We start from the raw sequence: 111,605 nt of genomic DNA, 5'->3' as shown, positions 1-111,605 counted from the left end.
AGTGAGTCCCGCCTACACCTCCCAGCGGTGTTCGAAGTGTGGCTTCACTCACGAAAACAACCGCCCGAAGTCGGACGGGCAGGACGTGTTTGAGTGTTTGAAGTGCGGATACTCACCGCACGCGGACTACAACGCGGCGAAGAATATTGGTCTGAAACATCTCCGCTCGGCGCAAACGTCGTCGAGCGGAGGCGCACCCGTAAACGTGCGCTTGAATCGCGGGACGTTGAACGTGAACGGCGAGTACGAGCCTGCCAGCAATGGCCAGAACGGGAGTCCACGCGAAAGCCCCACCCTCAACGAAGCGAACGGCGAAGCCGTGAGCGAGTAGGGTGGGGTAGTTTACATCCACCCGAACGAATTAATACATCTAATACAAATAGTACAATAGGATGCCAATCAGTGCCGATCGGTTTGAATCGATCCCCGAGACGGAGGACGGCCCGACCCCGGGAACGAACGCCCACGAGGTACTTTCGTTCCTCGAAGCGCACTCGGCGGAAGCGTTTACCCAGAGCGAGATCGTGGAGGCCACCGGGATCAGCGAGGGTTCCGTCGGGCCGACACTCACTCGACTGCGGGACGAGGGACGCGTCGATCACAAGGGGATCTACTGGCGGGTCAGCGACCACGCCCGAAGTCTGGATGCAGCGGCGGCTCACGCGGACGACGTCGCCGCGAGTCACGAGGAGGAGCCGTTCGCGTACGACGAGTGGCAGGAGCACGCGGTTGATCCCCGGGACGATCGTGAGTGAACCGTACCGGAGGGGGGACGTCTTTTGGGCCCCCGACCCGTTCCGACGTGGATCGAACCCTCGGCTCTGGTTGGTCCTTGCCGCCCGGAATTTGCCGTATCCTGGTGAGGAGTACATCTGTGTGGCGCTCACGACCAGCGATCTGCCCGCAAACTACGAGGTGGGTGACGACTGGGAGACTGGCCGCGATCCGGACAACGTGTCGTACTGTTCGCCGTGGGTGGTTGGAACCATCAAACACCGAGTAGTGGCGAATCCTCAGGGACGGATCACAGAGGAACAAGGAGGAAGCCCACGGCTTCAGCCGTGGGAGGAATCCGACACTACACGTAACAAACCACGAGAGATAGTCACCCGACTCCCCAACACCATCCATAAGTTCATAAATAACTAGATAAATATGTGAAATACGGATGGTGGAGACGATTCGCACCGTCAAAGTCAAACTCGACGTACCCAACGGGCGGTGCAACGACCTCCATCAGACGAAAGATCAGTTTCTTCACTGTGCGAACACGACCGCAGCGTGGGCGTGGAGACACCCGAACGAGTACTGCGTCACCTCGAAACAAGAAGCCGAGAAGGCTCTGTACGAACGACTTCGGGATGAAACAGCGCTGACTGCGAACCTCGTCCAGAAGGGAATCCGGCGTGCTATCGAGGCTACCAAAAGTGGTGTTGCCCGACTCAAGAAAGGCGAGAACACCCGTCAACCACACTTCGACGCGTGGAGCGTCGTCTACGACAAGCGCAGCGCGACGTTCCACCGCGACCACGTGTCCCTGTCAACAATAAACGGGCGTGTCGAGTGCCCGTACGTAATTCCTGACGATCCCAAGGACACACCGATCGGTGAGTACCTGCTGAACGAGGACTATGAGTTCCGGATGTCCACGCTCCAATACGACCGCTCGACCGAAGCATTCTACCTCCACGCGCGAATGCGCCGCACCGAACGCGACGAACACGAGCAGTCCACGGCTGTGTCTTCTGATGCCAAGCACAGAACAGTCCTTGGCGTCGATCTTAACGTGGACGGCTCGCTCGCCGTGACTTCCACGGGCGCGTTCATCGGCAATGCCGACGAGATGAATCATCGACGCCGCGAGTTCGAGAAGACCCGCGGGTCGATGCAACAGGCAGGAACACGGTCGGCACACCTGTCGATTCAGTCGATGAACGACCGAGAACACCGCTGGATGAAAGACGAACTCCACTATGCCTCGAACCAGATTCTCGAGGAAGCCCGCGACCACGGGTGTACGCACGTCGCCTTCGAGAATTTGACAGATATTCGCGAGCGAATGGCTGGCGTAAAGCGATTCCATGCGTGGGCGTTCCGACGCTTGTACGAGTACGTGGAGTACAAAGCCGAGATGTTGGGGATTGAGGTCGAGCAGGTGAGTCCGGCGTACACGAGCCAGCGGTGTTCGAAGTGCGGATTTACGCACGAGACGAATCGGCGATCGAAACACCAGTTCGTGTGTCAAAAGTGCGAGTACGAACTGAACGCGGACTACAACGCGAGCAAGAACATTGCTCGGAAACTGTTGAACCGACTCCATTCGAGGCAGACGTCTTCGGATGGAGGCGCACCCTGTCAGTGTGCGCTGACGTCAGGGACGCTGAACCTGAACGGCGAGTTTATCGCCTCCGTCAGATCGACGGCAGAAGGGGAGTCCACCGACAAGCCCACGACTTCAGTCGTGGGTCACTGACACGGGAGTTCACGATCGTATGCTCGTACTATCTCTACGGGCAACTCGAACACGGCTCAGATATTGAGGAACAGTCTTAGGTACTACGGCACGTAGTACTAGATGTGAGCACCGACACTGACAACGAGGGGAAGACGACTCGCATCACGAGGAAGGGACAGGTTACGATCCCGAAGGAACTCCGCGAGGAATTCGGGCTCGAAGAGGGTGACGAACTCCGATGGGAAAAGACGGAGGAGGGCATCAGAGTTCGGAAGACGACCCGATCGGCGGGTCGCGGGATGCTCGTCGACGACGACGTTCCCGAGGAGAAACGAGAGGAGATGGCCGAAGAAATGGGATCCGAGATCCGTGAAAAACGCCGGTCGGAGTGGCAGCCGTGACACGTTACACCGTCGACGGGGTGGCGATGGCTCGGTACCTCGTCGACCGACTCCCATCGGCTGCGGACGAGATCTTCACGCGAGCTGAACAGGGTGTCGACGTCGTCGAAGCGCCGACGATCGCCATCAGCGAAGCGATCTGGACCGCCGTCAACAACGGCGAGATCGCCGGCGTCGAGGTGGACACGACTCCGAACGCGGTGCTGCGAGGGCTCGTGAACGACGGGCCAGTACGGGTCGCCCCGACCGATGAACAAGACCTCGCGGTCTTTGGGAGCCTTCTCGACCACTATACGCTCCACGACGCCTTACTCATCGCCAATCACCGCGTCCGCGGAACCGAGGCGATCGTTACGAAAGACAGGGAATTCTCCGGCGAGGACACCGTCTGGCGCTGACGCACCATCTCGAGAGTCGAGAAGAACAAGAAGAATGCCCGTCTGGGAGCCCGCATTCCTCGCTCAAAGTCCCCAGAAGTACACGATGCCGGCCGTCGTGACGACAGTCAAGGTCAGTAACCCACGACTAAAGTCGAGGGATTCCTCCTTGAATCTGTGTGAAGATCCGATTCGACAGGAAGGCATTTGCGTTCCTAGCGATTCTCATCGCCCATGATGAATTGGGAGAGCGAACGAGATATGGCGCGAGACGTCGAGGAGAACGAGGAGCTATTGGCATTTTTGGTGCTAAATCAAAATAGCGGGGTGACTGATTGCACCGTCACAACTACTCCGAATCTTTGAGGGCAGGTCACGCTCCTCCGCGGTGTCGAAGGCGATCACTCACCACTGCCGCCTTCCAACTCTTCGAGCTCCGTTTCGAGTTCCTCGCCAGTACGTCCCTCGCCGATTCGTTTCTCGGGTTCCTCGGGCGTGACATCCGCATTGCGGTGGCGATCGAACATTCGATCGACCTGGTTGAGACTCGAAACGTACCGTCGGACGTCCGTCCGTTCGTCGAGGGCGTGGTAGTACCCGTCGTCGGTCTTTCCGACGTAGCCGTCGTCGTAGAGGCGTTTGAGTGTCGTCGTGGCGGTCCCTCGAGGGATCTCGAGCGATTCCGTGACCTCTTGCGGGGAGTATCCCCATTCGGGATTTCGATACAGATACGCCACGATGTCCGACTTCGTTGTTCCCGGTCTGAGCGAGAGGTCGGGATCGTGGTCCTCGAGTAGTACCGGCATGTACCCGGATGTAGCCGATTGTATGATAAAGCTATTTCGGCCAATTCTCAGGCATGTTTAGGGCACTTCAGGGGTGTATCGAGGACAAACCACGAGACGCGGGCATTTCGAGATCTCCTCGACGACTCACACACCGCGTGCCGCGTGCCGATCGGACTGGGTCAGGCGGCATCGCGATCGACGGCGACCGGCGACGATCGACGGCAGCACGATCGGAATCGTCGACCGGACGACGGCCGAGCGCATCACCGGTCGTCTTGACGTTCGAGAACCGCAACGACGTCGGACAGATCGAAGAGACGGAGGTCACCACGATCGTTTGCAGCCTCCTCGACGGACCGTTTGAACCCGGAGCGGCTGAACAAGGCGAATTCGTACGTCGCCTCACCACCGCCGGGAGGCGTCCAGTCGATATGCTCCACGTCGTCTTCGAGACCCGCGAGCACGTCATATCCAAGGGGGGTGGTGGTGAATTTCGCTTCCCCGGCGATCACCGTTGACTCGTCGGTGGGTGCGACGATGTCGATCTCCCGCCCCTTGTACCACCACTGGCGTGGGAGCTGTGTGAGCTGGGCGTCAGGATAGAGCGCCGGGAGCGCCTGGTGACACAGCGATTCGAACGTTTCGCTGACGAAGTCGGACACTGTCGGTTCGATGAGATCCGCGTAGGCGTTCTCGCCGTAGAGTTCGTACTGCCCCTCGCGGCCGTAGAGATACCGGAAATAAAACCGGAACACGGGATCTCGAATCCGGTACCGAGTCCGCTTGCTGCGCGCCGGATCGGCGAATGCCGGATGGTGTTTCTCGATGATCCGGAGCGTTTCCAGCCGGTCGAAGTAGTACGACGTGTTGGTACTCGCGATGCCGGCTCCCTGGGCGATCTCGTTTCGACTCCGGTTCCCGCTGGCCATCGACTCCAGCACGGAGAAATACGTGTTCACCTCGGTAAGTTCCATCTGGAGGACAGTTTCGGGCTCGTCGTGGAGTGGGCCATCCGGATCGCAAAGCAGTCGCGTGATGTTCTCTCCGAGACTCCGTGCTGGATCGAGCGGGCTGAGATATCGAGGGGTGCCCCCGAAGACGCCATAGATGAACACCCGTTCTTCGGGATCGTACGTCGGGACGAATTCTTGGATGGAGCGAAACGGCAGCTGGGTGAGTTCGATGCGACCGTTCGGCGTTTGGGACACGCGCCCGTAGAGCGGCGCGCCACCATCGAGGACGTGGGTATGAATCATCCCGATCGCAGAGCCCGTGAGGACGAGCGTTGCCCGGCTCTCGTCGACGGCTGTATCCCACAGGTGTTGAATGACCGAGGGAAGCCCCTCGTTCGATTCGATGAGGTACGGGAATTCGTCGATGACGATGACCGCGTCCCTGTCGGTGAGATACGTGAGGAGTGGTTCCCACTCCTCTTTGACGGCGGTGACGTCCGGATAGGTCGTCGCTGCTGCCTCGACGAACCGACTGAGCTGTGTCGTCGCCGTCCCGTGGACTGCCTGGTAGTACACGGCATCGTCGCGGTCGGCGATCGATCGACGAACGAGTGCGCTCTTGCCGATCTGGCGGCGCCCATAGATGACTGCGAGTTCCGCAGCGTCGCTCCCATAGAGCGTCTGTAACCGATCGAGTTCATCGGCCCGATCGACGAACTGGTTCATACCTCCTGTCGGTGCGGGTGATACATATACCTCCCGGAGTTGGAAGTGAAACTATTATAGTCTAGACTATACTTATGCACACGATAATATTATCCTAGTCATACCAGTGGTTCGGATCGGCCTCAATGTCGAGTTCCTCGATCGCGATGTAGCCGACCTGACCGGAGAAGTGGTCGTACCGGGTATCGGATCAGGCTGGTTCAACTGAAGCGGTAGCGCGGAGTCTCCTTCCGCAAGGAGCGACCGAAGCGCTAGCGAAGGAAGCGAGTAGGGTGGGGTAGTTGACGAACGTCGGCCAGCTCCGGTCGGTCCTCGAGAAGGGTTCACGTGGCCGCGTGCGGATCTGCTATTGGCATTTTTGGTGCTAAATCAAAATAGCGGGGTGACTGATTGCACTGTCACAACTACTCCGGATCTCCGAGGACAGATGACGCTCCTCCGTGGCGTCGAAGGCGATCGCGAGGCCGCCACGAAGATGATCGAACGAACCGGCACGACGATTGAGGCCGAATTGGCGCCGCGACGCTTCGAGTCACCGCCCCGGAAACGGCCGTCGACGGTCTCGCGACCCTCGATCCCGTGTCGTCGATCGAACTCGAACCGGCGGACGTCCGACCGCTTGAGTTGGGAAACGGACCCTCCCGCAGTCGTGTGGTTGAGAAGCGAGGGATCATCCCGAGTCGTCGAGGACGGTCACTCAGGTAGGTTGCGTAAGTCTAGATGATCGCTTATGTGTTGATTTAAATCCTCAATACATCTCGATAAATCTATCAAAAGGCAATGCAATAGACTTAGGAGGGGGTAGGACTATCTCTAAGTCAAAATGGATGCCGAACGATTTGAACAGGGGCCGGGGACGATCGACCCGTACGATGGGCTTCCGTGTTATCGTCCCGAGAGTCTCCCGCCGTCGATCGAGTACACCGACGACGTGTTGCGGGTGTACGGCGATGCCCAGTATGCGCTCGGTCGACTTGCAACGTTGCACCGGAACGTGGACAACGAGAACCTGCTGATCGCGCCGTTCGTGGTTCGAGAAGCCGCGATGAGCTCACAGATCGAGGGGACGAACGTGACGGTGTCGGACATCATCCTCCACGACATCGATACCTCCCCGCAACGATCTGCTGCCGATTCAACCGACGTTCGTGAGGCATACAACTACGTCGACGCAATACGGGAGGGATTCGATCGATTGGCAGCCGGTGATCAGCTCTCCGTCACGATGATCTGTGACCTTCACGAAACGTTGCTCAGTGATGTCCGCGGGGTCGAGGAACACCCCGGGCAGCTCCGGGATGTGCCGGTCTACATCGGCTCACCGGATGGGTCGGCTGCGACAGCCCGCTTCATTCCGGCCAATCCTGACACCGTCGATCTCCTCTTAGAGCAACTCGTCTCGTATATGAATCGGGGCTCGTATCCACCGCTGATCGACGTTGCGATCACGCATTATCAGTTCGAGACGATCCATCCGTTCCGAGACGGAAACGGTCGGCTTGGGCGCCTGTTGATGATGCTCCAACTGTACGACGCAGGGCTGTTACCGGAGCCCTATCTGTATTTGAGTGCGTACTTCAATCGTCATCGACAGCAGTACCTCGACTATTTACTCGCTGTGAGTAGCGACGGAGCCTGGGAGCAGTGGATCACGTTCGTGCTTAATGCGATCGCCGAGCAGGCGATCGATGCGTATGACTGTGGTGTGGAGCTGCAGTCGCTCCGTGCTGACTATCACTCACTATTCCCGAATCGGCCTGTTGCGAGAGATGTGATCGATTACGTTTTCGAGGAACCGTATCTGACGGCGCCACGAGCGATCGAGGCGACGGGCCGCTCACGGCAGGCCGTTTACGACGCGATCGAGGCGCTCGAAACGGAGGGGATCGTCGATGAGATCTCGGATTCCGAACGCTATCGAGTCTATGAAGCGCCGGACATCCTTCGCGTCGTCGAATCGCCGTAGTCGGAGCGATCGAGACCCTTGCTGTTCGACTTGCGTGTTGCACACCCCGAAGACAACGTCCCAGCCCAGAGAGTGGATGGTGCTGAGGGAGAGGTCGGGATCGTGGTCCTCGAGTAGCACCGACATGGAATACCCAGATGTAGTCGATTGTCTGATAAAGCGATGTATCACCGTTGACCGCCGTTGGGAAATCGGTGCTTGACGCCGACGTATTTGTATACGTTGCATACATTGTGAAAAGTATGGGAACGATCTCGGCACGCGTGCCCGACGAGTTGGAGGCCGAGCTCGACGCGTATCTCGAAGAGGAGAACCTCGACCGGAGTACGGCCGTTCGAAAGCTCCTCTCCGAGGGTCTCGAGGAGTGGCGTCGCGAACGAGCGCTCGACCAACTTGCGGCCGGATCGATCACGTTCAGTAAAGCGGCAGAGCTGGCGGGGATGTCCGTCTGGGACTTCGCGCACCTCGCCAAGGACCGTGACATCACCTGGGTGGCGGACGACCATCTCGACGCGGATCTCGAGGCACTGTGAATGCGGGTCTTCGACGCGACGCCGCTCATCTACCTCGCGAAGGTCGATCGACTCACGCTCGTCCAGCACCTCCAGGTGTCGTGCGTGATACGAGCGCATACCCCCGTCTTTAGGCGGGGGGGTTAACTGGCGACTGTTGAGTCACGACGTCGATCGAATCGGGTACCGCTACGGGCTCACGACGGCGCCGAAGGCGATCGTGAATTTCCCACGACCCACACCGCGTCCCGCGTGCTGATCGGACTCAGTAGGTCTCGACCGCCACGCCCAATGCTTCGAAGTCCTCCATGTTCGCCGTGAGTACCGCGTCATCGAGGACGTCGGCCATCGCGGCGATGTACGCGTCGTTCGCCCCGATGCCGGCGTTCTTTCCGGCATGATCGTCCGCCTCCGCGAGGAGGGCGCCGGCCCGCCGTGCGATCTCCTCGTCGACGTCGATTCGGGGGTACCCCAGGAGACGGTTGCGTACCTCCTGTTCGGTCGTGTCGCTCCGCGCCGTGGCGACGCCGTAGTAGGTCTCCGCGACGACCGGCGTCGGGAGCCACTGCATCTCGCCGTCCGCGACGAGTTCCGCACCTTTCGAGAACGCGTCCGGATCCCCCGCCATCAGATCGAAGAGGTACGAGGAGTCGAGGATCACTTGTCGTGGTCTCCGTCGTCGAAGGCGCGGCGGGCGGTACTGAGCCGATCGCGGTCACGGCCGCGAAGATCCTGTATCGCCTCTTTGGCTGCGTCGGCTTCCGCCTCCGTCAGCAGGCCGGCGACGTCCTCGGGATGCGGACCGCGCGTCATTCGGCGAAGCGTCTCCTCCATCGTCTCGCCGGGTTCGTTGTGTGCGGTCAGCCACTCGTGGTAGTCCTCCGAGACGCGAATGGTTTTGACCATGCGATATATTGGGATATATGAGTCTAAGAGTCTTACGGCGGGTATCCTAGTGATTTGGAGGGCGTGCGTCGGCGACCGGCTAACGTGTGGCGTTGTCCGCCATCCGCCTCCTCACCGGTCGCCGAAGAGCCGGGCGAGGAGCCCGGCCTGACGTGCCCGCTCGGCGAGGAGGACGGAGCAGTCGACGTCGTCGACGACGTCCGCCACGACGCTCCCGTGGATGAGCCGGGGGAACAGCCCCCGCTCGCTGGCGCCGATCGCGACGAGCGTCGCGTCCGTGGCGGCCAGCCGGATCGCGTCCTCGACGTCGCCGGTCTCGACCCGGTGGGTGACCCCCTCGTCGCCGAAGCCGTGTTCGGCGGCCCACTCCCGGAGGAACGCCTCGCCCGCCTCGCGCTCGCCCTCGTCGGCGACGTGGAGGAGCGTGAGGTCGGCGTCGTAGCGGTCCCGGAGGATCCGGACGGCCTCCGCGCCGAGGTCGGTGTCCGGGCCGCCCGCCGTGGGCAACAGGATTCGCGAGGGGTCGAACTCGCGGTCCCGGAGCACGAGGAAGTCACACGGCAGCTCGCCGACCATCTCGTCGACGGCACCCTCGATGCGCCCCGGCTGCCCGTGGGAGCCGCGGCCCCACCCCATGACGACCTGGTCGGCGTCGTGGTCGCGCGCCGCGTCGAAGATCTCCGCGAACCCGCGGTGGGAGACGATGGTGTGCGTCTCGACGTCGACGCCGAAGGTCTCGGCGTCGCGGCGGGCCTGGTCGAGCACCTCGTGGTAGTTCTCCTCGTGCTCCTCCAGGTGGTCGGCGGCGTACTCGAGCGACGTCTGGTCGGGGACCGTCACGATGTGGACGGCGTCGACCACGCCGTCGTGGCGGTCGGCGACCGCGCTGGCGAGCGTGATGAGCGCCTCCTCGTGTTGGGGGTTGGCGAGCGGGACCATCACGCGAAACCGGCCGCCGTCGGGCTGGAGGCCCGCGGCCGCCGAGACCACGCTGTCGGGCATGCTGTCGGAGCGCTCGAGGACGTACTTCCCGAGGATCCCCTTCTTGTCGGCCCGCGAGCGGGCGTACACGAGGTACCAGACGACCCCGAAGGCGACGAACCCGCCGGCTAAGGCGATCTCGATCGGCCGCATGAACGCGATCAGCCCGAAGGAGGTGACGGCGCCGAGTATCGGCACGACCGGGTAGAACGGCACCGTGAAGTCGGGGTCGTACCCGGGCGCGTCCGCCTCGCGCATGACGATGAGCGCGAGGTTCAACAGGCCGTAGACGACGAGGTGGAGGACGCTGCCGGCCTTCGCCAGCGTCTCGACGTTGCCGACCGCGGTGAAGCCCAGGATCAACGCGCCGGTGATCGCGATCGACCGGTAGGGCGTGGCGAACCGCGGGTGGATCCGGTTGAGCCACGCGGTGATGAGCCGGTCGCGCCCCATCGCGAAGTTGATGCGCGAGGACGCGAGGATCGACGCGTTGGCCGAGGAGGCGGTCGCGAGCAGGCCGGCGAAGAGGACGAGCCCGCCGCCGACGGCCGCCAGCCCGAGGACGTCGCCGAAGGCCACCTCCGCGACGTCGATCACGGGGGTCCGCGAGTCCGCGAGGAGTTCCCAGTTTATCACCCCCATCAACACGACCATGATGATCGCGTACATGACGGTCACGATGACGACCGACCCGACGATGGCGAGCGGGAGGTTCCGCCCGGGGTTCTTTATCTCCTCGGCCACGGTCGTGATCTTCGCGAACCCGAGGTACGAGACGAACACGAGCGCGGTCCCGGGCAACAGCGCGTCGTACCCCTGGGGCGCGAACGGCCGCAGCGTCGAGAGGTCGGCGGTGAGCGCGCCCAGGATCGAGAAGGCCGTCAGGATGACCACGAGCAGGATGACGATGACGTTCTGCAGGCGTCCGGTCTCCTTGGCGCCCACGTAGTTCACGCCGACGAAGGCCGCGCCGGCGACGAGCGCGGCGACCTGCGTGCGCGAGAGCGCGAGGGGGCCGAGGCTCACCGCGGGGAGGGCGACGAGTTCGATGAGGAAGCTGCCGAACCCGAGCATGTAGAACGCGGAGGCGAACGCCAGGCCGATCCAGTTACCCATGCCCGCGATCGACCCGAACAGCGGCCCGAGGGCGTGGTTGACGTAGTAGTAGCTCCCGCCGGCCTTCGGCATCGCCGTCCCGAGCTCGCTCGCGGACAGCGCCGTGAAAAGCGAGATGACCCCGCCGACCACGAACGACGCCGCGACGAGCGGCCCGGCGACCGCCGCGGCCTCCCCCGGCAACACGAAGATCCCCGCCCCGATCATCGTCCCGACGCCAATGGTCAACGCCGCGAGGGGTCCCAGGTCCTTCGCGAGCTCCTCGTCGTCGGTGCGGCCGCTCATCGCGGATCACCGCCGAACGCCGCCGCCAGAGAGCCGATCGTCGAGAACACGCCGGACCACGTCTTCGAGAACACGCCGGACCACGTCTTCGAGAACACGCCGGACGACTGGAGCACATCAAACGCAGAGATCGCATCAAACGACTGGACCGCACCAAGCGACTGGACCGCACCGACCGCCGAGATCACACCGACCGATTCGTTCGCGCCGGGACGACCGTCCCAACGAGGGGGGCCCCGGTGAGGCCCCCCGGGATCGGGACGGGACCCGATGAGGTGTCGATCGAGGCGGGTCACCGGCCGATGCCAGCGCCCTGCCGTGGAGCCGTCTCGAGGACCCGGACGGAGTCGACCGGGACCGTTTCGTCTCGAGACCGGCGAGCGTCGCTCCCGAGGTCGAACTCGGAGGCGAAGCGACGATCGCGGCCCGTCTCGGGGGCGTCGTCGACGTGACGTAACGTCGCGTGCATGGTGATTGCAAGCGTGGCCACCCAGTTAACACTTGGTAGGCACCTGCTCCGGACTCGGGCGTTGACGATCTGGCGGTCCTCGATCCCGCGTCGTCGATCGAACTCGAACGGGCGACGCTCGAGTGGTCGACGATTCCGCATCCGTCGACCAATACAATGCGGAATCGACATCGCAGCGCGGTGAGACGTCGCGTCGTTCGTTTGTGCCACGCCCACCTGGGCGTCGATTCGGGCCCGCTGATGTTGTACTCCGAAACGTTTGTATTACTCTAAACTAAACGTATTACTGAATATGTCGAGTAGTTCGAGGGATCCGACTGTAGTACGCGTCTCACGCAAGGGACAGGCCACGATCCCGAAGCGACTGCGGGAGAAGTTCGGGATCGAGACGCCCGGTGAGGTGTTCGTCTACGAGGAACGGGGCCGCATCGTCATCGAGCCGGTGCCGTCGCCCGAGGAGCTACACGGGATCCACGCCGGGGACCACGAACCCGGCGCCGTACTGAAGCGAGTTCGTGAGCTGCAAGCGGACGAGCGCCGCCGTGAAGCGGAGCGAGTCGAACGACTTCGTCCGTCGGAGCACGAATGACCGGAGGGTACGTCTTCGATACCGAGGCGATCCTCGCCTACCTCTACAACGAGCCTGGCCACGAGACCGTCGCAGCACTTCTCGACGAGGTGTTTTCGGAGGAGTCGCCCGGCGCCATTTCGGAGACGAACGCCAGCGAGGTGTTCTATCTCGTCGCCCGGTTCGAAGGTGTCGAGGACGCTCCGACCGCCGTCTCGCTCCGCGAGGCGGATCGAGACGTCCGTGCGCTCGACCGGCAGGGAGTGACTATCGAGCCGGCCGACTGGCGCCTGGCGGCGGAGGTGAAGTCCCACGGTCGGATCTCGCTTGCCGACGCATACGCCGTTGCGCTCGCCCACGAACGGGATGCGACGCTCGTCGTCGGCGGTGACGACGACTTCGAGGATCTTCCGGTCGCGGTCGACGTGTGCCGGTTTCGCGAACACGGCGTGTAATCGGCAGGTGATGTTCCTCCGCGGCGTCGAAGCGATCGCGAAGTCGCCGTCGATCCGACTGAACCGACCACCGACTTGGTCATCGCACAGCAGTCAATCTGCATCGATGTCGTTCACGGATTGTCGATCGTTCACGAACTCCCCATGTCCACGTCCAAGCGCCGTCCGACGCGTGAGTTCACTCCTCGATCCGTTCGGCATCGGTGGACTCACACTCCGGACAGCCGAACCAGTACGAATCGAGGTCGGCCTCGGAGTCGAACTCCGTTCCACAGTCCTCACAGCGGTAGCTCGGCGTGTCGTCCTCGACGCCGATCGCCTCCTTGACGGTGTCGATTACGGACATCACCGAATACTGGCGGCGGGAGACGCTTATGACCGGCGCGAGACTGTGTCAGTCGAACAGCGAGTGACCCGTGAAGCCGAAATATCCCCGTCTCGACGCCGAACACGCGGGGATCGTCGCTTCACTGCGTGAAGTCCTCGTCCTCGAGGGGGTCGTGGCGGAGTTCGATGTTCACCTCGAACCCGGCGTCGATCAGCTCGAAGGTGACGCGTTCCAGCGAGGCCCGGTACACCTTTCGGTGGTTCCCCTCCGCGTCGATCTCGGTCTCCTCGCGCACCAGGTCGTGCTCCTGGCAGACGTTGAGGCGCCTATAAACGGTGGGTTGTGACACCGACAGCTGATCGGCAAGCTCCCCCGCCGACTTCGCCTCGGTGTTCGTCAACGCGAGGATCTTGCGCACCTCCTCGCTGCCGAGCACCTCGAAGACCGTCTCGGGGTCCCACTCGGAGGTCACACCGGGACATCGGCCCGCGGGTATAAATGTCGTTTCGTCACCACGATTCGCTCCAGTTGTACTCGTCTCCACCGGAATTCTAATACAGTTCGAATACAATAATTGTACTATGCCGGTGGACTTCGAGACGCATACGCCTGGTGGGTCGCGGATAGACCTCTCGGAAGGGTCGAACGCCGGAATGATACTCAAATACCTGCTTGAACACCGCGGTGTCGGGTTCACGCCCGCGGAGTTAGCCGAAGCGACGAACATCCCGAGGGGCAGCGTCGGACCAACGCTACAACGCCTGGAAGATGCCGGACTCGTTCGACACAAAGAGCCGTATTGGGCGGCGGCCGAGGACGATCGCCTCGCTGCGGCGGCGGCGTCAATCGTTGGTGTGGAGGCCGTTGCGGACCGGTTCAGCGACGACTGGTACGCGACCAACGAGGGCTGGGAGGACGATCTACCCGACCTGAGCAACGAGGCGTGATCGATGGCGTACCCACGGGGCGCGATCGTCCTTGCGACGGACCCGTTCGGAAACGCGCCGAAACGCCCGTATGTGGTTTTGTCGAACAGTACTCATCCATTTCACGGCCAGGAGTACGTAGCCGCCGTGATCACGACGACGGAACGGCACAACGCGATAGAGCTGACTCCGGAACGGATCGAGCGTGGAAGCCTTCCGCGACGATCCTTCGTATCACCTTGGTCCGTCACGACTCTCAAAGATGCGGTGATCGATACGCAACCAGCACAGGTGACGGGTGAGACCGTCGATGACACGCGACGTGAATTGAACAAGTATCTGGAAGGTTGATCGGGAGTATTCTCCGACTACGGAAACGAACCGCCCGAAACGTTGGGACCCTAACGGAACGCGATCGTTGACGTCAACCCGACGCCGCCCGGTGCGTGGAGGCGTCGTCGTCAGTTACCGCCCGGACCGCCCGCGTGGTCCGGCGGTCCGCGTTCGCCATCATCGTCGTCTTCCTCGGACTCGTCGTCGGTGTCGTCCTCGTCCTCCTCGTCCGCTTCATCGTCAGCATCGTCCGCATCCGCTTCATCGTCAGCGTCGTCAGCATCCGCTTCCTCTGATTCGTTCTCCTCGTCAGCGTCGTCGTCCTCGGACTCATCCTCCTCGGACTCGTCTTCGTCGTCAGCATCGTCCTCATCGACGTCGCCGTCATCAGCATCGTCGCTCTCCTCGTCGGCGTCGTCGGTGTCGGTCTCGTCCTCTTCCTCCTCGGCGTCGTCGTCGTCGTCGACATCATCGGATTCGTCGTCAGCGTCGTCGCCCGGACCGGCGTGAGCCGGCGGTCCGCGCTCGCCGTCGTTCGCCCGATCGGAGTTCCCCGGCGCATCACCGGCGTTGCCCGGTGCATCATCGGCGTTGCCCGGGTTGTTCGACGTCACGAACTCCGAGACGGCGGAGCCGATCCCACCGTCGCGGTCGTCGGTCTGCTGGATGAACTCGCGGACCAGCTGGCCGAACGGCGTGTCCTCCGCGGACTCGTCGTCATCGCCGGCGGTCAGATCGACCGTCGTCGAGACGCTCTCGTTCCCGGCGGTCGCGGTCACCTCGACCGTCACGTTCTCCTCGGCGGCAGGGAGGCCGACCGTCCCGTTCTCGTCGGTCGTGTACTCGCCCTCGCCGGCGTACGTGACGTTCTGTCCCTCGGCGGTGGTGACGTTCACCGTCGCGTTTTCCACCGCGCTGTCGTTCTCGGTCACTGTGACCGTCGGTTCGTTGCCGGCATCGTCGACGGTCACGCCGAAGTCGCCCTCGGCGGCCGCGACGCCGGCCATCGCGCCGATCGCGACGACCGCGATCAGCAGCAGTCCGATCGTCTTCGTGCCTGTGGTTTCGCTCATGTCCACTCGGGCCCTGTCCCTGGTCGGTTATAAAGAGATGAATCGGTTAAGTCGGTTTAATTCCGTTTGTATCCCGGTTAAAGCCGTTCTACCGTCGGAATCCGACAAACGGAGTCCGTACGCGGACTCGTCGCCGATCACACCCCGTTTCGATCCGGTTCGCGGGTCGATCGGCGCTCGCGCGCGACACCAGGGCACCCGCCAGACCGAGGGGGAACCAGCAAGATCGAGACGATCGACCGCCACGGGTCGCCACCACGATCTGAGCCACTACCTGGTTTTTTGTCTCCCGAATCGGTGTCTCCACAGGATGCGCTACAGTCGAAGCTATCTGTTCGTCCCGGCCACCGACACGGAGGCGCTCGAGAGAGCGCGGGAAGGGCCTGCTGACGCTATCGTCCTGGACATGGAGGACGCGCTCAAGCCGCCCGCCAAGCCGGACGGGCGCCGGACTGCTCGCGCGGCCCTCGAAGAGCGCTCCCGAGACTCGAAACCACACGTCGTCCGCGTGAACGGTCTCGACACCGAGTGGGGGGTGAGCGACTTGGAGGTACTCCTGTCTACCGAACGGCCGCCGGACGCTCTACTGCTTCCGGACGTCAGGTCCGAGAGCGACGTCGACGTCGTCGACGATCTCGTACGCGAGGCCGGCCACGAGGACGAGACCGGCATCGTTCCCCTCGTCGAACGGCCGGCGGCCGTCTTCCGTGCACACGAAATCGCGCGTGCGAGTCCGCTGATCTCCGCCCTCGCGTTCGGCATGGGCGACCTCCGGCGTCACCTGGGAACCCTGGCCCAGTCCGACGCCGACGTCTCGTTACCGCGTTATCTGGTGTCACTGGCCGCCAGCGCCGTCGACGTCCCAGCCGTCGACACTCCATACCTTCAGCGCGACGACCCGACGGGACTTCGTACGGACACGCGGGAGGGACGTCGCATGGGTTACGACGCGAAGCTCACCTTCTTACCGGATCAGATACCAGAGATAAACGAGCTCTTCACGCCCTCGATCGAGGAGGTCGAACGGTCACGGCACTTCATCGACGCCTTCGAGTCGGCGCCTGACGAGAAGGGAGCGATATACGTCGACGGGACCTTCCTCGACAAACCGGTCGTGGAGGCACACCGAGAGCGGGTGGTTCGCGCCGCGAAACACGGTGTCGACCCGAGCGGGTGACGATCCCCTCCCGCTCCGCCAGAGAAGGGCGATTCGTGCTGGCGGGCGGAGCTTCCGTCGCCTCGTCGCGTCACTCTCGGAGTTCGGAGACGTCGAACACCGGCTTGCAGGTCCGTCCGTCCAGAAACGCCTCGAACGCTTCGTCGGCGTCGAGGAGCGAAAATCGGGAATCGATGAGCCCCTCGGCGTCGACGGTTCCCGACCGGATCATCCGGACCGACCGCTCGAAGTCCTCCCACATCGAGGCGAACGAACACTGGATGTCCAGCTCCGAGCGGACCAGCGGCGAGTAGGCCATCGTGGTCTCGCCGGTCTGTCCGACCAGCACGATTTGACCGCCCTTCCGGACCGCGTCGACGGACATCGGGAGTCCTGACGGGTGACCGGTCGTATCGAACACGACGTCGAAGCCGATTCCGTCGGTGACCTCCTCGCGGAGCGAATCGAGATCCTCGTTCTCGACGTCGACCGTTCGGAAGCCGAAGTCCCGCGCCAGCGGAAGCCGGTGTTCCGCGTCCCGACCCACGCCCGCGACGATCACGTCGCCTCCCTGCGCGGCGGCTATCTGTGCGGTGACCTGCCCGATCGGGCCGGGACCGGCGACCAGCACCGTGTCGCCCGCCCCGACTCGCGAGTTCTCGACGACGGCGCGAGCCCCGATGCTCGTCGGTTCGGTGACGGCGGCGCGTCGCAGGTCGAGTTCGGGTGGAAGCGCGTGGAGCGCCGTCTCCGGAACGGGAACGTACTCGGCGTAGGCGCCGTCGTGGTCGACGCCGGTGACGACGGCGTTCTGACAGACGTGTTCGTCGCCGGACTTACACTGATAACACGAGCCACAGCCGCGTATCGGTCGCTCGACGACCGGGTCACCGACGGAGAACTCCGTGACGTCGGACCCGACGTCGACCACCCGTCCCGAGTATTCGTGACCGATGACGGTCGGCGGTTCCATCCGGTGGTACGCCTCCTTGAACTTGTAGATACCCGCGTCGCTGCCGCACACGCCGGCGTAAGCGACTTCGACGAGCGCCTCGTTCGGTTTCGGCTCCGGTTTCGGGACGTCGACGAGTTCCATCCCACCCTTGTCTCGAGTTGTCTTGGCAAGTGCACGCATACGACTGACGTCTGATTCGATCCTGATAAACGAATGGGCTCTCCCCTCGACTCCGGATGTCGAGTCGCGTCCCCAGCCCGGCGGAGGTCCCTCGTCGGTCCGCCGGCGCTACGCGTTCGTACCGAGCGCCCGGTTGAGCACCAGCAGGACGACGAGCGTCCCGAGCAGGCCGGCAACGAACCCGTAGGCCGTTTTCCACCCGGCGACGTCGACCAGTAGTCCGGTGACGCCGCTCCCGAGCGAACTGACGAGCAACACGACCGTCCGAACGAGACCGAACCCCGTTCCCCGTTCGTCGGGCGCGAGGTTGTCCATGAATCGCGAGTTCATGACGCCGGGCCAGCTGAGGCCCAGCCCCACGAGGATAACGCCGCCGCCGTGGACGAACGGTCCCGTGCCCAACAGGAACGTCGCGTATCCAGCGGCGCCAGCGAGGAACGCACCGCCCAAAACGACGTCGCGGCCGATCGTATCCGAGACCCGACCGAGCGCTGGCGATCCGACGAGCGTGAACGCGAACACCGCGCCGAAGATGACGCTCGCCCGGGACGTGGAGAGGCCCCCGTATTCGACGAGAAACGTGGGGAAAAAGGAGGCGAACGCTTGCCAGGTGAAAAATCCGAGCATCGCGATCGCGGTGGTGAACAGGATGGTCCGGCGAGAGAGGAGGTCCAGGAGTCGGCGCACGTTGAGCTGGTCGCGTATCGAGGCGTCGAGGTTCTCGGGTGACGTGGCGGGCGCCCGCCAGACGAACAGCGCGAGCGCGGCGACCGCGATCGCCGTCGCGGCGAGCGGTCCCGCCCGCCAGTCGAGGCGCGCCGCCAGGTACGCGGCGGCGACGGGAGCCACGAGTCCGCCGGCCGAGGCACCGATCTCGTGAATGCCGAGCGCTCGGCCCGTATTCTGGAACTGATTGGAGAGAAACGCCACCCCGGCGGTGAAGTACAGTCCCGAGGCCGCACCGACGCCAACGGCGAGGATCGCGAACACCGGAAACGTCGGCGACAGTCCGAGCGCGAGGGTCGTGATCCCGGTCGCCCCGATGGCGATCGAGACGACTCGCGTCTCGCCGATCCGGTCGGCTAGCACGCCACCCGGGAACTGGAAGAGGGCGTAGGCGGCCCACATTCCCGAAAACGCCAGTCCCACCTGACCGTTCGAGACCGAGAAGGCGTCGGTGATCTGGGGGACCAGCGGACTCGTGACGAGACGGGCAAACATCGTCACGAAAAACGCCGCCGTCGTCACCCCGAGAATCTCCCGTTCTCGCCATCGACTCATCGCCTCTGACTCCGCCCCGCCACATTATAAAGAGCAAGGAGTCGTGTTGTGGGCGGATGCGTGACGCGAATCGTGTGGTGCGTGGGTTGTACGTCTGTGAGTCGTGCGGAGCGACGATGAACGCGGACGTGAACGGCGCGGTGAACATCCGACGAAAGATAACTCAGAGTCCTCCGACAGAGGGTCTGACTAAATCAAAATAGCGGGGTGACAGATTGCACCGTCACGACTACTCCGGATCGCTGAGGGCAGGTCACGCTCCTTCGCGGCGTCGAAGGCGATCGCGAACCCGCCACGAGAACGATCGAACGCACCGCCGTGACGATACGATCGAGCGAACCGGCACCACGATCTAGACCGAGGTGGGACGTGCACCGCTTCGAATCACCGCCCTGGAAACGGATGTCGACGTCGACGACCCTCGATGCCGTGTCCTCGATCGCACTCGAACGGGCGGACGTTCGAGTGGTCGACGATCCCGGATCCATCGAGGAATCCGATGCGAATCGAAATAGTCGCTTGCTAAGACGTTGTCTCGATCGACGGAAGACGTATATCCGACTCGCTCGTTCCCCTGTTCCAATCAGGAAATGAGCAAGATAAGTGACTCTTTCACCAGCCTTCGCCCCGCTGCTGTGAGATAAGCTAGTTGTATGTGAAGACGAATGTTTGACGCCTGCTTTAACGACATCTGCATTCGAGGATAGAAATAGTTTGATAATTGGTTAGTTTAGTATTTTTAATTTCTAAATACATATTTTATGCTGGTTTGATTCCCGTGTTTCACGCAGTGACATCGTTGGAAGGGCGTCTATAACCACCGTATCTTGTTGTTCAGAACGCGTACGTCGCTGACGAGATGTATTCCGTGGAATTCCTCGAAAATTCATTTACTTCAGGGATTCTCGTCATATTAAACTAAACATGCAGTAAGTGGATTGTAGCGAATAACCGTCGGAATACAGTCATATCCATCATCATTGAGTTCACAATCCCATCGATCACAAGGCAATCTGAACTCGTCCCATCAAACGGCCATCGAGCGGACTTCTGAACCTAGATGTGCTGATGAGTTAACAGCGATAAATATAAAATACATAGATATATAAGATAAAATATAGTAAAGGTAGAATAGCCAGCTCAAGTGGATATTGAGTTTAGTTATTGACTCGGGGATCGCCCTTTCTCCAGAGAAGCCAACTCGAAGCTGTCTTCACATCGATTTTGAAGAGCGACTCGGAACATGAAGCGTTCCAAGACCGTCTTTCCTTACTCTTCGTCTTACATAAATACGATCCCGACTTGATACAAAATCTTTATCATGTATTAGTCTGGAATCTCTTGGTATGCCATTACAGGCGTTATCAAGAATAGCCACTGATATTATTGGTAAGAAAGATGATAGTATTATCCAAATAGCAGGTATTCTTCTGCTACATCTGATGCTAATAACGGGATTAATTCAAATTTTTAATCGCTTTATCGATATTTCTGTCGGTCTGTATTGGGTTGGTGAGATAACACGAACAACGTTGGTGTTTCTCACATTAGTCGCCCTTCCATATCTATTCAAACATAACTTGGATATCTCATTCTTACCAATTCTTGAACGATTCTCCAACGAGACGTATAATGTTCTCATCTTAGTCCGTAACATATTGTTAATTGGATTTCTCGTAATTATGGTTCAGTCCTCGTACCTATCATACTACCAAGTTAACTCGATCACGCTTCCTACAATTAGATGGTTCTACATCCGATGGATATACGCAGTAATGGCCGTATCCTTCGGTGCAACAATCGTCTATGTCATTTCGGATACCTTGGGGAAATTGATCGCGTTAGCATCAACGGATGGAGTCGAAACTGACGCAGGTGATGATCATGTCTAACCTCTTGTTGCTCGCCTTTTTCATTACACTATTGGGATTGTACGCGCTTGGCGTACCGCTCGGTTATGCACTTGGTTCAACGGTTGTTGTTGTGATGTTTCTCCCTATCGGCCCAGAACTCAATTTTGCCATCTTGGCACAGCGAGTCTATGCGGGAATGGACGTGTGGGTACTACTAGCGATTCCGTTTTTCATCTTTGCAGGCCGACTTATGAATGAGGCGGGGATAACTGAAGATCTCTTTGACTTTGCCACTGAACTAGTTGGGACGCTACAAGGGGGACTCGCTCAGGTGAATGTGATTGTAAGCGTAATCTTCTCCGGAATGAGCGGGTCTGCGGTTGCTGATGCAGCTGGCCTTGGCGTGATAGAATATGACGCGATGACGTCACATGGATTTGATGGGAAAGATGCAGTGGGAGTGACCGGATCCTCTGCAATAATTGGACCAATTATCCCCCCCAGTATTCCGGTCGTGATTTACGCTGTACTTGTCGAAGAGTCGATCGGTGCCCTGTTCATGGCAGGTGTGATTCCGGGACTGATGATGGCTATAGCGCTGATGCTGACGATCTATTTCTTGGCCCGGAAACACGACTGGCCACGGGGTGAGCCGATTAATGTTCGAAGACTTTCTGTTTCGTTATTACGAACTATCCCAGGCCTCATAACGCCTGCAATCATCCTCGGCGGAATCATGCTCGGGATCTTCACAGCAACTGAGGCCGCTATTGTTGCCAGTCTATGGGCAATCCTGATCGGTACGTTCTATTATCGTGGCCTAAACGTTCGGACGTATTACAGGGTTTGTCGCGACACATTCGAAGATACAGCGAGTATTATCATTATTCTCGGATTCGCGAATGTCTATGCCTACTGGCTTACGCTTTCAGGAATTCCGGATATCCTCGGAGGAGTCATACTTGGAATCTCTGAGAGTACGGTAATCACACTTCTCTTCTTGACGATACTACTGCTCGTGTTAGGTACGTTCATGGAGACTAACGCGATTCTTCTGATACTCACACCAGTCTTACTGCCGATGTTCCCAACTCTTGGTATCGATCCGATTCACTTTGGAATCGTAATGATAGTCACGTTGATGTATGGTCTTATCACACCGCCTTTCGGTATTATTCTCTTTGTACTTGAACGAGTTACCGATGAAACTCTCACAGATGTAATGAAATCTATGCTGCCATACTACATTCCGCTGGGGATCGTTCTATTATTCATTGTTATATTCCCAGAACTCTCGTTATACGTTCCTCGAGCAACCGGTCTGCTGTGAGGAACGCGCCATTTTGAAAAGAAATTGTGTCAATTATTATATTTAGGCGAGGAGGATATTCCATAAATACTTTTATGACTAGATATAATCGCTATTCGCATGGATATCAATGGGGTCATCCCACCCATGGTTACGCCTGTCGAAGATCGCTCAGGAACAATCGCCATAGATGAATTACGACAATTAACCAATCGGCTTGTGAAAAATGGGGTACACGGTTTGTTCCCATGTGGGACGACCGGAGAGTTTTCGAGTCTATCACGATCGGACCGATCCACAATAATCCAAACCGTATCAAATTCAGCAGATTCTGTGCCAGTATTAGCGGGATGTGGTGGGACAAGTCGTTCAGAGGTACTTTCCCTAATTGATGATGCTGAGAAGGCTGGTGCAGATGCTGCAGTCATCGTCCTCCCGTATTACTTACCTGGCTCTCCAGAGGGTTTTGAGGAGTTTTATTCCAACATAGCAGACGACTCATCACTCCCCATCATCCTCTATCATATCCCGTCTCGAACAGGGCAAGAACTCCCCGTGGCAACTGTTCAAGCGCTCGCAGAACATCCAGCTATACACGGAATTAAGGACTCTAGTGGTGATGTCGGATATCTCTATGAGCTTGTTCGTTCGACTCCGGAGTCATTTTCTGTTCTCCAAGGGGGGGTTATCGATTCACCTACTGTCTTTCGTTTGGGAATTGACGGAATCGTTCCAGGTGAGGCAAATTACATGCCGTCGACCCTCGTCAACGTATACAGTTCATTCGTAGACAACAATGACGAAGCAATGATGGACGCACTACGATCCACTATTGAGATCGGACGTTCCTTTAGGGAAATTCCGCTTATTCCCGGTATAAAGTATCTGACAACCTATTCTGGAATTGATGTTGGACCTTCTCTTCCTCCCCTCCCAACGCTCAATGAGGAGATGAAGCGAGAACTTCGCGTGCGTTTTGACGAGTCAATGGGGTAGCCACAAGATCAGCATCAGAGAATTCTCTTTTAGACTAGTCGTGATCTAGACCACAGTTCCTCTCACATCATATCCGCCCGTGAAAATAGATATTGAAAAACCGATCCAGTCCCTCGATATTCAGGTTCGGAGCCTACAGATCCTGGATCTCCTGGAAGTCAACAGCCCATTCCTCGGAAGATAATTCCTCAAGGTAGGGTTGTCCTGCTTCTACAAACGCCTCCCGGTCAACCTCATCTGCACGAATTATGGTAGTACCTTCATCACGAGCCGCATCATACTCGTCCTCTTCCTGTTCACGGATGCTATCTGTTACATCATCGGCCGCCTCTTCTATCACGGATTCCATGTAGTCTCTGTCGTCTGTAGAGAGACCCTGATAGAATTCCTCATTCATGATGAAGTGGTGCATACTCAACAGATGGTTCGTCTCTGAGAAATGACTTTGAACCTCATAGAGGCTCGTCGACATGAACTGCGTTATTGGCCCCTCCGAGGAGTCTGCAACACCGGTCTCCAATGCCGAATAGAGCTCGTCGAATGGAACCGGGGTAACATCAACGCCAATCTCTTCCCAAACGCCGACCCACGAGTCGAACTGGGGAAGCCTCATCTTCAATCCCTGAACGTCTTCTGGTGAGGTAACCGACTTATTAGCCGTGACTCCCCGATTTCCCCATCGGTAGCCTTTGAACATTCGGAGACCATTGTTCAAGAGCTCTCCATTGAGCCCGTCCTCGGTCAACAAGAATTCCTCTTCGACACTACGATAATGTTCGATATCCCTGATGACAAAGGGGTCGCCCGCAAACGTATACGATGGGGCAAATCGTGTTGCAGTCGCCTCAGGACTCTCGATAACCATATCGGTCGTTCCCGAAACTGTAGCGTCAAGAACTTCCTCGGCGCCGCCTATTGTGCCTGCTTCCAGGTTAAACGAGATACGACCGTCAGTCTCATTTTCAATACGATCGATAAATTCCGATTGAATGGTCTGAACAATCGTGCTCTCTGGCCCGTTAGCCGAAGCAAGGGTGATCTCGACATCTTCTTCGCTATCTCCGTTACCACCATTACCGCCGTTACCACCATTCCCTCCGTTACCACCATTTCCATTCCCATTTCCACCCATGCATCCAGCAGTACCTACCGTACCAACTGTAAGTGCAACGCCACTCTTTTTCAGTAGTTCTCTGCGCTCAACCGGCCCATTATTCCAGGACATACGTGCTATTGAGGATACTAATTATTAATAAATGTTTTGGATATTTTGTTGTGGGCATATCTCTAAAATTGAGCATCTTTGTGGTACACAAATCTGTGGAAATCCAGTAGCGAGCAGCTTCGAGTTAGTCAATATCATTGAAGATAGTTTATTAGGGGAAAAGTACTCTTAGAAGCCGTGTAATCTGGATATCTAGATTAAATTGCGAATATTCCTGGTCAATTATATTGACTACACTCAAAGATCAGATCCATGGGCATTACATACGTACGTTTGTGATTTTGAGTAATGAAGGTACAATCACACTAGATGGTTTGATCGTGTCTTGGGGTCGCGGTAAGTTAGGGATTGAGGCGTCCGAATTAGAGTTCTATCGCGGAGATCGAACGCCCTTGGAAGGTATCGCGTGGATTGACTTGTCGTTTAGAGGGCGAGTTCGAACTCCACACCGGACGATTAAGAAAAGAATTCGCTGTCATTTGACTAGTATGTCACTTCGAGAGATAAATAAATTTCTTGAGTGATATCGGTCGATCTGAGTCCCATTGCTATTCGAAACTAGGTTCATAAAGTCGATCTATAGCTGCTCTTGATCGTCTCGGAGGATCAACTCGCGGTTGACGAAAAGATGCTCCGACTCCATGGTCCGCAGTTCTAGCTGGACGGCAAAGTTTATCCGGATAGGAACGAAATCCTTCACGTTAACCTCTCTGCCACCACAAATGAAAAACTGACGCGATGGTTTCTGACTGAGCTACACTAGCACTACTAGCTCAATACCGTGACGTTCCTCATCGATAATGGAAGCTATCATGAATTAATTCTTGCTGAAGACAATTATCCATTTCAAGTTATTCAGCATGGAAATTGGATTGCCATCGAACATATCTTATAAAAAATAGAACGGCGAACATCATCGTTCACAAATAGTTTTAGCAATGTCGTGCTAGAGACAGCTTAAAACAGGCTTGAATCTGTCGCCATCTATCATAATCCACGCCAAAGTTAACGTGAACTGTCTTAGATGAGACATGACCTAATTACTCAGGTATGCTCAATTTTGAGTTCGATCACATTGGCTGTATTTTGTAATTTTTGCGCCATCTCTTTTTGCACGTCAGTATTTGAGATTTTGGTGGAAGGCATCGAAATGCTAACAGCTCCGATAACACCATTCTCACTGTCAGTGATTGCAACTCCAATACAACCCAGACCTTCCTCTCCCTCGTCTAATTCAAGTGCGTACCCACGCTCTCGGGTTTTTCTCAATTCGTCATGGAGCTGATCCCTATCTGAAATCGTGTTCTGCGTTAGCTTTCTCATGCCATGTCGATCAATGATATTGTTCACGTCTTCTGGGGTTCGTTGAGCTAAAATAGCTTTCCCGTAAGCGGGTTGATGAAGGTATCCGTACTTCCCCATTGGTTCAAGATTTATCGCAGCATCTTGACCTTTTGAAATGTAGATTACAACACCACGGCCACGTTCTTCAATTGCAAGATTAACCAGCTCTCCGGTTTGTTGGGCCAACTCATCTACTTTCGGCCGTCCATGACGATAAAGTGGCAAACGATGTCTCATTTGTCCACCGAGCTGTAGAAATCTAAAGGAAGGTCGATAATCATCGCCATATTTCGTGACATATCCACGCTGAACAAGGGTCTGTAGATGAATATACACGGTACTTTTTGGAATATCTAGACATTCCGAAAGCTCAGTTAAACCCGCACTCTCCAGCTCAACTAGCTGTTCAATAATATCGAAACTCCTTTCGATAGATTGGAGACTATTTTTTGAATTCTTGGTCATAGTACTACAATTTCAGTTGTATATAATATATAGATGGTGGTTGATGACTATCGGACGGAAGTGTAGTATTCAATTTTTCGAATAATGCCAATTTTCAACGGTGCTGTTGACATATGTTGTTACAAGTTTAATCATCAATAGCGCACGGTGACTATTTGGTAGTGGTAATACACACATCACACAAAACGAAATGGCTGTACTAGACGACCTCTCGGGATTCGAATTAGAGGATCTGATGGAGGACGTATTCCGGAATCTCGGCTACGAAAACGTCCGACAGGCCGAGAAAACGGCAGACGAAGGGCGAGATGTGATGATGGAGGAGGTCGTCGACGGCACCCGCCGGGGGATAGTCGTAGAGTGCAAGCACACGGAAACGGTCGGACGACCAGTCGTCCAGAAGCTCCACTCGGCGATCGCGACGTTCGACTTCGACGGGCCAAAGCGCGGAATGGTCGTTACTACGGGACGGTTCACCAATCCTGCCGAGGAGTACGCTGAACGACTCCAACAGAACGGTGATCCCTATCCTATCGACCTAATCGACGGCGAGGACTTTCGAGAGCTCGCCGACGAGATCGGTCTCGATCTCTACAACGGGGGGATCGAGATCCTCTGTAACGAGACGCTGCGACCGTATGATCCGGCCACGGACATCGACGCACCCGTCAGAGAGGCGTTCTAGGACGTCGAGAACATTGAGGCAACGGACCTCCCAGCACCACACTCACAAGTCACGTTTCGTCCGATAGTCCCGCGATCACCGCGGACACGAACACCGTCTTCGAGACGTCGGTGGGCGTCATCCACCAGGTCACCACACGCTTCACGCCGAGTTCCAGCAGGCGATTGACGGTCCGTTTCGAGGCCGGGCGGACCTCGTCGGAGATAGTGATCGCGTGCAGGAAGCCGTCGAGACGGTTCGATCGAGGGCCGTCGATGCGGACGTCCCCGTTGCGGGTCTCGGGTTCGGGATGGACGACGTCAACGAAAAAGCGACGAACGGCTACCAGATGCTGAACCTCGGGAGCACGACCGGGGCGCTCGAGCAGACCGTCACGAGCTGGTTCGATGCCTCCGAACGGAACGGCGCGTGAATTTCGTGCTGTTCCGCCTGTCGGTGTACCGTTGACGCCGCCCGAAGCGTGGAGACGTCGGCGTCACATCGACGGCGCGTGACGGACGTCGCGGACGCGATCCTCGAGGGCCGGGACGGATCCGGTGGCGAGTGGAGCCGGAACGGATCCGGCGGCTCTGGGGAGACGCGATCGACGGGCAACGTCACCGCCCCCGCTACGCGTCACTCCTCGATCCGGTCGGCGTTGGAGGATTCACACTCCGGACAGCTGAACCAGTAGGAATCGAGGTCGGCCTCGGACTCGAACTCCGTTCCACAGTCCCCACAGCGGTAGGTCGGTGTGTCGTCCTCGACGCCTATCGCGTCCTTGACGGTGTCGATCACGGACATCAACGGACACTGGCGGCGGGAGACGCTTATGACCGGCGCGAGACTACGTCAGTCGAACAGCTAGTGACCCGTGATGCCGAAATATCGCCGTATCGACGTCGAAGACGCGGAGATCGTCACTTCACTGCGTGAAGGCCTCGTCCTCGAGGGGGTCGTGTCGGAGTTCGATGTTCACCTCGAACCCGGTCTCGATCAGCTCGAAGGTGACGCGTTCCAGCGAGGCCTGGTACACCTTCCGGTGGTTCCCCTCCGCGTCGATCTCGGTCTCTTCGCGCACCAGGTTGTGCTCCTGGCAGACGTTGAGGCGCCGATAGACGGTGGGCTGTGAGACCGACAGGTGATCGGCAAGCTCCCCCGCGGACTTCGGCTCGGTGTTCGTCAGCGCGAGGATCTTGCGTACCTCCTCGCTGCCGAGCATCTCGAAGACCGTCTCCGGGTCCCACTCGGAGGTCACACCGACACATCGGTCCCCCAGTATAAATGTCGTTCCGTCATCGAACCACCGGACAGGCATCCGGGGATCCTCACCTCTCGTCTTTCGTCCCCACGCCCTCGCGCACCTTCACGGCCATGCCCGTCTCGAACGCGCGCATCTCGACGGCGGCCAGCTCCGCGCGCCCGACCGCCAACAGCTCGTCGTCGGGCGTCACCACGAGCACCTCGTCTCCGGGACGCACCGCGTCGTCGACGGCCTGGACGAACTTCGCGAACGCGTTGCGCCCGTCGCGTACGAAGGGCTCGCTCTCCTCGCCGACGGTCACGCGATACGCCGGCGGATCGAGCGCCTCCCGGAGCCGACGGCCGCCCGCTATCCCGAGGGTGAACCGGCCGTCCGTCCCGTAGGAGACGAGCCGCTCGCCCTCATCGCCGCCCGTGGGGTCGACGTCGCCGGCGAGCACCTGCCTGGGACGTCCGCCGCTCGATCGCCGGATCGAGAGCGGCTCGTCGTCCGGAAATAGCGCCGCGCCCGCGCCCGCGCCGAACTGGTAGTCGGCGCTCACGCGAAGGTCCGGAATTCCCGTCGTGTCGCTCATGAAAGGCGCTTGGACGACGAGGCGGATAAGTGCGGCCGATCGACGACGCGTTCCACCCCGAAGGTCTCCGGATCCGACGGGTTCTTTGTGGACCGTAGGACAGATCCGTCACCGAGTTCAAATGGCCCTGCTCCCGCCGTCGATCCGACCGTCCAGCCGTCCAACGGGGGAGTCGGCGTGAACGCGAACGACCGGTCCATCACGGGGTTCGTGATGGTTGCACACGGGCTGGTACACACCTACGAGCTCTCCGTGCCGATCTTGATGACGGTCTGGCTGCTCGAGTTCTCGGTCACGGCCGCCGTGCTCGGCGTCGTGGTCACGGTCGGGTACGGCCTCTTCGGAATTGGCGCGCTCCCCGGCGGGCTGCTCGTCGACCGCTACGGCTCCCGCCGGCTGATCGTGGCCTGTCTGTTCGGGATGGGGATCGCCTTCCTCTCGTTGAGCCTCGTTCCCCACGTCGCGACGATCGCGATCGCGCTCGGCCTCTGGGGCGCCGCCGCCAGCGTCTACCACCCGGCCGGCCTCGCGCTCATCAGCAACGGGATCGACCCGGACGCCCGCGGCACGGTCTTTGCCTACCACGGCATGGCGGGCAACGCCGGGATCGCCTTCGGCCCGCTCGCGACCGCGCTGCTGCTGCTCGTCGCCGACTGGCGGGCCGCCGTCGTCGTGCTCGGCGCCCTCTCCATCGTCGCCGCGCTCGTCGGGCTCTCGATCGACTTCGACGAGACGGCGGGACTGACCGACGCCGAGGACGAAGAGGTCGAGGGCCCGGACGCGGACGGGGAGATCCGCTCGCTCGCCGACCTCATCGAGGGAACGCGCGCGGTCTTCACGGCCGGCTTCGCGCTCGTCTTCCTCGTCGTGATGTTCAACGGGCTGTTCTACCGCGGGATGTTGACGTTCCTGCCCGAGCTGTTGAACGACTTTCTCGTTGCGATCGTCGGCGACGTCCGCCCGGGCGTCTTCGATCCCGACAGCGCGCTCGCCGAGGAGTTCGACCTCGCCCGGTACGTCTACGTCGGGCTGTTGACCGTGGGGATCGCCGGCCAGTACGTCGGCGGACGCCTCACCGACCGGATCGAGCCCGAGCGGGGGCTCGTTGCGATGCTGCTCGTCCTCACGACCATCGCGCTCGCGTTCGTGCCCGCCTCGCGTGCGGGGCTCGGCCCGCTTCTCGCGATCGGCGGCGCGCTCGGGTTCGCGCTGTTCGCGATGCAGCCGCTCACCCAGGCGACGATCGCGGCCTACTCGCCGCCGGAGTCGCGGGGACTTTCCTTCGGATTCACCTACCTCGGCATCTTCGGCATCGGCGCGCTCGGGGCGACCGTCGTCGGCGTCGTGTTGACCTACGCGGACTCCGAATTCGCCGTCTTCCTCGCGCTCGCCGGGTTCACGATCACCGCCTGCGCGCTCGCGAGCGTCCTCGTCTCTCGCGATCTGCGGCCGTGAGGAGGACGCGCGCGGAACGGGCGATCGGGGAGCGCAGCCACTCCTCCCTCACTGCGGGAGTTCCGCGAGCTTCAGCCGCAGCCATCCGAACGCCACGAACAGCACGAGCCCGAGCGGGACGCCGACGACGAGCCCCCCGAGGAACCGTCCGATCGACAGTCCGAGCGCCATGCCGAGCACGAACGGAAGCGCGAGCCGCTCCACGAGTTCGTTCGGCGGAAGCGTGATCGGCCCCCGATCTGTCCCCTTCGCGCCAGCCGTCTCGTCGTCATCCATACGCCCCCTCCACGTTCCGGCGTAACAGGTGTTTGGACTGGCGTCGACGAGTGTCTCCGCGGCGAATTCGCTTATCCGCAGTACGTCCCACCACAATTCATATAATGTATGATCTGCGTATATTCACTGAAGGCATGTCCCGAACCACCGCCACCATACCGGACGACCTCACCGATCTCATGGAGGGGGCCGTTAAAGCGGGAATCTTCGAAAACAAAAGCGATGCCGTTCGTCATGTCCTGCGGGAATATTTCGAGGAAAATCGGAACGCCCGTATTGCGGCTGCGGTATCGCTTTACGGGGATGAGGAGATCACGTTAGGTACTGCTGCCCGGCTTGCCGGAGTCAACCGATTCGAGATGCGAGATATCCTGCGAGAGGAAGGCATCGAACTGCGGTTCGGTCCCGAGGACATGGACGCTGTGAGAGACGAAATCGAGGCCGCTCGCGATCTCGAATGACGACGTCGCCACGAAAGCCAACGGTACTCAATACCACCGTCCTTTCCAACTTTTCCCACGTCGATTCCGTCGAGCTGTTGGTCGATCTCCCTCGGATCGTGACGGTAGATGCTGTTCGCGACGAACTCGAAGACGGAACAAACACCCATCCGTACCTCGAACGTGCGTTAGCAAGGCTCGGGGAGGAGATCACCGTGATCGTTCCATCTAGCTCCGTGACGGCGTTGGAGGAGACGCTCTTGGAAACCCTCGATCCTGGTGAGGCACAGGCACTAGCCGTCGCAGAGGTTTCTGATGGCCTAATCGTTACTGACGACGGAGACGCGCGTGCTACCGCGAACCAACGCCAGGTGGATTTGACCGGGTCGATCGGGCTCCTGGTTCGTTTCGTCGAAGACGGTCACCTTTCGCCGGACACGGCGGACGAATACCTCACACGTTGGATCGATGAGGCCGGGTTCCGTTCTCCTGCCCGCGACTTCGACGTTTTTCTCGACGAGTGACCGTCTCGACCCGGGTCGTGTATTCCGGCCGGGGAGAACGTGTATTCCGTTCGGAGGGATAGTGGACCCCATCGGAAGACGTTCACCGAAGGCGGCTGAGCAGCTCGTTGTCGTGATCCAGCGTGTACCGCCGAAACGGCCTTGCCGCTTCGAGACACACGCCGCCTCGGATCATCGCCATCTGTGGAGAAGGCGATACTCCTCGTCCGGCGTGTACCGGCGGAACAGCAGACTGTTCGACAGCACCGAGACGCTGGAGAACGCCATCGCGCCGGCGGCGAGCACGGGCTGGAGCAGGCCGAGCGAGGCAAGCGGGATCATCGCCGTGTTGTACCCCAACGCCCACACGAGGTTCTGTTTGATCTTCGCGAGCGTCGCTTCGGAGATGCGGATCGCCTTCACGACGTCCACCGGATCGTCGCGCATCAGGGTGACGTCGGCGGCCTCGATGGCGACGTCCGTGCCCGACCCGATGGCCGTCCCCACGTACGCCACCGCGAGCGCGGGCGCGTCGTTGACGCCGTCGCCGACCATCATCGCCTTCCGCCCCTCGTCCTGGATGGACTCCACGGCGTCCGACTTGTCCTCGGGAAGCACTTCCGCACGGACGTTCCCGGGGTCGATGCCGACCTGCTCGGCCACGGCGTGGGCCGTCCGCTCGTTGTCGCCGGTGATCATCATCACGTCGACGTCGCGCGCCTGGAGCTGGCTCACGGCGTCCTTGGCGCTCTCCTTGACCGTGTCGGCGTTCGCCACCACGCCCACGAGTTCGCCCTCGTAGGCGACGAGCATCGCCGTCTTCCCCTCGCGCTCGAGGCGATCCATCGTCTCCTGGGCGGGCTCGTGGTCGATCCCGTTGTCGCGGAGGAGTTTCCGGTTTCCGACGAGCACCTCGCCGTCTCGCGAATCCGTGCCGTCCTCCCCCGATCGTTCGGCGGTCGGTCGGACCGCCCTGCCGTCGACGGTCGCTTTGACGCCGTGGCCGGGGACGTTCTCGAAGTCGTCCGGATCGGTCACGTCGATGCCGCGGGCTTTCGCTCCATCGACGATCGCTCGCGCGAGGGGGTGTTCGCTCCCGCTCTCGGCGACGGCCGCGAGCCGGAGCACGTCGTCCTCGCCGAGCCGCTTCCGTGCGGTCAGCTGGCCGCCTCCATCGGCGGCGGGAGTCCCGTCGCCGCTCGAGCGTTCGGCAGTCGGCTGATCGTCGTCATCGAGGACGACGACGTCGGTCAACTCCATCTCGCCTCTCGTGAGCGTCCCGGTCTTGTCGAAGACGACCGTGTCGACGTCCTTCGCGCGCTCGAGGACGTCGCCGCCCTTGAACAGGACGCCGTTCCGGGCGCCGAGGGTCGTCCCGACCATCGTCGCGGCGGGCGTCGCCAGCCCCAGCGCACAGGGGCAGGCGATCAGCACCGACGAGGCGAACACGATGACCGCGAACTCGAAGACCGAGACGCCGCCGGCCGCGACGGGACCCCCCGCGACGAGGCCCCAAAGTGGGAGCGCCTCGACGACGCCAGCGAGCGTCGCGGGGAACAGGTACCAAACGACGCCCCAGAACACGGCGTTCGCGATGACCGCGGGGACGAAGTACGCGGAGATGCGGTCGGCGAGGTTCTGGATGTCGGGCTGGCGCGACTGCGCCTCCTTCACCGTCTGGACGATCTGCTGGAGCGCGGTGTCACTCCCGACCTTCGTCGCCTCGACGACGAGGACGCCGTTCTCGTTGATGGTCGAGCCAACGACCTCGTCGCCCTCGTTCTTCTCCACGGGGACCGACTCGCCGGTCACCATCGACTCGTCGACCGCCGACTGGCCGTCGACGACGACGCCGTCGGTCGGGATCTGCTCGCCGGGGCGGACCTTCATCCGGTCGCCGACCTCGACGTCCTCGAGCGGGATCTCCTCCTCGTTGCCGTCCTCGTCGACGACCGTGGCCGTGTCCGCCTCCATCTCCAGGAGCGTCCGGAGCGCCTCGCCGGCCTGGCCCTTCGAGCGGGCCTCGAGGTAGTTGCCGAGCGTGATGAACACGAGGATGAACGCCGCCGTGTCGAAGTAGAGCCCGCCGGCGATCGCCCCGAGGAGGACCGCCACGGAGTAGACGTACGCGGTCGACGAGCCCAGCGCGATGAGCACGTCCATGTTGGCGCGGCCGTTCTTCACGAGCGCCTTGTAGGAGTTCTCGTAGAAGGGTCGACCGAGCACCAGCTGGACGGGCGTCGCCAGCGCGAACGCGATCCATCCGGACGGCAGGCCGAGGAGTTCGTCGCCGACGAGCCCGAGTCCCAACAGGTGGTCGGCCATGAACGCCAGCAGGGGCACCGACAGCACGGCGCCGAACAGCGTCAGCCGGAGCTGTCGACGGATCTCCTCCTCCCGTGCGGCCTCTCGGACGTCGCCGCCCGAGTCGTCGTCCTCGGCGTCCTCCCGGACGGGCGAGTAGCCGGCGTCCTCGATGGCCCCGTAGAAGTCCTCGAGGCTCGCCTCGGCCGGGTTGTACGTGACCTGTGCCTCGTCGGTCGCGAAGTTGACGTCGGCGTCGACGACGCCGGGCGTCCGTTCGAGGGCGTCCCGGACCGTCTCCGAGCAGTTCGCACACGACATGTCGGTGATCGCGACCGTGACCGAGTCGGTCACCGGCGTGTATCCGGCCTCCTCGATCGCGTCGTATATCTCCCCGAGCGAGACCGTCTCGGGGTCGTAGACGACCGACCCCTCGTCGGTCGCGAAGTTGATGTCCGCCTCCGAGACGCCGTCGAGGGAGCCGACGGCCTCGGAGATGGTCCGTGAGCAGTTCGCACAACTCATCCCCCGAACGTCGATGTGGCTCTCCCGTTGACTCATTGTCCGTACATACGGGCTCCGTATTCAGTGCCCTTTCCCTTTTGAGGCTTCAGAAATTGTGCGAGAATAGTTTGGAATACAAAGTGGATCGGGCAGCAAACCTGTTGGTTCGAGGCGACCCGAAACCGGATCTCCAGAGGCGAGTCACGGCAGCCCCTCCGAGACGATTCACGACCGGCCTCGAGGCGATTCAAAGCAGGAAGGTGTCCTCTCTCGCGCCCAGATCGATGAACGAGTCGACGGACTCGAGGAGGTCCTCCGACGTCGAGGACTCGAAGCTCATCGCCTCGACGCGGACGCCCTCGTGGCGCAGGTGCGAGCAGAGCCGCGAGAAGTCGCCGTCGCCGGTACACAGGACGACGACGTCGACGTGGCTCGCGAGCGTCACCGCGTCGAGGCTCATCCCGACGTCCCAGTCGGCCTTCTTCGTCCCGTCCGGGAACGTCTTGATGTCCTTGATCTTCGTCTCGAAGCCGATGTCGTAGAGCGCCTCGAAGAAGCGCTCCTCCTCGGGCGACTCCGCGCGGATCACGTAGGCGATCGCCCGCACCAGCCGGCGGTCCTGAACGGCCTTGTCCAACAGCGCCGAGTAGTCGATGTTCCGCGAGTAGACGCTCTGTGCGGAGTGATAGAGGTTCTGTGAGTCCGCGAGGACGGCGACGCGCTGGTCCGGGTGAATGTCGGTCATACCGGCCCTTCTGCCGCCTCCGTTATCAGTTGTTGGTAATACGATTTCTTTATTCAGCTGCACCGCTGTACTTTTCTCGCCCGATTCATCCTGATCCTGGTGTTCCATTAGTCGCCTGTTAGTCGTTACTTCTCTGATTCTTGATACTGTTCGCCGAGGGGCTTTAGACGCAGTTCTCCGAAGCCATATCGGGAGTGTGAGCCGACCCGAGTGAGGCCGTTCTTCGCGGTCTCCACCGGGCGGTCCCCGATGTACTTCACGACCTGCCCATGGTCCACCGTCTCCAGCCTGAATACCTCGCGCTGTTCGAGGATCTTCTCCTCGCGGAGCCGCAGATCGTCGCGGTCCTCGGCCCACCACCACGGGACAGGCCGGTCGCTCGCGTCGGGATACTCCGACTCCACCACGAACGGCGTCACGAGTTCGATGAGGTACGTCTCCGCGCCTTCGAGCCGCGAGTAGTCCAGTTCATCGAGGTCCACCATCTGAGTATCTTTCAGCTGGACCTCGCCGTAGCCGTAGTTCCGCTTGCCGCCGAACTGGAGGCCCTCCAGCACATCCTCGCCGAGCGGGAGTACCGCCGGGTCATCGGCGTGCAGGTAGGCGTGAACATACCATTTCGTCGTCTGCTGTTGCTTCCGCTGGTCCTCCCGGCGACCCATGATCGTCTCGTGGGCGAGTGCCGGGTGGCCGCCGTGGACGCGGAGATCGTGCGTGTTCAGCGCGTCCCGAGCGCGGGTGTCCAGCAACCATGGGTGCATCGCTTCCCGCTGTAGGAAGAGGTCGTCGTAGGCCTCGACGTCGGGCAGGCCGCTCCCGAGGTACGGGCGAATGCCCGACTGCGTGTGTTCCTCGGGGAACGTCCCGAACTGACCGGGGACGAAGACGCCATGACTGGCCGACACCGACCCGTGCGTTTCGGGACCGAGGGCGTGCAGGATGGCGTTCCCCGAGACGTAGTACGGGTGGCCGATGTAGTCCATCCGCAGCTCCCACAGCACTTGCTGAATCGCCGTCATCGGTCGGGCCTCCACTCGTGGTAGTCCTCGATGTACTGGAGCGCCGCGCTCCAGGACTGCATCCGCCGAAGGTTGGCATCGAGGGTCATGTCGTACTTATCTTGGCCGGTATCCAGCGGGTGCGCCGTCAGGCGGTTCCACACTGACGCCCACGACCGCCACGGACGACTCCCAAGCCGGGCCGACGGATTCCCGTCGGTGTTCTCGTCGATACGGAGCGCGAAACGGTCGCCGTCGAAGACCGTGCGGAACGGGACGACCTCGCCCGCCGGGTCCACGATGAGCTGGAGGTCGCCGAAGTCGTGGTCGGCCCGGTAGTTGTCCAGTAGCGCCGCCACGAGCAGCGTGTGGAACTTCAACGAGGTGTACGGTTGATACACCGACTCGTTGAACGCGGCGGCCACGTCGGACGCCAGCCACCGCTCGTGCGCGGTCTGTGCGTCCTCGATGCCGATGAGGTCCGACACTTCGCTCTCGATCGTCGCCTGCGAGAACTCACCAGGGGCGTAGGCCGTCTCGCCGGTGAGCAGAGAGAGTCGGTAGTGGTCGTCGTGGGTCGGGACGGTCTGCTCCTGCTTCTGCTGAGGCCGCGAGAGCGCCGCCGCATCGCCGTCCGCGCCCTTGGGCACCGACTGGTTCACGGGCACGCCAGCGAACACGTCGCGGGCGTCCTCGTGGCTCTCGCCGGTGAACTTGTGAGCGTCGTGCCGGAAGGCGGTGAGCATCGTGTCGGTCACGATTCAGCCTCCACACGTGCCGACAGTGCGCTCTTGAACTCTGGCAGATATTCATCGGCCCACTCGTCGTCCTTCTCCTCCATCTTCTGCGTCTTGCCCTTCCCGCGGTCGAAGACGCGGCGGAGCTCGGTCTCATTGTAGAACGGGTTCACGAGCTCGCAATCGACGATTCCACCGCCGAAGTTCCGCGCACCACCAAGTTGGTGCATGAAGTCGGTCTTGTGAGCGTCCAAGTAGTCGATGGTTTCGGCGAGAAGCGCGACGAACTCGGGCTTTATCTCCCGGAAGGAGAGGTGCCACGCACCGTCGAAGTTCCCGACGGCGTCCAGTTCGGCGTTCCGTAGCGGCTCACGGTTGTCTTCCGGGTTCCGGGAGACGACGTTGCGGTTGAGCCGCCGGTAGTGGCCTTCGGCCTGCCCGCGCGTGTAGTCCACGCTGGAGCGGACCGGTGAGAACTGGATCGGGCGGCGCATCACCTTGCCGGGGCGGTTCCCGAAGCCGCCGAAGAGGTCCAGAATCACGCACCCGTTGCCGTCTTCGAGGCAGTCGCCTTTCGGGTGATACCCGGCGTCGAGGTCGCGGTTGTAGACGCCGTCCTTGCGGAAGTTCGCGTTCGCCTCTCCGGGGTGGCAGGCAGTGCCACCGCGTTCCTGGACGACCTTCTCCATCCCGTGGCGAAGCCAACCAGAGAGGCTGAACGCCGGGATGATGCCGCCGATCTGGTTCTGCGGGTCGTCGTCCTCGTAGTTGCCGTTGCTGGCGTGGTGTCTGTCGGTCATGATGCTGTCGCCGACCACCAGCAGGTCGGTCTGGATTCGCACGAACACGTCGTGGTCGATGTCTTCAAGCATAGTTTCGAGTTAGCGAGTGTTGAGTGCAGATTCGAGGGCATCGAGACTATCGTAGCCGATACCACTGACCTCGTATTCGTGGAAGGTTTCGCCATCCTCGGTGCGGAAGATGCGAGCCGTAACGCGGGCCTCGTCTGCCGTCATTCACATACCTCCGCGATGCCGCTCTCGGGATCGGTGTTGGTCTCCCACTCCAAGCGCGCCTGCTTCGCGCGGACAACTTCGTCCCGGAGCTGGATTATGAACTCCTCGGCCTGATCGACGTGGAAGTCCACCGACGCGGACAGCTCCCACAAGTCAAACGTGATCCGGACGAGTTGCGTCTCACCGCCGTCGAGTTCGACGTGCTCGACATCATAGCCGACCGCTCCAGCGACCTCACCGGTGCCGGAAATCGTCACCGACGCCTCGCCGTCACTCATCGAACTCACCCTCCTGAATGGTTTCTTGGGCCTCGATCAGTCGGGCAGTCCACGCACTTGCTTCAGTTGCGCTGATGCCCGGCACCTTGCTCCAGTCGGTATCCTCGTGCCGGTCGATCAACTCCGAGAGAGCAGGGTCGGCTTCGATGTTCTCGCCGTCCGATTCGTCTGCCGTGCCGGAATCCTGAAGTCCGGCGGATGTCTTCATTGACATGGGTTCTTCAATCGCCTTGGGGAACCCGGCCCGCGTGTTCCAAGCACGCGGGCATTTCCTACGACAGTCACGCCCCGAGGGGCCGGGCTTCCTTCGTACCTTCTGCTACATAGCATACTGTAATAAGTGTTATGCCTTCTGCCACCGAGCAGAAGGTTGAAGGGAAATACCTGCTACTTAGAGAGTAATGGACGAAGACCGCGAAAGAAACAAAGGCGGCCGATTCGAGCCCGAACACACCGATGAGGAGGTGCTTGAGGCTGTGCGTACTCACGAGCCCGCGGGTACGAAAGAAGTGGCTGACGAGCTTGGAATCGCCCGTCAGAGTGCGGATTATCGCCTTCGGGGCCTTCTGGACGAGGGACGTGTTTCGAAAAAGAAGGTCGGTAATTCTCTGGTTTGGTCGGCCGAGCAGGAGTGAGACGGAGGACTCCGGTGGATGGCAAAGGATAAAGACGAGGACGCCGACCGTGAGCCTGAGTCGAAGGGTGAAATCCACGAGCGGTGGCAAGAGAAGACAGAAATCTTAAGCCGGTACACCGAGGCCAAGAGGCAGCTGCCAGATGATCGCCGAATAGATCCGTGGGGCTACACGGAACTCCCAGTCCGAAATCCGGCTAACAACATCACGCCCCCGCTGTGGGAAGTCATCAAATCAGAAGCCTACCGCGTCTACAATTGGGCGGAGAAAGGATATCGGTACGACGAACTGGAAACACCCGAGCATCGGCTTGCAAAGGCCCTCGGGAAAGTCCAGCTTCGACACTACTACTGGTCCAAAGGGAAAAACGAGGCTCTCACGGAGAATCTGGACGGAGAGGACGCAACGCGGCTGTATTTGTTCTTCGACCTCTCGGCACTCAACCAGTCGGAGGTTGCTCGTGCCATCAACGATCCTGAAATCCGGGAGGCGTTAGGCATCGAGGACTCGGTGAGTCAGCCGACGTTGAACCGGATGCCGGGGCGGATGGACGAGGATGCACGGCACTACTACGCGAGTCAGACTGAGACGCTGGTCCGGCAGATGCAGGACACGAAGATCGAATACTGGTTCCGTGACCCAACGCCGGACACGATAGTCACTGACGGTGAGGGGTTTCCGCCGGTCCAGGTGATCGCTCGGGAGCTGCGCTCGAAGACGTTCAAGTACATCCGGCTGAAGCGCGACGACAGCACGGAAGTGACGAAGGACGCCGCGCTCCGGGTGCTCATCGCCGCCACGAACGGGAATGGGTTCGTCAACGACGCCGCGAAGAACCTCAAGTACAAGCCGTTCTACGACGATGGCGACATTCCGACAGGCCAGAACCTTACGCACCACCTGCGGAAGTCCTCGCGGGAGTCAGTCATACGGATGTTCCGGGAGGCGAACAAGGTGCTATTCGATATCGCCGCCCGGCACGACTACTTCTCCGAAGAGGCAGAGGTTGCTATCGACATCACGGACTGGCCATTCTACGGCGACTCAGAGAGTAACGAATTCATCCGTGGGACGAAGCCGGGCCGGAACTACTCGTGGGCGTGGAAATATATCACACTCGCTCTCGTCGGGACCGACACACCGCTGATTCTGGTCGTGCTCCCCGTCAAGGATAAAGTCGAAGACACCGAAGTACATCCGCCGGATGCTCCGTTTGAGCCGGCAACACGTCGATATTGGCCGTGTCTACCTCGACGCTGGAACGGAGTTCTACAACTCAGATGCGATTTCGACCATCACCGAGCGGGGCCTGGAACTCGTGATGCAGGGCCGCAAGTCGGGGAAGACGGTCAAACACTTCCTGAACGGGATGGCGCGTGCCGATCCCCGGTCGTCGTACTACCCCTACGGGGTCGGCGACCTCGACGGGAACAGCTACTACGCGGTCGGATTGAAGTCGGACAAGACGGTGAAACTGCGCAAGTCAGAGGCTGATGTACCGATGGACGACTACACATACTTCTACACGAACCTGCATCCCGAAGAGGTTCCACCGGAGGAGCTTGGTGAAGCGTACCGGCGTCGGTGGGGCATCGAGACGGACTTCCGCGTGATTAAGGAGGAGTTCCTCGCCAAGTCAGCATCGCGGAATCCGGCGATACGGGCGTTTTACTTTAACTTCGCGGCCCACCTCTTCAACATCTGGACGGTGGCGAACATCCTCCGCGCCGAAGAGACGGGCGAGGAACTGAGCGAGGGGAAGCAACTGACTGCTGGAGAGCTGATGCAGGCCATCGAGGACGACCCGCGCGATCTTCGGATTCCGACCGAACCACCAGAGACGCGGCAGGTATTTGGAGATATACTCGACGCTGGCTGGGCCTCGTCAGACGCAGATTGATAGTAATTTTAGAGGGGATCTATATCCTCTTCCACCATATCATAAAGATCATCCTCAAGATTACGGGCAAACTGACGGACTCTTGGACTAAGACTCTCGTCATCTTTCCATCTTCGAACGAGTTCGAACTGGCGTGAGTATGATTCCTCAGTAGTCGGGCCAACTTGGACACCCGTCGAATTAATAATCACGGCGTGGATTGCTGACTGAGCACGATCGTTCCGACGAATATTGTCTATTCCTCTATCCATACATACTCTCAAAAGCCGGTCAATGTGGTCATTTAGCGGAGCAGAATCGCAATAATGCAGAATTCTGATCACCTCCTTCTCCGAGAAATCATCTATATCTTCGATGAGTCGTTCTACGACCTCAGCAGTCGGGAAGACAGCGAATAGGCCACCGTAGGCACTCCACTCGTCTGGGTCAACAATCAGCTCAACTACAGTGTCTACAGCCTCTGAGTATTGCGTGCTGTCACGCATCCGTTCTGCATCGATTGAAAAATCACGGGGGAACAACCCTATCCTCCTGTCTTGACGATCAACTCTTTCGCAGCAGAAATCAACGAAGGCCTTTGGATTACGCTCCGATACCTCCGATAGAACCATTCTTAGTTCATATGGTTCATTCAAACTCCGGAACGTCTCTGCTGCTGACAAGATTTCAGTCAACAAGGATTCCGATACGGTCTGCATTTCCTCTTCATCATGCGATGGAAGTACACGAAGGACAAATTCAAGCAGTCCTGGAGTGACCTCAGTTGAGTCAATAAGAATCTCCGCTAATTTATTCTCTGTCCACTCAGAGTTGTCTTCCCACTCACCATGGATACACCTTACAAGCTGAATAGCTTCCTCCTCCGTATGGGGTGCTGTATCATCCAATAATTCTTCATAGATATTAACAGCGAATGTCCGGTCAGAAACCAACAACTGCCGAATTGCAGCGCACGCCTCAACTACATTGTTTTTGTCAGCCGCTTCTTCGGCAATCCTCTTCGCTTTATCAGGAGATGAGATACTCATACCGGTAATGATAGATACTCTACATGGCTCTAGTGCGTCAGAATCTTGTTCAAGAATTTGATCGCTCATCTCGGGCTTCAGCTTGCCAAGCAATCGGAAGAACTGATTATATGTCGAACTCGAACGGGCTAATACCTCCTCAATCCGCTTAATTTCGTCATCCCACGGCGCGTCAATTGTTTCAATATACCCCGTTATCCGAGCTTCTTGTTCCTGCAATCCACGAACTTGTGGATTCATCAACCGCATTTGCTGGTAAAGTTCATTTTTCAGATACGCATCTTGGAGTGCAACCGCACTTGATTCGACCTCCAAATCTTCTATATTTCGAGTGATCAGGGAATCGAGCTGCTGGAGACTTTCTAAGTCTCTACTGAACGAAGCATAGGCCGTGGCGTAGCGATAAATAAGAACCAGCTCATCGCGGTTAATCAGCTCTCCAGTTCTCCCCTTATATCGAACTTGAGACGTGCAGAAACGAGACACCTTTCCAGCTGCATTCTTCCTGAGATGCTGCGAATCTGAATCCCAGACAAGTTCGGACAGAATCTTGACTGCTTCAACTCGAATCTGCTTCCGTTGTTCGGAAAGAGGTACTGGGCCTCGTTGGAAGAAGAATCTGTCACGCTCTGCTGGATCTTGGAAATGGTCTTCCGTTTGCTCGCGCGAAAGGTTACCGATAACATCAATTAGCTCATTCTTGAGTTCAATGTCCAAATCTGATTGTAGGTGATCTTCCAGCACAGAAAGCAGTTCAAGCTGGGCTTCGGGATGTTTCTCTCTACTTGGTTCAATTTCCTGTCGGATGTACTGGAAGACTTTGTTTCTAACCGCTGAACCAGGATAATCTCGGGCAATCACCATTAGGAGAGAGACGCTATCTTCTGGCCTTCTTAATAAGGTATGCCAGAGTATTTTCGTGCATCGAAGTAGAAAATTCCCCGTTGGAGTTGGATCCTCTAGCAGACCTGGCATCCAAATCTCATCTGTCTGGTCTGCGTCGTCAGAAACTTCTTCCTCTAAAAACGCAGTGACAAGCTCCAGAGCGAGATCGGGCTGATTATGGCCTAAATTCTCAAAGTAGGATAAGATCTGAGCTCGCTTCGTGATTGGTATCTCATCTGTAGATTCAATGTACTCTTCCACAACTCCATCTAGAATTTGTTCGGCTTCTCGGCAGTCATATCTTCCTGCTATTCGAATCAGTGTATCGACTAACGGCTTTTCAAAGTAATTGGAGAACGGTTTGTAGATGTCATCTTTGAAATCAAACGCCGGACCGGTAAAGAATGTTTTATAGGCTATATGTGTTCTAAGGGCAAGCGGCTGAATCTGTAGGCGGCCATTCTTGTCTTCAACGATACCAGCAGAACCCACAATTCGGCGGTATCGTTTCTCTTCTGATTCATTTAGTGGCAGTACATCAACGAACTCCTCCATGAGGTCGTCATTCTTCGTATTGAGTTGTCCAACAGCAGCAAGGTAGCCGATATACTGCTCCAGAGTAGATCGGTCGAGACTCGTGTGCGATGCGTATCGCTCTAGGTCGGCAAAGTTTTGGTCAAATGCTAGTGAAAATCTGTCCTCTTGCGACGAGGGACCTGAACCATCCGGTTCCTCAGAGAGCAGCCATTTGGCCAATTGATGTATGAGTAGAACGTTTCCCTCACTGTTGCTAGTGACCCAGCGCCAAGTATTGGGATCTCGAATTCCGTATTCGTTTTGTAGGAGATCTTGGATCGCATTCGCACTCAGCGGCCCCAAGCTCATCTGTTCTGTTGCTAAGCCGGAGCGTGTAGTCTCCTTCTGTCTGGTTGCTACGAACCAAGGCTGTTCTGTAAAGAGGAGCTTGATATCGTTCTCTTTTTCCTCCACAATACGGCATAGAAGCTCGATTTTCTCTGAATCTCGGGCATCATCCAGTAAGAACAGAAGATTCTCTTCCTCGTTAAAATCAATCTCGGATAGGCCGCGTTCAATATCAGCTAATGGATTCACTGCGTAAATATTCCAACTCGGTTTTGAGGACTGTATCCGCAACGCCGCCTCAAAGGCCAACCGTGTTTTTCCAATTCCTGATGAGCCACCAACAATCAGTGCTTGATATTCTGAGTTTACGAAGTTGGTTATTTTCTCAAATTCATCCTCTCTATTGGGCTCTGGTGAATCGCCAGAAGGCGCTTGGTTTCACTGTTTCACGGCTCGCTTGGTGTTGTAGACCGCACACATCAGGACGATCTCACGAAATTCGCGGTACCACGCTCGGGCACGCACCGCGTGGCCGAGCGTCCGCTTGATCGTTGAGAAAACGGTCTCAGACAGCGCTCTCTGGCCGTATAGAGACTCGTCGATGCGCGCGTTATGCGCGCAATCGACGGGTCGGAACTCACGGTGCTTGATCAGCGGTCTCACGCCTTCTTCGCGTAATTTCTCGCGTAAGTGCTGCCAATCGTAGCCTTTGTCGGCGGCGAGGCTGGCAATCTCGCCCGCGTTGCGGAGGGCGAGTTGCCAGCCGATCTGCGTGTCGTGGCGTTTCTCGGTCGTACAGTGAACGTCGAGTACAGCTTGTGTTTTTGTATCGACGAGCGCGGTCGTTTTCAGCGTTTGAACGCGGTAGTTCGTCCGGCGACAGTAGTGCTTGCTAGCGGTTTCACGGTCGAAGAATGTCGCGTCCATCGCGGCGTGATCGGCGGTGTCGTGCAGCTGCGCCGAGAGGCGCAGCAGCACTCGCCAGACTTTCATCTCGAACCTATCAAACGCCTTTACCAACGTCGAGTGATCAGGGAGATCGCCCTCTTCGAGGCCGATCTCGGCCAATATTTGTGGCATCTCACTCAGGAGATCAAGCGCCTCGCGGTAGGATTTCTCTAAGTAAATCCGGAGACAATGGAGCGAAACGACGGCATAGTCGGCGAAGCCACCACCCCCTTCGGGGGCGGCGGCTTCGCCTCGGCCACCAACAGCATTTTTAGCTAACGTGACCGCCTTGCTCGTGAAGCGGGAGATCTTCGACATAGGCATCGGCGATTTCCCGCTTCACTTCCTTTGATTTGACGACCTATCCCGTCGTCTTACAGCGATTCACCAGAGCCTGTGAAAGCAGTATACGACCGCTCATTTTGGTTTCGACCTGCTACTTTCTCAAGGGAAAACAGGATTTCTTCTTGGGTTTCCCCAAGCCGAAGGGCGTAATCGAATATTCTCTGATTGTATGCGATGAGAAGTTTGAATGCCAAATCATCATCTTCGGCTATTTTCTGCTGGAGTATACTCAGAAACTGGTTGGCCAGCTCCTCCTCAGAGATGTCGAGGTCCGGATCCAGCAAATCACCATCAATCGATGCAAGTACGTCATCCGATTCAAGGAAATCCCCACCATCCTGAAAATCATTAACTCGTTCTGCGATCTCTTCAGAGTCAAAAAGAGCAGGTAGGGTCTCAGTGTCTAGCTCTGGGTAGCGTTCAGCAGTCTCCTGTGCTGCTTCTTCGATTTTCTCATCTAAGAATGTAAGTTCCGAGTACTTGGTGCGAGCAGCGGTAGTCACCTTCGACGTAGCGTAGGATGCGACCTCAGATGCGAGAGTTGAAGCGGCAAACGCGGTGAGTGGGTCAGGCATATCTGGAGGATTCTGTAGCATGGAACAAGAACTTTGGCTGATTGAGACTCCTATAGAAGTTCCTGGCGGTCGAAACGTGACTCAGAACATGCTTGTAGCCGTCCTCTTCGTGTTGAATACATCTGCTACCAGCTGAAGTCATAGAAGTTCTTGACCAGACACTTTTCCGACGAATCTGCTATTTCATTCAAACATCGGGTTATCACGCATCTCTTCCAAGGAATATCCGGGCAGCTCAAAGTCATCTGGGACAGCGATATACGGGTCTAAATTTTCTTCTGACCCGCAGAAAATAGCGTAATCCAACTGGTTATTCTCATTCCATTCGGTGAATTCAGTTGTAACGACTACCGCGGACACTCGGCTATTGACCTTGAGTTTACCGCGCAGTCGCTGATGAAGCCTAACAAAATCGTCTCGAGATAGCTTCTCCAGATAGGGAACATCAATATGAAGGAGATTCGGATGCTCCTTATCAAATTTGCCTCTTGTAGCGTCAAACTGCCGAACGATTGGCGTAATCAGGTCGTCCTCACTGTCGAATCTTAGCCCAACGAACATTGGGTCAAAGTAGTCTGCTTCTCTGCTTGAGATGGCAACTTTGTTTTCATGTGTCTCAATAGTCGCTCTTTCAAAGTCCTCGTATAACTCTAGCTCTTCTCCGGTTTTAGCATATATTACGGGTTTGATATAATAGTCGTAGAAGAATTCGAGTTGTTCTCCCGCGTCCAATCCCGCTATTGGAATCCGCTTCGTTCTGGTATACTCTCGGTAAGGGAGTACTCGAATTGAACCAAACGGAACACTCACCTCTGCCTCGGTCGAACGACACAATTCATCCGGCAGATATTCATCAATTTTCTGAGCCTCTTCTGGTGTCGGAACTCTACTGAAATCAAAAAGAAAGATAGCAGGAGTTTGCGAAACCGATGTGAGCCTATTAATCAGAGACTGGTAGATTCCGTCTCGCTTATTAAGATCACCGGGTATTCCACACCGCTTGCATTCGATTCTGACTTCTGTGTTTTCGCAAGGAATCAGAATATCTGGGGCTTTTTGATTCCCTTCTTCGATGAATAACACTTCGTCCCCCAATTGAGAGTAGATACTTCCCACCTTGATTTCATAGGAAGATTGCTTGTACTCGTCGGGGTTTCGAAGTCGATGGGAAAAAAAGTCGCGAAGAGATTTGTCCACTGACTGGCCTTCGGGCGTAACGATACCAGCGGAATCCAATTCGGAAATGAATTTACCCAAGTTCGTGAACCGAAGAGCGGGTTCATTCGGTTGCCCTTCAGGAACGAACTCAGGAAACTTCTCCTCACGCTTTCCGAGGTATACAGAAGCAAGATGATACTGAATAAGTAGATCTGGCTTTTCGTCAGTTCGAAAATCGACTGTCTCATCCGGGTCGTTGTCAAAATGCTCTTCAAATTGGCTTTCTAGCCAATCTCGCCCGATGAACTCAACAGCAGTCTCAAAGGAATTGGTTAATTCCTCTCTGGTCGATTGCTCGACCGTATCTGTCATTGTTCGCAAATTGATTACATGAGTCAAAAGGGTTGCCTTGGTGGGAGAGATTTCATAGAGCCTTTCTTGAAAAGATGGTTCTGTTACCTGTAGATAGTCTATTACTCTCAGTATGACTTTTCGTCGAAATTCGATTTCTAAATAGAGATTAGGACCCGTAGCAGGTATTCATGGCCTGGCGTTCGTTCCCGTTTCCAACGGCATATAGATAAGCCGCATAGTCCTCCTGCTGCGTTAATTTGGTTGAATTGGAAGGGAGGGTTACGTTGTTAAACTCTTCATCCGCGTTTTGGATCTCACCGACTAACCGTCGTTCGACTTTCTGACCGTTTTCTTGCCACTCATACTCAACGAAGAATTCACGATTGGGGTTATAGGCTGTCAGCATATCACATTTCGAGTGAGTGTGGTCAACTACAAATTCAGCGGTATAGCCTTCGTGGGTATGGATATTCTCGGTAACAATCTGGGCTGTGCAGCCTACGACTTCCGAATCTGGCCGATTGGATGCTTCTATCTGTGGTTTAAGAGGATTATTGATAGTGATGGCACCGTACCCTCTGTTCGAACCTGGAACTTGAACGTTCTTGATACACCCGGGGAATCTAACCTCAAAAACCGCTCGCGAAAGAGTTGGTCCGCCATTATGACTAAATCTGACTCGATAGACCTCGTATCCAGACTCCCACGTGATGTTATCGAAGCGTTCTACGGTCGCGCCTTCCGGGTATCCAGCCTCGGTTTGTTGAACCTCCGCTTGCAAATCAGGAGTGGGAAATATTCCCGCTCCGAGAAAAACTGGCGTTACAAGAGAGGTTACGAAAGGAGCAATTAGGGGAGACAACAGAGCAGAGACTAAAAACCCGGCAAAGGCATTTGTCCAATCTATCTTCTCTCGTACCTTCCCAATCCTGTCCCGTATATCCATAGCTCATTAGCTCAGCTAAGCGGTAATAAAAGCACTTCCGATACTTCAAAAATTGGTTTATATCTGTGACACCGTAGACAAAGCCCTGGCGAGGCTTCCTTTATCGGTCGAGATCCTCTACACCTTCTGGTCGTCCTGTTGTGTAAACGATATGTCCTCTCAAGAAATCATCAAGCATAGTCATTGACTCATTGCCTTCTCCAACTAAGGATTGAATCGAGTCAACTACCCTGTTTTCTCCACCTCTCCCGAACAGATTGTGAAGGAGTCGGAGAGTAATATCAGCCAGTTCCTTACACTGCGTTGCGTCTGTCCGGTAGACAACCAACCTCATTCCGATTTCAACATCCTCCGTCGTATCAAACTCTTCTGGATCTGGTAGTTCGTCGACCTCAAGCCTCCAAAAGTATAGATACTCGTCTTTAGTTCTCTGATATTCATCCAGCTTCGCCTCTATGTCCACACTGTCATCGCTGGAGTGGAGAAGTCCCATATCAATCATGTGGCTCTGTTGAAATCCTCAGAGAGTTACATGTTCGTCCTGTAATTCGACGAGATGAAGCCCCTCCCGAAGTCGCAGATTCTCCGGTTTACTGAGAAGGCGATCCATCTGGCCCGCCGAGCTGTTTCTCGATACTCCTCGAAGTTCTCCAAACACCGCTATACACTCCCGCAGCACGTTGTTCTGCTGTGTCTCAAAGTGCGGAAGAACACGACCTACCGTGGCCTACTTGACGAACTGATCGAGATGCCACGCATCCGTCGTGTTCTCGGGCTAACCGAGCTTCCTACTGCTTCAACGCTCTGTAAGGCGTTCAACCGGCTTGATATGGCTGTGTGGCGTATCATTTTGACTCTCTCAGCGACGTTACTTCCGACGAGCGGCGTTGTTGGTGTTGATGCGTCAGGGTTCGACCGTAGTCACGCTTCGAAACACTACACAAAACGTGCCGAACTCACGATTCAGCAGCTCAAGGTGACGTTGCTGGTCGATGCGAAGGTGAACGCAATTCTCGATCTACACGTGACGACGACTCGAAAACATGATAGCCAGATCGCTCCATCGTTGATCAAGCGCAATCCCGACGATATTGATGTGTTGCTCGGTGACAAAGGCTACGACGATCAGAAGATCAGGCGGCTCGCCCGGCAACACGAAGTTCGACCACTGATCAAGCATCGTGAGTTCACGTCACTCCATAAGGCATGGAACGTACGCTTAGACACTGATCTCTACGGTCAGCGGAGTCAATCCGAGACTGTCAACTCAACACTCAAGCGGAAGTACGGCGCGTTTGTCCGGTCACGGCGCTGGTGGAAGCAGTTCCGTGAACTCACCATCGCCTGTCTCATTCATAACGTAGATCGATCACTCTGATCGGTCAATACAGGGGAGTAGTCTATCGGCGCTTCAGTAGCACAGAAATGAGCATAAGCGCCGCAAAGACGATTGAGAAGCTCATCACTCCGACTCCGAAAACGTAGTACGGGTTCGTGAAATCGGGACTGTTGAGGAACAGAAAGAGGCAAAAACTCGAACCCATCAAGACAATCATCGCCGACTGAATACTCGGATTATACCAGTCTTCAAGCGATTCCCGAACAGTCCCAGACATATTAGAACGATAACTCCAATACAGTATACCGTTTGCGGTGGTGAAAATCCGAGAAGTTCGCAGTCTTCAGCGAACGGCTGTTTCAGTCGAGAATATGTCTGAAGAATGGGATTTCAACAGAGCCAATCATGTCCTCAAAGGTGTCCCTGTCGAATGGAAGAAGGCGGAATCCGTGTTTCAAGTCATTGAGTGGTTGAGTATGATCTTTCCAGAAGTTGACCACAGCATTACAAGCCGCCACATACTTCTCAGGGCGGTCGATAAACTCGATGTCCTTGCCCATTTGTAATTTCACAATGGACCACACGTATCTTGAAACCATGAAGGTACGGACTTTCGGGTGATCAAGGAGCTCCTCACCAAATGCGGATCACGAGACCCGGCGCTTCGATCGTTCTACACCAACTTCGCGGCACTCCTCTTCAACACCTGGGCGGTGACGAATGTCCGCCTGCGGAAGAGACTGGCCAAGACCTGAGCAAGGGGAAGCAGTTGACCGCTGGTGAGCGGATGCAGGCCATCGAGGACGACCCACGAGATCTCTAGATTCCGACCGAACTATCAGAAGATCTATAGGTATTTGGCGACCTTCTTGGAGAGGGTTGGAGCACCTCAAACGCCGACTGATTCTCGGCAGGGGTTGCTGAATAGAATCGCTGTGTTTTCAACTACTGTTAAGGTGCTTGGCACTGGTCGGCGTCGGGTGCCGCGTGAACGTGACCAGCTCGTTCCGGGAACCCGAGGCGAATCCCGCCGATCGACCACCGGTTTTTCTATGAGCGGGGCGTAGACCCGGGCATGTCCAGACTCCTCCTCGGCGTTCTCGGGCTCGTCCTGGCGGCGATTCCCGACCGCGTGATCGAGTGGTACGAGTCGATCGCCGTCGCGTCGCCCGACGAACCGACCGCGAAGCCGTGGCTCCCCTCGGCCGTGCGGGCGGAGGGGATCGCCTATGTGGCGATCGCTCTCGTCGGCGGCCGGGCGTACGCGTGGACCATGGGGCTCGTCGGCGCCATCGGCGCGCTCGCGGCGGCGATCCCGGAGCGATACCTCGCGTTCGGCGCTCGGATCGGCTACGAGCGTCCGAGGTCGATCGTCTGGCGCGACCGCTTCGTCTCGGTCGTTCGCGCGATCGGCGTCGGCTGCGTGCTACTCGCGATACGGGCGACAAGCGAGCGGCGATCGTAATGTATCGTCGTGAGGTGCTCCGGACCGGTGCGGCGGTCGGACTTGCGGGCGTCGCCGGCTGTGTCGGCGGGAGCGATGGCGCCGCGTTCTCCGAGGGCTTCGAGGACGGGCTCGGCGACTGGGAACGCGAGGCGGCGATCGGGCCGGAGGTCGACCTCGAGGACTTCGAGTGGGAGATCGACGTCTCGGAGACGGAGGCCGTCGAGGGCGACCGCTCCCTGCGCGTGTGGAACGAGGGGGACTACGACGACGGCGTGAGCTGGGCGACACATCCGATCGCCGTCGAGCCGGGGCGGGCGTACGAGATCGAGGCCACGGCGCAGTTCTGGAGCGAGTCCGAGTCGTTCAACACCATCCGCCACGCCGTGATGCGGCTCGGGCCGGAGACGGCGGCGACGGAGGAGGACTTCCCGCAGCTGGGCGTCAACTCGAGCGACTTCGGCGAGACGCCCTACGGCGGGCTTCGGGAGCCGCTGTGGCTCTCCGATGGGTGGCACGAGTACTCCTTCGAGTGGACGACTCCGGAGCTGTCGACCGACACGCTCCACTTCGCCGTCGGAACGGCGGTCATTTGGGAGGCCGACGCGACCCACTACGTCGACGACCTGTCGGTCACGATCGAGCGACGATAACGCCGCGAAGCTTGCTCACTCGAGCGATTCGACGGTCGCCTCACCGCAGTGGGGACAATGCGAGTGCTCCTCGGTGAGGTCCTCCTCGCAGCTCGTACAGACGAACGCCGCCTCCTCGTTCCCGATGACCGCTCGCTTCGCCCGCTCGAATTCCGTCCCGGCCTTTCTGAACAGGCTCATTGTGCCACCTCGGGCCATGAGTCGGATAAGCGTTGGGTCGAGGCTGACTCACGAGCCGAAATCTATAAGCAACCGAAGGACGCACTCACGCGTGTGACGAACTCCGCGTCCATCCAGGGCACGCCGGCATCGCCAGCGACGCGGCTCTTCTCGAAAAAACGCGCCTGAAACGCCCGTCGGCGGGAGTGGCGACCCCGTCCCGGGCGGCCCCCGATGTCCCCGACAGCGACGTCTTCGACGTCGTTCGGGAGACGACCGATGGCTCCGAACCGGCCGACGATCGAATCGATCCACGACCGCGAACCCACTGCGGCTCGACCGACGATCGAATCGACGACCGCGAGCCGACGACCAACGACCAACGACCGAACCGACGACCACGAACACACCACGAACCACACGAGATCCACCAATGACGACGACCCAACCCTTCGAGGGCGTGATGCCCGCGATGACGACCCCCTTCACCGAACGGGACGAGATCGACCACGAACAGCTCGCCGACAACGCGCGGTATCTGGAGGCCGCCGGCGTCGACGGCCTGGTACCGGTCGGATCGACCGGCGAGTCGGCGACGCTGTCCCACGACGAGCACGTCGACGTGATAGAGACCGTCTCCGAGGCGGTCGATGACGTCCCGGTCATCGCCGGGACCGGATCGAACAACACCGCCGAGGCGCTCTCGCTGTCGCGGCGCGCCGCGGACGCCGACGCCGACGGCCTGCTCCTCATCTCGCCGTACTACAACAAGCCCGAGCCCGAGGGCTTCTACGAGCACTACACGGCCATCGCCGACGCCGTCGACCTGCCGCAGATCGTCTACAACGTCCCCTCGCGGACCGGCCGGTCGATCCCCGTCGACGTGACGGCGCGGCTTGCGGAACACGAGAACATCGTGGGCTACAAGGCCGCCTCCGGCGATCTGGGCCTGATCAGCGAGGTCGTCGAACGCACCGCCGACGAGGAGTTCGCGGTGCTGTCGGGCGACGACGGCCTCACCCTGCCGATCCTCTCGGTCGGCGGGACCGGCACGATAAGCGTCGTCGCGAACGTCGAGCCCGAGCGGACCTGCGCGATGGTCGGGTCGGCGCTCGCGGGCGACTACGAGCGCGCACGCGAGATCCACCACGAGCTCTCGCCGCTTTGTCGCGAACTCTTCGTCGAGACGAACCCGATCCCCGTCAAGGAGGCGATGGCGATCCGCGACCGGGGCCGCCCGGACCTGCGCCCGCCGCTGACCCGCCTCTCGGAGGAACACCGCGACGACCTCGAGGCGCTGCTCCGCGAGTACGAGACCGCGGCGCCCGGCGAGATCGGCGCGTTCGCCACGCCGGAGGCCTCTCGATGAGTTCGGGCGATCCGGGCACCCTCCGGCTCGCCGTCACCGGGGCCGGCGGCCGGATGGGCCGTGAGGTGATCGAGGCGGCCGCGGATCGTGAGGGGATGTCCGTGGTCCTGGCCGTGAACCGCTCGGAGACGGAGCCCGTCGCGGGCGTCGCGGTCGACCCCGCCTCGGAGTTCGCGGACCGGCTCGCCGCCGTCGATCCCGACGTCGCCGTCGATTTCACCGGTCCGGCCTCCGCGCTCGCGTACGCCGACGCCTGTGCGGACGCCGACGTGCCGCTCGTCACCGGAACGACCGGATTCTCCGGGGACGAACTCGCGAAGCTCCAGGAAGCCGCCTCGTCGGTGCCGGTGCTCAAGGCGGCCAACTTCTCGCGGGGGGTCGCCGCCCTCAGACGCGCGGTTCGCGAGGCGGTCGCGGCGCTTCCCGGATACGACGTCGAGGTGACGGAGACTCACCACAACGGCAAGCGGGACGCGCCCTCCGGCACCGCGAACACCATCCTCGCGGACGTCGAGGACGTTCGCGAGGACCTCTCGCCGGACGGACGCGTCCACGGCCGTGAGGGCCACGCCCCCCGCGAACCGGGCGAGATCGGGGTCCACGCGCGCCGCGCCGGCGACGTCACCGGCGAACACGAGGTGCTGCTCGCGGACAACCACGAGGTTCTCGAGCTGGTCCATCGGGCCGGCGACCGCGGGGTGTTCGCGGCCGGGGCGCTCGACGCTGCCGGCTGGCTCGCCGACCGCGAGGCGGGGTGGTACACCTTCGACGACGTCATCGACGGCTCGTGACCGTCATCGACGACTCGTGATCGACGAGACGACTCGTGATCGACGAGACGACTCGAGAGATCACGCCCTACGAACGATTCACGATATCCCGCCTCACGAACCGACGCATAAATACCGCCACTCGACCACCGATCGCACATGACGCTTCGAGCCGACGTGAACGACCTCTGGCAGCGCTACGACGACGGACTCTCGGCCGACGAGACCACGGGCGACGACGAGGCGACCCTCGACGCCTTCCTCGACGCGCTCGAGGCCGGCGAGGTCCGGGCGGCCGAAAAGACCGGCGACGACGTGACCTCCTGGGAGGCGAACGCCTGGGTGAAACGCGGCATCCTGCTCAACTTCGGGCTCCGCGAGACCGAGGCGCGCGCCTACGGCGACGTCACCTACCACGACGTCCTCCCGCTTCGCGAGACCGACGATCTCGGCGAGCGCGGCACGCGCAACACGCCGGACGGGACCGTGATCCGACGCGGCGCACATCTGGGAAGCGACTGCATCATGATGAGCCCCTCGTTCGTGAACGTCGGCGCCCGCGTCGGCGACGGGACGCTCGTCGACTCCTGTGACACGGTCGGGTCGTGTGCGCAGATCGGCGAGAACGTCAAGCTGGGCGCGAACACGCTCATCGGCGGCGTGCTCGAGCCGGTCGAGGACGCGCCGGTCGTGATCGAGGACGGCGTCGCCCTCGGCGCGGGCTGTCGGGTCACCTCCGGGTTCCGGGTCGGCGAGAACTCGATCGTCGGCGAGAACACCCTCTTGACGCCGCGGATCCCCGTCTACGACCTCGTGGACGAGGAGGTCGTCTACGGCCACCTCCCGGCGAACCGCCGCGCGTTCACGCGGATGGTCGAGTCGTCGATCAGCGACCACGACCTCCTCGAGGGCGGCGCCTACAAGCCCGCCGTGGTCGCGACCGACGTCGAGACCGAGACGCTGGAGGCCACTCAGCGGGAGGAGGCCCTGCGCGAATGAGCGATCCGGGGGAGGCGGCCGAATCGTCGACGGACGGGGCGGCCGATGGCTGCGCCAGTCGCAGCCATGGCGCTGTCGACGGCCGCGGCGGACCGCCGGTCCGGCGACTCGCGGACTGGGACGCGGGACACCTCCGCGCTCTCGCGGGCGAGTACGACACGCCCCTCTACGTGATCGATCTCGATCGGGTCCGCGAGAACTGCGAACGGCTCCGTTCGGCGTTTTCGGACGCCGACGTCCGGTACGCGGTCAAGGCCCACACCGGGCAGGCCGTCCTGCGAACGGTCGAGGCGGCCGGCCTCGAGGCCGAGTGCGCCTCTGCCGGCGAGGTCGAGCGCGCCCTCGCGGCCGGCTTCCCCGGCGATCGGGTCCACTACACCGCGGTCAACCCGCCCGCCCGCGATCTCGATCGGGTCGTCTCGCGCTGGCGCGACCGGCCGGACCTCACCGTCACCGTCGGCGCGGTGGACACCCTCGACCGCCTCGCGGAGCGCGGCTACGACGGCCGGGTCTGTATCCGGGTGACCCCGGGCGTCGGCGCGGGCCACCACGAGAAGGTCCGCACGGGTGCCCACGCCAAGTTCGGCGTCCCCTACGACCGCGCCGCCGCGGTCGCCCGCGAGGCGACGGAGCGCTTCGAGGTCGTCGGGATCCACGCCCACGCGGGGTCGGGGATCGACGCCGACGGCCTCGATCGCCACCGCGAGCTCGTCTCGCGGATGGGCGCGCTCGCGCGCTCGCTCGTCGACCCGGACGACGGGGAGGTGCCCGTCGAACTCGAGTACGTTGACGTGGGCGGGGGGTTCGGCGTCCCCTATCGTGAGGACGAGCCGCCCCTCGACCTCCCCGCGGTCGCCGAGGCGACGCGGGACGCCCTCGGATCGATCACGGACGGCGCCAGCGACAGCGACGACCCCGTCCACGACGTCCGGCTCGCGATCGAGCCCGGACGCTACGTGGTCGCCGACGCGGGCGTCCTCCTGACGCGCGTGAACACGGTCAAGCCGGCCCCCGAGACGACCGTCGCCGGCGTCGACGCCGGGATGACGGACCTGCTCCGTCCGGCGATGTACGACGCCTATCACCCGATCCGCAACTGCTCGACGCGGTTCGACGAACGAGGCGAAGGCAGCGACGTCGTCGACCGAGACTCTGACGCCGACGACGGTGAGACGATCCCGGTCACCGTCGCAGGACCTATCTGTGAGAGCGCCGACGTGTTCTGTGAGGACCGACCGCTCGCGGCGCCGGAACGCGGGGACCTCCTCGCCGTGGGCATCGCGGGCGCGTACGGCTACGAGATGGCGAACCAGTACAACTCCAGACCACGGCCGGCCGAGGTCGCGATCGGCGAAAGCGGCGCCGAAAGCGGCGCTGGCGACGCACCGAGCGGTTCGGACGACGTCGCGCGACTCGTTCGCGACCGCGAGACGATCGCTGACGTGACCGCGGTCGAGCGACGGGCGGGCCATGCGGCCACCCCTGAGGACGACGGGAGATCCAAGGAATGACCGACACGATCGCGTTCAGGAAGTACCACGGGACCGGAAACGACTTTCTCGTCGTCGACGCCGAGGCGGCCGACCGGGCCGGCCTCGACGAGGAGGGTCGAAGGGCCTTCGCGATCGCCCACTGCGATCGCGACACGGGCATCGAGAGTCCCGAGGGGCGCCGCGGGGCGGACGGGGTGTTGTTCCTCGAGGTCGACATGGCGCCCGACCCGACGCGGGTGACGATGTCGCTCGTCCAGCCGGACGGCTCGACCGCGGCGATGTGCGGCAACGGCGCGCGCGTCGTCGCCGCGTGGGCGTTCGACCGGACCGGCGAGGCCGAGTTCGTGATCGGGACGCTCGCCGGCGACCGGCGGGCCGCAGTGGACGCGAACGGGCGCGACGTGACCATCGAGATGGGGATCCCGCGGTTCGACCCGGCTGGCGTCCCCGTCGATCGATCGCGCTCCTCGGATCCCGCGGTTCGCGGGAGCGCCACGGATCCTAACGAGCCGCTGCTTCGCACCGAGATCGAGGGGCTCCCCGTCTCGGCGGTGAACACCGGCGTCCCGCACGCGGTGGCGTTCGTGGAGGATCTACCCGATTCGGGGGACGTCGACGAGAACGACGCGATCACCGATATCGACGACGTCGATCTCGACGCCGTCGCGGAGCCGGTGCGCCACGCCGACGTCTTCCCGGAGGGGGCGAACGTCAACCTCGCACAGCGCGTCGAGTACGCGCCGGACGACGACGACCGGGAGTTCGACGGCCTCGTCCCGACGTTCCGCCAGCGCACCTTCGAACGCGGCGTCGAGGGCGAGACCCGTTCGTGTGGCACCGGCGCGGTCGCGATCGCGGCCGTCGCGCGCCGGCTGGGGCTCGTCGACTCGACGCGGATCCGCGCGCGACCCCCGGGCGGCGAACTGGAGATCACGGTTCCCGACGGCGGTCCGGCCACCCTCGCCGGTCCGGTCACGGAGGAGTTCTCGGGCGAGGCGGCGGTCGACCCCGACGTCGACCCCGAAACGGAGGCGGACGCCAGGCCGGCCGTCGATCCCGGCCCCGATCCCGGATGCGGGTCCACGACGACCGATCCACGATGAACGGGCCCGAGGAGACTACACACGGCGACTTCGATCCGATCGCGTTCCTCGAGGAGGCGGTCAAAACGCCCTCCCACCGCGACGTCTCCGAGATGCGGGAGTTTCTGGTGGCGACGCTCGAGGACCGGGGAGCCGACGCGACCGTGGACGACGCCGGAAACGTCCTCGCCGAGAAGTCGTCCTCGAACCGCGACGCGGGGCCGCACGTCGTCTGTAACACCCACATCGACACGGTGACGCCGCACGTCCCCTTCGAGCGCGATCGGAACGCGACCGTGGCGGGCGAGTCGGGCGTCGACGTGATCCGCGGACGCGGCTCCTGTGACGCGAAGGGGCCGCTCGCGGCACTTCTCGTCGGATTCCTCGCCGCCGACCCCGACCGCGGGCGGCTCACGCTCGCGATCACGCCGGACGAGGAGGTCCACTCGCTCGGGGCCGCGGCGCTCACCGGGGGGCTGCAGGGGACCGAGGACTCGCTCGACGGCGATCTGTACGTCGTCGGCGAGCCGACCGGACTCGACGTCTGTACGGCCGCGAAGGGTCGCTTCGAGGGGACGATCGAGTTGAGCGGCGAGACGGCTCACGCCGCCGAATCCGCGGGCACGAACGCGGTCGCGGCCGCGGAGGGTGCCCTGCGTGCGATCCGCGAGTTCGACCTCGCCCGATCGCCACACGAGCAGCTCGGCGAGGCGCGGCTCACGCCGACGACGATCCAGGGCGGCGAGGCGACGAACCAGGTGCCCGACCGGTGTGCGATCGTCGTCGACCGCCGGTCCATCCCGCCGGAGACGGCGGCGGAGTTCCGCGAGTCGCTCGAACTCGACGTCCGCGCGGCCGTTCCCGACGACGTCGGCGTCGAGTTCCGGCTCACCGACCGGGAGTCGCCGTTCCTCGCCGCGTTCTCGACCGATCCCGACCACGAACTCGTCGGAACGCTTCGGGCGGCGGTCGACGCCACGCGTCCGGGAGGAACGGAGAGCGAGTCTCCGGACCGCGGCGGCACCGTCCGTCCCTTCTCGGCCGCGACGGAGGCGTCCTACTTCTCGCCGGCGCCGACGGTCGTCTTCGGGCCGGGCGATCTGGCCGACGAGACGGGCGCGGTCGCTCACTCCGAGCGCGAGTACGTCCGCGTGCGCGAGGTCGAGTGGGCCGGTCGCGCCGTCGCCCGGACGCTCTCGGAGCTTCTCGAGGACGATCGGGACGCGGCGTAAATCGGCAGTCCGAAATCCTCGCCTAGACCGCGAACTTCCGCTCGAGGAACGCCACGAGCAGGTTCGCCGCCAGCCGCGAGGTGTTGCCCGCCGGGTCGTGGGTCGGGGCGACCTCCATCAGGTCGACCGCGCCGACGGCCTCGTGTGCGCCGAGGGTCTCCATCGCCGCGAGCGCCTGCGACGCCGAGAGGCCGGCGGGTTCGGGCGTTCCAGTTCCGGGCGCCACGCTCGGGTCGACCGAGTCGATGTCGAAGGTGACGTAGACGGCGTCGGTCCCGTCGCCCGCGGCCGCGACCGCCTCCTCGATCACCGACGTCATGCCACGATCGTCGACCTCGGGCATCGCGAAGAGGTTGAGGCCCGTCTCCTCGGCGAACTCGAGGAACTCCGGGGACTCGTAGCCGCGAATTCCCACCTGGCTCACCGTCTCGAAGTCGGCGTACGGCGAGTCGGCGATCAACGCGGTGCTGGATCCGTGGAACTCGCGGCCGAAGAGGGGGCTCTCGGAGACGGTGTCCGTGTGGGCGTCGATCTGGACGAGGCCGACGTCGTCGTGGCCGGCGCCCTCCGCGAACCCGCGGAAGGCCGGATACGTACAGTAGTGGTCGCCGCCGATCGAGACCGGCAGCGCCCGCTCGGCCACCGTCGCGACGTGGGCGGCGATGCTCTCGGCGGTCGTCTCGTGATCCATCGGAAAGACCGGAACGTCCCCGCAGTCGGCCACCGCGAGATCGCCGAAGTCGACGGACTCGCCGGTCCGCATGTTCGTCAACCCGCCCTTGTACCCCGAGAGGTACGCCCACCAGCCGCTCGCCTCCCGCACCGCTCGGGGGCCGTATCGTGCCCCCGGACGGTTGCTCACGGCGCCGTCGTACGGGAACCCCAGAACGCCGGCGTCGTATCCCTCCAGCTCGCCGACGTCGCGGTGGTCGGCGTCGAGGAAGGTCGGGATGCCGGCGTACGGCAGGTCGATCGCCGAGGCGGGATGGGAGGCGCGAAACGCCTCGGCGGGCGTCTCCCGCGTCTCTCGCGTCACGCGCTCCCCTCCGTCGTTCCGGCGTTTGCGTCCCGTCTCGCTCGTTCGCTCCCGTCCTGGCGGGCTCGTCTCGTGTCGATCATGGGTGGTAATACGTTGCCACCAACTGCGCGCGGCGCTCCGTTAATCCTTTCTGCGCCATCCACGGGTCGGAACTCCGGCCTCTCTCGAGCGCCCAGCGGCTTGGAGACGTCTCCGTGGAGACACCTACTTGGAGTCGGCTCCCGAAGCCCGGCCATGGCCGACGAGTACCGCGACCTCTCTCACCCGATCGAGACGGGCATGCGCACGTTCCCCGGCGACCCGGCGGTCTCCGTGACGCCGGCGGCGACGATACCGGAGGACGGCTTCTCTGTCCGGGAGATCCGGTGTGGGTCCCACACCGGCACCCACATCGATGCGCCCGGTCACACCGAGCCCGAGGGCGGAACCCTGGACGACCGAGCGGTCGGCGAGTACGTGTTCACCGCGTGTTTTCGCGACCTGACGCCGTGTTCGCCGCGCGAGGCGCTCGGGCCCGACCGCCTTCCGGACTCGATCGACGACCCCGATGTCGACCTCGCGGTCCTGCGGACCGGCTGGGACGAGTACTGGACCGGCGGAAGGCCGGAGGAGGCGGACGCGCCCGCCGGGCCGGAAGGAAGCACGGACGATCGGTATCTCGATCACCCCTACCTCTCGCCGGCGGCCGCACGCCGCCTTCGGGAGGCGGACTGCGGCGTCGCCGTCGACGCCCTCAACCCGGATCCGACCCCGACCGCGAACGCCGACCCGGACGAGCCCGACGGGGTTCCCGTCCATCACGCCCTCCTCGGGGCCGACCTCCCGATCATCGAGAATCTGACGGGACTGACGGGGCTTCCCGAGCGGTTCACCCTCCTTGCGTTCCCGCTCCCGATCGCGGACGGCGACGGGGCGCCCGTGCGGGCGGTCGCGCACGTGCCGTGAAGAGTCTATTCGGCGTTTTCTCGCGTCGCTCCGCCTACTCCTCGGCGGCGTCGACGACCTCGTAGCTCACGTTCCCGTCGCGGAGCTCGTCGGTGTGTGCCGAAAGCCGGGTGGCCGTCGCGAGGAGGAGTACGTCGAGTCCCCTCGTCGCGGCCTCCCGGACCGCGCTCGCGGTGGCGAAGCGGACGTCCGGTTCGACGTCGGCCGTCCGCGCGGCGACGAGCGCCTCGACGCCCGCGACCGCGACGAGGTCGTGGTCGTCGGCGAGGCCCGCGATCCGGTCCGGATCGACCGCGTGGCTGCCGCCGTCGCGGACGTGCGGCACGGAGACGGCCGTCACGGACCCCAGATCGTAGTCGACGACGCCCTCGAAGTCCGTGATGCCGACGTCCTCGCCCGCCTCGGCGTCCGTCACCGCCACCGCGGTCGCGTCCCCGGTGTCCCCGGCCATCGCGTGGAGGATCCCCTCGCGCATGGTCACCGTCACGGTCTCGCCCTCCGAGAGGTCGGTCGCCGCGATCGCCGTCTCGATCTCCACCTGACCGATCACGTCCTCGGAGACGTGGGTGATGAACCCGCGCAGCTCCTCGGTCTTGGAGATCAGCCAGTCGACGCCCTCCTTCGTCACCTCGTAGCGACCCCGGCCGTGCTTTTCGACGTAGCCCTGCTCGATCAGATCGCGCAGGTAGTCGCTCACTGCCTGGGCCGTGATGCCGATGGCGTCGGCGATCTCCCGCTGGTTGACCGCCGGCTGGCGCTCGGCGATCTCCACGAGGATCTGGTACCTGGTGGCGTTCCGCTTGCTCTGGAGCACGCCGAACTCCTCGGTCGTCTCCGCGTTCCCCGGCATTACCCGAGTTCCGTCCGTCCAACTCAAATACCTTTGGTCGAATACCGACGAGATTGTTCCGATCGTCGGTTCGGGCCGGTTTTGAACAAACTCATTAGCACTAATACAACCAAAATTGTTTTAGGGTTCACCCGAGTTGCATACGCCGATGGCGAACGTCTCGCTTCCCCACGACGCGAAGGCCGGGCCGACGAAGCCGGCGGTGCGGGCCGTCCTGATCGACACGCTCGATCTCGACGCCGGCGACCACTTCGTGGAGATCGGCTCCTGTACCGGCGCCGTCACCGTCGAGGCCGCCCGTCGGGCCGGCCGAGTGACGGCGATCGAACGAAAACCCGAGCGGGCGGCGGTCACCCGCAAGAATCTCGACGCGAACGGCATCGCGGTCGAGGACGTTCCGGCCGCCGACGGCGGATCCGCGGGCGTGGGTGAGGGGTCGGGGCCCACTGCCGCCACCGCCTCCGATCACGCTGCCCCTGATCCTGCCACCCCCGATCACGCCGCCGTCGAGGTCCGCGAGGCGGAGGCGCCGGCGGGGATCCCCGGGGACGCCGACGCGCTCTTTCTCGGCGGCAGTCGAAACTACGAGGCGGTGCTCGACCGCGCCGTCGAGATCGGCGTCGACCGCGTGATCATGAACGTCTCCCGGCTGGAGGTCGCGGGCGCCGCCACCGAGGCGTTTCGCGAGCGCGGCCTCCTCGAGGACGTGCTGCAGTTCCAGGTGAGCCACGGCTACGAGCTGGCCGGCGCGACGAGCTTCGAGTCGGACAACCCCGTCTACATGCTGATCGGCGGCGTCGATGACCGCGAGGTCGCCGCCGACGGCGGCGTTCGTGGCGACGGGGGCGATCGATGACCCTCTACGGCGTCGGCCTCGGCCCGGGCGAGGCCGACCTCCTCACCGTCCGGGGTCGGGAGGTCCTCGAGCGCGCCGACGTGGTCTACTCGCCGGGGCGCCTCTCGCGGTCCGTCGCGACCGAACACGTCCCGGACTCGCGGATCGGCGACCTCGATTTCCCCATGACGCGCGACGAGGACGAGCTCCGGGCCGCCTGGCGGGAGGCCGCGGCGGAGATCGCCCCGCGCGCTCGCGAGGGGACCGCGGCGTTCGTCACCCTCGGCGACCCGAACGTCTACTCGACGTTCGGCCACCTCCGGCGAACGCTCTCGGCGTTTCACCCCGACGTCGACGTCGAGGTCGTCCCCGGCGTGAGCGCCGTCACCGCCTTCACCACCGCGCTCGGCGTCGAGGTCGCGGCCGGGTCGAGCCTTGCGCTCCGGGAGGCGGCCCGCGGCGCGGCCCCGACCGGCCCCGACCGCATGGTGCTGTTCAAGGTCACGGACGTCCCCGCGACCCACGAGAAGCTCGAGGCGGCGGGCTACGACGTCGTCTACGGTCGCCGGCTCTACATGGAGCAGGGCGAGACGGTCGTCACGGACGAGCCGGACGAGCTCGCCGACCGGGACTACTACACGCTCGCGTACGCGGAACGGCGCGACCTCGATTCGGAACTGCCGGCGACCGCGGCCTTCGAGTCGGAGGGGCGCGTGACGGACGGACCGAAGGTCACATCGAGCGAGCACTCGGACGCCGCGGGAACCGACGTCGAACGTCAGGAGATCGCCGAAAGCGAGGCATGCGGGGACGTCGCGCTCGGAAGCGGAGTCGCCGTCGATGGCCTCGGGTCCGCCCTCCGGAGGAGGCGATCACGATGACGGGGTCGGGAGGCTCGCCCGACGCCGGGGACACCGGGGACACCGGGGACACCGAGGACGCCACCGACCCGCAGGAGGCGATCGACGCCCGGACGGCCGCCGAGGCGGACGGACGCGATCCCCGGATCCAGGAACGAACCGCGGGCGAGGTCGGGGAGGGGATCCCGTTCATCGGGGCCGGTCCCGGCGATCCGGGACTGCTCACCGTGACGGGACGCGAGCTCGTCGAGGAGGCGGACCTCGTCGTCCACGCCGGCTCGCTCGTCAACAGCGAGCTGCTCGAGGCGTACTGCGCAGACGCCGAGCTGGTCTCGAGCGTCGGCAAGGACCTCGAGGAGCTGATCCCGTTGATGCGCGACGCCCACGAGGCGGGACGGAACGTGGTCCGCCTCCACAGCGGCGATCCGGCGATCTACGGTGCGGCCCTCGAGCAGATGGACGCGCTCGAACACGAGGGCGTCTCCACCTACCTCGTCCCGGGGGTCACCTCGGCGTTCGCCGCCAGCGCGACCCTTCGAACCCAGCTCACGCTGAACGGCGTCGCCAACCACGTCGCGTTCACCCGCCCGCAGGGCCGGACGCTCGACCCCGAGGACGACCACATCGGCGAGTTCGTCGAGATGGGCGACGTGACGACCTGCATCTACCTCGGGACCCACGCGATCCCCGAGACGATGGACCGACTTCTCGAGGACGGCCACGACCCCGAGACGCCGGTGGCCGTGGTCTATCACGCCTCCTGGCCCGACGAGGACGTGATCGAGGGGACGATCGAGACGATCGGCGAGGCGGTCGAGGAGGCGGGCTACCGCGCCTCCGCGCTCGTCGTGATCGGCGACGCGGCGCGCAAGACCGGCTACGAACGGTCGTACCTGTACGGCGACTGGGCGAACCGCGGATCGGATGCGGCCGAGGGGAACGATCCCAACGAGGCGGCCGACGCCGGCGATGTGGACGGCGCGACCGGGGACGATGACGCGCCGGGAACGGCCGACGCGGCCGGTACGACCGGGACGAGCGAAGCGAACGAGGCGGACGACTGATCACCATGACCCGACCGATTCACCGATGAGTACGGACACAGACGCCGACACCGATACCGGCACGACGACGGACGACGCATCGAACGGCTCGAACACCGGCAGATCGAACGCCGCCAACCCGAACGCCGATGGCTCGAACGCCGACGATTCCGGCGGCCACTGTTCCACCCCCGACTCGGACGGCGAGGTGGCGGAGGAGATCGCGATCGTGAGCTTCGAGCGCAAGCTCGAGACGGCCGAGGAGATCGTCGACGGTCTCGCGGACGAGTACGACAGCATCGACGTCATCGAGTACCACGGCGACGTCTTCGCGGAACACTGGGGCGAGTACGACTGCTTCGTCGGGCTCATGGCCTCGGGGATCGCGATGCGAAAGACCGCACCCCTCCTCGACGACAAGTGGGACGACCCCGCCATCGTGGTCGTCGACGAGGCGCTCACCTGGGCGATCCCGATCACGGGCGGCCACCACGGCGCGAACCAGGTCGCCCACGATCTCTCGAAGCTCGGCGCGGTCCCGGCGATGACCACCGCGAGCGAGGCGGCGGGCAAACAGGGCGTCGAGAGCAGGGCGAAGGCGCTCGACAGCCACGTCGTCAACGGCGACTCCACGGTGGCGACGAACCTCGCCGTCCTCAACGACGAACTCGGACCGGTCGCGCGCCTCGACGGGCCGCGGGCGGTCCTCGTCGACGACGACGTGACCGTCCTCAAGCGGAACGGCGGAAGCGGCGCCGACGATGCGGACGGCGCCGACGATGCGACTGACGCCGACGACCGCGTCGTCCTCGGCACCGGCACCGTCTCGGGCGTCGACGAGGAGCAGGTCCTCGACGCCTGGGAGAGGGCCCTCGACGACCTCGATCTGACGGTCGAGAACGTCGACTTCGTGGCCACCGGGACCAGAAAGGAGGGCGAGGAGGGGCTCTACGCGGCGGCGGAGGCGATCGGCGCCGGCGTCGTGCTCTTCGAGAAGGAGACGCTCCTCGAGTTCGAGGGTCCCTCGCCGTCCCGCTCGAAGGAGCTGATCGGCTGGCCGGGCATCGCGGAGGCGTCGGCGATCGCCGGCGGCCGCGAGCACGAACTCGCCCGCGAGAAGGAGCGGTTCGACGACGCCGTGACCGTGGCGGTGGGGCGGTAGAATGGCGGCTGATGAATCGGAATCGGCCGTCGCCGACGCCGACCTCGGAACCCTCTACGTCGTCGGGATCGGCCCCGGACTCCCGCACGCGATGACCCAGCGAGCACGGGACGTGATCGCCACCGCCGACTGCGTGATCGCCTCGAACCTCTATCAGGAGTTCCTGCGACGCGACGGGACCCTGCCGCCCGAGAGCGCGGCGGTCGAGGAGGCGGGCGATCCCGCGGCCACGGACGGCGGGGCGACCGCATCCGTCGGCGACGACGGCGACGGGGCCGGGACCGGAACCGGAACCGGGACGGTCCTGGAGCGTCCGAACGGGACCCGACAGACGCTCGTTCGGTCGTCGATGGGCCGCCAGATCGAGCTCGCGAAGGAAGCCTTCGAGCGCGTGCGCGCCGGCGAGGACGTCGCGCACGTCTCCGGGGGCGACCCGAACGTCTACGGGAAGAGCGACCTGCTGTTCACGATGGCCGACGCCGAGGACGCCCGCGACGTCCCGATCGAGGTGGTGCCGGGCGTGACCGCGGCGCTCGGCGGGGCCGCGAACCTCGGGGCGCCGCTGTCGAACGACTTCTGTACGGTCTCGCTTTCGGACAAGTGGCGCGGCTGGGAGGAGATCGAGGAGAAGCTGCGGGCGGCCGCGATCAGCGGGTTCGTGATCGTCCTCTACAACTGCTGGCGCGACTACGAGCGCGCGATCGAGGTGATCCGCGAGGAGCGCTCCGACGACGTGCCGGTCGGCATCTTCAACGACGCCGGCCGCGGCGACGCCGGGCGCAACCTCGAGGACGAGACCCACACGATCACCACCCTCGGCGAGGCGACGGCGCACGACGAGGAGGTCGGCGGGATGGGGACCTCCATCCTCGTCGGCACCCACGAGACGACCGTCTGGGAGAACGACCACGGCGAACACCTCGTCACCCCGCGCGGCGGGCGTGACGTCGACGACTTCTGATCATGAGCACGAACGACGCCACCGACACGACGGAATCGACCGATACGACCGATGCGATGGACGCGACCGACGCGATCGACGCGACGAAAACGAACGACGAATCGACCGCCGCCTCCGGCAGCTCCGCGTCGACCTGTGGCGCGGCGAGCTCCGCCACCGACGACGACTCCGGGTCCGCCTGCGGAGCGTCGAACCCGAGTTCGAGTGCGGGTTCGGAGTCGACGTGCGGCGGCTCGACGGCTACGTCGAAGAGGGACGCCACGGACGAGCGGGTGGAGTCGACCGTCGACGACTTCGAGGGCGACCCGGGCCGCCTCGTGGCGGTCGGGCTCGGCCCCGGCGAGCCGGAGGGGATGACCGCGCGCGCCCGTCGAGCGCTCCTCGAGGCCGAACACGTCGTCGGCTACACGACCTACATCGAGCTGCTCCCCGACGAGGTGACCGAGTCGGCCGAGGAGCTCTACGACACGCCGATGTGCGGGGAGGTCTCCCGGACCGAGGAGGCGATAGACCGGGCCCTCGCCGGCAACGACGTCGCGATCGTCGGCAGCGGCGACCCGAACGTCTACGCGCTCGCGGGACTCGCGCTCGAGATCCTCGAGTCGAAGGGCGCGACCGCCTCGGCGGTCGATTTCGAGGTCGTCCCCGGCGTTCCCGCGGCCCAGTCGTGTGGCGCCCGGCTCGGCGCCCCCCTCGTCAACGACACCGTCAGCGTCTCGCTTTCGGACCACCTGACGCCGATGTCGGAGATCGAATCCCGGCTCCACGCCGTCGCCCCCGAGGGGTTCACGATCGCGATCTACAACCCCTGGAGCCGCAAGCGCCGCGAGAACTTCGAGACGTGCTGTGAGATCCTGCTCGAACACCGCGACCCGGAGACGCCAGTCGGCGTCGTCCACGGCGCGGGCCGCGACGACGAACGCGTCGAGATCGTCGAACTCGGCGAGCTGGAGGAGCTCGGCGAGAGCGATCTGATCGACATGACGACCACGATCCTCGTCGGCAACGAGGAGACCTACGTCTTCGACGACCGGATGGTGACGCCGCGGGGCTACGAGTCCAAGTATGACTACTGAATCCTCCCACCGGAGCGAGACGACGGAGGCAGATCACGACCGCGAGGCCTACCGCGTCACCCTCGACCGGGACGCCTGTGAGGGGATCTTCGCCTGTCTCGTCCGCGACGACCGATTCCGCGAGGCCGCAGACGGACTGGCGGCGATCGAGGGAGCCGGCCCGGCCGGTAAACCCACGAACGCCGACGGGGAATCGCACGGAACCGTCGTCGCCCGGTTCGAGGACGATCGGCTCGCGGACGCCGAGCGGGCCGCGGCGGCCTGTCCGGTGGACGCGATCGAGGTCGAGGTCCCCGAGAACGACACGATCGAGGTGGTCGCGGATGAGTGACGCCGATCCGTCCCCTGCCGGCGGGACTCACGCGATCGAGCCCGTCGATGACCTGCTGGCTTCGGGTCCGGAGACGGCGTACTTCTGGGGTCGCGTGGCCGGCGACGGCGAACTGACCGAAACCTCCATCACGACGCGCGCCGGCGACGAGACCGCCGCGGACGCGCTCGCGGCGGTCGCGGGGACGAGCCGGACCGGGACCGACCACCGCGTCGCCGCTCGCGAGTCGGCCCACGACGCCTCGATCGTCCGGTTCGAGGACGAACACGAGATCCGCGTCGTCGGCGCGCCGGCCGAACGCGCCAGCGCGGCGTTCGGACTCCCGATCGACGGGGAACCGGGGGGCTACCGGTTCGACGCCTTCCGTGAGAACCGCCGGCAGCTCGTTCGGGGACTGTTGGAGGCCTGCGGCACCGTCTGCTTCCGCGAGTCGTCGGCCTCCGTCGGCGTCTCGTTCGTCCACGACGACCGGGCGCTCCTCGAGACGATCCGCTCGCAGCTGTCGGCCGCCGAGGTGCACGCCCCGAGCGACGACCTCTCCGAGACCTCCTCGGGCGGCTACTGGTTCGGACTGGCCGACGAAGCCGACGTCGCCGGGTTCGCCGAGTGGGTCTACGCCGGGAGCGACGAGTCCGGCCTGTACGCGGACGACCGGCGCGCGAAGCTCCGACGAAGCGTCGAGCGCGCGACCGGGGCGGCGGTGGGCGAGCTGGAGGAGTCACCGTGACGACGAGTTCCGACGCCGTTGGCCTCGGGGACGGTTCGTCCCGGTCCGGTGACCCCTCCAGCGCGTCGGCATCCCCGATCGACCCCGACGAGGAGGCCGTGCTGCTCGTCGGCCACGGCTCGCGGCGCGAACGGTCGAACGAGCAGGTTCGCGAGCTCGCGGCCGGCCTGGAGGACCGGCTCGGCATCCCCGTCGACGCGGGGTTCATCGAGCTCGCGTCGCCGTCGATCGACGAGGCGATCGCCGGGCTCGCGGCGAGCGTCTCGCGGATCGCCGTCGTCCAGCTGTCGCTTTTCGCGGCGAGCCACGTGAAGGCCGACGTCCCGCTCGCGGTTCGGTCGGCCCGGTCGGCGCATCCGGACGTCGAGATCCACAACGGGTCGCATCTGGGGATCCATCCCGCCATCGTCGACCTGCTCGACGACCGGGCCGCGGCGGTCGAGGCCGAACTGGGCGCCGATCGCGACGAGGACGAGGTGGCGGTCGTCCTCTGTGCCCGGGGATCCAGCGATCCCGACGCCAACGGCGACGTCCACAAGCTCGCCCGGCTGCTCCGGGAGGGGCGCGCCTTCGATCGCGTCGCCGCGTCGTTCATCGGCGTGACGGAGCCTCGCCTCGAGGAGACGCTCCATCGGGTCGCCACGGCCCGGCCGGACGCGGTCGTCGTGCTCCCGTACATGCTCGGCGACGGCGTGTTGACGGAGCGCATTCGCGAGGGGGCCGCCGAGTTCGACGCGGAGTACCCCTACGTCGACGCCGCGGCCGGCGATCCGCTCGGGACCGACTCGCGGCTGCTCGACGTCCTCGGCGACCGCTGGCAGGCTGCCCGGACCGGAAGCGTCGAGATGTCGTGTGACACCTGCAAGCACAAGGTCGAGCTGGACGGCTACGAGGAGGACGTCGGCGGCGCCCGTGCGATGTTGCGGGCCGTGACCCACCGCGAGTCGCACGCTGATCGCGAGGACGTCGACGACGATCCCCACGCCCACGATACGCCCGACGCGCACGTCGCGGTCTGTACCAACCAGACCTGTGCGGCCGACGGGGCGCCGGCGGTCCTCGAGCGCCTTCGCCAGGCCGTTCGCGACTCGGACGCCTGCGAGGCGCGCATCACCCGATCGTCGTGTCTCGGACGCTGCGGCGACGGGCCGATGGTGGCCGTCTACCCCGACGGCGTCTGGTACGGCGACGTCGACGAATCGGACGCCGGACGAATCGTCTCCTCGCACCTCGATCGGGGACGGATCGTCTCCGATCTGGTCGACGTCACGCTGTGAGGCCACGATAGGACGGACCGATACGAACATTTACGAACGACTTGCGAACCACTTACCGGACACACGGAACATCCACACACATGAGCTGTCACGAACTCGAAGCGCTACGACTCGGAGTGATGAACGTCCTCGGCACCGAGGACCGAACCGCCCGCGAACACGCGGAGGCCGAACTGGAGGGCCATCTGGAGGGTCCGATCGAGGCGCTCGCGAACGCGGAGACGCTCGACGCGATCGAGCGTCACCTCGATGCGGCCCTCGTCGACCTGGAGGCCGAGGTCGCAGAGACCGATTCCGCCGATCCGGAGTACGACTACCTGCGCGGCCGGCTCGTCGCCGTTCGCGACGCCGAACGCGCCGTGCGCCGGCTGACCGACCAGGGCGAGAGCCTCCTCGATGGACTCGGGGACGCCCACGACGTGCTCCACGAGACGTTCCCGGCCGAGGAGTGAGCGGTTTGCGGCCGGGTGGTTGACGATTTTCGGTCGAGAAGGTGACGACTCCCGGTCGAGGAATTTAACGCCGCCGGTCGAGAAACGCACCCTCCCGTCCTCGCGAACTTTTGACGGAACCGCACCCATTCGAAGTCGCGCTTCTCCGAGATCTCGACGTTACGCCGAGCTTCGCCCCGGATCCGGTTCCTCGATCAGCCCGCCCTCGTCGCCGAACTCGGCGGCGAGCAGGTCGGGGACGTCGCCGGGCGTCACGTCCGAGTAGAAGCGGCTCCGCGGGTGGATCGCCACCGCGGTGCCGTCCTCGCTACAGAGGCCGAGACAGCTCGTCTCCGCGACGTGGACGCTCGACCAGTAGAGGTCCCGGTCGCGAAGCCACGTCCGCACCGCCTCGAGGACGGCCTCGCCGCCCGCGTCCCCACAACAGGCGTACTCCGAGTCGCGCTCGGTCGTACAGACCAACACGTGGTCCGTGAATCCGTTCGCGTGGACGTCCTTGGTCCGGTCCCGCATCAGTCGGCGCTCGGAACTCGATCGCCGTTCGTCGATCCGGCCGCGCGTCGATCGTCGGCGGGCGGCGAGGACGACTCGCGTCGCAGCCACGCGTGGGCGCCCGCGAGGACCGCCCACAGCAGCGCCTGTCCGAACACCGTGAGCCCGACCAGCCCGGCCGACAGCTCCGCGGGAAGCGGGTTCTCGACCGGGTTCGCGGGCGCGAGAACTACGGGAACCGCGAGCAGCCCGAACGGCACCAGCGCCGCGGCCGCGGCGACGGTCGTCGACCGCCGGTCCCGTCGCGAGAGCCGATCGAAGGTGTACAGCGCGAGCAGACAACAGACGACGCCGAGAGCCACCATACCGGCGTAGAGGCGAACGCGGGTCGACACGGCGAGGAACTGTCGGGCGCCCGGCGGCTGCGGCGGCAACACGAGCCACGGCGCCACGGAGGCCGAAAGGAAACCGGCGGAGCCGGCGGCTACGTCAGGGGTCGCCGATCCGGAATCACCCGGGAGGACCGGCTCCAGCAGGTAGAACCCGCCCCCGAATACCACCGCGCCGAGGAGGACCCCCCAGAGCACGCTCGAGGCGATGCTCACGACGCTCGTGGTCGTCGCCGAAACGACGCCGTGGTCGTGGCCCGTCTCACCGACGACGCCGTGGTCCGTGGCGTCGTGGCTACTCCCGTCGTGGTCGTGATCCGCACCGGCAGCACCGGGGTCGCCGTCCGCCTCGATCGCCGCCTCGCCGTGGCCGAGCTCGTCGGCGAACGCGACGAGCGGGTTGGCGACGACGGCGACGAAGAGGCCGAAGACGAGCCCCGCGACGAGCCCCGCCTTGACGCCGCGGAGAACGTACTCGGCGAACATCCTCAGTGGCAGGTGACGCCGGCGGCGTGTCGGAAGTTGTGCAACGAGTCGTGGGCCATCGGCTCCTGGAGGAACAACAGCGCGAACCCGAGGGCCGCGACCAGCAGAACCCCGAGGGCGATCTGCGTCGGCGTGAGTTCGACCCGCGAGCGTTCGATCCGTCCGTGAACCGTCTCCGGCGTCGCGCCGGCTGCCTCCGTCGTGGCGTCGATCGCGGTCGTCATGATAAATACGATTTGCACAACATCAAGTAAGATTGTAAAACTTTCGAGTGAACGACGATCGAATTGTGTTCGATCGACGCGACCGTCGGACCCGACGTCCCGTCACCCCTCGTGAACGGTTCCGACGGTCGCGTCGATCCGGTCCGCCGAAAGCGCCGCCAGGGAGACGCGCTCGCCGGCGGTCTCCTCGACTATCACGTCGACGAGACTCGAACGGTCGTCCCGTTCGGGATCCCCGGCGTCGACGACCACCACGTGCGTGCCCGTCGCCGCCAGTTCGCGCGCCGCCTCGCGCGTCTCCGCGCTCGGGCTGCCGTCGGCCACGTTCGCCCGACCGTCCGTGACCACCACGACGACGCTCGCGGCGGGTTCGGCCCGGGCTAGGACCTCACCCACCGTTCGCAGTCCCGCGGAAAGCGGGGTCCGGTCGCCGGTCGGCACGTCCTTGAGGTGTCGGGCGGCCAGCTCGACGCTGTCCGTCGGCGGGAGCAACACGTCGGCCCCGGAGCCGGCGAAGGAGACCACAGCGACCTCGTCGCGGTGCTCGTAGGCGTCCTGGAGCAGCTCGAGAACCGTCCTCTTGGCCGCGCGCATCGCCGGGCGCATCGAGGCGCTGGCGTCGATCGCGAACGCGACGAGCGCGTCCGCGCTCCCGCGTCGGACCGACCGCCGGAGGTCGCGTGACTCGATCGAATCCGACCCGCGGCGGGTCGCCGCTCGGAGCGACGCGCCGACGTTCACGTCGGACGCTTCGGACCCTCCCGCCGGCTCGGATCGGATCCGCGGTCCCGAATCGGTCCCCTGGACGCCCGGGCGCGATCGCGAGCCGGATCCGCCGCCGACGTCGCCCCTCCCGGCGTCGATCGGCTCGGAAACCGAGAGGTCGGGCGCGCTCCCCGGCTCGATCCCGACGCGCGACTCGCCCGGGACGACGGGCGTCGCCTCCGGTCCGTCCGATCCGACGTCCCCGCCGCGTTCCCCCGCGTCGCCCGGCCGCGGTGCGTGCGAGTCGCCGGTTCCGTCTTTCTCGCCCGATTCGCCCGCCTCTCTCTCGCCCGATTCGTCCGCCCCTCCTCCGTTCGGATCGGCCGTATCTTCTCCGTCCGCGGTCGATTCCTCGCCCGGTAGGGTCGACTCGCCCGCGACCGACTCCGCCGATGGTCCGTCGCTCGGCTCGGCTCCGGGGTCGCGACCGTCGGTCCGACTCCGGTTTGATCGGTCCCTTCCGTCCTCGTCCGGCTCGCCCGTTCGATCGTCGCCTCCTCGTTCGCCGTCCGGCCGATCGTCGCCTCCTCGTTCGTCGCCGCCTGCTCGCTCCCCATCGCCACCTTCGCGATCCGTCGGATCGTGCTCGTGGTCTCCCCCCTTCGCGCTCCCGTCCCCTCGGTCGCCGCCGTCCTCCCCGCGTTCCGAGTCCGACGAGTCGGCGTCATCGAAGTGATCGTCGATGAGGTCCTCGGCGTCGGGCGCCTCCTCGAACGGGCGCGACCGCAGGCGGTGCGGGAGCGCGAAGGAGGCCGCCTCCCGGACGTCCGATTCGATGACGCGGCCGCGGTCCTCGAGCGCCGCGAACGTCCGGGCGGCGCGTGCGGTCGCGATGTCGCCGCGGTGTCCCTCGATCCCGGCGTCGCGACACAGCTCCGCGATCTCCTCTCGAAGCGATCGAGGCAGCGTGACGTCCGGGAGTCGCCGCCGCGCGCGTTCGAGCCGGTCGCGATACGCCGACTGCGTCGTGGAGTCGGTCGCCTCCTCGCGGTCGATGCCGTCCCCGGACCGACCGAGCGCCCGATCGATGATCGCCACCCGATCGTCGATAGAACGACATCCCTCGATGGTCGCCTGGAGGGCGAAGCGGTCGCGAAGTTGGGGACGGAGGTCGCCCTCCTCGGGGTTCATCGTCCCGACGAGGGTGAACTCCGCGGGGTGGGACACGCTCACCCCGTCGCGCTCGACCCGATTCACCCCGCTCGCGGCCGCATCGAGGAGCGTGTCGACGAGGTGGTCCTCGAGGAGGTTCACCTCGTCGACGTAGAGGATCCCGCGGTTGGCCCGCGCGAGGAGCCCCGGATCGAACTCGTAGTCGCCGCCCAGCGCGTCGGCCACCGACAGCGTCCCCACGACGCGCTCGCGGGTCGCGCTCAGCGGGAGCGTCACCAGCGGAACCGGACGCTCGACCGTCTCGAGTTCTGCTCGTGCGCGCTCGCGGCAGTCCGCACACTGTCGGTCGGGATCGGCGGGCGGACAGCCGTAGGGACACCCCGCGACGGCCGTCCGCGTCGGGAGGAGGTCCGCGAGCCCCCGGACGGCGGTCGACTTCGCCGTCCCCTTTTCGCCGCGGATCAGGAGACCGTCGAGGTCGTCGTCGGCCGCGACGGCGAGTAAACCGCGCTTGAGTTCCCCCTGACCGACGATCCCGGCGAACGAGGGCGCTTCGCCCCGATCGTGCGAAGCCTTTTTGTTCTCTCCTAAATCAATCATACTTGTCTTAGACTCACGGAGGTTTAACAACGTTATGCCAACCATCGGGATCTACACCGCGACCGAGAACGAACTGGGGTCCATCGGGCGGGCGGCCGAGGAGGTCGACGCAGACCTCCTCGTGCGGTCGGCGAGCGACCTGGACGACGAGACCGACGCAGCCGCCTTCGTCGACGAGTTGACCGACGCGACCGCCGTTATCTGCTGGCTCCACGGCTCCGAAGGGAGCATGCCCGGCTACGAGAGCGCCGTCGACCGGCTGCGGGAGGCCGGCGTGCCGCTCGTGGTCAAGTCCACGGGCGACGCCTACGCGATGGAGGACACCACCGTCGATTCGGCCGCCCGCGAGCGCGTCTACGAGTACCTCGACAGGGGCGGGACCGTCAACGTGGCCAACTGCCTGCGGTTCCTCGTGGACGAGTACGCGGGCTCCGAGGACGTCGGTGCGTCCGCCGTGGACGCCGCGGACGACGAGGACCGTCCCTACGACGACCCCGTCGCGCTGCCGACGGAGGGGGTCTACCACCCGGATCACCCCGGCGCGAGCTACGACGAGCTGCTCGCGACCCACGATCCCGAGTCGCCGACGGTCGCCGTCTGGTTCTACGAGTCCCACTGGACCCACGAGAACCTGCGATACGTCGACGCGCAGGTGCACGCGCTCGAGGCGCAGGGCGCGAACGCGCTCCCCATCTTCTGTAACCCGGCCTCCGAGGAGGACGGGGGCTGGGACGCCGAACGCGTCACGGACGAGTGGCTCGTCGATGCTGACGACGAGCCGGTCGTCGACGCCGTCCTCTCGTCGTTCATGTTCTCGCTGGCGATGGACGAGCGCGGGCGCGAGGCGAGCGACGAGGGCGACTCCGCCGAGGACGTCTTCCTCGACCGCCTCGGCGTGCCCGTGATCCAGACGGTCACGACGATGCGCTCGCGATCGCGATACGACGCGAGCGACACCGGGGTGATGGGCTTCGAGCTGGCGCTTTCGGTCGCGCTCCCGGAGTTCGACGGAAACGTCATCACCCACCCGATAAGCGGCAAGGAGCGGACCGACGACGACGCCGACATCGGCACGGCGCCGAAACAGCATTTCCCGATCGACGACCGGGTCGACCACGCCGCCCGCCTCGCGGTCAACTGGGCCGAACTCCGACACACGCCGAACGCGGAGAAGTCCGTCGCGGTCGTCCTCCACAACTACCCGCCGAGCGACGACGGCATCGGAACCGCCTTCGGGCTCGACACCCCCGAGAGCACGGTCAACCTCCTCTCGGAGCTCTCCGACCGCGGGTACGATCTCGGCGATGACGAGGCGAGACCCGACGAGACCGGAACGGGCGCGGGCCCGCCCGTCGACGGCGCCGACCTCATCGACCGGCTGACCGACCAGTTGACTCTCGATTCCCGGTGGGTGGCTCCCGAGGACGTCCGCGAGGCGAGCGTCGACGTCGTCCCCACCGACCGCTACCGCGAGTGGTTCGACGCCCTCGACGAATCGCTGCGGGAGAACGTCCTCGAGGAGTGGGGCGATCCCCCCGATCGACCCTTCGCGATCCCCGGCGTCGAGTTCGGGAACGTGCTCGTCACCGTCCAGCCGCCCCGCGGGTTCGGGATGGATCCCTCGAAGGTCTACCACGACTCCGACCTCCAGCCCCCGCACGACTACGTGGCGTTCTACGCCTGGCTGCGCAACGCCTTCGAGGCCGACGCGGTCGTCCACCTCGGCACCCACGGCAGCCTGGAGTGGCTGCCCGGCAAGACGGTCGGGCTCGACGGCGAGAGCGCGCCGGACGGGCTGATCGACGACGTGCCGAACGTCTACCCGTACGTGATCAACAACCCCGGCGAGGGGACCCAGGCGAAGCGGCGCTCGTACGCCGCGATCGTGGACCACCTCACGCCGGTGATGGGCAACGCCGGCACCTACGACGAGCTCGCGGAGCTCGAGGAGCTGGCCGACCGCTACCGCGAGGCCGGCATGGAGGACGCTCGCACCGACGACGGCGAGCACCTGGAGCGCCTCCTCCGGGAGACGGTCGACGACCTCGACCTCGCGGTCGAGCTCGGGATCGAGGGAACGATCGACGACCGGGCCGACGTTCGTGGTCCCGAGGAGGCCGGCTCGACGCTCGCCGAGGGCGACGTCGACGGCGACGACCTCGACGTCGACGAACTCGTCGAGCGCGTCCACGAGTACCTCACCGACGTGAAGACGACCCAGATCCGCTACGGACTTCACACCATGGGCGAGCCGCCGGCCGACGATCGACTCGTCGAGTACCTCGTCGCGCTCACGCGCCTGGAGAACCCCGGCGGACCGAGCCTCCGCGAGAGCGTGGCCGGCGTCCTCGGGGTCGATCACGAACGAATGCTCGAGGAGCCGGGAACCTACGACGAGGACCTCGGAATGACGCTTTCGGCGGCGGCGGACGTCGTCCACGAGACGAGCCTCGACCTCGTCTCCACCCTGGCCGAACGCGGCTTCGACGTGCCCGACTCGGAGGTCGACGGCAGGGACCGCGCGACGGCCGAGAGGGACGCGAACGCGAGCGAGAGCGTGGAGGAGGACGCACAACCGGGGAGTACCGGGGACGACCGCGAGGTGAACATGAACCTCCTCGTCGTCGATCTCGACCCGATCGGCGACGCCCGCGCGAAGCCGGGCGCACACGAGGACCTCCGCGAGGCGCTCGCGTTCGTCTGCGAGGAGGTGGCCCCACGCGTCGAGGGCGCGGAAACGGAGATTCCCCGAACCGCGGACGCGCTCTCCGGCGAGTACGTCCCGCCGGGCGGCAGCGGCGCGCCCACGCGCGGCGGCGTCGACCTCCTGCCGACCGGGCGCAACTTCTACACGCTCGATCCCCGGAAGGTGCCGGCCAGGAGCGCCTGGGAGGTGGGCCGCGAGGTCGCCGCGGGCGTCGCCGACCGCCACCGCGAGGAGCGCGGCGAGTACCCCGAGGAGATCGGCGTGGTCGCCTGGGGTACCCCCACCGTTCGGACCCGCGGCGAGACGATCGCGCAGGTCCTCGCCCTGATGGGCGTCGAGCCGCAGTGGACCGACGCCGGTCGGGTCGACGACGTGGATCCGATCCCGCTCGAGGAGCTCGGCCGGCCGCGGATCGACGTCACGACCCGCGTCTCCGGGCTCTTCCGCGACGCCTTCCCGCAGGCGGCCGGCGTGATCCACGACGCGGTCGAGGCGGTCGTCGAACTCGACGAGCCCCACGACCGCAACTACGTGAAAAAACACGTCGAGGAGGAGACGGAGCGGCTGGAGGTCGAGGGCGCGGAGGACCCCGAGGCGGCCGCGGCCCACCGCGTGTTCACGACCAAACCCGGCGGCTACGGCGCGGGGACGAACAAGGCGGTCGACGAGGGGAACTGGGAGGACCGCGGGGATCTCGCCGACGTCTACACCCAGTGGGGCGGCTACGCGCTCGGCAAGCGCGGGCGCGTCTCCGCGGCCCACGACGCCTTCGAGCGCCGTCTCGGAAACGTGGAGGCGACGGTGAAGATCGAGGATACGGCCGAACAGGACGAGTTCGACAGCTCCGACTGGTACGCGTTCCACGGCGGGTTCATCACCGCCGTCTCCGAGATCGCCGACGAGGAGCCCGCCTCCTACGTCGGCGACTCGAGCGATCCGGACGCGGTCTCCGTCTACACGAACGAGGAGAAGGTCCGCAAGGCGATGCGCGCCCGGGTGCTCAACCCGAACTGGATCGACAGCATGCGAGAACACGGCTACAAGGGCGCCGGCGACCTCTCGACGACCGTGGACGTCGTCCTCGGGTGGGATGCGACCGCCGGCGTCGTGAGCGACGCGCTGTGGGCGGACGTCGCGGGGAAGTACGCCCTCGATCCCGACCGGATCGAGTGGATGCGGGAGGTGAACCCGTGGGCCCTCGAGAGCATCACGGACACGCTCCTCGAGGCGATCGACCGCGGGCTGTGGGACGCGGACGCCGCGACCGAGGACCGGATCCGCGACGTCAACCTCCGGGTCGACGGCGACCTGGAGGCACGAGAGAGCGGATCGGGCGCGTCCGACCACGACGCTGCGGAGGTGACGAGCGATGACGACTGAGGGTGCATCGAGCGACGGAACGACTGAAGGTGTGTCCTCTGAGGATACCTTCGACGAGTACGCCGACCTCGGCGCGACCACCGAGAACGCGATGGAGATCGCGGAGACCAGCATGGACCGGGTCCGAAAGCTCGTCCCCCAGGAGACGATCGCCGACCGAATCAGGGGGAAGTCAGTTCACGCGACCGGCGATCCGGAGTTCCAGCACCTCGTCCGGTTCACCGGACCGACCGACGATGCGCCGGTCCGCGCCGGCGCGCGGGCGGTCCTCGAGTCGCGACCGATCGTGACCGACATCACGATGGTGAAGGCGGGGATCACCGGCCGCGGCCACGACTGTCCGGTGCGAAAGGCCATCGGAAACGGCGCCGAGCTGGCCGAGCGGACGGGAATGACACGAACCGCGGCGTCCGTCCTCGAACTCGACCGGGAGGGCGTCTACGACGACGCCATCGCGGTGATCGGCAACGCGCCGACCGCCGCGCTCGCGTTGGCCGACTGCATCGAGGACGGCACCCGCCCCGCCGTCGTGGTCGCCACGCCGGTCGGGTTCGTGAAGGCCGCCGAGAGCCGCGAGCGTCTGCGTGCCGTGGCCGCCGAACACGGCGTGCCCGCGATCTCGAACGTCGGACGCCGCGGCGGTAGCGGGCTCGCCGCCGGCCTGACGAACGAGCTCGTCCACGTCGCGAGCGACGTCCGCGACGGCTCGATCGACGCCGAGTGGGCGGCCGATCTCCGATGAGCGACGACTACGATCTCGAGTCCGGACCGGATCCCGCGGCCCTCGCGGCGGCCGCGCCGGAGTCGGATCTCGGCTCGTCGACGAACGAACCCACGACGGACGAACCGACGCCCGACGACCGTGAACCGGTCCACGCGGTCGGGATCGGCCCGGGGAATCCCGAGTATCTGACGCCGCGCGCGCGGCGAGCGGTCCGCGAGGCCGACGTCGTCGTCGGCTTCGAGACCGTCGTCGCGTTCCTCGAGGAGGCGATGGCCGTCGACGCCGAGGTCCTCACCTGCGGGTACCGCGACGAGGCCGAGACGCTCGACGCCTTCGCGAACCGCGTCGCCGACGGCGCGGTCGGAACCGCGCTCTTGATGGGCGATCCGAACCACTCCGGCTACCAGTTCGTCGGCAAGGTGCAGGCCGCCGTCGACCGCCCGGTTCGGGTGATACCGGGGATCTCCTCGCTACAGGTCGCGGCCAGTCGCGCGCGCACGCCGATGGAGGAGACGACCTTCGTCACCCTGCACAAGAGCGGCGACCTGGAGGCCGACCTCGCGAGGATTCGCCGCGACGTCGGCGATCGCCACCTGCTCGTGTTGCCGCGCCCCTACGACCTGATGCCGGAGGACGTCGCCGCCGACCTCCTCGACGCCGGCGCGTCCGCGAACCTCGACGCGCTCGTCCTCGAGCGACTGACCCACGACGACGAGGCGATCACGCACACGACCCTCGGCCAACTCGCCGAGCGGGCGAGAACGGATGCGTCGGCGGACCCGTCCCCCGACGAGTCGCGGTTCTCGGATCTGTCCGTGCTCGCGGTTCGCGCCGACCGCTGATCCGATACGGTCGTTCCCTCGAGTTCGTTCGCTTCGATAGGTGCCACTTCCGGACCTCTCGATTCGCGGATCTCGGGAGTTCGAGTCGTCCGACCACAACCTATTTTAGATCCGCCTTCCTCGTGGTTAGCAAACGAACTTTGGTTAGTTCAAAATTACTTTACTTACACGAATGACGACCGAATCACTCCTGCTCATCGGCCGCGACACGAGAACCGCCCGCGAGGACTTTCGAGTTCACGCCGACAGACTCCGTGGAAGCGCCGGCGTCGACGACGTGGATATCGCGCTCTACGAGGAGGAGCCGGTTCGCGAACTGCGCGACCGGTTCGTCGAGATCGACGACGACGTCGTCTATGCCGTCCCCATGTGTGCGGCCCACTCCCACGACACCCTCGATGCCGTCCCCTCCGCGCTCTCGTACGTCGAGGGGGAGGTCCGCTACTGCGAGCCGGTCGGCCGCAGTCCGGCCGTCACGGACGTCCTGGAGGAGCGCGCCGCGGCGTCGGTTCCGCCCGACGACGACGCCGCGATCGCCATCGTCGCCTTCGGGAGCAGCTCGAAGCCCCACCACCGACGCACGGCCGAGTTCCACGCCGAGCGGCTCCGCGAGCGCTCGGGATACGGCCAGGTCCACATCAGCTATCTGGTGCAGAATCCGGCGGTCGAGTGCGCGCGATACGCGATCGAGAAATCGCGGGCGGTGGCCGTTCCCCTCTTCGTGACCCGATCGCCGGCCACCGAGGAGCGGATCCCGGCGGCGCTCGAACTCGACCGCGGCGGCCTCGAGTACGCCCCACCCCTCGGGAGCCATCCGCGAGTCACCGACGCCATCCGGGCGGAGGTCGAACGGCGCCGCGCGCTGGCCGCCGACCCCGGCGGCGAATCCACCCTCGAAGAGCAGGTTACGCGCTCGCGACGTCCGGTCGCCACCGACGGCGAGGGCGTCGGAGAGCGCTGAGTCGCCCGGAATCGTCGGTCGCTTCGCTCTACTCCGTCTTCTCCGCCAACAACACGAGCGCGGTGCTGTCCGCGGTCGCGACGGGCGAGATCGCCTGATCGCCGTCGAACCGAACTGCGTCGCCGGCGTCGAGATCGTACGTCTCGGACCCGAGGTGCATCTCGATCTCGCCCTCGATCAGGTACACGACCACGTGTCGGTCCGGATGGTCGTGAGGCTCCACGCGCTCGCCCGCGTCCAGCCGGAGTCGGATCGTCGTCGGTTCCGAGCCCGGGAAGACGTTCGCGTGTGGCTCGCCCGACAGCTCGGCGAGCGGTTCGACGCTCGCCATCCTCAGGCCTCCCGATCGGGTTCGAATTCCCCGCGTTTGATCCCGCGACGGACCGGACCGTGCTCCTCGTCGGTCGGCGGCGGAGCCGTGATCAAAAGCGCCTCGAGCCGGCCGTCCTCGTCGGCTCTGATCCCGCGATCGACGCCCGCCTCGACGGCGATCACGTCGCCGGGCTCGACCGCGTGGGTCGTCTCGCCCTCCCGAACGATCCCGGTTCCGTCCCGAACGCTGACGACGAGGTCGCTTTCGGGCGCGTGGACCGGGATGAACTGCCCCGGCTCGAAGTACCCGCAGACGACCTTCGCCCGATCGCTTCGAAACGCCTCTTGCGCGCTGAAGCGCCCCTCCAGGTAGGTTCGCTCCGCGTCGAAGTCGATCTCGGGCATCCTCAGATCCCCCCCGTGGACCGCGATCGGTTCGACGTTTCCCCGTGCGCCGGCCTCGTCTCGGGTGTGCCTGCGTCCATGCGTTCGATCGAAGGACACCTCGACGGACGGGCGTTTCCCCGAACGTATTCGCACGCCTCGACGACGGGTTCGCGATCGATGATCCCCGTCGAGTCCAGGGATCGCCCGCCCCTCTCGAGCCTGGTCGGTATCTCACTGTGTGGCCGACGTCTCCTCGACAACCGGTCGTCGTCCCCGAACCGCTCCCCCGGCCACGCGAATCGATTCGACGTCCCGACGCCCTGTCGTTGCGAACGCAGACTGCTGTACGGATTTCGCGATGGGAGAACAAGTAGGGGGGAGGTCGCGGTGGGGACAATTGTTTATTAATAACCCGTTTCCACTCTACGTATGCTGGCCTCAAGCACTTCGTTCATCGATTCGATCGCACGGGAGATCGCCCTGTGGGGCGGTGTGCTCCTCCTGCTCGCCAGCGTCCTTTCGTTCTACACGGGATGGAACAAGCGGAAGCTGGCCGGGGTCATCTCCGAGACTCCCCGACGACCGATCGCTGAAGTACGATCGCCGGGGGTGATTCGGATCCGAGGTGAGATCTCTCCACGAGTCCCCCGGGAAACGTTCACGTCCCCGATCAAGGGTGACGAGAGCTGCGTTCTATCGGCGTGGGAGATCAAAGAAAAATACGACTCTCCGAAGACGAAGTCGTGGGAGCGCTCCGCGTGGGGCGTCAAAACGGTCCCGTTCTCCCTCTCGAACGACGATGCGGAGCTGCTCGTCGAAATCGATGACGAAGTCGTCGGGAACGAAACGGACGGCGTGTTCACGCCGGAAACCCTGCTTTCGGCGGACGGCGTCTCCGTCGAGGGACTCCAGTGCGAGTTCGAAGCGTTCGATGCACACGTCGAAACGGATTACGACGAACCCCCGCCGGGACGGGTCGCGGAATTCTTGGAGCACACCGACGGGCTGTCGGTCGATCCGATGACGACCCTCGCCGGCGATTTCAGCGTTGATGCGAGCAAACGAAAGTACTCCGAACAGACGATCAAATCCGGGGACACGGTTAGCGTCCTCGGCTACGCCCGACCTCGACGTGACGGGATGGAGTCAACTGCTCACCCCGCGGATCTGGTGGTGACGCCCACGAACGAGTCCACCCTGTACCTCTCACAACGACCGTTCGACGAGATGCCGAACGGTGGTGGGGCCTTGGTGTTCAGTCTACTGACCGGCGTTCTCGGTACCGGTCTTCTCGCCTTCCGGTTCGTCGCGTAAGCCGGATGCTTGGTGTGGCGGATATGGCCGTTCTCTCACCCACGGGACGCCGATTTTATATCGCGAAATGAGATATATCCTGGTGTGAGGAATTGCCACTGTGAAAGATTTTATCACACGATGTTGGAATCTTGAGCCGATGGCAGACTCCGAGCTACTCGAGGGGGAGGTCGCCGTCGTCACCGGCGGCGCGAGCGGTAACGGTCGGGAGATCGCGCTCACGTTCGCCGAGGAGGGCGCGGACGTGGTCGTCGCCGACGTCAACGAGTCTCCACGCGAGGGCGGCGTGGAGACGCACCGGCGAATCCGGGAGGAAACGGACGCGTCGGCGATCCACGTCGACTGTGACGTCTCGGACGTCGACGACGTCTACGCCGCGGTCGAGGCCGCAGAGGAGTTCGGAGGCGTGACCGTGATGGTGAACAACGCGGGCATCACCGAGAGCCGGTCCTTCCTCGAGACCACGGAGGACGAGTACGACACCATGATGGACGTCAACGCCAAGGGGACGTTCTTCGGCTCGCAGGCCGCCGCCAAGTCGATGCTGGACGGTGGACGCGAGGGGTCGATCGTCAACATCTCCAGCACGTCCGGCCTCCGCGGTCGAGCCGACGGCGTGAGTTACTGCACCTCGAAGGGCGGTATCAGGCTGATGACGTACGCGCTCGCCGACGCGCTGGCTCCGGACATCCGCGTCAACGCGGTGCATCCGGGGTTCACCGACACGGCGATGACGCGCGGCGGGTTCGTCGATCCGGACTCCAGAGCGGAGTTCTTCGAAAAGGAGATGCCGCTCGGCCGGCCGGGTCAACCGAACGACACCGCCAACGCCGTGCTCTATCTGGCGAGCGACCTCGCGTCGTTCGTCACCGGCCACTCGCTCGTCGTCGACGGCGGCGTGACCGCGACGAAGTAGCGGCGACTCATTCCCCGCGGTCGTCGGGAACGTTCGCCAGCTCGTCGGCGATCCCCGTGTATCCCGCGGGCGTCAGGGCGTCGAGCTCCGCGCGAACCGATTCGTCGACCGGCAGCTCGGCGAAGAGGTCGCGAAAGTCCGCGAGCGTGACGCGCTTCCCGCGGGTCAACTCCTTGACGCGCTCGTAGGCCTCGGTGTCGCCCTCCCGTCGCAGGATCGTCTGGACGGCCTCGCCGATGACCTCCGGGGTCGCCTCGAGCTCCTCGCGCATCACCTGCTCGTTCGGAACGACCTTCCCCAACCCGTCGGCGACCTTCGAGTAGCCGATCAGGCTGTGAGCGAGGGCGGCACCGACGTTCCGCTTGACGGTCGAGTCGGAGAGGTCCCGCTGGAGCCGGGAGGTGGTGACGTAGTCGGCGAGGAACGTGAGGTCGGCGTTGGCCTTCGAGAGGTTCCCCTCGCTGTTCTCGAAGTCGATCGGGTTCACCTTGTGGGGCATCGTCGAGGAGCCGGTCTCGCCCGCGACGGTCTCCTGGCCGAGGTAGCGGTCGGAGACGTAGAGCCAGGCGTCGAGATCCAGATCCCGGAGCACGTTGTTGATCCCCCGCACCGCATCGAAGACGGCGGCCAGGTCGTCACAGGGGTTCACCTGCGTCGCGAGGTCGACGTGTTCGAGGCCCAGATCGGTCACGAACGACCGGGAGAACGCTCGCCAGTCGACGTCCGGATAGGCGGCCTCGTGGGCGGCGTAGGTTCCCGACGCGCCGGCGAGCTTGCCGGCGATCCCGTCCGTCGCGTCCTCGAGCCGGCCGAGCCCTCGCCCGAGGCGGGCCGCGTAGACCGCCATCTCCTTGCCGAAGGTGGTCGGCGTCGCCGGCTGTCCGTGGGTCCGTGCGAGCATCGGGACGTCCCCGTACTCGTGGGCGAGCGCGGTCAGCTCGTCGCGCACCTCCCGGATCGCCGGAACGAGAACCTCCTCGATCGCGGGTTTGACGAGGAGTCGGTGGGCGAGGTTGTTCACGTCCTCGCTCGTGAGCCCGAAGTGGATCCACGGGAAGAGTCCCTCCGCGTCGCCGATCGGTGCCGTCCTCTCGTTTTCGATCTCCGAGAGCCGAACGCGCAGGAAGTACTCGACCGCCTTCACGTCGTGGTTCGTCGCCTCGTACCCCTCGGCGCCGTGCACCTCGAGGTCCTTGATCAGGCGGGCGTCGTCGACGTCGAAATCCCGATATACCGACCGTATCGCGGCGCGAGCGTCCGGACCCAGGTCGATCGGCGTCGCGTCCAGGTCGGCGAGCGCGATCAGGTATTCGGCCTCGACCCGGGTACGGGCCCGCATCAGGCCGGCCTCGCTCGCGTACGGCGAGAGCGGCTCGGTCCGTCGGGCGTATCGGCCGTCGAGCGGCGAGACGGCCGCGAGCGGGTCGTCCCGCGGAAGGTCGGCGATCGCGTGACCGCCGTCGGTACGCGGTCCTCGGTGATCGTGCATGTCCGATGCTGCCGTCGGGGACCGCAAAAGCGTATCGATGGATCGCCCACGGGTGTGCATACATCACGACGTTTCTGCCTCTAACTCGCGTCCATCTATCCGCGTTCGTGGATCCCCCTCGCCGATCGACCGCAACCCATATGGTCGGCCGCGAGGACGCTCGGGTATGAAGATCGCCGGACTGGCCAGCAATCGAGGCCGAAACCTGCTGCACATCGACGACGTGACCCCGGGCGGCGCGGAGCTGTCCGTCGTGTTGAGCAACCGGGAGGGCGCTCCCGTCGTCGAGTCGGCCGCCGAACGCGGGATCGCCACCGAGGTCGTGGTTCGCGGGTCCGAGGAGTCGCGGGAGTCGCACGAACGACGGATCCTCGATCGGCTCTCGAGTTACGACTTCGACCTCGTCTGTCTCGACGGCTACATGCGCGTGTTGACGGACGAGTTCCTCGAGGACGCTCCGACGACGATCAACGTTCATCCGTCCCTGCTCCCGGCGTTCCCCGGGATGGACGCCCACGAACAGGTCCTCGAGGCCGGCGTCCGCACGACCGGCTGTACGGTCCACGTCGTCACGGAGGAGGTCGACGCCGGACCCGTCCTCACCCAGGAGCCGGTGCCGGTCTACGAGGACGACGACGTGGACAGCTTAAAGCAGAGAGTGCTATATGAATCGGAGTTCGCGGCCTACCCGCGGGTCGTCCGCTGGTTCGCACAGGACCGCGTGACCGTCGACCGGGAGGCGGGCACCGTCTCCATCGACGGCGACACGGGTGGCGACTTCCCGACCCGACGGTTCGTCTCGGAGGACCGCGGCGATCGGCTCCGGTACGGCGAGAACCCCCACCAGGACGCCGCCCTCTACGTCGACGACGCCTGCGAGGAGGCCACCGTCGTCGGCGCGCCCCAGCTCAACGAGGGCGCGAAGGGCATGGGCTACAACAACTACAACGACGCCGACGCCGCCCTCTCGCTCGTCAAGGAGTTCGAGGAGCCGGCCGCCGCCGTGATCAAACATACGAACCCGGCGGGGTGTGCCACGAGCTCGACGATCGCGGACGCCTACGACCGCGCGCTTCGAACTGACGCCAAGTCGGCCTTCGGCGGCATCGTCGCGCTCAACCGCGAGTGCGACGTCGAGACCGCCTCGGCGGTCACCGACTCGTTCAAGGAGGTCGTCATCGCGCCGGGCTACACGGACGCGGCCCTCGACGTGCTCACCGAGAAGTCGAACCTGCGGGTGCTCGACGTCGGTCCCCTCGGCGACCGGGAGGACCGGTTCCACGAGACGCTCACGGAGAAGCCGCTCGTCGGCGGCCGGCTCGTCCAGGAGCGTGACCGGCAGTCGCCGACGCCGGACGACCTCGAGGTCGTCACCGAGCGCGAGCCGACCGAGACGGAACTCGAGACGATGTGTTTCGCCTGGCGAACGATCAAACACGTGAAGTCGAACGGCATCGTCTTCGCCACGGGGACGGAGACGGTCGGGATCGGCATGGGACAGGTCTCCCGCGTCGACGCCGTCACGCTGGCGGCGATGAAGGCCGACAAGGACGCGGAGGGCAAATCCGCGGCGGGCGCCGTCATGGCCTCCGACGCCTTCTTCCCGTTCCCCGACGGGATCGAGGAGGCCGCCGAGGCCGGCATCGAGGCCGTGGTGCAACCGGGCGGGTCGGTGAACGACGAGGACGTCATCGAGGCCGCGAACGAACACGGGATGGCGATGGCCTTCACCGGATCGCGAAGCTTCAAACACGATTGAGGTCGGCTCCGTACCGATCGTCGATGTCGTGGGAAACACGGGATCGTCGCCGTCGAATAGGGGTCGTCGACGGCGCGTCACCCGGAACCGTCGACGGCGCGGAACACAAGAATTGTAACCACGCGTGTGGACCCTCCGTGTATGTCTCCTCCGGGGTCCGAGGACCGGCGAGGGCGCGTCGACGACGCCCTCGATCGTCGGACGCTCGCGGCCGTGGCGGCCGTGACGGTTCTCGGGCTCGCGCTTCGATTCTATGACCTCGGGGGGAGGGTCTTCCACTGGGACGAGGGCCGCGTCGGCTACTGGACGCTTCGATACGCCGAGACCGGCCATCTCGAGTACGAGCCGATCATTCACGGGCCGTTTCTGCGGGTCGTAAACGGCGCGCTCTTCGGGATCGTTCCGCCCACCGACGCCTCCGCGCGGCTCGTCGTCGCGCTCGTGGGGGGACTCCTCCCGCTCGGTGCGCTGTTGTTTCGATCGCGTCTGGACCGGCTCGAGACGGTTTCGCTCTCGGCCCTCCTCGCGTTCAACCCGCTTCTCGTCTACTACTCGCGGTTCATGCGCAACGACGTGCTCGTCGGCGCCTTCGCGGTCCTCGCGCTCGGGTTCGCGATCCGCGCGATCGACGCGCGCCGGGTCGGACACCTGTATGCGGCCGCCGCGCTGCTCGCGCTGTCGCTTTCGACGAAGGCGAACACGATCCTCTACGTGCTCTGTTACGTGGGCGCCGGCGCGTTGGTTCTCGACCATCGGATCGCGCGGGACGCCCGACGCGATGGACTTCGCGCGACCATCGCGGCCGAGATCCGGTCGTATTGGCGTGGACTCTCGGAGATCGCCGGTGACCGTCACCCGGTCGCGTTCGTCCTCGGACACGGCGTCGGCCTCGCCTGCGTCTTCCTCGCCGTCGTCGTGTTCTTCTACGCGCCCCGGCCGGAGTTTTACGGGGCGATCGGATCCCCGGACGCCTGGTCGGATGTCCTCCACGAGGCGACGATCGGCTCCGGCAGGGAGCTCGTCGACCTGTGGATCACGGGCGACATGCAGGGCAATCCCTACCTGACCTATGTGGGTCACGAACTCGAGACCATCGCGCACGCGGGGGCCGTCACTGCCGTGCTCGCCCTCGCCGGATTCGTCGTGGACGGGCACGTCCGGGGCCGCGGCGGCGTTCCGGCGGGACGCAACCGCGGGTTCGTCGCCTTCGGCGCCTACTGGGCGGCCGCGAGCCTGGTCGGCTATCCCGCGGCGACCGACATCAACGCGCCGTGGTCGGCGGTCCACATCCTGCTTCCGGCGACGATCCCGGCCGCCGTGGGACTCGCGTACCTCCTGCGGGAGTGTCGCGCCGCGATCCGCATCGACGACTCCGCGGGGGACGCCCCGACGATCCGCGTTCCGGAGCCGGGGACCGCGGCGATCGCTTTCCTCATCGTGTTGACCGTGACGGCGGGGCTGTTCGCGCCGACCGTAACCTACTGGAACTCGACGAATCCGGACCACACCGAGGTCGTCCAGTGGGCCCAGCCGCACAACGACGCGCGCGAGACGATCGACGACGTCGAGGCGATCGCGGCGGCCCACGAGGGCGGCACGGACGTCCTGTTCGTCGGGGTCGACCTCGAGTCCCGACAGGACACCTTCAACGTGGCCGATGAATCCGACGCCGATCGGATGCATCCCCCCGGCGGCTGGACCGATCGGCTCCCGCTGCCGTGGTACCTCGAGCGGTCGAACGCGCGCGTCGACAGCGTCAGCGCGGACGGCGAGGACGCCCCCGATCTCGATCGGGCGCTCGCGGACGCGCCGCCCGTCGTGATCGTACACGCGAGCGCGCGCGATGATGTCGACCCCCACCTCGACGGCTACCTCGTGCGCGAACACGAGCTGCGGCTGTGGAACTTCCGCGTCGCCTTCTTCATCGAGGAGGACGCGCTGCGCGACGCGCGAAACGAGTCCCCTGCCGCGTGATAGCGTGTCTCGGATCCCTGCCGCTCGTCTCGGATCGCTGATACGGCATGGTGTGCCCCGCTCGTGCGTCCGGACGATCCGCGTTCGTGGACATTCGGTCGTCGCATGAGGTAACCCTTATGCACCGACGTATGCAACCCCCGCGCGTGACAGTCACGCTACCAGGGCCGACGCTCGGGATCGTCGGCGGCGGCCAGCTCGGGCGGATGATCGGCGAGGCGGTCGCGCGCCTCGGCGTGCGGATCGTCGTGCTCGATCCGACGCCCGACTGCCCGGCCTCGCCGGTGGTCGACGACCAGATCGTCGGCGACTTCGACGACGAGGCGGCGATCCGGGAGCTCGCGAGGCGCTCGGACGTGCTCACCTACGAGATCGAGCTCGCCGACCCGGACGTCCTCGCCGACGCGAGCGAAACGCACGACGTTCCCGTCCACCCCGATCCGGGGACGCTCTCGACGATCCAGGACAAGCTGGTCCAAAAGCGGGCCCTCGCGGACGCCGGCATCCCGGTGCCGGAGTTCCGGGCGGTCTCGTCGGTGGCCGACCTCGAGGACGCGCTCGAGGAGTTCGACGAGGTCATGTTGAAGGCGAGGGAGGGCGGCTACGACGGACGCGGGAACCGGCCCGTGACCGACCCGACGGAGGCGGAGGCGGCGATCGACGAGATCGGCTCGAACGCGATGGCCGAGACGTTCGTCCCCTTCGAGCGCGAGCTCGCGGTCATCGGGGTGGCGGGCGCGGACGGGATCCGGACGTACCCCGTGACCGAGACGATCCACCGCGAGGAGATCCTCCGCGAGAGCGCGACGCCGGCCCGGACGGACGACGCCGTGGCCCGCCGCGCGCAGTCGGTCGCCCGGGACGTCCTCGACGTCCTCGATGGCCGCGGCGTCTACGGCATCGAGCTGTTCGAGACCCCCTCGGGCGGGATCCTCGTCAACGAGATCGCGCCGCGCCCGCATAACTCCGGCCACTGGACCATCGAGGGCGCGCGGACATCCCAGTTCGAGAACCACGTCAGAGCCGTCCTCGGGTGGCCGCTCGGACCGACCGACCTCCGGGGGCCGACCGCGATCGCGAACGTCCTCGGCGACGTCGAGGAGCCCGAACCGGCGACCCTCTCGGGCGTCGAGTCGATTCTCGAAGCTCCGGACGCGAGCCTCCACTGGTACGGCAAGGAGGACGTTCGTCCGCTCCGAAAGATGGGACACCTGACCGTGACCGGATCGGAGGCGGCGGGCGACGACGTCGACTCCGCCGCGAGCGGCGAGGACCAACGCTTCGGGGACGCCGTCGGCGGTCCCGCGGACGACGTCGAAGACCGACTCGATCGCGCACGCGAGCTGCGCGACGCCGTCACGTTCACCGACGAGTAACCCCCGAATCCACGCTTTCGACAGACCGACAATGACCACCGTCACCGACCTCATCGACCGACTCGAATCGGAAGCCGACCGAAACGCCGACCCGGACACCACGCCCGACGTGGGCATCATCATGGGGTCCGACTCGGACCTCCCGACGATGGAGGGCGCCTACGAGGCGCTCTCCGAGCTGGGGTTCGCCGAACAGACCGACTTCGCGGACCCGCCCGATGCGCGGTTCACCTACGAGAGCTACGTCGTCTCCGCCCACCGCACCCCGGACCTGATGTACGCGTACGCGGAGACCGCAAGCGATCGCGGCCTCGACGTGGTGATCGCGGGGGCCGGCGGCAAGTCGGCCGACCTCCCGAACATGACCGCCTCCATCGCCTATCCGGTTCCCGTGATCGGCGTTCCCGTCCAGGAGAAGTCCGTCGACTCGGTGATCGGGATGCCCACCGGGGCGCCCATCGTCGCCGTCGACGCCGGCAAGTCGTTCAACGCCGGGCTCTCGGCGGCCCAGATACTCGCGCGCCAACACGACACGATCGAATCCCGGCTTCGCGAGTACCACGAGGGGCTCCAGGGCGGGGTCGCCGAGGTCTCGAGGGACCTCCACGACCTCGGGATCGACGGCTTTCGCGATCGCCACTCCTGAGTGGGCCGTTCCGGCCCCGTGTAGATCCGCCCGAACGTCCCCCGTTCGCTTGAACCCGTCGTCTTGCCCGCGCGTGCGAGAATCAACGCTTATGTAGGGTCCAACCAAACCCTCGCACGTTACGGAGACCTGTATGAGCGATTGGATAGCTATCGGCGCATTGGCGGTCGTCGGGATCGGCATCCCCCTCGGGATGATGGCGGTCTCGGCGTTACTCCGTCCAACCGTGCCGGAACAAGGCAAACGCACCATCTACGAGTCCGGCGAGATCCCGACCGGAAGCGCGCACATTCGGTTCAACATCCAGTACTACATGGTGGCGCTGTTGTTCCTGGTGTTCGACATCGAGACGGTCCTGTTGTTCCCGTGGGTCGTCATCTATCGGCCCGCGCTGGAGGCCGGCGTCCCGATGTTGCAGCTCCTCTGGCCGATGCTCGCGTTCGTCGGCGTTCTCACCATCGGACTCGTCTGGGCGTGGCGCAACGGCGCGGTCGAGTGGATGTCCAGTCCCCGTGCCACCCGCCGAAAGACGGAACGTGACCAACTATGAGCAGCAACCAACCATTTATCACGGACGACACCGCGGTGACGACCGAGACCCGCGACGCCCGCATGGGCGAGGGCCGCGGCGACAGATTCAACTCGCGGCTTCGTGAGGCGTTCGGCTCCTCGCCGTTCATCCTCACCAAGTTCGACAAGTTCCTCAACTGGGCCCGCGGGTCCTCGATGTTCATGCTGCAGTTCGGGATCGCCTGCTGCAGCATCGAGATGATGCACACCTACGCGGTCAAACACGACCTCGATCGGTTCGGGTCGGGCGTGCCGCGCGCGTCGCCGCGTCAGGCCGACGTGATGATCGTCCCCGGGACCATCGTCTCGAAGTTCGCCCCGCGGATGAAGCGCGTCTACGACCAGATGCCCGAGCCGAAGTTCGTCGTCGGCATGGGCTCGTGTACGATCTCCGGCGGCCCGTTCCAGGAGGGCTACAACGTCATCAAGGGCGCAGAGGAGGTCATTCCGGTCGACATCCACGTCCCGGGCTGTCCGCCCCGCCCCGAGGCGCTCGTCTACGGCGTCGCGAAGCTGCAAGAGCGGATCGCGAACGGCGAGGCGAGCCCGGTGACCGTAAAGCCCTACGAGCTCGAGCAGTTCTCGGATCTCGAGCAGGACGAGCTCGTCGAGCACTTGACGGACCAGATCGACGAGGACGACCTCGTGATGCGATACGACTTCGCTGATTCGCCATGAGCTTGGAAGACCCGGAGGCCGACCTCGAGCCGGCCGACTCCGCCGACGTCGTCTCCGCGACCGATCCCGACTCGATCGCCGAGCTGCTCGGCGACCACGTGATCGGACGGGAGGAACACCTCAACGCGCCCGGATTCGTGATCCGCCCGGACGCCGTAGAGGACGTCCTCTCGACGCTGAAGGAGGAGGCCGGCTACGACCACCTCTCCGTGGTCACGGCCCAGGAGTACGAGAACCGATACGAGTCGATCTACCACCTCAAGAAGTTCGCCGATCCGACCGACGAGGTGAGCGTCGTGGTCCCCGCCGACAAGGAGAACCCCGTCTCCCAGTCGGCCGAGCCGGTCTTCCGGACGGCCGACTGGCACGAGCGCGAGGCGTACGACCTCGTCGGCATCGACTACGAGGGACACCCCGACCTGCGGCGGATCCTCCTTCCGGACACCTGGCAGGGACACCCGCTGTCGCTCGATTACGACCAGGACCAGCCCCAGGTCGTCTCGCTTCGCGAGCACGCCAACCCGCTCCAGGAGGACCACGCGGACGACGAGTCGGACACGATGTTCATCAACATCGGGCCCCACCACCCGGCCACCCACGGCGTCTTGCACCTCAAGACGACCCTCGACGGCGAGCAGGTCGCCGACGTCGAATCCGACATCGGCTACCTCCACCGCAACGAGGAACAGATGGCCCAGTCGGGGACCTACCGCCACCAGATCATGCCGTACCCGGACCGGTGGGACTACATCTCGGCCGGGCTGCTCAACGAGTGGGCCTACGCCCGCGCGGCCGAGGACCTCGCGGACATCGAGGTGCCCGAGTACGCGCAGGTCATCCGCACGATGGGTGCGGAGATGTGCCGGATCGCGGCGCACATGCTGGCGGTCGCGACGTTCGCGTTGGACATCAACGGCGACTTCACCGCGACGTTCATGTACGCCATCAACGACCGCGAGCGGGTCCAGAACCTGCTCGAGGACCTCACCGGCCAGCGGATGATGTTCAACTACTTCCGGCTGGGCGGCGTCGTCTGGGACCTGCCGGAACCGCGCGCGGAGTTCTTCTCCGATACGCGCGACTTCCTCGATCAGCTCCCGGGCTCCATCGAGGAGTACCACGACCTGTTGACCGCCAACGAGATCCTCCAGGCCCGCACCATCGACACGGGGATCCTCCCGCCCGAGGTGGCGAAGAACTACGGCGCCACCGGTCCCGTGCTCCGCGGCTCGGGCGTCGACTACGACCTCCGTCGCGACGACCCATACGGCTACTACGACGAGCTCGACTGGGAGGTCGCCACCGAGGACGGCTGTGATAACTACGCCCGCCTCCTCGTCCGGTTGCGCGAGGTCGAGGAGTCGGCCAAGATCATCGAACAGTGCATCGACCTCCTCGAGGACTGGCCCGAGGAGGAGCGAAACATCCAGGCCAACGTCCCGCGGACGCTCAAGCCGGACGACGACGCGGAGATCTACCGCGCCGTCGAGGGCGCCAAGGGCGAACTCGGCGTCTACATCCGTTCTGACGGGACCGACAAGCCCGCCCGGTTCAAGATCCGCTCGCCGTGTTTCTCCAACCTGCAGACGCTGCCCGAGATGGCCAACGGCGAGTACGTGCCGGACATGATCGCGGCCCTCGGGAGCCTGGACATCGTTCTCGGGGAGGTGGACCGCTGATGGCCGGCGGTTCCCTCACAGCCGGTGGGGCGGTTCCCGCCCAGGCGCAGCTGTTCCCCGAGCAGGTCACGAGCGCGCTCGGACTGCCGGGCGTGCTGGGCGAGGTCGTCGGCGCGCTCATCGCCGCCTTCCTGATCGGCAACGTGATGCTCGCGTTCACCGGCGTCGCCGGACCGTGGGCCAAACGGAAGATCACGGCGGCCTTCACCGACCGGATCGCGGTCGACCGGATCGGGCCGTTCGGGCTGCTCATCATCCCGGCGGCGTCGGTCCAGCTGCTCGCCAAGGAGCTCATCATCCCGGAGGGTGCGACGCGGCCGGCCTACGACCTCGCGCCGATCGTCCTCCCGGCCTCCGCGCTCCTCGGCTTCTCGGTCATCCCGATGGGACGGCTCGGACCGTTGAACCTCCAGCTCGCGGACCCCGAGACCGGGTTCGTGCTGGTGTTCGCGTTCGCGTCGATCGCCTCCGTCTCGCTCGTGATGGCCGGCTACGCCTCGAACAACAAGTACTCGCTGCTCGGCGGGCTTCGGGCGGTCGCCCAGAACCTCGCCTACGAGATCCCGCTCATCGTCACTGCCATGTCCGTGGTGGTCTTTGCGGGCACGCTCCAGACGAGCGGCATCGTGAGCGCCCAACAGGAGGCGCTCGTCACCATCGCCGGGATCACGATCCCCGCGTGGTACGCGTTCGTCAACCCGTTCGCGTTCGGGCTGTTCGTCGTGGCCAACATGGCCGAGATCGGCCGGAACCCCTTCGACATCCCGGAGGCGCCGACGGAGATCGTCGCCGGCTACCAGACCGAGTACTCCTCGGCGTACTTCGTGTTGTTCTACCTCGGGGAATTCCTCCACGTCTTCCTCGGGGGAGCGATCCTCACGGTCGCGTTCCTCGGCGGAGCCTCCGGTCCCGGTCCTGAGAGCATCGGGTTCGTCTGGTTCGTGGTCAAGGTGTGGGCCTTCTTCCTGTTCACCCAGTGGTGTCGCTCGGCGCTTCCACGCGTTCGAATCGACCAGCTCATCGAGATCGGCTGGAAGGGAATGTTGGTGCTGTCGTTCGCGAACCTGCTTCTCACGGCGGTGCTCGTGGGGGTGATCGTCTGATGATCGGATTGTTAAAATCGATGGCGACCACGATGAAACACGCGCTCGACGGGACGACGTTCACGGTGGAATATCCCGACGTCGCCCCCGACGTGAGCCCGCGGTTCCGTGGCGTCCACAAGTTCAGTCAGGAGCGGTGTATCTGGTGTCGACAGTGTGAGAACGTCTGTCCGAACGACACCATCCAGATCGTACAGGACGAACAGCGAAACGGCGAACAGTACAACCTCCACATCGGACAGTGCATCTACTGTCGGCTCTGTGAGGAGGTCTGTCCCGTCGACGCCATCCTGTTGACCCAGAACTTCGAGTTCACCGCCGACACGAAGGACGACTTCGTGTACAACAAAGAACAGCTCAAGAACGTCCCGTGGTACAAGGGTATCGACCCGCTGGGCTCGCGAAACCCCGATCGCGGCGCCTGGATCGGAGAGGGAGACGGGGAGGTCGATTACCAGTAGTCCGAGGCGACGCGGAGTCGCTCTCGAAATCTTCAAAGGACATCTGAACGGAGACACACACAATGGTGCTTGAAACCATCGCGTTCGCGCTGTTCGCCCTCGTTACGTTGGCGTGCAGCCTGGGCGTCGTCCTCGCACGGGACGTCTTTCACGCGTCCCTGTTTTTGGGCGCCGCCCTGTTGAGCGTCGCGGTCCATTACGTGATGTTGCATGCGGAGTTCCTTGCCGCCATGCAGATCCTCGTCTACGTGGGCGGGGTTCTCATCCTCATCACGTTTGCCGTGATGCTCACGCGTACCGACGAACCGGAGGTGAGTAGCGTATGAGTGACGACCCGGACACACGCGAACGTGACGGGCCCGGCTACGACGCCGAGGATCGGGGACTGGTCCCCGGCCTCGCGTCGGCCCTGCTTTTCGCCGTGATGGCCGCCGCCTTCCTCGGCGCGGATCTGGGGGAGCCGGCCGGCTTCGAGCTCGGCGAGTACGGGATCACCCACGAGATCGGGTTCGCGCTGTTCAACCTCGACATCGGCTCGCTCGCGGGCTCGACCGAGGGATTCCTCGCGGCGTTTCTGATCGTAGCGCTCACGCTCGACGTCGCGATCGACGGCGCGTTGTACCTCGCGAAACGCGAGGAGGACGGAACGATCGTCTCGGCCGTCGGCTCCGCGTTCACCGCGGGTCGCAAGGCCGGGGAGGGCGGTGAGTGACCGTGGTCGCCACCCAGTACTACCTGTTTTTGGCCGCCGCCGTCTTCTGTATCGGACTGTTCGGCGTGCTCACGCGCCGTGAGGCGCTGTACTTCCTGATGAGCGTCGAGCTCATGTTGAACGCCGCGAACATCAACCTGATCGCCTTCTCGCAGTACTACGGCGATCTCACCGGACAGGTGTTCGCGCTGTTCGTGATCGCGCTCGCGGCCGCCGAGGTCGCGATCGGGATCGGGATCATCCTCGTGTTGTACCGCAACTTCGGCGTGACCGACGTGACCGTTCCACGGGAGATGAGGTGGTAAGATGGTGGATGCATTCGCCTACGTACCCGCGATCGTCGTATTGCCGTTCGTGTCGTTCCTCGTCGCCCTGTTCTTGGGCCGGTATCTGCCCAAGGGCGGCGCGTTCGGCGGCATCGCCGCGACGGCGGGATCGTTCCTGCTGTCGCTTTGGGTGCTCGCCACCGTCGCGGGCGGGCGCGAACACGCGGAGACGCTCTACACCTGGGTCTCGGCGGACGGAATCGCCGGCGGCATCGGTCCCCAGGAGATCGCGCTCACCTTCGGCGTGTTGATCGACCCGCTCTCCGCGTTGATGCTCGTCATCGTGACGCTCATCGCGCTGCTCGTTCACGTCTTCTCGCTCGGATACATGAACGACGAGGGCGAGCCGGATCTGCCGCGGTATTACGCCGGACTCGGCCTCTTTACGGCCTCGATGCTCGGGTTCGTCGTCGCGGACAACCTGCTCATGGCGTTCATGTTCTTCGAGCTGGTCGGGCTCTGTTCGTACCTGCTCATCGGCTTCCACTTCCGTGAGCCGGGGCCGCCCTCGGCCGCGAAGAAGGCGTTCCTCGTCACGCGCTTCGGGGATTACTTCTTCCTCGTCGGCGTGGTCGCGATCTTCGCGACCTTCGGAACCGCCTCCTTCGTCGGGTCGGAATCGTTCCCGGTCCTCGCGGAGCAGGCGCTCGCCGGCGAGTTCGACGCGTGGACGCCGTTCGGACTCGACGCCGGGACGTGGTTCACGGCGCTCGGCCTCCTCGTCCTGGGCGGGGCGATCGGCAAGTCCGCCCAGTTCCCGCTGCACACCTGGCTCCCCGACGCGATGGAGGGTCCGACGCCGGTCTCCGCGCTCATCCACGCCGCGACGATGGTCGCCGCCGGCGTCTACCTCGTCGCCCGGATGTACGGGTTCTACGTGTTGACGCCGACGACGATGGCGATCATCGCGTTCGTCGGCGGATTCACGGCGCTTTTCGCCGCGACGATGGGCGTGGTCAAAGAGGAGCTCAAGCAGGTGCTCGCCTACTCGACCATCTCCCAGTACGGGTACATGATGCTCGCGCTGGGCGCCGGCGGGTACGTCGCCGCGGTCTTCCACCTCATGACCCACGCCTTCTTCAAGGCGCTTTTGTTCCTCGGCGCCGGCGCGGTCATCATCGCGATGCACCACGAGGAGAACATGTGGGAGATGGGCGGCCTCAAGGACAAACTGCCGGTCACCTACTGGACGTTCCTCGCCGGATCGCTCGCGCTCGCGGGCATCTTCCCGTTCGCCGGCTTCTGGTCGAAGGACGAGATCCTCTATGAGGCGCTCGTCCACGGGCTCAACGAGCCGCTGTTGCTCGCCGCGTGGGCGATGGGGCTGCTCGCGGTTCCCGTCACCGCCTTCTACACGTTCCGGATGGTGTTCCTCACCTTCCACGGCGAGCCGCGAACGGAGACCGCACGTGACCCGCACGCGGTCCGCTGGAACGTGAAGGGACCGCTCGCGGTCCTCGGCGTCCTCGCGGTCGTCGCAGGCGCCGCCAACATGGTGCCGGTCCAGAAGGTGCTGGGCGTGGAGGGGATCGACTTCCTCCACCTGTGGCTCGACGGCCACTACGGCGGGTTCTCCGAGCTCACGTCCCACCACTACGCGGATCTCGGCCCCTACACCTCCGGCTACATCGCCGGCGGCGAGGCGGCCACCGTGTTGATCGGCGCGGGCGTCTCGCTCGGGCTCGCGCTGCTCGGCGTGGCCACCGCGTGGAAGCTGTATAACGTCGCGGAGCCGGCCGAGCACACGGCCGCGCTCGGCGGCGTGAAGACCGTACTGTACAACAACTACTACCAGGACGAACTGCAGGTCTGGCTCGCCGATCGGACGGCGGGGCTGGCCGGCGCCGCGGACACCTTCGACCAGGGCGTGGTCGACGGCGTGGTCAACGGCGTCTCCTCCGTGAGCCTCGCGTCCGGCGAACGGATCCGCCGACTCCAGACGGGGATCGTCACCCACTACGCGGCGATCCTGACGATCGGGCTCGTCGGGTTGCTCGTCGTCCTGGGCGTTCTCGGGGGGTGGTTCCTGTGATCATCGAAGCACTCATCGCATTCACCTTCGCGACCGCGCTGGCGGTGCTCGCCGCGCCGAACCGGTGGGCGAGCCGGCTCGCGTTCGCGTTCAGTCTGGTTCCCTTCGTCGGGAGCCTCTACCTGTGGTCACGGTTCGACGGGAGCGGAAACGCCCTCACGGGCGGCCAGCTCGCGTTCGAAACGCGGATCGACTGGATCGAGATCGGCGGCTACACGGTCCAGTGGTTCGTCGGTCTCGACGGCATCAGCCTGCCGCTCGTCGTGCTCACGACGTTCCTCGTTCCGCTCGCGATCCTGTCGGCGTGGACGCCGATCGACGAGCGACAGAGCCAGTTCTACGGGCTCATGCTGTTCATGGAGGCGAACCTGCTCGGCGTGTTCGCCGCGCTCGACTTCTTCGCGTGGTTCGTCTTCTGGGAGGCCGTCCTCCTGCCGATGTACTTCCTCATCGGCGTCTGGGGCGGCCCGCGCCGCAAGTACGCCGCGATCAAGTTCTTCGTGTACACGAACGCGGCCTCGCTCGTCATGTTCCTCGGGTTCATGACGCTCGTGTTCAGCCTCCCGGTCGAGACGTTCGCGATGCCGGAGATCGCGGCGTCGATCGCCGCCGGCGAGCTCCAGTCGTTCTACGGGATCGCTCCCGACGCCATCGCGATGATCGCGTTCCTCGCGATGTTCGCCGGCTTCGCCGTCAAGGTCCCGATGGTGCCGGTCCACACCTGGCTGCCGGACGCCCACGTCGAGGCGCCGACGCCCGCGTCGGTGCTTCTGGCGGGCGTCCTCCTGAAGATGGGGACCTACGCGCTGTTGCGGTTCAACTTCACCATGCTGCCCGACCAGGCGACCGCGCTTGCGATCCCCATCGCGATCGTCGCCGTGATCTCCGTGATCTACGGCGCGATGCTCGCGTTGGCCCAGCGGGACCTCAAGCGGATCGTCGCCTACTCCTCCGTTTCCTCCATGGGCTACGTCACTCTCGGGCTCGTCGCCTACACCGTCTACGGGGTGGGCGGGGCGACCTTCCAGATGGTCGCACACGGGCTCATCTCCGGGCTGATGTTCATGGCGGTCGGCGTCATCTACAACGCAACCCACACCCGGATGGTGACGGACATGTCGGGGATCGCGGATCGGATGCCGGTCGCGGTGTGGATCCTCGTCGCAGGCGCGTTCGGCTACATGGGGCTGCCGCTCATGGCCGGCTTCGCCGGCGAGTTCTACGTCTTCGTGGGATCGTTCGGCTCGCCGGTCGCGAACGGGCTGATGCCGGCGTTCACGGCGCTCGCGATGTTCGGCATCGTGATCGTCGCCGGCTACCTGCTGTTCGCGATGCAGCGGACGCTGTTCGGCCCCTATCGGCTCGACACCGACTACGAGCTCGGGCCGGCCGCGCTCCACGACACGCTGCCGCTCGCGGCGCTGCTCGTCGCGATAATCGTCCTCGGCGTCGCGCCCGATCTCATCTTCGAGATGATGCGCGACGCGGTCGCTCCGGTCGTTGAAGGAGGTGTCAACTGATGGCGCTCACGCTCCAGTCGTCGGTCGCAGAACCGCTCGCGGCCCTGCCGGCCCAGACCGGATCCGCGCCGCTGCCCGAGTGGATGGCGCTCGCGCCCGCGCTGGCGCTCGCGATCACCGGGCTCGTGCTGCTGCTTTACGACACGGTGTATCCGAAGAGCGGCACGAACGCGGCCTCCTCGACGCTCGCGGCGATCGGCTCGCTCGCCTCGTTGGCGTTCGCGGTGTGGTATCTCGCGGCCGGGACCGGACAGCCCGCGACCGGCGGCGCGATCTACCTGTTCGCGGACGCGTTGAAGATCGACGCCCTGGCGCTGTTTTTCACCGCCATCGTCGCGTCGGTGACGACGCTCGTCGTCGTCGCGAGCCACGACTACCTCGCGGACCACGACACGCCCGGCGAGTTCTACTCGCTCGTGGCCTTCGCCGCGGCAGGGATGGCGCTTCTGGCGTCGTCGAACTCCCTCGCGACGATCTTCGTCGCCCTGGAGATGGTCTCGCTTCCGTCGTACGCGCTCGTGGCCTACCTCAAGGAGAACCGCGGCAGCGTCGAGGCGGCGATGAAGTACTTCCTCATCGGGGCGGTCTCCTCCGCGATCTTCGTCTTCGGGATCTCGCTCGTCTACGCGGCCACCGGGTCGCTGCTTCTCGGCGACGTCGCGGCCGCCTTCGAGGACCTCGGATCGCTTTCGGGCGTCGCCGGCATCGGCGTCGTGATGATGATCGGCGGGTTCGCGTTCAAGACCGCCTCCGTGCCGTTCCACTTCTGGGCGCCGGAGGCCTACGAGGGCGCACCGGCCCCGGTGAGCGCGTTCCTCTCGTCGGCCTCGAAGGCCGCCGGGTTCGCGGTCGCCTTCCGCGTGTTCACGGAGGCGTTCCCGATCGGGGCGTCCCTCGCGGCGGGCATCGACTGGCCGCTCGCGTTCGCGGTCCTCGCCGTCGTCACGATGACCGTCGGCAACTTCGCGGCCGCCGTCCAGGAGAACCTCAAGCGGATGCTGGCGTACTCCTCGGTCGGTCACGCCGGCTACGCGCTCATCGGTCTGGCCGCGCTGTCGGCAGGCGGCAGCCACAACGGCGCCGTGATGGGATCGGCGATGGCGCACCTGTTCGTCTACGGGTTCATGAACACGGGCGCGTTCCTGTTCATCGCCATGGCCGAACACTGGGGCGTCGGTCGGACCTTCGAGGACTACGCCGGTCTCGGGCGCGCGGCGCCGATGGCGTCGCTCGCCATGACCGTCTTCATGTTCTCGCTGGCGGGGATCCCCCCGCTCGGCGGGTTCTTCTCGAAGTACTTCCTGTTCATGAACGCCGTGTTCAACGGCTTCTGGTGGCTCGCGGCGGTGGGCGCGATAAACAGCGTCCTCTCGTTGTACTACTACAGCCGCGTCGTCAAGGCGCTGTGGATCGACGACCCCGTCGGCTCGCTTCCGGCGATCGACTCGCGACCCACCGCGCTCTATGCGACCGTGATCTTCGCCGCGGTCGCCACGGTGCTCGTGTTGCCCGGGTTCGGTCCGGTCATCGAGACCGCCGAGGCGGCGGCGACGGCGCTGTTCGGTTGAGGGTCGTCGGCCGACGACCACGGTCGAGGCGTTCGACCGCCTCCCGTCGCGTGTCTCCGGTCGACCTCGTTCGCTTCGGACGCGATCGTTTCTCGCCCGGACCCGATCGCTTTCGCTCGGACCCGGACGGCACCGTTTTACCCCCGGAACGTCCTACCGTCACCACATGGTTCGGCGACTCGTGTTGGGCTGTAGCTCGATCGGCCACACGCTCATCGAGCAGGCGCGCGAGCGGCGCGGCGAGGTCTACGTCGTCACCGACGATCCCGGGTGGGTGACGACCCTCCGGGAGTCGAACGTCGCCGCCGTCGAGGCCGACCCGGCCGACCCGGGATCGTATCCGGATCGGGCCGACGTCGTCATCGTCGCCGACGACGACCCGGATCGAAACCTCGCCGCCGCGCGCACCGCCCGAAAGCGGTATCCCGACGCCTCGATCGTCGCCTGCGTTGGGACCGCTCCCGCGGAGTCGGTTCGCGAGTCGCTCGCTGCGGTCGCGGACCGGCTCGTCGACCCCGCGGAGGCGATCGCGGACCGGGTGTTGAACGCCGTCGGCTTGGACGCCGACGAGCGGATCGTCGAGCTCGTGGCGGTCCTCCGGTCGCTTTCGGGTCCGCTCGCGATCGTCACCCACGACAATCCCGATCCCGACGCGATCGCGAGCGCGATCGGCCTCCAGCGGATCGCGGAGGCCGTCGGCGTCGACGCTGACGCCTGTTACGGCGGCGAGATCTCCCACCAGGAGAACCGCGCGCTCGTGAACGTCCTCGACATCACGCTTCGCCATCTCGACGGGGTCGAACTGGACACCTACGCGGGAATCGCGCTCGTCGACCACTCGCGGTCGGGGGTCAACGACGGCCTGCCGGAGGGAACGAACGTCGACATCGTCATCGACCACCATCCCCCACGGGCTCCCGTGACCGCGCGGTACGTCGACGTCCGCCCGTCGATCGGTTCGACGAGCACCCTCATCGCCGACTACTTCGATCGGCTGTCGATCGACCTCGACGAGCGTCTCGCCACGGCGCTGCTCTACGGGCTCCGGATCGACACCCGCGAGTTCACCCGCGAGGTGTCGGTCGCGGACTTCGAGGCGGCCGCCCGGCTGCTCGAGACGGCCGACGTGTCGATCCTCGAGCGGGTCGAACGTCCGAACGTGAGCCCGGAGACCTTCGAGATCATCGCAACGGCGATCCGCGAACGCGACGTCCGCGGGTCGGTCGTCGCCTCCTGTGTCGGCGAGATAACGGACCGGGACGCGCTCGCGCAGGCGGCCGAGCGCCTGCTCGACCTGGAGGGGATCACGATCACCTTCGTCTACGGCTACCTCGAGGGGGTCGTCTACGCGTCGGCCAGATCCCGCGGCACCGACGTCGACGTCGGGGAGACGCTCCGGGACGCGCTCGGCCAGATCGGATCGGCCGGCGGCCACGCGGACATGGCCGGCGCCCAGATCCCCCTCGGCATCCTCGCCGCCGTCGACGAGGACTCGACGGAGACGCTCACGGAGGTCGTCCGCGAGAGCATCTCGGGGCGGTTCTTCGAGACCGTCGCGGACGCCCCGCAGACGCCGCCGGTCGAGGACCCGTTTTCCGAGGGGACGACCGACTGAGGGAGGACGACCGATTGGTGGAAGACGACCGACTGACTGGAGTCACTCGATCGACTCGTTCGAGGGTCGGGCGAGGCCGCCCGTCACTCCTCGTAGGCCAGGTTCATCAGCCACTGCGAGAAGGCGTCCGACTGCGGGTCGATCTCCTCCTCGCCGATGAACGGCGAGAGCATGTCGCCGGCCATCAACAACGAGAAGTCCAGATCGCGGGCGGTGGGTTCGAGGAAGTAGGTGTTGTGTCCGTCGTAGACGGTCGACTCGCGCTCGATGAGTCCGGCCTCCGAGAGCGCCTCCGCGATCCGGCTCCCCTTTCTGGAGGAGACGTCGAGTTCCTTCCAGAAGTCGCTTTGGTGGATCCCGCCGGTCTCCCGGATGAGGTCGAGCCCGGCGCGTTGGTCCTCCGAGAGGTCGGCCTCGAGTTCGGACGCGCTCATACCCTACCTGGGGCCCGCGACTCGCTTAAAAGTGACCTTCCGCGCGTCGCCGTCCTGGTCCTCTCGCTCCTCCCTGCCTCCCGCTCGTCTCCGTCTCCAGCTCGTCTCGGTCTCCAGCCCGTCCCGTCCTCCCGTTCGTTTTCGCCCTCCTATTTCCGGTCTCGACCCGCCGGTGCGCTACGGCCGCGGCCACGAGTCGGGGATCTCGATCGGCTCGTACTCCGTCCTGCAGGGCGGCCCGTCCGCGTACTCGACGTCGATCCCCGTGCCGACGCGAACGACCGTTCCGGACCGCGTTCCGTACCCGTCCCCGTGCACGCAGGCTCCGAAGTCGTGGTCGGCGAGGGCCTCCCGCGCGCGCCGCGTCCACGCCTCGGCGTCCGCGTCGTTCGCGCCGCCGTCGTGGCTATCCAGGCGAAGGTGCTCGAAGAGTCGAACCGCGCTCTCGCGTCGTCGCACTCCCGGCTCCCGTCTGCGGTCCGGGATCGAAAACCGGGGCGTCCCGGCCAGGATTCCGCCCACGTTCGAGACCACATGGACGCCCGGATCCAGCCGAACCGTCTCCAGCTCCCCGTCGTATGCGAGGAGGAACGCGTCCGTGCGGTCCGCCAGGATCAGGAAGAACCCGGCGTAGGCGCGCTCCGCGAGTTCCCCTCTCACGTACTCCGCCGCTGCCCGTGGGGAGGACCGACGCAGACACTCGTCGACGAGCAGCCCTCGCGACCGGTCGCCGTCGATCTCCGCGTCGAGCCACCGGTTCGTGATCGTCACGTAGAGCCCCTCGTCCGTACATCCGACCCAGGTGCCGCCGGCGCGGACGTCCCGCGGGGCGACGACGCCGGGAACGTCCCCCTCACGCGGGCGGACGCGCGGCGGCTCGGACGGGCGATCGAGCGCCTCGTCGCGGTTCGCCGCCGCCGCGACGGGCGTTCCGGGGAGGACGTTCCAGGCGAGCGTGAGCGTACACACGCCCGTCCGTCCGCGCGCGACCGGCAAAAACCCGCCGTCGATGGCGACGCGACCGCGAACGACCCCCCGCCGATGACGACACGACTATTAAAACGGCCGTCGAACGCCCGGACATGAAGAACGTCGATGACCTCATCGCGAACGCCTCGGAGCTCGCCGATCGCGGGCTCTCGAAGGGGGAGATCGCGGACGAACTGAACGTCTCCCGCGAGACGGCGAGCTGGCTCGTCGATCGCGCCGGCGGCGACACGGACACGTCGACGGCGTCCGCCGGAAGCGGTGACGGCGCCACCGCCGACATCCACGTCGACTGGTCCGCGATCGGTCGCGACTCCGCGCGCCTTTCGTATGCGGGCGAGGCGATGGCCGATCTGCTCTCGAAGGTCGACGACGACGTCGATCTGACGATCGGTGTGGAGAAGGCCGGCGTGCCGCTGGCGACCGTCGTCGCACGCGCGCTCGATACGGATCTCGGCGCGTACGCGCCCGCGAAACACCAGTGGGAGGAGGGCGACATCGCCGACCACGGCGGCGGCTTCTCGCGCAACTTCGCGGGCATCCGCGACCGCGAGTGTTACGTCGTCGACGACATCGTCACCTCGGGGACGACGATGGCCGAGACGATAACGGCGATCCGCGAACAGGGCGGCGAGCCGGTCGGCTGCTGTGTGCTCGTCGACAAGAAGGGCCGAAAGGAGATCGAGGGCGTGCCGCTGTACTCGCTCATCAACGTGGTTCGCGTCGACCGCGAGGACTGATCCCCTCGATACGGCGCACTCTCCTCCGATACAGCACACCTTCGATACAGCGCAACCTCTTTCGGTCCCCGACGCGTATCCGCGTTCATGACCTTCAGTCCCGAAAGCGATCACGACGCCGCGGCGATCGAAGAGCGTGTCGAGGAGACGATAGCGGAGAACGACGTCGTCCTGTTCATGAAGGGCAACCGGCTGATGCCCCAGTGCGGCTACTCGAAGCGGGCGGTTCAGCTCATCTCGACGCACGTCTCGGAGTTCGAGACGGTCGACGTCCTGCCGGCGCTGCCGCAGTACCGCGAGGCGCTTTCGGACCGCAGCGACTGGGAGACGATCCCGCAGACGTTCGTCGACGGCGAGTTCGTCGGCGGCAGCGACGTGCTTGCGGAACTCGAGGAACGCGGCGAGCTCGAGTCGACGCTCTCGACCGAGTGATCGCGGTCGGCGATCGGTCGTATTCCCCGTGAATTCGCCGGTCGGCGACGGTCGTCGACGCCGTTCGAAGAAGAGTAGGTCCTTTGACATCCTCCCCGCCTTGAAGAGCGAGGACTCCCGAGCGTTGGGATATTACGGTTCGCAACCTACCTGTTCTCTCGGGCGGAACGACCCAGAGTGTTGGTTGAACAGGTAGGCTACTGGCCGTGCCAAACGACCGTTACTCATATCCTCCGTCGGAGGATTCTGAGTTATCTTTCGCCGGATGTTCACCGCACCGTTCACGTCTGCGTTCATCGTCGCCCCGCATGATTCACAGACGTACAGACCGCGCTCCACGCGGTTGGCGTCTCGCTTTCGACCACAGCACGAACACGTCTTGCTCGTGTCTCGCTCACTTTTTCGGTCTACGAGGATGCCGTGTTCTTCCGCCTTGTATTCGAGCAACGTGGTGAAGCGGTCGAACTCCCATCCGTGGAGTTTCTTGTTCCCACGTCGACCCCAGTTCCGAGACTTGCCGTTCTCGTCCTCACGAATCTTGCTCAAGTCACCGATGGCGATGCGACCGACCTCGTGGTCGATGCACTGTTCAACGATGTGCTTTGCAAGGGAGTGTAGAAAGTGGTCTTTCCGACGCGAGAGTGTCTGCCGAGCGCGAAGGGAACGGTTTGACGGGCCGTTCTCGCCCTCGGTGTCATACTCCTCGCGGATGAAGTAGTGCCTGTCCTGCTTGAGAACGTTTCCCGGATACAACTCCGCGTCCCCGTCGTCGTAAGCGATGGCGAGGTAGTTCTTGATGCCGAGGTCGATTCCAGCAGTGTTGTCACCGGGAGCGCCCTCGATGGATATCTGGACCTTGCAGACCAGGTGGAGTTCCCAACGGTCGCCGTTCCACACGGCACGTACTTGCTGGATGTTCTCCACGGTCACGTCCGGTCGCGTCTCGTACTCTACAAGGATGAAGTCCGAAGGCGATGCTTTGTGGTTGAAGCCTTTGGAAAGGCGGAGGTGATTGTGTTTGGAATCGTGTTTGATGCCCTTCTGCTTCCACGTCACGGTGGAGCGTGGGTGGTTGTCGCCGTGTTTGCGGTAGCCAGGTGGGTTGGCATCTTCGTCTCCTCGTTGGCGTGCTTTGTACCAACTGGTGAACGACTCAGCAAGCTCTTCGAGAACTCGCTGACTGGATTGAGAATGTAAATCCCTGTATCGTTCGTGTTCCTTGAGTTCGGATTTGAGTTCGCCGTCGTTGGGGATTTCCCCGTCGTCGTCCCACCGGCCTTGCGTGTAATATCGGGCGACGTTCCACAGCTTGGATGCCGAGATCCCGCACTGGTCGAGGTCGTCTTGCACCTGTTGGTGGTTGGCGATTTTCGCTCGATGGGTGCGGGTAGTCTCCAGCATCGGACTGTGTCCATAAATATTTATGGATAGTTGAATATTAAATATGGCGGCTGGGCGTTGAATATCTGGTGGTGCCGTCGAACGGGGTCTGTGGGGGGTTATCGGCTGTATTCCCGCCCTGAAGGGCGGGTTTTAGCCTCGAAACTCCCATAAGGCTCCACCCCCTAGAGACGGGTAGATCACGTCCCAGTGTCGCCGCTGTGACGATCCACCATCTCAACCATGTCAGGCCGCGTGTTCCGACTTCACTCGACGCTCGAACTGCCACTCGAAGACGTAGAGGACTACTTCGAGAACGATCCGGACCTGCCGCCGGAGATCGACGACGTGGACATCACACGCCGAAACAACACGCTCATCTTCAAAGCCGAAAGCGACGACGAGAGCATCAGCAAGTACACGCCGACGGCCCAACTCAAGGCCTCCGTCACGGAGACGCGCGTCTACGAGGAGGAGCCGCCGCGCGCGGGCGGCCCCCAGTGGATGGACGAGGAGGAGGAGATCCCCTCCGAGCTCGTCGAGTTCGCCTGCTTCAAAGGCGATCGCGAGACCGTCCTGCAGAACTCGGCGCTGCAGTACCCCATGTTCCTCGTCCTCCGTGAGATCGCCTTGCGGTCGGAGAAGGGCACGCTCACGGCCATCACCGAGGACGATGGCGACCTCCGGGCGACACGCATCGTCGAGGGCGAGGAACGTCCCGCGACCGTCGAGGTCGTCGAGAGCCCGCAGGGCAACGGCGAGGGGAACGGCGGCGTCAACTGGCGCGACAACGAGTTCATCTCGGACTGATCGAGGCCTCGCCGGCGATCGAGCCGCCCCCGGACGCTTTTCGTTCCGTTTTCTCGCTCGGAGTCGGAGCTCCGTCTTGGAGGTGGGGATCCGTCTCGGAGGCGGGGATCAGTCGTCGCCGGGTGCGGCCCCCGATCGAGCGTTCGTGAACCCGCTCTCGTTTGCCACCGTTGCGATCCGCGGTTGGAACACCCAGGCGGTGAGTCCCACGATCGGGATCATCGTCACGGCGACGATCGAGTAGCCGACGTGGAGGTTCGGCAGGAACTGCGCGGAGTAGACGAGCGGGTAGACGATCCCGCCGACGGTGCCGATCCCCCCGACGACGCCGGCGACCGACCCCGAGCTGTTCGGGAACATCGCGGGCACCTGTGCGAAGATCGCCCCCTCGGCGAACGCACAGCCCATCCCCACGAGGAATCCGGCCCCGACGGCGAGCAGGACTCGACCGCTGAGCCCGGCGAGCGTCATCCCGAACATGGCCACGACGACGAAACAGAGCGAGGCGAACGTCCACTGTTCGCGGTAGCGCCCCGTGAACACCGGTAGGATGTTCCGCTCGGTGCGAGCCAGGCGGTCGCTCACGTATCCGCCGAACGGACGAAGCAGCCCGGCGGCGATGGAGAACGTCGCCGCGAACGTCGCGGCGAGGGTGAGGTTCCGGGTGTCGAACCCCTCGCGGTAGTAGGTGGCGAGCCAGCCGTTCATCGACAGCTCCAGGCCGAACGTCATCACGTACGCGAGCGCGAGGACGACGGTTCCGTAGCGCGTGGCCGTGAAGAACCAGTCGCGGAAGCCGGCCCCCTGCTTGGTCGCCTCACGCTTCTCCTCGCTTTTCGCCGCCTCGCCGAGGACGTAGTAGGCCACGCCGAGGAGGATGGAGACGACGCCGGTGTAGAAGAAGGCGGCCCGCCAGTTCGTCGAGAAGAGCGGTCCGCTCCAGTCCGTCGTGAACACCCGCGGGAGGATCAACGCCCCGCCGGCCGCGCCCGCGTTCCCGACGCCGGCGTAGATGCCCTCCGCGGTCCCCAACTCGCCCTCCTCGAACCACTCGGAGACGTGCTGGATGCCGATGACGAACGTGATCCCCGCGGTCGCGACGATGAGCCGCGTCAGGAAGAACACCGAGTACGACTCCGCGAACGCGCTGGCGATCGAGAAGACGCCGACGTATCCGAGGACGATGGCGAAGACGGACGGCGCGCCGAACTTATCGGAGAGCCAGCCGGTCAGGATGCGACCGAACGGGGCGAGCCAGATCGCGGCGCTCGCGAGGACGCCGATCTCGGCAAGCGACAGCCCGAACTCCTCGGCCATCGGCCCCGTGAACGGGGCGAACGAGAACCAGATGAGAAACGAGAAGTTGAACCCGACGGTGGCCAAAAGTAGCGTCCGGTACTTCGTCATCCGGATCAGGCCCATCCGTCAGCTCCCGTTTTGACCGATCGTTTGGCCTCTCTTCGCCCGAACGACGATCCGTGTACGCGATCCGACTTCGTGTGGATGTTCGACCACATTCTCTCGATTCATTTCATGAATGTCTGGTTAATAAGGTCGTTCCTTACTGAATACCCAGTCTTGTGGTGTATCGGTGTCTGTTTGATCGTGGTGGGTGTATATAACCATGATTAAGGCCACGTTCGAGGCGATCCACCTCACCGGACTCATCGTGGTGAGCCGACCGTTCGACGGGACGACGCCGCCGCTCGGCCGTTCGTCCGTCATCCATGGCTCGATCGAATCCCCATCGTCGTCCGATCGGGCCTCCATCGCCCGTGGTTCGATCGGGCCACCTGACGCCGATCGACCGTTCAGTCGTCCGCGCGCGCCGCGGTTTCGACCGCGGCTTCGGAGGACGACTCGGGGGCGACGAGACGGACCGCACACTGTTTGAAGTGCGGTTCGCCGGAGTTCGGGTCCCGGTCGGGCAGCGTCAGTCGGTTGGTCGAAGGGTGGTGGATCGGGAGCCAGACCATCCCCTCGGGGACGCCCTCGTCGGGGTCGATCCGAACCGTCACGGACGCGCGCCGGGAGACGACGGCCACGCGGTCGTTCCCCACGAGATCGGCGTGCGCCTCCACGGTTTCCGGGTTGATGCGCGCACAGGGACCCTCACTCGCCGTCTCGTCGCCGCGCGAGCGGATCCCGGTGTTGTAGCCGTCGGCCTCACGGGCGGTCGTCAGCGTCAGCGGGTAGCTTTCGTCGGTCGGTTCGGGCAGCGCCTCCTGGCGTCCGGTCGAGAAGATGGCGTTCCCGCTCGCGGTCGGGAACGACCACGAGTCGCCCTCGTGGTAGCGATAGCCGCCGGCGCTTTCGGCGTCCGGCGCGGGCCACCGGACCGCGTGAACCTCCTCGAGTCGATCGTAGGTGATCCCGGAGCAGTCGGCGAGGGTTCCGGCCGTGAGTTCGGCGAACTCGTCGAAGACGGCCTCGGGGTCGGGTGACCGATCGGCGATCAGGTCGGGAAACAGCGCGGAGCCGATCGTCGCGACGATCTCCAGGTCGCTTCGCACTCCCCTCGGAACGTCCGTGGCCGCACGCACGCGGGAGATCGTCCGCTCCATGTTCGTCGTGGTCCCGTCCGACTCGCCCCACGTCGCCGCCGGCAGGACGACGTCGGCGAGCGCCGTCGTCTCGGTGTGGAAGGCGTCCTGGGCCACGAGGAAGGCGTCCTCGAGCCGCTCGCGGGCGGCGTCGGCCTCCGGCATCCCGGCGGCGGGGTTCGTGGCCACCGTCCAGACGGACTCGGGCTCGGCCTCCAGGATGCCCACCGGATCCGGACCGGAATCGTCGGGAAGGCGTTCGACCGGGACGCCCCAGTGGTCGGCGACGGCTCGGCGGTGGTCGGGATCCTCGAACGGGCGCTGTCCCGGCCAGCTTCCCTTCGAAGAGCAGATCCGGGTACCCATCGAGTTGGCCTGTCCGGTCAGCGAGAACGGGCCCGCGCCCGGGCGGACGTTGCCGGTCGCGAGCGTCAAATCGATGAGCGCCCGCGCGGTTTCCGTCCCCTGGACGTGCTGGTTGACCCCCATCCCCCAGTAGATGAGCGCCCGCCTCGAGAGCGCGTCCGCGAGCAGTTCGACCTCGTTCGCGTCGACGCCCGCCTCGCGTGCGGCCGAGGCCGCGTTCGGGAGCGACGCGACCAGGTCCTCGAACCCGTCCGTCGCGGTCTCGATGAACTCGCGGTCGAGTCGGTCGGTCTCGACGAGGCGCGCGAGCACCGCCCGCGCGAGTGCGAGGTCCTTGCCGGGTTCGGGCGCGACGTGGCGTTCGGCGTTCTCGGCCGTCTCCGATCGGACCGGGTCCACGACGACGATCTCGACGTCCTCGGCGTCGGCGGCCCGGCGGATCCAGCGAAACATGACCGGGTGTGCGACCGCCGGGTTCGCGCCCCAGATCACGTGACGATCGGCCGCGTCGATGTCGTCGTAGGTACACGGTGGCGCGTCGCTGCCGAAGGCCTCGTAGTAGGCGGTCACCGCGCTCGCCATACAGAGGGTCGTGTTGGCGTCGTATCGCCGCGTTCCGAATCCTCCGCGCGCGAGCTTGCCGAGGAGATATGCCGCCTCGTTGGTCTGTTGACCGCTGCCCAGGATAGCGACCTCGTCCGGATCGCGGTCGTGGGCCGACCGAAGCCCCTCGACGGCACGCGAGAGCGCCACGTCCCAGGTAGTCTGTCTCAGCGCCCCGTCCTTGCGGACGAGCGGTCTGGTGAGCCACTCCCCGTCGGGGTCCTTGCTCTCCTCGAGCCCGCGCGCGCACGCCAGCCCCTGGTTCACCGGGTGGCTGGCGTCGCCGCGGGCGACGTCGACGCCGTAGCCGATGT

At 63.9% G+C, this 111,605-nt stretch carries 113 protein-coding genes and 5 pseudogenes (2 of these 118 running past the window's edge); 70 read left to right on the top strand and 48 right to left on the bottom strand.

The genetic code is table 11. From position 1 onward, the window contains the following. The 6 genes from ACZ5YD_RS06235 to ACZ5YD_RS06210 form a co-directional block, all read left to right on the top strand. On the top strand, positions 1-331 hold the 3' end of the coding sequence (locus tag ACZ5YD_RS06235; protein ID WP_379801145.1) for an RNA-guided endonuclease InsQ/TnpB family protein. The gene continues 953 nt to the left of window position 1, outside the view; the window shows 331 of its 1,284 coding nt (coding positions 954-1,284); the start codon falls outside the window, past its left edge; it ends in the stop codon at positions 329-331. Positions 332-392: 61 nt separating this feature from the next. Further along, the gene (locus ACZ5YD_RS06230) at positions 393-755 is read left to right on the top strand and encodes a MarR family transcriptional regulator (protein WP_379745637.1); all 363 of its coding nucleotides are present in this window, start codon (positions 393-395) and stop codon (positions 753-755) included. Then, on the top strand, positions 646-1,149 hold the full coding sequence (locus ACZ5YD_RS06225) for a hypothetical protein (protein ID WP_379745640.1): 504 nt from the start codon (positions 646-648) through the stop codon (positions 1,147-1,149). The genes ACZ5YD_RS06230 and ACZ5YD_RS06225 overlap by 110 nt, the downstream gene beginning before the upstream one ends. Before the next feature lie 19 nt (positions 1,150-1,168). Beyond that, the gene (locus ACZ5YD_RS06220; protein ID WP_379745642.1) at positions 1,169-2,473 is read left to right on the top strand and encodes an RNA-guided endonuclease InsQ/TnpB family protein; all 1,305 of its coding nucleotides are present in this window, start codon (positions 1,169-1,171) and stop codon (positions 2,471-2,473) included. Positions 2,474-2,577: 104 nt separating this feature from the next. After that, the gene (locus ACZ5YD_RS06215; protein WP_379745645.1) at positions 2,578-2,856 is read left to right on the top strand and encodes an AbrB/MazE/SpoVT family DNA-binding domain-containing protein; all 279 of its coding nucleotides are present in this window, start codon (positions 2,578-2,580) and stop codon (positions 2,854-2,856) included. After that, positions 2,853-3,254, top strand: coding sequence for a hypothetical protein (locus ACZ5YD_RS06210; RefSeq protein WP_379745647.1), 402 nt, complete (start codon positions 2,853-2,855; stop codon positions 3,252-3,254). The genes ACZ5YD_RS06215 and ACZ5YD_RS06210 overlap by 4 nt, the downstream gene beginning before the upstream one ends. 380 nt (positions 3,255-3,634) lie before the next feature. Here ACZ5YD_RS06210 and ACZ5YD_RS06205 read toward each other — a convergent pair whose 3' ends face one another. Next, positions 3,635-4,039, bottom strand: a complete 405-nt coding sequence (locus tag ACZ5YD_RS06205) for a MarR family transcriptional regulator (RefSeq protein ID WP_379745650.1) — start codon at positions 4,037-4,039, stop codon at positions 3,635-3,637. Between the two features lie 245 nt (positions 4,040-4,284). Continuing rightward, positions 4,285-5,700: an ATP-binding protein gene (locus ACZ5YD_RS06200; RefSeq protein WP_379745653.1), complete on the bottom strand. Its 1,416-nt coding sequence runs from the start codon at positions 5,698-5,700 to the stop codon at positions 4,285-4,287. Positions 5,701-6,640: 940 nt separating this feature from the next. Between ACZ5YD_RS06200 and ACZ5YD_RS06195 the strand changes: the two genes are divergently transcribed. Continuing rightward, positions 6,641-7,666, top strand: a complete 1,026-nt coding sequence (locus ACZ5YD_RS06195) for a Fic family protein (RefSeq protein ID WP_379745656.1) — start codon at positions 6,641-6,643, stop codon at positions 7,664-7,666. Between the two features lie 242 nt (positions 7,667-7,908). Further along, positions 7,909-8,199: a UPF0175 family protein gene (locus ACZ5YD_RS06190; protein WP_379745659.1), complete on the top strand. Its 291-nt coding sequence runs from the start codon at positions 7,909-7,911 to the stop codon at positions 8,197-8,199. A 244-nt stretch (positions 8,200-8,443) separates the two neighbouring features. Here the strand turns inward: ACZ5YD_RS06190 and ACZ5YD_RS06185 are convergent, their stop codons facing one another. The 5 genes from ACZ5YD_RS06185 to ACZ5YD_RS06165 all read right to left on the bottom strand — a co-directional run bounded on the left by ACZ5YD_RS06185 (position 8,444) and on the right by ACZ5YD_RS06165 (position 11,935). Continuing rightward, positions 8,444-8,839 (bottom strand): PIN domain-containing protein, encoded by a 396-nt coding sequence (locus ACZ5YD_RS06185; protein WP_379745662.1) that lies wholly within the window; start codon positions 8,837-8,839, stop codon positions 8,444-8,446. Beyond that, entirely contained in the window at positions 8,836-9,084 is a 249-nt protein-coding gene (locus ACZ5YD_RS06180) for a hypothetical protein (protein ID WP_379745665.1), read from the bottom strand. Before ACZ5YD_RS06180 ends, ACZ5YD_RS06185 begins: the two co-directional genes overlap by 4 nt. A gap of 111 nt (positions 9,085-9,195) precedes the next feature. After that, positions 9,196-11,466, bottom strand: a complete 2,271-nt coding sequence (locus ACZ5YD_RS06175; RefSeq protein WP_379745668.1) for an amino acid permease — start codon at positions 11,464-11,466, stop codon at positions 9,196-9,198. Then, positions 11,463-11,654: a hypothetical protein gene (locus tag ACZ5YD_RS06170; protein ID WP_379745671.1), complete on the bottom strand. Its 192-nt coding sequence runs from the start codon at positions 11,652-11,654 to the stop codon at positions 11,463-11,465. The genes ACZ5YD_RS06175 and ACZ5YD_RS06170 overlap by 4 nt, the downstream gene beginning before the upstream one ends. 104 nt (positions 11,655-11,758) lie before the next feature. Next, positions 11,759-11,935 (bottom strand): hypothetical protein, encoded by a 177-nt coding sequence (locus ACZ5YD_RS06165; RefSeq protein ID WP_379745674.1) that lies wholly within the window; start codon positions 11,933-11,935, stop codon positions 11,759-11,761. Between the two features lie 292 nt (positions 11,936-12,227). On the opposite strand from ACZ5YD_RS06165, the gene ACZ5YD_RS06160 reads away from it, so the two are divergent. Then, positions 12,228-12,524, top strand: coding sequence for an AbrB/MazE/SpoVT family DNA-binding domain-containing protein (locus tag ACZ5YD_RS06160; RefSeq protein WP_379745677.1), 297 nt, complete (start codon positions 12,228-12,230; stop codon positions 12,522-12,524). Further along, on the top strand, positions 12,521-12,958 hold the full coding sequence (locus tag ACZ5YD_RS06155; protein ID WP_379745680.1) for a PIN domain-containing protein: 438 nt from the start codon (positions 12,521-12,523) through the stop codon (positions 12,956-12,958). Before ACZ5YD_RS06160 ends, ACZ5YD_RS06155 begins: the two co-directional genes overlap by 4 nt. Before the next feature lie 178 nt (positions 12,959-13,136). Here ACZ5YD_RS06155 and ACZ5YD_RS06150 read toward each other — a convergent pair whose 3' ends face one another. Together ACZ5YD_RS06150 and ACZ5YD_RS06145 are read right to left on the bottom strand one after the other, a co-directional pair. Continuing rightward, positions 13,137-13,304, bottom strand: a complete 168-nt coding sequence (locus ACZ5YD_RS06150; protein ID WP_379745683.1) for an FmdB family zinc ribbon protein — start codon at positions 13,302-13,304, stop codon at positions 13,137-13,139. Positions 13,305-13,425: 121 nt separating this feature from the next. Beyond that, positions 13,426-13,758 (bottom strand): ArsR/SmtB family transcription factor, encoded by a 333-nt coding sequence (locus ACZ5YD_RS06145; protein ID WP_379745686.1) that lies wholly within the window; start codon positions 13,756-13,758, stop codon positions 13,426-13,428. Between the two features lie 109 nt (positions 13,759-13,867). On the opposite strand from ACZ5YD_RS06145, the gene ACZ5YD_RS06140 reads away from it, so the two are divergent. Further along, a complete protein-coding gene (locus ACZ5YD_RS06140) occupies positions 13,868-14,233 on the top strand; it encodes a winged helix-turn-helix domain-containing protein (RefSeq protein ID WP_379745689.1) in 366 nt (121 codons plus the stop codon). Between the two features lie 3 nt (positions 14,234-14,236). After that, positions 14,237-14,563, top strand: a complete 327-nt coding sequence (locus ACZ5YD_RS06135; protein ID WP_379745692.1) for a hypothetical protein — start codon at positions 14,237-14,239, stop codon at positions 14,561-14,563. 110 nt (positions 14,564-14,673) lie between these two features. On the opposite strand, the pseudogene ACZ5YD_RS06130 reads toward ACZ5YD_RS06135, so the two are convergent. After that, a pseudogene (locus tag ACZ5YD_RS06130) lies at positions 14,674-15,510 on the bottom strand (hypothetical protein); the annotation flags it as partial. Between the two features lie 418 nt (positions 15,511-15,928). On the opposite strand from ACZ5YD_RS06130, the gene ACZ5YD_RS06125 reads away from it, so the two are divergent. Further along, on the top strand, positions 15,929-16,795 hold the full coding sequence (locus tag ACZ5YD_RS06125) for an HpcH/HpaI aldolase/citrate lyase family protein (protein ID WP_379745698.1): 867 nt from the start codon (positions 15,929-15,931) through the stop codon (positions 16,793-16,795). Positions 16,796-16,865: 70 nt separating this feature from the next. On the opposite strand, the gene ACZ5YD_RS06120 is transcribed toward ACZ5YD_RS06125, so the two are convergent. Both ACZ5YD_RS06120 and ACZ5YD_RS06115 read right to left on the bottom strand, forming a co-directional pair. Then, positions 16,866-17,909 carry a zinc-dependent alcohol dehydrogenase gene (locus tag ACZ5YD_RS06120; protein ID WP_379745701.1) on the bottom strand — a complete coding sequence of 348 codons (1,044 nt, stop codon included), beginning with the start codon at positions 17,907-17,909 and terminating at the stop codon, positions 16,866-16,868. Between the two features lie 108 nt (positions 17,910-18,017). After that, positions 18,018-19,190, bottom strand: a complete 1,173-nt coding sequence (locus ACZ5YD_RS06115; protein ID WP_379745704.1) for an MFS transporter — start codon at positions 19,188-19,190, stop codon at positions 18,018-18,020. Positions 19,191-19,231: 41 nt separating this feature from the next. On the opposite strand from ACZ5YD_RS06115, the pseudogene ACZ5YD_RS06110 reads away from it, so the two are divergent. The 4 genes and pseudogenes from ACZ5YD_RS06110 to ACZ5YD_RS06095 all read left to right on the top strand — a co-directional run. Next, positions 19,232-19,393, top strand: a pseudogene (locus ACZ5YD_RS06110) (zinc ribbon domain-containing protein); the annotation flags it as partial. Positions 19,394-20,536: 1,143 nt separating this feature from the next. Next, positions 20,537-21,082, top strand: a complete 546-nt coding sequence (locus tag ACZ5YD_RS06105; protein WP_379745707.1) for a TRAP transporter small permease — start codon at positions 20,537-20,539, stop codon at positions 21,080-21,082. Continuing rightward, positions 21,075-22,373, top strand: a complete 1,299-nt coding sequence (locus ACZ5YD_RS06100) for a TRAP transporter large permease (RefSeq protein WP_379745710.1) — start codon at positions 21,075-21,077, stop codon at positions 22,371-22,373. Before ACZ5YD_RS06105 ends, ACZ5YD_RS06100 begins: the two co-directional genes overlap by 8 nt. A 99-nt stretch (positions 22,374-22,472) precedes the next feature. Then, the gene (locus ACZ5YD_RS06095; RefSeq protein WP_379745713.1) at positions 22,473-23,348 is read left to right on the top strand and encodes a dihydrodipicolinate synthase family protein; all 876 of its coding nucleotides are present in this window, start codon (positions 22,473-22,475) and stop codon (positions 23,346-23,348) included. Positions 23,349-23,481: 133 nt separating this feature from the next. Here the strand turns inward: ACZ5YD_RS06095 and ACZ5YD_RS06090 are convergent, their stop codons facing one another. Next, entirely contained in the window at positions 23,482-24,573 is a 1,092-nt protein-coding gene (locus ACZ5YD_RS06090; RefSeq protein ID WP_379745716.1) for a TRAP transporter substrate-binding protein, read from the bottom strand. Between the two features lie 372 nt (positions 24,574-24,945). On the opposite strand from ACZ5YD_RS06090, the pseudogene ACZ5YD_RS06085 reads away from it, so the two are divergent. Then, positions 24,946-25,534 (top strand): annotated as a pseudogene (locus ACZ5YD_RS06085) (IS6 family transposase). An 83-nt stretch (positions 25,535-25,617) separates the two neighbouring features. Here ACZ5YD_RS06085 and ACZ5YD_RS06080 read toward each other — a convergent pair. Beyond that, positions 25,618-26,382, bottom strand: coding sequence for an IclR family transcriptional regulator (locus tag ACZ5YD_RS06080; RefSeq protein WP_379745718.1), 765 nt, complete (start codon positions 26,380-26,382; stop codon positions 25,618-25,620). A 190-nt stretch (positions 26,383-26,572) separates the two neighbouring features. On the opposite strand from ACZ5YD_RS06080, the pseudogene ACZ5YD_RS06075 reads away from it, so the two are divergent. Next, a pseudogene (locus ACZ5YD_RS06075) lies at positions 26,573-27,207 on the top strand (restriction endonuclease); the annotation flags it as partial. Between the two features lie 62 nt (positions 27,208-27,269). Continuing rightward, positions 27,270-27,479 (top strand): annotated as a pseudogene (locus ACZ5YD_RS06070) (HpcH/HpaI aldolase family protein); the annotation flags it as partial. A gap of 203 nt (positions 27,480-27,682) precedes the next feature. Here ACZ5YD_RS06070 and ACZ5YD_RS06065 read toward each other — a convergent pair. From ACZ5YD_RS06065 to ACZ5YD_RS06055, 3 genes are all read right to left on the bottom strand, one after another. Continuing rightward, positions 27,683-27,850 carry an FmdB family zinc ribbon protein gene (locus ACZ5YD_RS06065; RefSeq protein ID WP_379745721.1) on the bottom strand — a complete coding sequence of 56 codons (168 nt, stop codon included), beginning with the start codon at positions 27,848-27,850 and terminating at the stop codon, positions 27,683-27,685. A gap of 121 nt (positions 27,851-27,971) precedes the next feature. Continuing rightward, entirely contained in the window at positions 27,972-28,304 is a 333-nt protein-coding gene (locus ACZ5YD_RS06060; RefSeq protein ID WP_379745724.1) for an ArsR/SmtB family transcription factor, read from the bottom strand. Between the two features lie 70 nt (positions 28,305-28,374). Then, positions 28,375-28,884, bottom strand: coding sequence for a PUA domain-containing protein (locus ACZ5YD_RS06055; RefSeq protein ID WP_379745726.1), 510 nt, complete (start codon positions 28,882-28,884; stop codon positions 28,375-28,377). 177 nt (positions 28,885-29,061) lie between these two features. On the opposite strand from ACZ5YD_RS06055, the gene ACZ5YD_RS06050 reads away from it, so the two are divergent. Next, positions 29,062-30,339 (top strand): MFS transporter, encoded by a 1,278-nt coding sequence (locus ACZ5YD_RS06050; protein WP_379745729.1) that lies wholly within the window; start codon positions 29,062-29,064, stop codon positions 30,337-30,339. Positions 30,340-30,387: 48 nt separating this feature from the next. Here ACZ5YD_RS06050 and ACZ5YD_RS06045 read toward each other — a convergent pair whose 3' ends face one another. Next, positions 30,388-30,615, bottom strand: a complete 228-nt coding sequence (locus tag ACZ5YD_RS06045; RefSeq protein ID WP_379745731.1) for a hypothetical protein — start codon at positions 30,613-30,615, stop codon at positions 30,388-30,390. A gap of 134 nt (positions 30,616-30,749) precedes the next feature. On the opposite strand from ACZ5YD_RS06045, the gene ACZ5YD_RS06040 reads away from it, so the two are divergent. Both ACZ5YD_RS06040 and ACZ5YD_RS06035 read left to right on the top strand, forming a co-directional pair. Then, positions 30,750-31,076, top strand: coding sequence for a UPF0175 family protein (locus ACZ5YD_RS06040; protein WP_379746029.1), 327 nt, complete (start codon positions 30,750-30,752; stop codon positions 31,074-31,076). Next, a complete protein-coding gene (locus tag ACZ5YD_RS06035; RefSeq protein ID WP_379745733.1) occupies positions 31,073-31,579 on the top strand; it encodes a PIN domain-containing protein in 507 nt (168 codons plus the stop codon). Before ACZ5YD_RS06040 ends, ACZ5YD_RS06035 begins: the two co-directional genes overlap by 4 nt. A 171-nt stretch (positions 31,580-31,750) precedes the next feature. Here ACZ5YD_RS06035 and ACZ5YD_RS06030 read toward each other — a convergent pair whose 3' ends face one another. From ACZ5YD_RS06030 to ACZ5YD_RS05995, 8 genes are all read right to left on the bottom strand, one after another. After that, positions 31,751-34,423, bottom strand: a complete 2,673-nt coding sequence (locus tag ACZ5YD_RS06030; protein WP_379745736.1) for a heavy metal translocating P-type ATPase — start codon at positions 34,421-34,423, stop codon at positions 31,751-31,753. 190 nt (positions 34,424-34,613) lie between these two features. After that, a complete protein-coding gene (locus ACZ5YD_RS06025) occupies positions 34,614-35,111 on the bottom strand; it encodes a LabA-like NYN domain-containing protein (RefSeq protein ID WP_379745739.1) in 498 nt (165 codons plus the stop codon). Between the two features lie 125 nt (positions 35,112-35,236). Beyond that, entirely contained in the window at positions 35,237-36,130 is an 894-nt protein-coding gene (locus ACZ5YD_RS06020) for a hypothetical protein (protein WP_379745742.1), read from the bottom strand. Next, positions 36,127-36,867, bottom strand: a complete 741-nt coding sequence (locus ACZ5YD_RS06015; RefSeq protein ID WP_379745745.1) for a DUF8168 family protein — start codon at positions 36,865-36,867, stop codon at positions 36,127-36,129. Before ACZ5YD_RS06015 ends, ACZ5YD_RS06020 begins: the two co-directional genes overlap by 4 nt. Next, on the bottom strand, positions 36,864-37,718 hold the full coding sequence (locus ACZ5YD_RS06010; RefSeq protein ID WP_379745748.1) for a hypothetical protein: 855 nt from the start codon (positions 37,716-37,718) through the stop codon (positions 36,864-36,866). Before ACZ5YD_RS06010 ends, ACZ5YD_RS06015 begins: the two co-directional genes overlap by 4 nt. A gap of 9 nt (positions 37,719-37,727) precedes the next feature. Beyond that, positions 37,728-37,862 carry a hypothetical protein gene (locus ACZ5YD_RS06005; RefSeq protein WP_379745751.1) on the bottom strand — a complete coding sequence of 45 codons (135 nt, stop codon included), beginning with the start codon at positions 37,860-37,862 and terminating at the stop codon, positions 37,728-37,730. Further along, positions 37,859-38,140 (bottom strand): hypothetical protein, encoded by a 282-nt coding sequence (locus tag ACZ5YD_RS06000; RefSeq protein WP_379745754.1) that lies wholly within the window; start codon positions 38,138-38,140, stop codon positions 37,859-37,861. Before ACZ5YD_RS06000 ends, ACZ5YD_RS06005 begins: the two co-directional genes overlap by 4 nt. After that, positions 38,133-38,354 carry a hypothetical protein gene (locus tag ACZ5YD_RS05995; protein ID WP_379801141.1) on the bottom strand — a complete coding sequence of 74 codons (222 nt, stop codon included), beginning with the start codon at positions 38,352-38,354 and terminating at the stop codon, positions 38,133-38,135. The genes ACZ5YD_RS06000 and ACZ5YD_RS05995 overlap by 8 nt, the downstream gene beginning before the upstream one ends. Positions 38,355-38,541: 187 nt before the next feature. Between ACZ5YD_RS05995 and ACZ5YD_RS05990 the strand changes: the two genes are divergently transcribed. Further along, entirely contained in the window at positions 38,542-38,775 is a 234-nt protein-coding gene (locus ACZ5YD_RS05990; protein ID WP_379745760.1) for a helix-turn-helix domain-containing protein, read from the top strand. A 1,204-nt stretch (positions 38,776-39,979) separates the two neighbouring features. Continuing rightward, a complete protein-coding gene (locus ACZ5YD_RS05985) occupies positions 39,980-40,675 on the top strand; it encodes a transposase (protein ID WP_379745762.1) in 696 nt (231 codons plus the stop codon). Positions 40,676-40,683: 8 nt separating this feature from the next. Here the strand turns inward: ACZ5YD_RS05985 and ACZ5YD_RS05980 are convergent, their stop codons facing one another. From ACZ5YD_RS05980 to ACZ5YD_RS05955, 6 genes are all read right to left on the bottom strand, one after another. Next, positions 40,684-43,761, bottom strand: coding sequence for a hypothetical protein (locus tag ACZ5YD_RS05980; RefSeq protein WP_379745765.1), 3,078 nt, complete (start codon positions 43,759-43,761; stop codon positions 40,684-40,686). Between the two features lie 129 nt (positions 43,762-43,890). Then, entirely contained in the window at positions 43,891-44,718 is an 828-nt protein-coding gene (locus ACZ5YD_RS05975) for an IS5 family transposase (protein WP_379745768.1), read from the bottom strand. A 56-nt stretch (positions 44,719-44,774) separates the two neighbouring features. After that, entirely contained in the window at positions 44,775-45,320 is a 546-nt protein-coding gene (locus tag ACZ5YD_RS05970; RefSeq protein ID WP_379745770.1) for a hypothetical protein, read from the bottom strand. A 183-nt stretch (positions 45,321-45,503) separates the two neighbouring features. Further along, the gene (locus ACZ5YD_RS05965; RefSeq protein WP_379745773.1) at positions 45,504-46,850 is read right to left on the bottom strand and encodes a hypothetical protein; all 1,347 of its coding nucleotides are present in this window, start codon (positions 46,848-46,850) and stop codon (positions 45,504-45,506) included. A 148-nt stretch (positions 46,851-46,998) separates the two neighbouring features. Beyond that, positions 46,999-47,778 (bottom strand): hypothetical protein, encoded by a 780-nt coding sequence (locus ACZ5YD_RS05960; RefSeq protein ID WP_379745776.1) that lies wholly within the window; start codon positions 47,776-47,778, stop codon positions 46,999-47,001. Positions 47,779-47,878: 100 nt separating this feature from the next. Continuing rightward, the gene (locus ACZ5YD_RS05955; protein ID WP_379745780.1) at positions 47,879-48,280 is read right to left on the bottom strand and encodes a hypothetical protein; all 402 of its coding nucleotides are present in this window, start codon (positions 48,278-48,280) and stop codon (positions 47,879-47,881) included. A gap of 54 nt (positions 48,281-48,334) precedes the next feature. Here ACZ5YD_RS05955 and ACZ5YD_RS05950 point away from each other — a divergent pair, with 54 nt between their 5' ends. After that, positions 48,335-49,156 (top strand): IS5-like element ISHla4 family transposase, encoded by an 822-nt coding sequence (locus ACZ5YD_RS05950; protein WP_271933227.1) that lies wholly within the window; start codon positions 48,335-48,337, stop codon positions 49,154-49,156. Positions 49,157-49,476: 320 nt separating this feature from the next. On the opposite strand, the gene ACZ5YD_RS05945 is transcribed toward ACZ5YD_RS05950, so the two are convergent. Next, positions 49,477-49,677 carry a hypothetical protein gene (locus ACZ5YD_RS05945; RefSeq protein ID WP_379745783.1) on the bottom strand — a complete coding sequence of 67 codons (201 nt, stop codon included), beginning with the start codon at positions 49,675-49,677 and terminating at the stop codon, positions 49,477-49,479. A 515-nt stretch (positions 49,678-50,192) separates the two neighbouring features. On the opposite strand from ACZ5YD_RS05945, the gene ACZ5YD_RS05940 reads away from it, so the two are divergent. Both ACZ5YD_RS05940 and ACZ5YD_RS05935 read left to right on the top strand, forming a co-directional pair. Further along, complete coding sequence (locus tag ACZ5YD_RS05940) at positions 50,193-50,582, top strand: hypothetical protein (RefSeq protein ID WP_379745786.1); 390 nt, start codon at positions 50,193-50,195, stop codon at positions 50,580-50,582. After that, on the top strand, positions 50,582-51,214 hold the full coding sequence (locus ACZ5YD_RS05935; protein ID WP_379745789.1) for a hypothetical protein: 633 nt from the start codon (positions 50,582-50,584) through the stop codon (positions 51,212-51,214). Before ACZ5YD_RS05940 ends, ACZ5YD_RS05935 begins: the two co-directional genes overlap by 1 nt. A 15-nt stretch (positions 51,215-51,229) precedes the next feature. Here the strand turns inward: ACZ5YD_RS05935 and ACZ5YD_RS05930 are convergent, their stop codons facing one another. Further along, positions 51,230-51,394, bottom strand: a complete 165-nt coding sequence (locus tag ACZ5YD_RS05930; protein WP_379745792.1) for a hypothetical protein — start codon at positions 51,392-51,394, stop codon at positions 51,230-51,232. A gap of 412 nt (positions 51,395-51,806) precedes the next feature. On the opposite strand from ACZ5YD_RS05930, the gene dapA reads away from it, so the two are divergent. The 6 genes from dapA to ACZ5YD_RS05900 all read left to right on the top strand — a co-directional run bounded on the left by dapA (position 51,807) and on the right by ACZ5YD_RS05900 (position 58,318). Beyond that, positions 51,807-52,742, top strand: coding sequence for a 4-hydroxy-tetrahydrodipicolinate synthase (dapA, locus tag ACZ5YD_RS05925; protein ID WP_379745795.1), 936 nt, complete (start codon positions 51,807-51,809; stop codon positions 52,740-52,742). Continuing rightward, positions 52,739-53,533, top strand: a complete 795-nt coding sequence (dapB, locus tag ACZ5YD_RS05920) for a 4-hydroxy-tetrahydrodipicolinate reductase (RefSeq protein WP_379745798.1) — start codon at positions 52,739-52,741, stop codon at positions 53,531-53,533. The genes dapA and dapB overlap by 4 nt, the downstream gene beginning before the upstream one ends. 138 nt (positions 53,534-53,671) lie before the next feature. Beyond that, positions 53,672-54,511, top strand: coding sequence for a 2,3,4,5-tetrahydropyridine-2,6-dicarboxylate N-succinyltransferase (locus ACZ5YD_RS05915; RefSeq protein ID WP_379745804.1), 840 nt, complete (start codon positions 53,672-53,674; stop codon positions 54,509-54,511). Beyond that, positions 54,508-56,022, top strand: coding sequence for a diaminopimelate decarboxylase (gene lysA / locus ACZ5YD_RS05910; RefSeq protein WP_379745807.1), 1,515 nt, complete (start codon positions 54,508-54,510; stop codon positions 56,020-56,022). Before ACZ5YD_RS05915 ends, lysA begins: the two co-directional genes overlap by 4 nt. Further along, complete coding sequence (dapF, locus tag ACZ5YD_RS05905) at positions 56,019-57,107, top strand: diaminopimelate epimerase (RefSeq protein ID WP_379745810.1); 1,089 nt, start codon at positions 56,019-56,021, stop codon at positions 57,105-57,107. The genes lysA and dapF overlap by 4 nt, the downstream gene beginning before the upstream one ends. Next, a complete protein-coding gene (locus ACZ5YD_RS05900; RefSeq protein ID WP_379745813.1) occupies positions 57,104-58,318 on the top strand; it encodes a M20 family metallopeptidase in 1,215 nt (404 codons plus the stop codon). The genes dapF and ACZ5YD_RS05900 overlap by 4 nt, the downstream gene beginning before the upstream one ends. A 22-nt stretch (positions 58,319-58,340) precedes the next feature. Here the strand turns inward: ACZ5YD_RS05900 and ACZ5YD_RS05895 are convergent, their stop codons facing one another. After that, positions 58,341-59,354, bottom strand: coding sequence for an agmatinase family protein (locus ACZ5YD_RS05895; RefSeq protein WP_379745816.1), 1,014 nt, complete (start codon positions 59,352-59,354; stop codon positions 58,341-58,343). 237 nt (positions 59,355-59,591) lie between these two features. On the opposite strand from ACZ5YD_RS05895, the gene ACZ5YD_RS05890 reads away from it, so the two are divergent. Continuing rightward, positions 59,592-60,302, top strand: coding sequence for a cyclase family protein (locus tag ACZ5YD_RS05890; RefSeq protein ID WP_379745819.1), 711 nt, complete (start codon positions 59,592-59,594; stop codon positions 60,300-60,302). 34 nt (positions 60,303-60,336) lie between these two features. Here ACZ5YD_RS05890 and ACZ5YD_RS05885 read toward each other — a convergent pair whose 3' ends face one another. Further along, entirely contained in the window at positions 60,337-61,152 is an 816-nt protein-coding gene (locus tag ACZ5YD_RS05885) for a DUF7839 domain-containing protein (RefSeq protein ID WP_379745822.1), read from the bottom strand. 148 nt (positions 61,153-61,300) lie between these two features. Here ACZ5YD_RS05885 and ACZ5YD_RS05880 point away from each other — a divergent pair, with 148 nt between their 5' ends. The 10 genes from ACZ5YD_RS05880 to ACZ5YD_RS05835 all read left to right on the top strand — a co-directional run bounded on the left by ACZ5YD_RS05880 (position 61,301) and on the right by ACZ5YD_RS05835 (position 69,876). Next, on the top strand, positions 61,301-62,008 hold the full coding sequence (locus tag ACZ5YD_RS05880; protein ID WP_379745825.1) for a hypothetical protein: 708 nt from the start codon (positions 61,301-61,303) through the stop codon (positions 62,006-62,008). Continuing rightward, positions 62,005-62,868 carry a cobalt-factor II C(20)-methyltransferase gene (locus ACZ5YD_RS05875; RefSeq protein WP_379745828.1) on the top strand — a complete coding sequence of 288 codons (864 nt, stop codon included), beginning with the start codon at positions 62,005-62,007 and terminating at the stop codon, positions 62,866-62,868. Before ACZ5YD_RS05880 ends, ACZ5YD_RS05875 begins: the two co-directional genes overlap by 4 nt. Then, positions 62,865-63,911 carry a cobalt-precorrin-4/precorrin-4 C(11)-methyltransferase gene (locus ACZ5YD_RS05870; protein WP_379745831.1) on the top strand — a complete coding sequence of 349 codons (1,047 nt, stop codon included), beginning with the start codon at positions 62,865-62,867 and terminating at the stop codon, positions 63,909-63,911. Before ACZ5YD_RS05875 ends, ACZ5YD_RS05870 begins: the two co-directional genes overlap by 4 nt. Positions 63,912-63,936: 25 nt before the next feature. Then, complete coding sequence (gene cbiG, locus ACZ5YD_RS05865) at positions 63,937-65,052, top strand: cobalt-precorrin 5A hydrolase (protein WP_379745835.1); 1,116 nt, start codon at positions 63,937-63,939, stop codon at positions 65,050-65,052. 1 nt (position 65,053) lies between these two features. After that, the gene (locus ACZ5YD_RS05860) at positions 65,054-66,013 is read left to right on the top strand and encodes a precorrin-3B C(17)-methyltransferase (RefSeq protein WP_379745838.1); all 960 of its coding nucleotides are present in this window, start codon (positions 65,054-65,056) and stop codon (positions 66,011-66,013) included. A 2-nt stretch (positions 66,014-66,015) separates the two neighbouring features. Beyond that, on the top strand, positions 66,016-67,089 hold the full coding sequence (gene cobJ / locus ACZ5YD_RS05855; protein WP_379745841.1) for a precorrin-3B C(17)-methyltransferase: 1,074 nt from the start codon (positions 66,016-66,018) through the stop codon (positions 67,087-67,089). Next, complete coding sequence (locus ACZ5YD_RS05850; protein WP_379745844.1) at positions 67,079-67,420, top strand: ferredoxin; 342 nt, start codon at positions 67,079-67,081, stop codon at positions 67,418-67,420. The genes cobJ and ACZ5YD_RS05850 overlap by 11 nt, the downstream gene beginning before the upstream one ends. Next, positions 67,413-68,147, top strand: a complete 735-nt coding sequence (locus tag ACZ5YD_RS05845) for a cobalamin biosynthesis protein (RefSeq protein ID WP_379745847.1) — start codon at positions 67,413-67,415, stop codon at positions 68,145-68,147. Before ACZ5YD_RS05850 ends, ACZ5YD_RS05845 begins: the two co-directional genes overlap by 8 nt. Before the next feature lie 77 nt (positions 68,148-68,224). Then, on the top strand, positions 68,225-69,424 hold the full coding sequence (locus ACZ5YD_RS05840; RefSeq protein WP_379746032.1) for a CbiX/SirB N-terminal domain-containing protein: 1,200 nt from the start codon (positions 68,225-68,227) through the stop codon (positions 69,422-69,424). An 80-nt stretch (positions 69,425-69,504) separates the two neighbouring features. After that, positions 69,505-69,876 carry a DUF3209 family protein gene (locus ACZ5YD_RS05835; RefSeq protein ID WP_379745850.1) on the top strand — a complete coding sequence of 124 codons (372 nt, stop codon included), beginning with the start codon at positions 69,505-69,507 and terminating at the stop codon, positions 69,874-69,876. A gap of 159 nt (positions 69,877-70,035) precedes the next feature. On the opposite strand, the gene ACZ5YD_RS05830 is transcribed toward ACZ5YD_RS05835, so the two are convergent. The 4 genes from ACZ5YD_RS05830 to ACZ5YD_RS05815 all read right to left on the bottom strand — a co-directional run bounded on the left by ACZ5YD_RS05830 (position 70,036) and on the right by ACZ5YD_RS05815 (position 73,945). Next, complete coding sequence (locus ACZ5YD_RS05830; RefSeq protein WP_379745853.1) at positions 70,036-70,389, bottom strand: (2Fe-2S) ferredoxin domain-containing protein; 354 nt, start codon at positions 70,387-70,389, stop codon at positions 70,036-70,038. Continuing rightward, positions 70,389-71,243, bottom strand: coding sequence for a CbtA family protein (locus ACZ5YD_RS05825; RefSeq protein WP_379745856.1), 855 nt, complete (start codon positions 71,241-71,243; stop codon positions 70,389-70,391). Before ACZ5YD_RS05825 ends, ACZ5YD_RS05830 begins: the two co-directional genes overlap by 1 nt. A gap of 2 nt (positions 71,244-71,245) precedes the next feature. Continuing rightward, the gene (locus tag ACZ5YD_RS05820; protein WP_379745859.1) at positions 71,246-71,467 is read right to left on the bottom strand and encodes a CbtB domain-containing protein; all 222 of its coding nucleotides are present in this window, start codon (positions 71,465-71,467) and stop codon (positions 71,246-71,248) included. 102 nt (positions 71,468-71,569) lie between these two features. Then, the gene (locus tag ACZ5YD_RS05815; protein WP_379745862.1) at positions 71,570-73,945 is read right to left on the bottom strand and encodes a VWA domain-containing protein; all 2,376 of its coding nucleotides are present in this window, start codon (positions 73,943-73,945) and stop codon (positions 71,570-71,572) included. A 34-nt stretch (positions 73,946-73,979) separates the two neighbouring features. Here ACZ5YD_RS05815 and cobN point away from each other — a divergent pair, with 34 nt between their 5' ends. The 4 genes from cobN to ACZ5YD_RS05795 all read left to right on the top strand — a co-directional run bounded on the left by cobN (position 73,980) and on the right by ACZ5YD_RS05795 (position 80,559). Next, positions 73,980-78,032 carry a cobaltochelatase subunit CobN gene (gene cobN / locus ACZ5YD_RS05810; protein WP_379745865.1) on the top strand — a complete coding sequence of 1,351 codons (4,053 nt, stop codon included), beginning with the start codon at positions 73,980-73,982 and terminating at the stop codon, positions 78,030-78,032. Then, the gene (locus ACZ5YD_RS05805; protein WP_379745868.1) at positions 78,022-78,774 is read left to right on the top strand and encodes a precorrin-8X methylmutase; all 753 of its coding nucleotides are present in this window, start codon (positions 78,022-78,024) and stop codon (positions 78,772-78,774) included. Before cobN ends, ACZ5YD_RS05805 begins: the two co-directional genes overlap by 11 nt. Then, positions 78,771-79,598, top strand: coding sequence for a cobalt-precorrin-7 (C(5))-methyltransferase (locus tag ACZ5YD_RS05800; protein WP_379745871.1), 828 nt, complete (start codon positions 78,771-78,773; stop codon positions 79,596-79,598). Before ACZ5YD_RS05805 ends, ACZ5YD_RS05800 begins: the two co-directional genes overlap by 4 nt. A gap of 172 nt (positions 79,599-79,770) precedes the next feature. Beyond that, entirely contained in the window at positions 79,771-80,559 is a 789-nt protein-coding gene (locus ACZ5YD_RS05795; RefSeq protein ID WP_379745874.1) for a CbiX/SirB N-terminal domain-containing protein, read from the top strand. A gap of 28 nt (positions 80,560-80,587) precedes the next feature. Here ACZ5YD_RS05795 and ACZ5YD_RS05790 read toward each other — a convergent pair whose 3' ends face one another. Together ACZ5YD_RS05790 and ACZ5YD_RS05785 are read right to left on the bottom strand one after the other, a co-directional pair. Continuing rightward, positions 80,588-80,890, bottom strand: coding sequence for a cupin domain-containing protein (locus ACZ5YD_RS05790; RefSeq protein WP_379745877.1), 303 nt, complete (start codon positions 80,888-80,890; stop codon positions 80,588-80,590). A gap of 2 nt (positions 80,891-80,892) precedes the next feature. Next, complete coding sequence (locus tag ACZ5YD_RS05785; RefSeq protein WP_379745880.1) at positions 80,893-81,276, bottom strand: cupin domain-containing protein; 384 nt, start codon at positions 81,274-81,276, stop codon at positions 80,893-80,895. A gap of 411 nt (positions 81,277-81,687) precedes the next feature. Between ACZ5YD_RS05785 and ACZ5YD_RS05780 the strand changes: the two genes are divergently transcribed. Beyond that, a complete protein-coding gene (locus ACZ5YD_RS05780) occupies positions 81,688-82,572 on the top strand; it encodes a hypothetical protein (RefSeq protein ID WP_379745884.1) in 885 nt (294 codons plus the stop codon). Between the two features lie 139 nt (positions 82,573-82,711). After that, the gene (locus ACZ5YD_RS05775; protein WP_379745887.1) at positions 82,712-83,488 is read left to right on the top strand and encodes an SDR family oxidoreductase; all 777 of its coding nucleotides are present in this window, start codon (positions 82,712-82,714) and stop codon (positions 83,486-83,488) included. 7 nt (positions 83,489-83,495) lie between these two features. Here ACZ5YD_RS05775 and purB read toward each other — a convergent pair whose 3' ends face one another. Beyond that, complete coding sequence (gene purB, locus ACZ5YD_RS05770; RefSeq protein WP_379745890.1) at positions 83,496-84,977, bottom strand: adenylosuccinate lyase; 1,482 nt, start codon at positions 84,975-84,977, stop codon at positions 83,496-83,498. A 166-nt stretch (positions 84,978-85,143) separates the two neighbouring features. On the opposite strand from purB, the gene purH reads away from it, so the two are divergent. From purH to ACZ5YD_RS05690, 16 genes are all read left to right on the top strand, one after another. Beyond that, positions 85,144-86,736 (top strand): bifunctional phosphoribosylaminoimidazolecarboxamide formyltransferase/IMP cyclohydrolase, encoded by a 1,593-nt coding sequence (purH, locus tag ACZ5YD_RS05765; protein ID WP_379745893.1) that lies wholly within the window; start codon positions 85,144-85,146, stop codon positions 86,734-86,736. A gap of 141 nt (positions 86,737-86,877) precedes the next feature. Next, positions 86,878-88,710, top strand: coding sequence for a flippase activity-associated protein Agl23 (locus ACZ5YD_RS05760; RefSeq protein WP_379745896.1), 1,833 nt, complete (start codon positions 86,878-86,880; stop codon positions 88,708-88,710). A 146-nt stretch (positions 88,711-88,856) separates the two neighbouring features. Continuing rightward, positions 88,857-90,086, top strand: a complete 1,230-nt coding sequence (locus ACZ5YD_RS05755) for a 5-(carboxyamino)imidazole ribonucleotide synthase (protein ID WP_379745899.1) — start codon at positions 88,857-88,859, stop codon at positions 90,084-90,086. A gap of 31 nt (positions 90,087-90,117) precedes the next feature. After that, positions 90,118-90,732 carry a 5-(carboxyamino)imidazole ribonucleotide mutase gene (gene purE, locus ACZ5YD_RS05750; RefSeq protein ID WP_379745902.1) on the top strand — a complete coding sequence of 205 codons (615 nt, stop codon included), beginning with the start codon at positions 90,118-90,120 and terminating at the stop codon, positions 90,730-90,732. 133 nt (positions 90,733-90,865) lie between these two features. Beyond that, positions 90,866-91,282, top strand: coding sequence for an NADH-quinone oxidoreductase subunit A (locus tag ACZ5YD_RS05745; RefSeq protein ID WP_379745905.1), 417 nt, complete (start codon positions 90,866-90,868; stop codon positions 91,280-91,282). Then, complete coding sequence (locus tag ACZ5YD_RS05740) at positions 91,279-91,980, top strand: NADH-quinone oxidoreductase subunit B (protein WP_379745908.1); 702 nt, start codon at positions 91,279-91,281, stop codon at positions 91,978-91,980. The genes ACZ5YD_RS05745 and ACZ5YD_RS05740 overlap by 4 nt, the downstream gene beginning before the upstream one ends. Beyond that, positions 91,977-93,659, top strand: a complete 1,683-nt coding sequence (locus ACZ5YD_RS05735; RefSeq protein WP_379745911.1) for an NADH-quinone oxidoreductase subunit D — start codon at positions 91,977-91,979, stop codon at positions 93,657-93,659. Before ACZ5YD_RS05740 ends, ACZ5YD_RS05735 begins: the two co-directional genes overlap by 4 nt. Then, positions 93,659-94,762, top strand: a complete 1,104-nt coding sequence (locus tag ACZ5YD_RS05730) for a complex I subunit 1/NuoH family protein (protein WP_379745914.1) — start codon at positions 93,659-93,661, stop codon at positions 94,760-94,762. The genes ACZ5YD_RS05735 and ACZ5YD_RS05730 overlap by 1 nt, the downstream gene beginning before the upstream one ends. Next, positions 94,762-95,223, top strand: a complete 462-nt coding sequence (locus ACZ5YD_RS05725; protein ID WP_379745917.1) for a NuoI/complex I 23 kDa subunit family protein — start codon at positions 94,762-94,764, stop codon at positions 95,221-95,223. Before ACZ5YD_RS05730 ends, ACZ5YD_RS05725 begins: the two co-directional genes overlap by 1 nt. Positions 95,224-95,285: 62 nt before the next feature. Beyond that, positions 95,286-95,549: an NADH-quinone oxidoreductase subunit J gene (locus ACZ5YD_RS05720; RefSeq protein ID WP_379745920.1), complete on the top strand. Its 264-nt coding sequence runs from the start codon at positions 95,286-95,288 to the stop codon at positions 95,547-95,549. Then, complete coding sequence (locus ACZ5YD_RS05715) at positions 95,546-95,935, top strand: hypothetical protein (protein ID WP_379745923.1); 390 nt, start codon at positions 95,546-95,548, stop codon at positions 95,933-95,935. The genes ACZ5YD_RS05720 and ACZ5YD_RS05715 overlap by 4 nt, the downstream gene beginning before the upstream one ends. 2 nt (positions 95,936-95,937) lie before the next feature. Continuing rightward, a complete protein-coding gene (nuoK, locus tag ACZ5YD_RS05710) occupies positions 95,938-96,240 on the top strand; it encodes an NADH-quinone oxidoreductase subunit NuoK (RefSeq protein ID WP_379746035.1) in 303 nt (100 codons plus the stop codon). 1 nt (position 96,241) lies between these two features. Further along, positions 96,242-98,293, top strand: a complete 2,052-nt coding sequence (gene nuoL / locus ACZ5YD_RS05705) for an NADH-quinone oxidoreductase subunit L (protein ID WP_379745926.1) — start codon at positions 96,242-96,244, stop codon at positions 98,291-98,293. Then, positions 98,290-99,813 (top strand): complex I subunit 4 family protein, encoded by a 1,524-nt coding sequence (locus ACZ5YD_RS05700; RefSeq protein WP_379745929.1) that lies wholly within the window; start codon positions 98,290-98,292, stop codon positions 99,811-99,813. The genes nuoL and ACZ5YD_RS05700 overlap by 4 nt, the downstream gene beginning before the upstream one ends. An 83-nt stretch (positions 99,814-99,896) precedes the next feature. Beyond that, on the top strand, positions 99,897-101,381 hold the full coding sequence (locus ACZ5YD_RS05695) for an NADH-quinone oxidoreductase subunit N (RefSeq protein WP_379746038.1): 1,485 nt from the start codon (positions 99,897-99,899) through the stop codon (positions 101,379-101,381). Positions 101,382-101,547: 166 nt separating this feature from the next. Then, entirely contained in the window at positions 101,548-102,996 is a 1,449-nt protein-coding gene (locus ACZ5YD_RS05690; RefSeq protein ID WP_379745932.1) for a DHH family phosphoesterase, read from the top strand. An 83-nt stretch (positions 102,997-103,079) separates the two neighbouring features. Here ACZ5YD_RS05690 and ACZ5YD_RS05685 read toward each other — a convergent pair whose 3' ends face one another. Further along, the gene (locus tag ACZ5YD_RS05685; RefSeq protein ID WP_379745935.1) at positions 103,080-103,430 is read right to left on the bottom strand and encodes a helix-turn-helix transcriptional regulator; all 351 of its coding nucleotides are present in this window, start codon (positions 103,428-103,430) and stop codon (positions 103,080-103,082) included. A gap of 177 nt (positions 103,431-103,607) precedes the next feature. Next, on the bottom strand, positions 103,608-104,399 hold the full coding sequence (locus ACZ5YD_RS05680; protein ID WP_379745938.1) for an NRDE family protein: 792 nt from the start codon (positions 104,397-104,399) through the stop codon (positions 103,608-103,610). 113 nt (positions 104,400-104,512) lie between these two features. Here ACZ5YD_RS05680 and gfcR point away from each other — a divergent pair, with 113 nt between their 5' ends. After that, positions 104,513-105,157: a transcriptional regulator GfcR gene (gene gfcR, locus ACZ5YD_RS05675; RefSeq protein WP_379745941.1), complete on the top strand. Its 645-nt coding sequence runs from the start codon at positions 104,513-104,515 to the stop codon at positions 105,155-105,157. A gap of 87 nt (positions 105,158-105,244) precedes the next feature. Beyond that, complete coding sequence (locus ACZ5YD_RS05670) at positions 105,245-105,589, top strand: glutaredoxin family protein (RefSeq protein WP_379745943.1); 345 nt, start codon at positions 105,245-105,247, stop codon at positions 105,587-105,589. 132 nt (positions 105,590-105,721) lie between these two features. Here the strand turns inward: ACZ5YD_RS05670 and ACZ5YD_RS05665 are convergent, their stop codons facing one another. Next, positions 105,722-106,990, bottom strand: a complete 1,269-nt coding sequence (locus tag ACZ5YD_RS05665) for an RNA-guided endonuclease InsQ/TnpB family protein (RefSeq protein WP_379745946.1) — start codon at positions 106,988-106,990, stop codon at positions 105,722-105,724. A gap of 222 nt (positions 106,991-107,212) precedes the next feature. Between ACZ5YD_RS05665 and ACZ5YD_RS05660 the strand changes: the two genes are divergently transcribed. Then, positions 107,213-107,779 (top strand): DUF7110 family protein, encoded by a 567-nt coding sequence (locus tag ACZ5YD_RS05660; RefSeq protein ID WP_379745949.1) that lies wholly within the window; start codon positions 107,213-107,215, stop codon positions 107,777-107,779. Between the two features lie 108 nt (positions 107,780-107,887). Here ACZ5YD_RS05660 and ACZ5YD_RS05655 read toward each other — a convergent pair whose 3' ends face one another. Then, complete coding sequence (locus tag ACZ5YD_RS05655; RefSeq protein ID WP_379745951.1) at positions 107,888-109,201, bottom strand: MFS transporter; 1,314 nt, start codon at positions 109,199-109,201, stop codon at positions 107,888-107,890. A gap of 389 nt (positions 109,202-109,590) precedes the next feature. Next, positions 109,591-111,605, bottom strand: partial view of an assimilatory nitrate reductase NasA gene (gene nasA / locus ACZ5YD_RS05650; protein WP_379745954.1) — the 3' portion only. Its footprint extends 70 nt past the window's final position; 2,015 of the gene's 2,085 nt are visible here — the last part of the coding sequence; its start codon lies off the right edge, out of view — the gene reads right to left on this strand; it ends in the stop codon at positions 109,591-109,593.

This window comes from Halopenitus salinus (assembly GCF_055397165.1).
This window is presented reverse-complemented; position numbering and strand designations above follow the sequence as displayed.

Excerpts from the sequence above, each read along its gene's own strand:
- ACZ5YD_RS06010 (WP_379745748.1), bottom strand. The coding sequence starts at position 37,718 with ATGCTTGAAGACATCGACCACGACGTGTTCGTGCGAATCCAGACCGAC.
- ACZ5YD_RS05890 (WP_379745819.1), top strand. The coding sequence starts at position 59,592 with ATGGCCGACGAGTACCGCGACCTCTCTCACCCGATCGAGACGGGCATG.
- ACZ5YD_RS06000 (WP_379745754.1), bottom strand. The coding sequence starts at position 38,140 with ATGAGTGACGGCGAGGCGTCGGTGACGATTTCCGGCACCGGTGAGGTC.
- ACZ5YD_RS05850 (WP_379745844.1), top strand. The coding sequence starts at position 67,079 with ATGACTACTGAATCCTCCCACCGGAGCGAGACGACGGAGGCAGATCAC.
- cobJ (WP_379745841.1), top strand. The coding sequence starts at position 66,016 with ATGAGCACGAACGACGCCACCGACACGACGGAATCGACCGATACGACC.
- ACZ5YD_RS06190 (WP_379745659.1), top strand. The coding sequence starts at position 7,909 with ATGGGAACGATCTCGGCACGCGTGCCCGACGAGTTGGAGGCCGAGCTC.
- ACZ5YD_RS05790 (WP_379745877.1), bottom strand. The coding sequence starts at position 80,890 with ATGGCGAGCGTCGAACCGCTCGCCGAGCTGTCGGGCGAGCCACACGCG.
- ACZ5YD_RS06055 (WP_379745726.1), bottom strand. The coding sequence starts at position 28,884 with ATGAGCGACACGACGGGAATTCCGGACCTTCGCGTGAGCGCCGACTAC.
- purH (WP_379745893.1), top strand. The coding sequence starts at position 85,144 with ATGAAGATCGCCGGACTGGCCAGCAATCGAGGCCGAAACCTGCTGCAC.
- ACZ5YD_RS06140 (WP_379745689.1), top strand. The coding sequence starts at position 13,868 with ATGCCGGTGGACTTCGAGACGCATACGCCTGGTGGGTCGCGGATAGAC.
- ACZ5YD_RS05945 (WP_379745783.1), bottom strand. The coding sequence starts at position 49,677 with ATGGGCAAGGACATCGAGTTTATCGACCGCCCTGAGAAGTATGTGGCG.
- ACZ5YD_RS06225 (WP_379745640.1), top strand. The coding sequence starts at position 646 with ATGCAGCGGCGGCTCACGCGGACGACGTCGCCGCGAGTCACGAGGAGG.
- ACZ5YD_RS05935 (WP_379745789.1), top strand. The coding sequence starts at position 50,582 with ATGTATCGTCGTGAGGTGCTCCGGACCGGTGCGGCGGTCGGACTTGCG.
- ACZ5YD_RS06080 (WP_379745718.1), bottom strand. The coding sequence starts at position 26,382 with ATGACCAAGAATTCAAAAAATAGTCTCCAATCTATCGAAAGGAGTTTC.
- ACZ5YD_RS05780 (WP_379745884.1), top strand. The coding sequence starts at position 81,688 with ATGCTGGCCTCAAGCACTTCGTTCATCGATTCGATCGCACGGGAGATC.
- ACZ5YD_RS05835 (WP_379745850.1), top strand. The coding sequence starts at position 69,505 with ATGAGCTGTCACGAACTCGAAGCGCTACGACTCGGAGTGATGAACGTC.
- ACZ5YD_RS05725 (WP_379745917.1), top strand. The coding sequence starts at position 94,762 with ATGATCGGATTGTTAAAATCGATGGCGACCACGATGAAACACGCGCTC.
- ACZ5YD_RS06220 (WP_379745642.1), top strand. The coding sequence starts at position 1,169 with ATGGTGGAGACGATTCGCACCGTCAAAGTCAAACTCGACGTACCCAAC.
- ACZ5YD_RS05990 (WP_379745760.1), top strand. The coding sequence starts at position 38,542 with ATGGACGAAGACCGCGAAAGAAACAAAGGCGGCCGATTCGAGCCCGAA.
- ACZ5YD_RS05795 (WP_379745874.1), top strand. The coding sequence starts at position 79,771 with ATGACGACCGAATCACTCCTGCTCATCGGCCGCGACACGAGAACCGCC.
- ACZ5YD_RS05695 (WP_379746038.1), top strand. The coding sequence starts at position 99,897 with ATGGCGCTCGCGCCCGCGCTGGCGCTCGCGATCACCGGGCTCGTGCTG.
- ACZ5YD_RS05880 (WP_379745825.1), top strand. The coding sequence starts at position 61,301 with ATGGCGAACGTCTCGCTTCCCCACGACGCGAAGGCCGGGCCGACGAAG.
- ACZ5YD_RS06160 (WP_379745677.1), top strand. The coding sequence starts at position 12,228 with ATGTCGAGTAGTTCGAGGGATCCGACTGTAGTACGCGTCTCACGCAAG.
- cbiG (WP_379745835.1), top strand. The coding sequence starts at position 63,937 with ATGAGTACGGACACAGACGCCGACACCGATACCGGCACGACGACGGAC.
- ACZ5YD_RS05775 (WP_379745887.1), top strand. The coding sequence starts at position 82,712 with ATGGCAGACTCCGAGCTACTCGAGGGGGAGGTCGCCGTCGTCACCGGC.
- ACZ5YD_RS06125 (WP_379745698.1), top strand. The coding sequence starts at position 15,929 with ATGCGCTACAGTCGAAGCTATCTGTTCGTCCCGGCCACCGACACGGAG.
- ACZ5YD_RS05885 (WP_379745822.1), bottom strand. The coding sequence starts at position 61,152 with ATGCCGGGGAACGCGGAGACGACCGAGGAGTTCGGCGTGCTCCAGAGC.
- ACZ5YD_RS05870 (WP_379745831.1), top strand. The coding sequence starts at position 62,865 with ATGACGGGGTCGGGAGGCTCGCCCGACGCCGGGGACACCGGGGACACC.
- ACZ5YD_RS05820 (WP_379745859.1), bottom strand. The coding sequence starts at position 71,467 with ATGACGACCGCGATCGACGCCACGACGGAGGCAGCCGGCGCGACGCCG.
- ACZ5YD_RS05950 (WP_271933227.1), top strand. The coding sequence starts at position 48,335 with ATGAAGCCCCTCCCGAAGTCGCAGATTCTCCGGTTTACTGAGAAGGCG.
- dapB (WP_379745798.1), top strand. The coding sequence starts at position 52,739 with ATGAGTTCGGGCGATCCGGGCACCCTCCGGCTCGCCGTCACCGGGGCC.
- ACZ5YD_RS05975 (WP_379745768.1), bottom strand. The coding sequence starts at position 44,718 with ATGTCGAAGATCTCCCGCTTCACGAGCAAGGCGGTCACGTTAGCTAAA.
- ACZ5YD_RS06115 (WP_379745704.1), bottom strand. The coding sequence starts at position 19,190 with ATGAGTCGATGGCGAGAACGGGAGATTCTCGGGGTGACGACGGCGGCG.
- ACZ5YD_RS06205 (WP_379745650.1), bottom strand. The coding sequence starts at position 4,039 with ATGCCGGTACTACTCGAGGACCACGATCCCGACCTCTCGCTCAGACCG.
- ACZ5YD_RS05860 (WP_379745838.1), top strand. The coding sequence starts at position 65,054 with ATGGCGGCTGATGAATCGGAATCGGCCGTCGCCGACGCCGACCTCGGA.
- ACZ5YD_RS05805 (WP_379745868.1), top strand. The coding sequence starts at position 78,022 with ATGACGACTGAGGGTGCATCGAGCGACGGAACGACTGAAGGTGTGTCC.
- cobN (WP_379745865.1), top strand. The coding sequence starts at position 73,980 with ATGCCAACCATCGGGATCTACACCGCGACCGAGAACGAACTGGGGTCC.
- ACZ5YD_RS05685 (WP_379745935.1), bottom strand. The coding sequence starts at position 103,430 with ATGAGCGCGTCCGAACTCGAGGCCGACCTCTCGGAGGACCAACGCGCC.
- dapA (WP_379745795.1), top strand. The coding sequence starts at position 51,807 with ATGACGACGACCCAACCCTTCGAGGGCGTGATGCCCGCGATGACGACC.
- ACZ5YD_RS06045 (WP_379745731.1), bottom strand. The coding sequence starts at position 30,615 with ATGGATGACGACGAGACGGCTGGCGCGAAGGGGACAGATCGGGGGCCG.
- ACZ5YD_RS05655 (WP_379745951.1), bottom strand. The coding sequence starts at position 109,201 with ATGGGCCTGATCCGGATGACGAAGTACCGGACGCTACTTTTGGCCACC.
- ACZ5YD_RS06025 (WP_379745739.1), bottom strand. The coding sequence starts at position 35,111 with ATGACCGACATTCACCCGGACCAGCGCGTCGCCGTCCTCGCGGACTCA.
- ACZ5YD_RS05670 (WP_379745943.1), top strand. The coding sequence starts at position 105,245 with ATGACCTTCAGTCCCGAAAGCGATCACGACGCCGCGGCGATCGAAGAG.
- ACZ5YD_RS05930 (WP_379745792.1), bottom strand. The coding sequence starts at position 51,394 with ATGAGCCTGTTCAGAAAGGCCGGGACGGAATTCGAGCGGGCGAAGCGA.
- ACZ5YD_RS06105 (WP_379745707.1), top strand. The coding sequence starts at position 20,537 with ATGCCATTACAGGCGTTATCAAGAATAGCCACTGATATTATTGGTAAG.
- ACZ5YD_RS06150 (WP_379745683.1), bottom strand. The coding sequence starts at position 13,304 with ATGTCCGTAATCGACACCGTCAAGGAGGCGATCGGCGTCGAGGACGAC.
- ACZ5YD_RS05940 (WP_379745786.1), top strand. The coding sequence starts at position 50,193 with ATGTCCAGACTCCTCCTCGGCGTTCTCGGGCTCGTCCTGGCGGCGATT.
- ACZ5YD_RS05730 (WP_379745914.1), top strand. The coding sequence starts at position 93,659 with ATGGCCGGCGGTTCCCTCACAGCCGGTGGGGCGGTTCCCGCCCAGGCG.
- ACZ5YD_RS06230 (WP_379745637.1), top strand. The coding sequence starts at position 393 with ATGCCAATCAGTGCCGATCGGTTTGAATCGATCCCCGAGACGGAGGAC.
- ACZ5YD_RS06155 (WP_379745680.1), top strand. The coding sequence starts at position 12,521 with ATGACCGGAGGGTACGTCTTCGATACCGAGGCGATCCTCGCCTACCTC.
- ACZ5YD_RS05785 (WP_379745880.1), bottom strand. The coding sequence starts at position 81,276 with ATGCCCGAGATCGACTTCGACGCGGAGCGAACCTACCTGGAGGGGCGC.
- ACZ5YD_RS05690 (WP_379745932.1), top strand. The coding sequence starts at position 101,548 with ATGGTTCGGCGACTCGTGTTGGGCTGTAGCTCGATCGGCCACACGCTC.
- ACZ5YD_RS05915 (WP_379745804.1), top strand. The coding sequence starts at position 53,672 with ATGACGCTTCGAGCCGACGTGAACGACCTCTGGCAGCGCTACGACGAC.
- ACZ5YD_RS05985 (WP_379745762.1), top strand. The coding sequence starts at position 39,980 with ATGCTCCGTTTGAGCCGGCAACACGTCGATATTGGCCGTGTCTACCTC.
- purE (WP_379745902.1), top strand. The coding sequence starts at position 90,118 with ATGACCACCGTCACCGACCTCATCGACCGACTCGAATCGGAAGCCGAC.
- ACZ5YD_RS06035 (WP_379745733.1), top strand. The coding sequence starts at position 31,073 with ATGACGACGTCGCCACGAAAGCCAACGGTACTCAATACCACCGTCCTT.
- ACZ5YD_RS05740 (WP_379745908.1), top strand. The coding sequence starts at position 91,279 with ATGAGCAGCAACCAACCATTTATCACGGACGACACCGCGGTGACGACC.
- ACZ5YD_RS05845 (WP_379745847.1), top strand. The coding sequence starts at position 67,413 with ATGAGTGACGCCGATCCGTCCCCTGCCGGCGGGACTCACGCGATCGAG.
- ACZ5YD_RS06175 (WP_379745668.1), bottom strand. The coding sequence starts at position 11,466 with ATGAGCGGCCGCACCGACGACGAGGAGCTCGCGAAGGACCTGGGACCC.
- ACZ5YD_RS05960 (WP_379745776.1), bottom strand. The coding sequence starts at position 47,778 with ATGGATATACGGGACAGGATTGGGAAGGTACGAGAGAAGATAGATTGG.
- ACZ5YD_RS06065 (WP_379745721.1), bottom strand. The coding sequence starts at position 27,850 with ATGTCCGTGATCGACACCGTCAAGGACGCGATAGGCGTCGAGGACGAC.
- ACZ5YD_RS05720 (WP_379745920.1), top strand. The coding sequence starts at position 95,286 with ATGGTGCTTGAAACCATCGCGTTCGCGCTGTTCGCCCTCGTTACGTTG.
- purB (WP_379745890.1), bottom strand. The coding sequence starts at position 84,977 with ATGCACGATCACCGAGGACCGCGTACCGACGGCGGTCACGCGATCGCC.
- ACZ5YD_RS05715 (WP_379745923.1), top strand. The coding sequence starts at position 95,546 with ATGAGTGACGACCCGGACACACGCGAACGTGACGGGCCCGGCTACGAC.
- ACZ5YD_RS05760 (WP_379745896.1), top strand. The coding sequence starts at position 86,878 with ATGTCTCCTCCGGGGTCCGAGGACCGGCGAGGGCGCGTCGACGACGCC.
- lysA (WP_379745807.1), top strand. The coding sequence starts at position 54,508 with ATGAGCGATCCGGGGGAGGCGGCCGAATCGTCGACGGACGGGGCGGCC.
- ACZ5YD_RS05970 (WP_379745770.1), bottom strand. The coding sequence starts at position 45,320 with ATGCCTGACCCACTCACCGCGTTTGCCGCTTCAACTCTCGCATCTGAG.
- ACZ5YD_RS05995 (WP_379801141.1), bottom strand. The coding sequence starts at position 38,354 with ATGTCAATGAAGACATCCGCCGGACTTCAGGATTCCGGCACGGCAGAC.
- ACZ5YD_RS05745 (WP_379745905.1), top strand. The coding sequence starts at position 90,866 with ATGAGCGATTGGATAGCTATCGGCGCATTGGCGGTCGTCGGGATCGGC.
- ACZ5YD_RS05965 (WP_379745773.1), bottom strand. The coding sequence starts at position 46,850 with ATGACAGATACGGTCGAGCAATCGACCAGAGAGGAATTAACCAATTCC.
- ACZ5YD_RS06030 (WP_379745736.1), bottom strand. The coding sequence starts at position 34,423 with ATGAGTCAACGGGAGAGCCACATCGACGTTCGGGGGATGAGTTGTGCG.
- ACZ5YD_RS05825 (WP_379745856.1), bottom strand. The coding sequence starts at position 71,243 with ATGTTCGCCGAGTACGTTCTCCGCGGCGTCAAGGCGGGGCTCGTCGCG.
- ACZ5YD_RS05830 (WP_379745853.1), bottom strand. The coding sequence starts at position 70,389 with ATGCGGGACCGGACCAAGGACGTCCACGCGAACGGATTCACGGACCAC.
- ACZ5YD_RS06090 (WP_379745716.1), bottom strand. The coding sequence starts at position 24,573 with ATGTCCTGGAATAATGGGCCGGTTGAGCGCAGAGAACTACTGAAAAAG.
- ACZ5YD_RS05955 (WP_379745780.1), bottom strand. The coding sequence starts at position 48,280 with ATGATTGATATGGGACTTCTCCACTCCAGCGATGACAGTGTGGACATA.
- ACZ5YD_RS05800 (WP_379745871.1), top strand. The coding sequence starts at position 78,771 with ATGAGCGACGACTACGATCTCGAGTCCGGACCGGATCCCGCGGCCCTC.
- ACZ5YD_RS05815 (WP_379745862.1), bottom strand. The coding sequence starts at position 73,945 with ATGATTGATTTAGGAGAGAACAAAAAGGCTTCGCACGATCGGGGCGAA.
- ACZ5YD_RS05665 (WP_379745946.1), bottom strand. The coding sequence starts at position 106,990 with ATGCTGGAGACTACCCGCACCCATCGAGCGAAAATCGCCAACCACCAA.
- nuoL (WP_379745926.1), top strand. The coding sequence starts at position 96,242 with ATGGTGGATGCATTCGCCTACGTACCCGCGATCGTCGTATTGCCGTTC.
- dapF (WP_379745810.1), top strand. The coding sequence starts at position 56,019 with ATGACCGACACGATCGCGTTCAGGAAGTACCACGGGACCGGAAACGAC.
- ACZ5YD_RS05660 (WP_379745949.1), top strand. The coding sequence starts at position 107,213 with ATGTCAGGCCGCGTGTTCCGACTTCACTCGACGCTCGAACTGCCACTC.
- ACZ5YD_RS05875 (WP_379745828.1), top strand. The coding sequence starts at position 62,005 with ATGACCCTCTACGGCGTCGGCCTCGGCCCGGGCGAGGCCGACCTCCTC.
- ACZ5YD_RS05735 (WP_379745911.1), top strand. The coding sequence starts at position 91,977 with ATGAGCTTGGAAGACCCGGAGGCCGACCTCGAGCCGGCCGACTCCGCC.
- ACZ5YD_RS06180 (WP_379745665.1), bottom strand. The coding sequence starts at position 9,084 with ATGGTCAAAACCATTCGCGTCTCGGAGGACTACCACGAGTGGCTGACC.
- ACZ5YD_RS06005 (WP_379745751.1), bottom strand. The coding sequence starts at position 37,862 with ATGACGGCAGACGAGGCCCGCGTTACGGCTCGCATCTTCCGCACCGAG.
- ACZ5YD_RS06165 (WP_379745674.1), bottom strand. The coding sequence starts at position 11,935 with ATGCACGCGACGTTACGTCACGTCGACGACGCCCCCGAGACGGGCCGC.
- ACZ5YD_RS06095 (WP_379745713.1), top strand. The coding sequence starts at position 22,473 with ATGGATATCAATGGGGTCATCCCACCCATGGTTACGCCTGTCGAAGAT.
- ACZ5YD_RS06135 (WP_379745692.1), top strand. The coding sequence starts at position 14,237 with ATGGCGTACCCACGGGGCGCGATCGTCCTTGCGACGGACCCGTTCGGA.
- ACZ5YD_RS06200 (WP_379745653.1), bottom strand. The coding sequence starts at position 5,700 with ATGAACCAGTTCGTCGATCGGGCCGATGAACTCGATCGGTTACAGACG.
- gfcR (WP_379745941.1), top strand. The coding sequence starts at position 104,513 with ATGAAGAACGTCGATGACCTCATCGCGAACGCCTCGGAGCTCGCCGAT.
- ACZ5YD_RS06020 (WP_379745742.1), bottom strand. The coding sequence starts at position 36,130 with ATGACGGCGATTCAGCAAGTGCTGTGGGAGCTGCGGATGGACTACATC.
- ACZ5YD_RS06040 (WP_379746029.1), top strand. The coding sequence starts at position 30,750 with ATGTCCCGAACCACCGCCACCATACCGGACGACCTCACCGATCTCATG.
- ACZ5YD_RS06120 (WP_379745701.1), bottom strand. The coding sequence starts at position 17,909 with ATGCGTGCACTTGCCAAGACAACTCGAGACAAGGGTGGGATGGAACTC.
- ACZ5YD_RS05900 (WP_379745813.1), top strand. The coding sequence starts at position 57,104 with ATGAACGGGCCCGAGGAGACTACACACGGCGACTTCGATCCGATCGCG.
- ACZ5YD_RS06100 (WP_379745710.1), top strand. The coding sequence starts at position 21,075 with ATGTCTAACCTCTTGTTGCTCGCCTTTTTCATTACACTATTGGGATTG.